The following is a 115,343-nucleotide window of genomic DNA, read 5'->3' on the forward strand; positions in this document are numbered from 1 at the left end:
CTAAAGGGTTTCCCAACACTCTGAAAAGAACTCTTACAATTGTAAGAGTTCTTTTTTTCATCATACCAATTTCCCATCTCTCAGCGTCAATATACGATCACATACATCAAGCATTCTTTCATCATGTGTAATCATAATTGCTGCTTTTTGGCTCTCTTTCACTTCACGTTTCATCATTTCAACAACTTCACGTGCGCGTTTTGAGTCTAAGCTTGCCGTTGGCTCATCCGCTAATATTAAATCCGGATTGTTCATGAACGCACGAGCGATTGCTACCCTTTGTTTTTCCCCACCAGATAGTTGATTTGGATAATGATTTTTTCTTTCTCCTAATCCAAATGCCGCTAATAAATGATCTGCACGCTTTTCGGATTCTTGTTTACTTTCCTTTTTTAGCTTTGCAATATAAAGCAATTGTTCTTTCACATTTAAATATGGAACAAGGTTTGCAAACTGGAAGATGAAACCGATTTTTTTCAAACGAATGTCTGTCATTTCCTTTTCCGATAACTGTGTAATATTTTGCTCACGAATGTAAATATCTCCTTTTGACGGTGATAATAAAGCACCCGCGATTGATAATAATGTACTTTTCCCTGATCCAGAAGGACCAACGATTCCGATAAATTCTCCAGCTTTCACATCAAGCGACATCGGATGAAGGGCTGTTACTTCCGTATTTCCTTCTCCGTACACTTTACTTACTTTGTCTAATTTTAATAATGAAGTCATTACATCCCGCCTCCAATTGCTTCTAATGCATCAACTTTTAATACTTGGTATAACGAAATAAGTGTTCCTAAAATACTAATTACGATAAAGATTGCTGCGTATTGTGCAATCATCGGTGTTGTTAATAAGAACGGCATACCCGCTGGTAAAATTTGTTCTAACCCTTGTACAAGAACGATACTAATTACCATCGCAACGACTGATAAGAATAACGCCTGTACGACTAAGCTATTTGCTAAATACGAGTTCTTCGTACCAATTGCTTTTAATACACCTAGTTGCTGTGTTTTTTGCAGTGTAATGACGTAGAAGAATACACCAATTAGTAATGCAGCGATTACAAGTAAGAACGCAATAATCATCGTTAACGTTCCTTGCTCTTCTTTAAATCCTGGAATACTTTGCAGTACTTCTTTTTTATCGATAACGTGAGCATTTTTAATTTCTTTATCTGTGTTAAGTGCGATTGCACTATAATCTTTTTGGTTTGGTTGTGAAATAGCGCCCCATACGTCTTCATTTACATAAACGACTGGTGTATGGCTAAACATTTGATCTTTCGTAAATCCGACGATTTTAAATTCTTTCTTTGAAACAGGATCGATAATTGTATCCCCAATATCGATTCCTTTTTCTTTAATTGATTCATCAGCAACCATCTCGTTGTTTGCTGTACCTAATTTCTCACCTTTTACAATGTTCGGTTCTAAAAATGAATCGCGTTCACTTGAGAAAATAGCGATATCAACCTTTTTCGAACTATCTTTCTTTTCATACGTTGAAACTTTCACCCGAAATGGAACTGCCTCTTTCTCGCCCACTTGATTTACTACGTTATCTACATCGTCTTTCTTAATTTGTGAACGAAGTAATTTATTTTCCGCATCATCTGCTAAAACGAACTTATTTGCCTCCATATTTTGAATCGATGAAGCATTATCATATGATAATCCATTTGCTAATCCCGAAATGACAAGAACTAAAAATGATAGTAACACCATAATCAGTCCGATTAATCCGTATCTTAATTTTGATTGTTTCAATTCACGCAGAGCTAAAAACATTTCGCTCGCTCCTTCCTCTTTCTTTCTATGCACTAATCATAAAAAAGAATTATGAACGGAATATGAACAGAAGATTACAGAGAGTAAGATTTAATTTTCAGAAAGTATTGAAAATATTTGAAATCCTTGATACAATTCAGTCAAATAATATTGACCGAGTAATTTAATTCAAGGAGTTGATCATGTTGAAGCCCGTATTAACACTAACTACTTATAGCCAACTAAAAGCATTAAGCGATCCACTACGTGCCGAAATGATGATACGTCTATGCGAACGTCCTTATACTGGACAATTACTATCTGAGAAATTCGGCATTTCAAGGGCGAAAATTCATTATCATTTAAAAGAATTAGAAAAGAATGGTCTTATAGAGATCGTTTATACAGAAGAAAAGAATGGGATTATTCAAAAGTTTTATCAATCTGTCGCTAAAGGCTTCACCCCTGCCGCAGATCTATTACCTCATTTAGAAATATTAAGCGAATCAGGTCGTCAAATCTTTTTACAAATGATAGAAAGAACGAAAAGCCAAATTCTCGCTGCACCAGAAGAAGCTTTTACATTACGAAATGCAAGTGAAGATCCAGCTAAGTGGAATTACGTTTCATCCTGCTGGGAATTTGATGCTACGCCAGAACAATTTCAAGTGTGGGTGAAAAAGTTTTATGAATTAATGGCTGAATTAAACGAAATCACAAAAGGTGCAGATAAAGATCCGAATAGTAAGCCTTATTATATTTCTACTACTGCACTTCAAATCGCTGAGAGAACAATGCAGCAATTTATTAAAAAAGAAGAAAAATCGTAATACGATTTTTTTTACATAAACGGTCAAATTTATTTTACCGAATAAATTTATTATAAAGGAGTAGATAAAGTGGACATATTAAAAAACCGGAATTTCCTCTTATTATTTTTAGGAAGAATTTTTACAAACATAGGAGATAGCCTGTATTATGTAGCAGCGATGTGGCTCGTATACAAATTAAGTGGTAATCCTTTTTATTCTGGATTGGCTGGTTCCCTAACGTTATTACCTTCTGCATTACAATTTCTTACTGGTCCATTCGTTGATAGATGGTCAATAAAAAACACCCTCGTCATCACACAAGTTTTGCAATGCATTCTTATTTTAATCATTCCTATTACACACTACTTCGACCTATTAACAGTCCAACTACTACTCATCATCATGCCCATCGTAGCCTTTATCGAACAATTCGCCTATCCCGCACAATCAAAAGCTTTACCACTTCTACTGCATAAAACACAATTATTAAAAGGAAATTCACTTTTCTCATTTGCATACCAAGGCATTGATTTAATTTGCACGACTCTTTCCGGAATATTAGTAGCACTATTTGGCGCAATTACTTTATATGTGATCGACTCTATTACATTTGCGATTACTGCCCTTTTGTTCGTTTCATTGAAAATGCCAAAACAAACCGAAGCAAACACAGTACTTTCAACCAAGCAATATTTCACTGATTTAAAAGAAGGGTTTTCAATCGTCTTTCGTTCCTTAATGGGCGTCTTCTTAATCGGTTCCGTTGTCGCTAATTTTTCAATCGGTATGACGATGGCCATACTCCCTTCTTTCGCTGATTCTTTAGGTGGTGTGAGATTATATGGGTTCTTTTTAGCCGCTATATCAGCCGGTTGTTTAATTGGAGCACTATTCAGTTCATGGGTTGGTAAACATAATGTTGGCCGTGTCCCCATTATTAGCTTCGCAACTGGCGCTTTCTTTTGGTTTCTCTCTACGATTGTACCATTTCAATGGTTATCCATTTTTTTATTTGGCTTAGCTTGGATACCAATTGGTGCGACCAACATATTATTTGCGACTATTGGTCAAATTGTAATTCCAAACCAATATCTTGGGCGTATCAATTCAGTCACACGAAGCATGGGCACAATTGCTATGCCGCTTGGCTCTTTAATTGGCGGATACACTGCGAATGTATATAGTAGCCAACTCATTTTCGCGCTTGCTAGTATTGGGATTTTATTCATTTCCCTCGTATGGCTGCTTCATCCAAAATTACGGGCTTTGCCGAAAGCTGATGAAATTACAGCGGATACTTTTGAGCTTCGGTTTAAAGAAGAGTCCGGGAAAGGTGCGGCTTTATAACAGAACAAACATAACCCCGTTCTAAATTGGGGACGGGGTTAAAAATATAATTATTTCATTTTGGATGTAAAATACTTCACTAAAAATATAACAATAAAATCGTTTGAATATCTAAAATTTATTCAACAATAGTACCAACTAAAACGCTCCGTTAACGCTTTGATGGCCATGCCCCCTGCATTTTCCTTAATTGAATAATTTGGCCTGTATGATAAGCATCATGAAGCATAATGTCCAGTAATTTACCTTCAAGTGAATTTTGCTCAAGTTCTCTTTCAGAAATTGCACTTAATATCTGTCTTAAATTACGCTGAGCATTTTCAGAGCGTTCAACGACTTCCTTCCATTCCGTATCATCATTAGATTGCTTAGTAAGATAAAAGGTGTCATTACCATCAAGATTATGTGTCCATTCACGTCCTTCCAAGTTTGCAGCAAGTCTTTCTTTGTAATAAGTGAGATGATTAACGTTCTCCCAAATGGTATTCGTTGTCTCTCCAGCTGGTTTCCACATAGCCTGTTCAGCTGTAAGTCCTTCTATAGCATGTTTAAACGGTGCATACCAACTCTCTTTATCGAATGTTGAATCTAGTACGTTTAATAACAAGTCAATTCGTTTCAAAGTAATTTCCTCCCTACACAGTTCAAGTTTTAATACACTCCCTCTAACTCTGTAGAGATTCTACATTTTTAAATAAACTTCCTCCTAATCCCACTCCATAAACTCATCCGATTATGCAATTAAAATGACTCATATTTTTTCATTTTACACGTATACTAGCGACAAAAAAAGAAGAGGCTGTTCCCAAACAGCCTCTTCTATCTATTTAGGAAGCTCCACCCGAACAGTCGTCCCTTCCCCTTTCGTGCTATATACCGAAACGGTCCCTTTATGCAGTTCAACAATCTTCTGCACGATTGATAATCCTAAACCGCTACCTTCTACGTTTCTTGCCCTTGCTGTATCTACTTTGTAAAAACGGTCAAAAATACGATCCATTTCTTCTTTTTTCATACCGATTCCGTTGTCTGATATAGAAATTATAACGCTAGACTCTAACTCTTCCACGAAAAACTCAATCGTTCCACCATCGTTTGAAAACTTAATGCTATTCGTAAAGATATTACTCCATACTTGATGAAGTAAGTTTTCATCACCTTTTATAGTGATATCTGGCACATCAAATTCAACAGCGATATCTTTTTCACGCCATTTCCATTCGAGCATAAAAATAACGTCTTTAATTTGCTTCTGCAAATTGAATTCTTTTATTTGTAGAACTTTCTCTTCTTTATCTAGTGATGCAAGCGTGAGTAACTGTTTACATAAACTAGACATTCGCTTACTTTCACCCTCAATAATTTGTAAGTAATGGTTTCTTTCTTCCACGCTCATCTTTTCTGTTTGCAACGTCTTCGAAAAACCTTGTATAGAAGAAAGCGGCGACTGAAATTCATGTGAAACGTTCGAAACGAATTCTTGTCTCATTTCATCTAGTTCTTTAATACTTTTCGTCATCTTTTGGAAGCTCGTAGATAACGTTCCTATTTCATCTTTTCGTTTTACGTCTAATTCAATTTTATATTCCCCACTCGCAATTTTTTGCGTAGCCTTCGTAAATTTACGGATTGGGCGAACGATATAACCTGCTGCAATCGCTATAAAAATAATACTTAATAGTACGATAAACCCAAGTAATACCGCTAAGAAAATTCGCATTTCGCCAAATTGGTTCTGAATGTCAGGACGAATAAATAAAGCGTACTGTTTATCACCGTGTTGCACTGGTACACCGACGCTATTAATTAATTCATTATCGAAAAACCCTGTAATAAAGAGACGAGTTGGATAGGTGGAAACACCATTAAACGTTTCTCCTTGCAATACTTTATGAACAGTAGCATCGCTAATAGACGTCTTACGAAACGCATTGCCAATACGCTTTCCATTCTTTTGATCATCGACAATATAAATTTCATACCCTAACTTTGCGATAGAATGTAAGTACGTCTCTTGATTTTCTTCACTTTGCTTTTCATATAACGATTTAACTTCTTCAGCATACTTTAAAATCTTTTCACTATTATACGGTTTTAGCTTCACTTGATAATATACGTTCGTCAATAAAAAGCCGATAATACTACTAAGAAGCATAATACCGACTGTCATAAAAACAAATCTAGAATATAGTGATTTCATTTTATTTCAACTCCAACTTGTACCCGAGTCCGCGCACTGTCGTAATTTGAAAATCATCCGTTCGTTTTGAGAAACGATCTCTCAGCCGCTTCACATGAACGTCAACCGTTCGTTCATCTCCTTCAAAATCCATTCCCCATACTAATTCAATTAGCTCTTCTCTTGAAAATGTTCTTCCAGGATAACTAGCAAGTTGTGATAATAACTCAAATTCTTTTAATGGAAGCAAAATCGTCTGCCCGTTACACTTCACTTCAACACCTTTACGATCAATTGTCGTTCCGTGGAGTGTAATAATGTCAGCACTCAGCATTTGATAACGACGCAATAAAGCTTTCATACGGAAAATGACTTCAGCTGGTTCAAATGGTTTTACGATATAATCATCCGTACCAGAAATAAACCCTTTTTCTTTATCGACTAACTGATCCTTTGCAGTTAATAAAATAACAGGAATATCATGATATTTCCGGATTTCTTCACATAACGTATAACCATCAACGAACGGCATCATAATGTCTACTATCGCAAGATGAATATTTTCGTTCTCTAATACGTCTTGCGCTACCTTTCCATCTTCCGCTTCAAAAACTTTAAACCCCTCTTTTTGTAAATGGTAATGCAACAATTCTCTAATATGCTTATCATCATCAGCTAATAAAATATGTATCATCTTCATTAAACCCTCTCTTGTTCATCCTTCTACATCCTTACATTAAGAAACAATTGGATTTTTTGCAAGAAAAAGAAAAAGAATCTATTTTGAAAAAAGATTATTCAAAATAGATTCTTACGTTTTAGTATTAAGATTATTTTAATGAAAAGTAATTTCTATGCTTTAGAAATATCAACGAATCCTTCTCCAAATACGTCACGAACATCGTGTATAGCGATGAACGCAGCCGGATCTGTAGTTTGAACAATCCGTTTTAGCTTCACTACTTCTTGCTTATTAATAACAACATAAAGAATTTCCTTCGGAGTTTTCGTGTAATAGCCATGACCTGAGTACACAGTAACCCCTCTGCCCATTAAGGTAGTTACCTTCCCGGCAATTTCATTCGGATTATCAGAAATAATCGTAATGGCTTTCTTCGGATTTAAACCTTCAATTACAAACTCCATCACTTTCGTTGCTACATATAGCATAATAATTGTTATCATCAGTTTTTCTGCACCAATAATGAAATAAGATGAAAACGCAACGATTAAATCGAAGAACAGTAGACCGTAGCTAATGCTCCATCCTAAATATTTATGTGTCATCCTTGCTAAGATGGTTGTACCTGCAGTTGTTCCGCCAACGCGAATAATAAGACCAATCCCGCACCCGATAAATATTCCTCCGAAAATGGCATTTACGAGCATTTCATCCGAAGTAATCGTCCAGCCTTCTGTCAAATGAAGAAATAGCGAGTTCGTAACTACAGCGATAATCGTATAAATTGTTGTAATCTTATTTAAAAACTTATAACCGGCTATTAACAAAATCGCATTTAAAATTAAGTTAACTAAGCCCGGTGACCATTCAAATAAATAGTACGTAATAATCGTGATGCCTGTTACTCCGCCCTCACCAAATTCGTTCGGGATAACAAACAAATTGACACCTAACGCAAAAAGAAATGCACCGATAATAATAAAAATAATGTCTGTCGTTCTTTTTTTCATACAGTACCTCACTTCTTATGTAAATATTTATTCTGTCATAAACTCTCACCATTATATCGTGGAATATTCAAATCGAACAGTGGTTTATTTTTATTTTAATATAGGGTAATAAATCAACTTCATCCTACATCCACAAGTAATTAAAAAAGTAAAACAACTGTATTTATTATGTACTACAAATAAAGTTTTGATTTCACATGCAGTTCATCCTAAAAAATGAATATAAACACTCTCACTCGCACAAACTTCGAATGCAAAGCAAATAAGCGAAGCTATAAAATAGACTTCGCATCAAGCGTGTGATCATAGAAATTTATATGAGATTTTATATTCATACGTTCCAGAAATAAATTCACTTATCTTTCTCCATATATTCTTTAATCTTTCGTTCTTCCCACTCTTTCCCGAATATCCCAACTGGAAAAGTTGTCAAACCGTGTATAACGATACCAATTCCCCAGCCTGCAAGTGGATATAAAAACCATAATTTACTTGAATCAGAACTTATATTTATAATAAAAAGCATTAAGTTCACTAGTATATAAACCGTTAAATGAATGTAAAAAGCTTTTAAATTCTCCACCCTTTTTTTAGCTCGTAAATAAACATCATCTTGCTCCACCCTTGAACACCTCTTTCAATATTGTATTTTTTCACCTTCGCTCCAATGTTAACATCATATTCTTATTGGAAATCCGTTATTCTCAAAAAAACACAAAACAAAAAGTACCCATCAAATTGTTATACACATAATAATTTGATGGGTACTGCATGATACATTTAGTTTTTACATGTATTGTTTGGAGAAAAATGCAAATAACGACTTATACTCACCTTATTAAGACCAAATCCAAACATCATCATTATTTTCAACGTTGCTCTTTACCTCATGAACTTTTTCAATGTTATCCGTTGTGTTCCAGTTAATAGAACTTCCACCCCAGCCCACGTACTTCATATCAATTTTTACTTTCTCGCCCGTATTAAATACTTGTCCCTTTGTTAAGAAAACATCAATAATAACTTTCTTACCATTTAGCGATGGATACTCAACTACGACATATTTAGTAGCACCGTCTCCTTCATCTTCCATCGTTCCTACTTTTGATACTTTCCCAATCACATAATCAGGCGAACCATCTTCTTTCATGTGCATACCTAACTTGTTTGTTGTATTTTCAACTGCAGTTGCAACCATATATTCTGTAAAATTACGCATCATAGATCCAGTAGCTTTTACTTCATCTCCTACTTTCACGTTTGAAAGTGAATCAATATACACACTAACAGGTTCCTCATATTGCTTAGATTTTACAACAATCACACCGTTATCTACTTCTACTACTCGTCCTTCTAACGTTGAGAAATTCGATTCAATTGAAGCTGCACTCGCTTTTGTTAGTTCTAATCCTGGTACATTCGTTCCTGATAATGCTGCGATCCCTAAAGCACCTGCTAAAATTATTTTTTTCATACCCATATGTAACATCTCCATTCATGATGATTTTATTTTTTTGATTGGTATCGACCAACCTGTAATCATTATAGTTACAGGTTGTGAAAATAACAACCGTTTTCCTCATGCAATGATGCATACTGTGATTTTTAAATATACAACAATGAGACTAGATTCTCGAGTTACAGCAGGTGAAATTGTTGATGATGAAGAAACTAATGTCATGCATCATATTTTTCAGCGCTACGGTTTGTATAATCGTAGTTCATTACATTATGTAGGGGCGGAATTCATATGTTAATAAAACCAAAGAGATTACAGCCAGGAGATATCGTAGCAACAGTAAGTGCTTCATGGGGAGGAGCGGGTGATTCTAAGCTAAGATGGCGTTATGAGCAAGGAGTAAAGAGATTAGAAGACGTATTTGGGCTTACAGTTATCCCAATGCCAAATAGTTTAAAAGGTAGCGAATACCTTTATAACAATCCAGGAGCTCGTGCGGAAGATTTAATGACAGCATTTAAAGATACGCGTGTTAAAGCAATTATTACGAATATTGGTGGTGAAGATAGTATCCGTTTACTACCTTATATTGATTTTAATGTGATACGTGAAAATCCGAAAATTTTTATGGGGTACTCTGACGATACCGTTTCACACTTATTTTGTCATAAAGCAGGAATTTCCTCTTTTTACGGTCCAGCAATCTTAAGCGATTTTGCTGAAAATATAGAGATGGATTCATATACGATTGAAACAGTGAATCGAACTCTCTTTTCAAATGAGATTATTGGTGAAATTCAACCAGCTAACGAATGGACGAGTGAGCGTTTAGAATGGATAGAAATAAATAAAGATACAAGACGTACGATGCAGCAAAACAACGGATATGAGGTCCTTCAAGGATCTAGGACTGTACAAGGGCGTTTAATTGGTGGTTGTATTGAAGTATTGGAATTCGTAAAAGGAACGGAACTTTGGCCTGAGAAAAAGCATTGGGAGAATAGTATTCTATTCTTTGAAACATCTGAAGAGCATCCAGAACCAAATTATATAAAGTATTGGTTACGAAATTATGCAGCGCAAGGTATTCTTCAAAAAGCAAAAGGAATCATTTTTGGTAAACCGAAAGATGAACAATACTATGAAGAATATAAACAGGAAATATTGCAGGTTATGAAAGAACATAACTTAGAAGATTTGCCGATTCTTTATAATTTAAGTTTTGGCCATACTGAACCGAAGTTTATTTTACCTTACGGCGCGCTGGCGGAAATTAATTGTGAAAATGGGTCTTTCTCTATTTTAGAGAGTGGCGTGGAATAAAGGAAAACTTTAAATAAGTATCTAATTGGAGGGAAATTACGTGTATGGAAGTAACATTTACAGTAAGTAAGTGGGATGAAAAACCAATCGATGATAATAAAAAAGATTTCCCTATTAATATTGCTCATGTCGAATATGATATTGATGGGGAATTAAAAGGAAAGGCTTTTGTTGAATACTTATTATATTATTTAGACTCAAATATAAATGATGGTCACTTAGCTACTGCTAAAATTTCTGGATTTTTACACTTTGAAGGGATTTATAAGGGGCAACAAGGGACATTTACAGCTATAGAGCAAGGAATATTTGATAAAGGAAATTTAGATTCCCCAGGAACAATTATTAAAGCTACCGGTAACTTAGAAAACCTGAGAGGATCCTATAATTATCAGTTTACAGGTCAAACTAGTAAACTAATTTTAGAGTTTGAATTTCAGCAAAATACCTTATAATTTAGTGGAAAGGACATTTCTTGTAATACTAGGAATGTCCTTTTTGTTGACGAGTTTATTCAAGTTAAAAATGAACAGAGTATATTATCAGTATTCAGCAATGCATAAAATTTTCTTCATGGGGGAATTAAAAATCTACGCCCTAGAGACATCATGCCCCCACCTATTCATTTCTTTTCTTACTAATTAAAGAATAATCCCCGAAAAACTCCCCTTCATAACTTCCTTTTCAAGTTGATTCCTACATATAAACGTCGCAATAATTTTTGTACGATTTTTTTCATCAGGCTCAAATTGTTCAATAGTTACGTCACAACGAATCGTATCCCCACTAAAAACAGGACGTAAAAATTCAAAATCCATTTTGCGAGCTAGTACGTTATAATCACCGCCAATTTTTGTAGGCAATGTTGATGTTAACAGCCCTTGTACAACAAATCTTCCCTGCTCATCTGGTGTAACATGATGAACACCTTCATCTTTCGATACTTCTGTAAATAACGCAACATCCTCTTTCGTAAAAGTTCGTTCAAAGGTGATTTTTTCGCCTACTTGCAATTTCATTAATACCCCTCCTCGAAAACACTTTTAAAATAAGAAAAACCGAAACTAAAAATCATTTCGGTTTTTCTAACTAAAGAAGTCTATTTATTTTAAAGAATGAACAAACAACCCGCTGCGAAGTTTCGGTTCAAACCACGTTGATTTCGGCGGCATGACTTCTCCGGCATCTGCAATTGCTAATAAATCTTCCATAGATGTCGGATATAATGAGAATGCTGCTTTATATACACCGCTGTTCACAAGGCGTTCTAGCTCTTCTAGCCCCCGAATTCCACCAACAAAATCAATGCGTGAATCAGAACGCGGATCATGTATTTCAAGTACTTGGCTTAATAAATGATCTTGCAGGATAGATACATCTAAACCTCTAACAAGATCATTCGCATCAAATGTTTCCTCTTTCACAGTAAGCTTATACCACTTCTCATTTACATACATACCAAATGATTTGGGCTCATTTGGTTTATACGGAGAAACAATTGCTCCTTCTACATAAAAGTACTGCGTAATTTGATTTAAAAACTGTTCCTCTGATAAGCCATTTAAATCTTTCACAACGCGGTTATAGTCCCAAATTGATAATTCATCATAAGGGAATAGAACCGATAAGAAGAAATTAAATTCCTCTTCTCCTGTGTAATTTGGATATTGTTCTCTTCGCATAAGCCCTACTTTTGCAGCTGATGCAGAGCGGTGATGCCCATCCGCAATATAAAGATTAGGAATATCTTCAAATGCGTTTACTAAAGTCGCAATTACTTCTTCATCTGCAACCTTCCACGCAACATGCTTAACACCATCTTCTGCTGTAAATGTATAAATTGGCGCATGCTCTTCTTTCCAGCTTCTAATCAAATGCTTTACTTCTTCTTTTGTACGGTACGTTAAAAAGATAGGACCTGTATTTGCGTCACACACATCTACGTGGCGAATACGATCTAATTCTTTTTCATGACGTGTTCTTTCATGTTTTTTAATTGTATCATCTTCGTATTCATCAATAGATGTACAAACGACAAGGCCTGACTGCGTTCTTCCTTGCATTGTCAGTTCATAAATATATAGCGCTGGCTCTTCATCTTGTATGAACACTTCTTCTCGTACAAATTGCTTTAAATTGTCGCCCGCTTTTTCATACACGCGATCATCATACGGTGACAGTTCAGGATCTAAATCAATTTCTGCTTTATCAACATGCAAGAAAGAATATGGATTCCCTTTTACAACTTCCCTTGCCTCTTCACTATTTAATACGTCATACGGTAAAGCTGCAACTTGTGCTGCTTTTTCCTCTACTGGACGAATGGCCCGAAACGGTCGTATTTTTGCCACATTCCTCTCTCCTTTACACAATCATTCGAACGGCTACAACACCTGTAATTTTGCTTATATTTTCTACAATATTCTCTTTTATTATATCATCAATTCCGTTATCGATATCAATCATTGTGTATGCCCAAGAATGTTTACTACGATTAATCATATCAGCAATATTTATATGATGTTCTGCTAAACATCCTGTAATTTGTCCTACCATGTTTGGAACGTTTTGATGCATAATTGTAATACGTTTCTTTCCGATATATGGAAGCTCGACGTTTGGATAGTTTACTGAATTACGAATATTTCCTGTCTCCAAATATTCACGTAATTGACGTGCTGCCATTACTGCACAATTTTCTTCCGATTCAGACGTAGATGCACCAAGGTGAGGCGTCGCTGTTACATTTTTCATCTTTATTACATTTTCATTTGGGAAATCCGTTACGTAATGTGTAATAATATCTTCTTCTAATGCTTTTTGAAGAACCTTTTCATCTACAAGTTCTCCTCTAGAGAAATTAAATAGACGCATCCCTCTTTTCATCTTCTCTACAGCGTGTTCCCCAATAATCCCCTTCGTTTGATTCGTAAGAGGAATATGCAGTGTAATATAATCACACGTTGCAAAAATTTCATCAAGGCTAAACGCTCTTTGCACATGTGTAGAAAGACGCCAAGCTGTTTCAACTGAAATATAAGGATCATATCCGATAACATCCATCCCTAACGCTAACGCATCGTTCGCAACTAAAGCACCGATTGCGCCAAGTCCGATAACACCTAGACGTTTCCCTGCAATTTCTGATCCAACAAATTGTTTTTTTCCTGATTCAACAAGCTGTGGTACTTCTTCACCTTCTAAGTTTTTCGTCCAACTTACACCATTAATAATGTTACGTGAAGACATAATAAGACTGGCAATAATGAGTTCCTTTACGGCGTTTGCATTTGCCCCCGGCGTGTTAAATACTACAATTCCTTTTTCTGTACATCGCTCGACAGGAATATTATTTACACCAGCGCCAGCTCTTGCAATCGCCTTTAAGTCTTTTGAAAACTCTTCTTGATGTAAAGAGTAGCTACGAAGCAAAATCCCATCTGGGTGATTGAGTTTATCCCCTACTTCATAACGTTCTTCAGTAAAAACTTGTAAACCTTTTTCTGCAATTTGATTTAACGTTTGAACACGAAACATATCCCCATCTCCCTATCTATTCTCAAGCTCAAATTCCTTCATATAATCTACTAATTGTTTTACACCGTGTGCTGGCATCGCATTGTAAATACTTGCACGCATACCGCCGACTGAGCGATGTCCTTTTAGCGTAACGAAACCGCGTTCCTTCGCCTTTTGTAAAAACTCATTGTTAAGTTCTTCTGACGGTGTTGTAAATGGAATGTTCATAAGTGATCGATACGCAGGGTCAACTGGTGAAGTAAACAATTTAGATTCATCTAAAAAATGATAAAGAAGTGAAGATTTCATTTTATTTTGTTCTTCAATCGCAGATACTCCGCCTTGCTCTTTCAACCACTCTAGTACAAGTTTTGTTACGTAAATACTAAAGGATGGCGGTGTATTATATAAGGAGTTATTTTTACTGTAAGTTTCATAATTTAACATTGTCGGACAAGAGCGATCTGCTCCCCCAATTAAATCTCTTTTTATAATAGCAATCGTTAAGCCCGCAGGTCCTAAATTCTTTTGCGCCCCCGCATATATAAGACCAAACTTCGAAACATCATATCTCTCTGATAAAATATTTGAGGACATATCCGCAACGAGCGGCACTCTTTCTACATGTGGAATTTCCACATATTTTGTCCCTTCAATTGTATTATTCGTTGTAATATGTACATAATCTAGTTTTTCATCACTTAATAAACCGTCCAGTTTAGGAATCGTAGTAAACTTCTCTTTTTCAGAAGAAGCAATCACTTGTACTTCCCCAACTTTTTCGGCTTCTTGCAGTGCCTTTTTAGACCATGAGCCAGTTAGTACGTACCCAGCTTTTTTATACGTATTCATTAAGTTCAGTGGTATCATAGAGAATTGTAATGACGCACCGCCTTGTAAAAATAAAACTTCATACTCATCAGGGATGCTCATTAATTCACGAAGTAAGTTACTTGCTTCCTCTATAATACTTTGAAAATAAGAAGATCGATGACTCATTTCCATAATAGACATGCCTGTCCCGTTATAATTTAATAGCTCCTTTTGCACTTTCTCTAAAACTGGCAAAGGGAGTATTGATGGTCCTGCTGAAAAATTATAGACTCTCTCCATCACCCTCATAACCTCCCTATTTCTCATTCGATTATTTTTTAAACTTTCTGAATTATAACCTAAAATATAATATACGGTCAATTTGTTTTCTATTATTACGGCGCAAGACGCGATGGAATCGCTTGCAAGTGCAGACTTTTTATATACACATAAAAAAGTGTTAAGTACATAATCGTACTTAACACTCTAATAATAAAATAATAATAGCTAGTCGTTCGTAAAGAACCGATCAAAGATTTGATAAATAGCAGAAAGACCAAAGAGCCAATAAATAGTGTCCACAAGCGCCGGCATAGAACCAAACCATTTCTCAACTACATTGTAATCTAACGCTACAAATAACCAATTCAAACCGCCAAGAATCACCAAAATTACTGTAAGGTAAGACAAAAATTTCATTATGATTGCCCCCTAGGTGATAAGATGGTGAAAGGCCTTTCACTAGAAATATATGTAGTAAACTTTAAAACTTACCTATTTTATAAAATTTATTTTCGGTACCACCCGTTAATAACTGCCTCTGCTTCTTTACTATGTATTTGATACGCATGTGTACTATCATTAGAGCCAATAAACCAAATTGAAAAACCTTTAAAATATGGTTTCGGTTCTAATACATCGCGGTAAGCACGCCATCCATTTAATTGTACATCTTTCGAAAACACATTTGAAACATCTGGATTCCATGGATTTTGTAATCCAAGTTCACATGCTGGAACGTTAAATCCACCGAAGTATACTGGCTTTCCTGTTGCATTATGTAATTGTTCCAATTGCTGAACAACATTTTGCCCACGATTATATACTGTTGTCGCAAACAAACTTTGCTTCACTTCTTCATATGTTGGATTTCTTTTTCCTGAAACTTCAAACCAACTGTCTACGCTAACAATATCCACCTTTTTTAAATACGGGCGATTGATTTTTTCTTTAAACTTAGCTTCATAAGAAGAGTCCCAGCTCGCTGTTAACCACCAGTTCATTTGATACAAAACATTTCCTTTATACTGCTTACGAACAAAATCAATTGTATCGCTCCAGTATCCTTCTGCATACTCCATATTCACGAAATTAGAAGCAATCTTTAGTCCATACACATCGTATTTACTTGTAATGGAATTAAAAATATCTTGCAGAATAACCGTCTTCCAATTCCAGAAGAAATCATTAATGTTACTTGGGTTCCATTCTGTCTCTCCAACATTCCCCTGCTGAATATACGGGAACGGTTCCACTATAACTTGAATATTACGCTTTAATAATTCTTGAATTAAAATAATAGCTTGTTGCTTTTGCGCTTGATTAATTACCATGTTAGTAGAAGTCACATTCGGGATATCCACTTGAATCGGTACATTTACTGTATTTAAATTTAAGCGCTCCACATCCGCTAATACTTTCGCTACATTTCCAACTTCCCATACTGTTACGTTTCCTGATTTGATTTTTCCAGATTGAACGGTATTTACATCTGCCTGTACATTTCCTTGAAAACAAAAAGAAAACAACATAATAAACACTCCTAAAAAACTTATTAAACTCTTATTTTTCTTCACAACTTTCCCCCTATAATTTTTGGCTTTCTTGATTATTTTATACAACGTTTCATATATATTCCACAAAAAATCCAATAAATTTTTATTGATAAAAATGCTATTCATCCTTTATTCACATCTTACTCATACTAAACTCCTAAAAATAGTAAGATAAATAAAAAAGGAACGGATTTCCGCTCCTTTTTTATCTTTTTACGATTATCAATCCATTTCCCTTTTAGGCTCTACCAACATGATGTGGGATTCCTTTTCAGTGAAAGGTTTATGCTCAACGCCTCTCGGGACAATAAACATCTCGCCCTTAGAAATTTTCACCTGTCCATCACGGAAATCGATGAACATCTCCCCTTCAAGCACAATAAATAGCTTATCCGTATTAGGATGCTCATGCCATATAAAATCTCCATTAGCTTTAAAAAGCTGAATTTGATCGTCATTCATTTCACCAATCACTTGTGGATACCAATAATCGTTAATTTTAGATAACTCGTCATTTAGTTTAATAGGTTGGTAATGGATAATAATCCCTCCTCACTTTCAAATTCCACTATATTACAGTAATATAAGTAAAAAAGTCGTTATTACGCTTAAAAAGAAAATGCTCCGGCCAGAACTTTTCATTCAGATAGTACAAAGGAGTGATTTCAATGAAAGTACTTTCAATCCAATGTTTCCTTTAACTCTCCATAAGTATAGAACAGTGATTTTCAAATAAGAATGGACCCCTGTTGACATTAGTATGGATTATTGATGAACTTCTCGCGATATTTAGTAGGCGAAATGCCAACTCGCTTCTTGAAAACTCTACTAAAATAAAAAGGGTCTGCGATTCCAACAGCCTGCGCAATTTGTTGTACAGGCACATCACTTGTACATAACATTTTTTGAGCCATCTTTATACGATAGTTCAATAAATATTCTGCTGCCCCCATACCTGCATGCTTTCTAAACACGTAAGAAAGACGATTTCGATTAACATTATTTTGTTCTGTAAGTGTATGAATTGTAATATCTTTATAATAGTATTTACGAACGTAACTAGATATTCGTTCGAATAAAGTATGCGACTCATAATTGCTTTCTCTATTGAAAACACTTAATAAAGCTTCATTCAACGCTTCGCGAAACAGCATTTCGGTCTGAAACATCGAAATGCCTCCACGCTGATTATATACATCCCAAAGACGCATAAGTAATTCGACAAGACGAGGAGATTGTCCTGTTAATAATTCAAAATGCTGATGAGTAAAGCCAGAGTCTTCTCGTTCTGAATTGCTTATCCGATATAAAACAAGAATATATTCCCAGTTTATTTCACCAAGCATTTTATGGGCTAATGTCATTTTTGCACCCCCATGTATAACTTTTCCTGGGGAAAGGATATACGGCGTACCATTAAATTGAAATTGCGTCTTCCCTGTAAGTGGAAATACAAATCCTGGGAAAGAATCTGTAGACTCAGCACAAGGCACACCTGGATTTTTAGCATAACGATATACTCCTTCTACTCGGAAAGGATTATTGGCAAGATACTCTGCTAACTCATTCACGTCCAACTTCACAATGCACGCCTCATTTCAATAATAGTTTTCTTGTAATTCGCGAGATTAATTGGTGTACATTCTGGGTAACGCTAAACTAAAAATAGTACATACGGCTTAACAAGATCTGGTTATTAACCTATAAATATATTGTTTTTCATTTATTGACAAAAGTATCCTCCCTATATTATTGATAATGATTTTCATTGTAGTTTGATAAAAAAACATTTGTCAAGTTGGATGGCGTAGAAAAATGACGAAACAAGGGGTACAGAGGGACCGTTCTGTTGCAAATAATACCTGGTCTTTGTTAACTAATTCCCCTAAAACTGGAATAATCATGTTAATAGTTGTAATGGCTTTATTTGTTACAGCACTTGCAGCATGTGGAAATAATCGTAATCCTGAAGAAGTTGCTACAGCGTATTTCGAAGATGGAAACAGCCTACTATCAAATTAAATGATAGTAGGCTGGCTGTTAAAATTATTTAAGAACTGGGTTATGTTCTAAATGATAAGCTTTCATTATCAAAAAGATTATTACTAGTCCCTCCACAAACAAAAACACCCTATCACTTCGGTTCTAAATTTAGCACCTTCCCCTCTATCCCCTCCGTATTCAATGTAGTCGTATGATACGTTCCACTTACCCAATCATCTATTTGATCATGATACCAATCGCTTCTAAAATGTCCCGACTGTCCTGGTCCTACGATATGATAACCGTTTGACATATCTTTTGTATCAATAACGAATCGCCAAGAAGCTCCGTGATTTACAATACCGTTCTCGCCGTAACTTGCTGCTTGGACGGTAACTTGACTTCCGCCAATTGGAACTGGTTTCTCACGATTAAAAGCTAGTAATGCTAACATACTCGATGATTTCGAAATTGGATGTGTAAAAGCGAGTTGATGATAATCGCCCCACTTCCAGCCCCCAACATCGGGTCCATATTCCTTCTGCAATTTCTTCATTACATTCTCGTACGATGTATGCACAACTTTTGTGAAACCTCCGTACTTAGAAAACCATGCACTATTTTCTCCTGCTACTTGTTTCCGGATTAATTCATCCACAACTTGTGACTTCCCTTCAAATAACTCCATTACATCTTTCGGTATTTCTTTTGAAAATAACGTATTCGAAATCTCTTTCATTAATAAATGGAATATTAATGGTGCCGCTTCATCTTTACTATCGTAAAAATTCCACTTTGTTAATTGGTTTACACCTTCTTTCTCTACCTCATTTAAAGATGCTTTATTTAACTCTTTTAAAAATATAGGAGTAAACTCTTTCCCGTATAAATTCTTTTGATCCATCTGTAACTCTTCTAAATCTTTTACCGTATACTTTTCCTTCTCTTGCAAAAATTCTTGAATACGCATTTGCCTATATGGCTGTGCCCACGTATTGCTAATATGATACGGATAATCATCATCAACAATTTTATTATTCGCAGTTGAAATAAACCCTTCTTTCGGATTTATAACTTTCGGCAGCTGATCAAATGGAATATATCCTTCCCATTCATATTCATCTGTCCATCCTGGAACAGGCAAGCTACCATCACCTTTTTTACGCACTGGTATATTTCCATTCGCTTTATAAGCAATCGTGCCATCGTTTGATGCAAACACAAAGTTTTGCGTTGGTGTATGGAAATCTTGAAGAGCGGTTTCAAACTCATTCCAGTCTTTTGCCTTATTCATATTTAATACAGCTTTTAACTCGGCTGACGGTTCTAAAGCAGTCCACTTTAAAGAGAATACGGTTTTCGTTTTCTCCTTCCCCTTATCCGCAAACTCTGAAATTACTGGCCCATGCCTCGTAATCGTAACGTTATAAGGAATTGTCTTCCCGCCTTTTACTTTAATCGATTCATCAACTACCGTAGCTTTCTCCCATTTATCGTTATACAGAAATTCATTTTCATTATTAGGATTTCTCTTCTCAATATATAAATCTTGCACATCAGGCCCCGTATTCGTAACGCCCCACGCTATTTTGTCATTGTGGCCTAATATAACACCTGGTACTCCAGCGAAAATAACGCCACTCACATTTAAATCTTTCATTTCAAGTCTCGTTTGATACCATATAGAAGGTGTCGCAAGGGATAAATGAGGGTCATCTGCTAAAATCGGCTTACCTGACGCACTCTTCTCACCGCTCACAACCCAGTTATTACTACCGTTAAACTCCGGGGGAATTATCGTTTTTGAAAAACTTTGTGCTACGTCCACATTTGTAGTTTTTAGTTCAGCTAGCAATCTAGGTGCATCTTTCGGATATGTAGGAAATAGCTCATTTGCTTGCTCTTTCGGAAGGTTTTTCAGCGCCCAATATCGAAACGCCTGTCCATGCCAATGTCCTCCTAAGTCAAACGCCATATACTTTCCAATTGTTAAAGAATCCACGATTGACCATTCAGAAGGCTCATAACCTAATATAGTAAACTCAACCGGCAATTTCTTTTCCACTTTTGCCTCACGTATAAAAGCGTTCACCCCATCAGCAAATGACTGCAGGGCATATTTTGCTTCTCCATCATATTGACTAACTGAAGCTTCTGCCGCTCGCCGTAAACCGAGTGTTCGAAACAATTTATCTCGGTCAACAGCTGCTTCCCCAACAACTTCACTTAACATACCAGAAGCTTGTCTTCTACTTAAATCCATTTGAAACAACCGATCTTGCGCTTGTACATATCCTTGTGAAAAATATAAATCATGTGCATTTTCCGATTTAATATGCGGGACACCTTTACTATCCCGCTTCACCGTAACAGCGTGTTGTAAATCCTCTAGCTTTATCGTTCCATCTATCTTTGGCATAGATTTCAGCGTATATATATTCAAAAAAATCGCAGCGGAAATAACTAACAAGAGAACGATACTACTAGCCCAAATAAAAATTCTTCTTCCCCTTTTTCGTTTCTTCTTTATAACGACTTCCATATAACCACCCCTTTCTCACACTATTCGCTTCTTTTTGAGAAAGAACCTTTTAAAAACATTGAAAAACCCCCTTCATTTCCCTACCAATGAAGGGGGTCTTTCTTATCGTTTGCTACGCCAACTTTCATTATGCCCAAGATTTGCACCTGTCGCTAGTTGCACATCATATAACATTTCACTAAAGAAGCGTTTATCTACTTCTTTTGGTACAATGCGTCTTTCATCATCAATTTCATCGTATTCATATGAACCATGATTCACTGTACCTGCTTTATAAAATTGAATGTCAAATACACATACATCTTCTTCATCTTCATAACCAATCGGCGCTCCGCTAAATGAAAGCTCTGCCCCTAATCCAGTACGAGTATCTTCTTTATAAAACGTATAATACACACCGCCATCTTGAACAGATCCACGGATCCATCCAAGCTTCGTCATCTTACCGAATAACGAACGACCATTTACTAAAATACCACCAAATCTCTCAATAGCACTCTCATCATTCTCTTCTACTACAAACACTGGACGCTCAATTTGTAGGAACGGCTGAACAATTCCCGCACTTTCTAATTGCTCTTTCCATAATTCCTTCTCCGCCCCAGACAATTCTAACGGATGAACGAAACCAATAACAGTGCCAAATGAAAGTTCATAACTCTTCCCGTCAATTGTACATAACACGCCACCTTCTGCATAACGGAATGCGTTCAGCAACTTCCCTTCCTTATACTCACCCCAAATGAGTGAAATAGAAAATTGCTTCATAATTGGATTATCCATAAATACAGACTTCCATGCATTATGTGACCAATAACGCTTTAACGAAAGTGCCGCTTCCAATCGTTGTTTTTGCATTGAAAGAGTAGTTCGGAGTTCCTTCTTTAAAGAGGCTAATTCTTTTTTAGCCTCTTCAGCCTTTTCTACATCATCTTTTGCATTCGGCTTTGGAAGTGACTTCATACGTTTTCCTTCCTCTGTCTCTAATTCAATTTTTGACTCTGTAGTTAAAATGGCAGTAAAACTTCGATTCCCGAAATCAATTATCTTTTCACCATGTATAGTAAAGCCAAGGTCCGGCACCAATTGATCTTCCAGCTCTTCCTCTGTTATACCACGTGTTTTCGCAGCAAGACTTAGCGCTTCTTTTGCTGCATTACGTACTTGCTTATGTTTATATTTAAATGCTATTGCATGAATAGACATAAGTGCAAGCTTAGATGAAGACAAACCTAAAGCACGAACGGCATCCGCTGCTATCTTTCCTCTCATTTGAAGCACCCATTCATCAATTTGCTTTATAAGTATGTCGACCATTTTGTCGTCACTATACATTCCGTATAACGAAAGAATTCCACGCTTCTTCACATCTGCGTCTTGAGAAATCCATATTTGATATATCGTTTGCACATATTCTTTTAAGTCCTCTTCATTTAAAGCTCTACCAATTACTTCTGCCGTTTCTTTCTTCTCAATAACAGCATCTGAGATATACTGTTGTAAATAGGCTAACGGAATTGCAGCATCAGCAATTTCATTAGAGTCACGTAAACGGATTTGTGGCTCATCCCCAATCAATTGCAGAAGTGAATTTCTTGTTTGTTCCGTTAAAATACGTGCACATAGTTCTTCGATCTTTTCTTCCTCCGTTTGAAATAAAAACGAGAATTTTCCTGCGAAAGATTCATTTTTACTTTCTTGCAAAGCTTCCTGTACAAGTTTCGTATATTTTTCAAGCTTATACTCTATTAGTATTTTCATCACATTTTCACGAACAATCTTCTTTTTATTATGAAGTTCAACTGCTACATCTGCTGCAGCTTCTACATCTTTTGAAAGCAGTTTAACTACAGACTCACGCATTTTTTTAGATGAATCCCCTAAGCTTTTAATTAAAATCGGACGCATTTTAACCATGTTATCCTTTGCTAACTCTTCTAAAATATATGCTTTTGCCATAGCAGAATACTCATCAAACCGTTCAATTATATATGCTTGTTCTTTTACAATTACACAAACAAGCGCTTCCTTCGCCTTATTTCTCTCTTCACTGTAGCATGCAGCTTCTTCAACTGCATAAGCGATAAGTTTTTCCTTACTTAACCCATACGAAAGCAGATCTTCTAATACTTGTTTCGGCTCTACTCCTCTGACAGAACATTCGTAAAGAAGTTCGTATAAATTAACACTATCATCATCTCCAAACTGTAGTGTAAGTACAGCTTCCCTTTTCGCTACATCATCTATATCCCAAAGAAGCGCAACCTCTAACACCGGCATACCCCAATACATACTTCTATATTTCGGATTTTTAAGTATTTGCTTTATATCCTCAAGTGACAACTTCCCTAGTAAATAATCACAATATGTATCCCGCAATGTAGACAATTTAATTTGCAAAGCAGCAACAAAAAATTCTTCTCGCATTTTCCCTCTATTTAGCTCATATCCTTTTTCGGCTAGCGTTCGTGCGATGATGAGATAATTCATTTTACTTACATATTGCAAAGTTTGTTGAACAAATTCAGGATTTCCCTCCAACATAAAGCATAGCAATTCATATTCATACGTCTTACAAAAATCCTCACTATTCAAATCATGTTGCCTTAGACGATGCGCAAAAAATCTTTCCTTAGAAATCCAAAACTGTGTACAAAAACTTTGAATTTCTTCATATGTTTCTCTATTTACACTACCAGTTTTTTTGTAGTTTTGAGACTGACCAAGAGTGTGACACATATAACGTGTTGCATAGTTTATAAAACCCCAAACATTTTTCTTCGCCAATATCTCAATATATCGCCTCGCAACATTCGAATGTTTATGAACACAAAATAATAGCCGCCAAATATGTTCCGGTAAATTCCCACCTATAAATACTTCACTATCATCTTCACCTTTTAAATACCGTTTAACTGCTTCAACCTTTTCCTTTTCCCCTAGCAGTTTCAATATAAATTCTGTATGTTCTTCTAACCTCTTATTCAATAAAGAACTATATGTACGAAACTTTTCATACTCTACATCAAACATTACGAGAAGTAATGTTAATTGCTGTTTAGTTGGTAAAGTATGTAATTGTTCCTCTATATAGTTCGGTTTCTCTTTTGTTAACTCTCTAAGAAAAACATCTGCTTCATTGACGTAACTTGAAATACTAGATAAATACCTACATGCAATTGCTACAAGTTTGTCCAAAGGTAGTGCACTTTTTTCTAAATAAACCTTCATTTTAGAAAAACTGACATGCGCAAAACGGACTACAAGAACATTTAATAATTGCTCCTCGAGTATATGATAAAATAACCGAAAGAAACCCGGATCTTGTTTATGTACTTTCCTAAAATCGTTTATAAATCGCTCCGCAAAATCGCTTCTTTTTTGATCACGAATCGTCGTTAGTTCAATATCTTTTAAAATCTCTTCTTCTTTTGTCTGTATATATCGTAGTGATAATTGTTCCTGTTCTTCTGTCATATTAATATATTGAAACAACTCAGATATACTAGTAGTCAAACTTTGTACCCCCCGCATCTTTTTATCTATTATAAAAATACCCTTATTTAATGGTAGTATAGCATAAAACCCACAAAAACGAACGTACATTCTACATTAAATTAATATAAATTAAAATACACTACTCAACATACATTTCCTTCTCTCTAAACTTCCCATTACACACTTCTCCCCACTAAAATCCTTTAACTTTTTGCTACACCAATTCCTCAAAATCCCCTTCACATAAGCTAACGTTTTCTTATTATTTTCAAACGCAATTTTAAGTGCCTCTAACACTTTCTCTCCAGAAAATTTTTGTATCCAATTCTTCAATTCTTTCACAATATATGGGGATAAACTACTAATATTTTGTTCATAAAACTTATAAACTTCACTATTTGGAACGTCCTCTTCTATACTTTCTACCTCTTCCGCTTCTTCTTTCTCTTCAATAACTACTTGTGAACTACTATTATCCTCTTCTTTTGGCATACCAAAATGCTGCAATAATAATGGAATCGTGTATTCTTCTTCAAGGCATTTACGTAAAAACATATGTATGAACTCATTACTTTTTACAGTCTTTAACTCACGTAATACGCACTTTTCTACATTCGTATTTGAAATAGGGTTATAGTGTAACCAGTTTATTATGAATACCTCTTTCGTTTCCGTCTCATATAAAATCTTTCCATACTCAACAAACCTGTTTAGCAACTTCTCAACAGTCTCCATACTATAACCTGTTTCAAGCTCTGCCACACGCTTCGGTAATATGTAAATACCACATTGCTTCGTTTTCGTACCAGTTAACAAATATATGTAAAAATAACGCTCCTCTGGCGTTAAATCTAATATGAATTCATCTTGCCAAAAGTTCACCTGCACATTACGGTATACCGCCATATGTTTCCCTCCACTCTTTGCTAGTAAATAGGAAGATTTTAATCCTTCATTATAAAAATAGGAATGCTGGAATGGTTTTGGCATTCGAATTACAATTTTTTTTACTACTACAACGCCGGTTTCATTTTTTCGTGCTTGTTTTGTTCTTGTAGTTGTTTTTGTTTTTGTTTTTTCTTAGTGATTTATTACTTGGTAGGGGCTTATGAGGGGCTTGGAAGGGCATTCTACATTACAATCTATGAAATACAATTTGTTCTTCCTACTAAATAGGAGCTATTCCAAATTATTATTTTGGATAGCTCCTTTCAAATTCTTCTTATTTTTTACTTCTACCAATGTCAGCTTCTACATACAATTTATTCTGCTATTTGCAGGCAGTAAAACTCTCATTTCAAAATTCGGTGAATAAACTGCTCGATTGCAACGCGAGTGGCCCCACTGATTCAAGTTTTATTTTATTTTTGCATTGAATCTAACATCTTCACAATAAAGGCAGCTGCCTGACCACGAGTTGCTGTACCTCGGGGATCAAACTCATTATTTCCAACACCATTAACTACCTTTAAGCTGTATAATCGTTGAACCGATTCTTTGTATGTTATTAAATGCTTATCTGTAAATGGTAATGCTACTAACTCACCTGTAATTCCTTTGTATCGTAATGCTTTGTCAATCATAATAGATACTTCTTCACGAGTAATTGGTGAGTTAGGATCAAAAATCCCTTCACCACGACCATTAATAATTCCTGCACTTGCACAACGTTTAATACCGTCATGAAGTGATGGGTGTGCCTCATTAATATCTACAAATGACTTATTTCCCTCTGGTAGTTTAAGAGCATTCGAGATTAATTTCGCAAACTCCGCTCTCGTTACATTTCGATATGGCGCAAATACACCATTGCCTTCGCCTTGCATAATACCTAGACTGTTTAATTTACGAATATGCCCTTCAAACCAGCCACCTGTAATATCATCTTTTGGTTTTTGTACTTCTTCCTTAGGCTTTTGTACTTCTTCCTTTGGTACATTGTAGTTAATTTTAATCCAACTTGGGTCATAGAAAATCCATTCTCCATTACCTACTTTATACCAACCATTTTTAACCGCTAATACTTTGTAACGATCTCCGTTTGAAGCTTTACGTACAACACGATGTTCAATACCCGCATCACTACGCACATTGATGCCGCTACCATTTACCACTAGTTCCATGCTAGGTTCAGCTGGATTATTTTCATTTGGATCAAATGATTCATTTTTATCTTGTAAAGGCGTATCAATCTGCGCATTTATATTTGCATACCATTGAATTCCTTGTACGAAACCAGCCCAATTACCACGTGAAATTAAAATATCAGGACATTTTTTCCCGCTCCATTGTTGATGCTTGTAAATATGATCTGCACCAATTCCTTCTTTGTTCATTAAATAACCTGCAAGTCGTTTTGCATTTTCTAACGCTTTATTGTAATCACCGTCTTGGTTAACCGCGATCTCAATACCGATAGACTCCCTGTTTCCAGATCCATCTCCATCTCCTGCATGCCAACCATTTTCGTTTGTTGGTAAGTGTTGATAAATTTGTTTATCGTCTACAGTAAAATGCCATGAAGCTGTTCGGAAAGTGCCTTCCGTTGCTTGCTTATATAAATATTTCGCATGATTTTCAGCATTAGCACCAGCGGCCGTATTTGCCGTCTCATGGATTGTAATGTAACGTGCTTTCATCGGATTTGCAGGACGAATATCAGAGTTTCCTGCTGGAACAATCCACTCTACAAATGGAACTCCTGCAAGTGTTCCATATTTCTTCGTACTCGGTGCACTATATTGAATACCTCTTGGCTTTGCAACAGGTTTCATTTGACGATCAGATCCATCATTTCGACCATCTACAGATTCAAATGCCTTTTCAATATTTGAAATAGCTTCCTTTTCTGCTACTTGCCCCTTCTTTGCATCTTTCATTTTGTTTAATTCTTCTGTTTCATCATGTTTATGCTTATATTCTTCTAAAAGCATTTTTTCATTTTCAGATACTTCTGCTTCGTTAACTTGTACATGATTAGGAACTTCCAACTTGAAATTAGAATAATTTAATCCGCTCGTTCCATGTTCTCCTTGGGCAATATTTAGTTGATCAGTTTGAGATTTGTTTATCTCTTCTGCTGATGCTGATAAAGGTACACTCCCTAAAATCACTAGGCTTGTTGATAGTGCGATTACTTGTTGTTTGATTATCTTATTCATTATTATAAATAGATATACACACATTCCCGCCGTGTATATATCTCAACCTCCCTTTGTTGTCACATTAATTTTAAAAATATGAATCTACTATGTACTTTTATATATTTTCTTTTTATTTATATATTTAAATTTCATTATTTTATGTCCATTAAGAAAATATTTATATGTCATCCCTACAGATGAATTTCATCTAACATACTTTTTATAAAATTCATCAACAAACATTATTTTACAACTAATTACAAATACCGTCAAAATAATCAATTTAAACTTAGACAAATAACTGGCATACAATTTCATAATAAGAGATCCTATACTATCGACATACATCTATTCCAAATTCCCTTTAACGTTTTCAACAAGCTCATTTATCGTATTCCGATCAAACTTATCACTAATTTCATATGACTCACGATCTCCTACGAATTGCACGCCCACGATATCATTGCGATCCTTACCGTATTGCACTTCAATAATAGATCCACGCTCTATTTGTTTCCAAATGAGACCTGCTTTATCTTTATTATCTAAAATAATGCAGTCTTCAATATTTTCGTCAATTCCAATTAACTTATTATCATCCATATATCCAATCTCGTATTGTTGCCGTTCTTTCGCTTTGCCACTTACTAATATACCTTTGCTACCATATGAATAATCCATATAGTCCTTTTTCTCCGTTTGTACCGCTTTCGGCTTTTGTGCTTCAGTTTTTTCAGCAGCCCCACAACCTGTAATAAGACTGATTGGCATAACCACTATTAATACTAATCTAGTAAATTTCTTTATCATTTGTAACCAACCTCATATATTTAATGCAAAACTCCATTTATTACTTCATTAAAGAATAACATGATACTAAGTAAACAGAACGAAAGATAACATATTATTTACATACTCGCACTTTAATGAAGGACCAGGTCATTTAAACCTAGTCCTCTATAACTTTAACTTTGCTTCACATACTTAATTGTATGAAATGACGTCTCATTAAATAAACGCAAGTTTTCCCCATCATAATCTTGAACTTTATATGCTATTTTCTTTTTTTGAATTGTATCTTCTACACCGTCTACTAAACGTTTATTGAGATGTAAATAGATTGTAAAAGCTTCCTTATCATATTCCCAAGTTCCTTCAATATAATTCTTTTTATTTGGATACTCACCTTTACCATACGTTTCAAATGTCTTATCACCTTTTAAAATGAGTGACATATTGAAACCGTCTGTTCCTTGGAATCCCCAATTACCGATTAATTCCGTACCATCTTTCACATTCTTCATAACGTTATCTGTATTAATTCCAGCTTTCTTATCTAACTCTTTCAAATCTTTCATAGATACTGTACCGTCACCGATTTTAATATTCCCTTCAAGATCTTTGAATGCCTTAAGCCAGTAAATATCTCCTTCTTTCACTAACTTTTCAGATTTCTCTATTAACTCTTTATCAGTCTTATCACCTTTTTCTCTTTTTTCTTTTCTGGTGAAGACTTCATTTATTAAAGAAAAAGACTCTCTAAAATAACTAATTGCTTTTTCAAAATCTTTTTGTTGGTTTACATACTCTGTCGGGGGATCTATCGACTCAAATTTATCTAACACTTTATTTAATTCTTTCACACTATCTACTATATCTGATTTCTTTTTCTTACCGTCAAAAACCTCTCTTGTAATATTGTTATGCTCCGCAAACAACTTATCAAACTCTACCCCTAATTTATACACTTTATTAGGATAGTCTTCCTTTGAAACTTTTTCTTTCTTACTATTAGACTTCGATTCTTTTACTGTAGACTCTTCCGTTTTCTCCTGTTTAGAAGTGTTCGTTTTCTCAGAAACTCCACACCCAAATAACAACATGACCGGAACTGCTACCCCTAGTAGTTTCTTTGCATTCATGACTGATTTCTCCTTCTACTTGAATAGATTACTCTTACTATACCCATCCTCTTTTTTTATCTTGTAATTAAAGTTACAACTGCAATAACTCCTAAAATTGGTCCCCAATATTCCATTTTTATAAAAAATAGCGAGTGTTTTTTGTTAAACATAACTTTTTCACCAGTTTCGGCATCTATATAAACTTTCCCATTTGGCTTATTAATATATCTCCCTAAATACCAAGACATAACCCCTGATATAATAAACATTACCGCCATTGGCCAACTATGATCTTGAAAATATGTAGCGTCCCCCGTTATAGATCCAAAGATAGCCTTACCCAAAAGAGTATTAATAATTACAATAATTGCGACTAAAAAACCCCAACCAGACCAAATAATCATTTATTTCTCCTCCTAAAGCATACAACTTTGTGCTTTATGTTAATTTGAACTGCAAACGAAAATGTTTAAAAAACCGAATATTCAGACGTTAATAATTACATTTAGCTTACATTCGATTCTAACTTTAATGTTCTAAACGCAAATGAACCAGATATAATTTGTAAAATTGTCGGAATAAGTAAAAAGAATAATGACATAAATAACATAACTATAGGAATCACAATCATACAAACTCCATAAACTTTATTATTAACCTTGTTTACTAAACACGATAAAATGAACAACCCTATTTGAACCGTTAAAATAATAGAGTAATAAGCTAAAAGTTCGTAATCAACACCTTCCATAATATTAAACGCTACAACTATTAATATTATAGAAATAATAATTCCCAAAATGCCACCAATTAAACCTAATACGAATTCAGGCGTTCTTTTCAATTCAATCCCCCTTTTATGAACCACTAACTGCTTGTATATTTTTCCCATTCACCATCATACCAAATATTCATTGAAAAAAATATACAAATGCATTTTTATTCTACTGTACTTTGCTTCTAACTATAGATAACTTGTAGCAGTCAAAAAATCAAAAGCTTCAAAATTACTAACCGAATTGTCATACTGAAAATTATAAATTAATATGATAGAATTGTAGGATTTCTTTAATTTAACTTCTTCCTTAATTCGAGAAAGTATTTTATCATCATATGAACATCCCGTTAATAACATAGAAATGTCATCACTTGCTTCTTCTAACACTTCCTTTTCAATAAAATCCTCATCTACATCAATCATATCTATATTAAAATCAACAAAAAAACTCGCTGGTATAGCGTCTCCTTCTTCATCATACGTAACATCTATATATGTATCCAACTGATCTTGCGTTTTCATATTACCTAACCATATTGAAACTATTCCATGTACTTCCATTGTAGTTCTCCTTTATTTTTTCTCTTGCAGAACCAATTCTATAAATTACCGACTACTTTAAAACTCATAATTTTTATAAATAACAGTTCTTCTTTCCATTTAGTTAAATGGGGTTATTCGGAAATTCATTATTATACTTATTAATTAGCGCTTTATCATTTTCATTAATTGGTACTTCACCTAAGTATTTATGTTTCCAAATAATCATTTGATCACTAAAACTATATTCTGTTTCGAGCCAATTGGTATAATCGAAATGCATGTTAAATTCCCCACTATGTTCCAGAGACATTGTAAAAGAGTACCAAAGCTCTTGCTGATTATCTTTAAAAACATCTCTTAATTCCTTACTCAATTTATATAAAGAATCTTCTTTCCTTTCAAACTCCTCTTCATTAACTTCGTATTTAAAAGGAATTTCTACACTATACTTATAATTTTGTTTATTTCTGAAGTTGTTATAAAAAAAGTAAGTTCCCCCTCCAGCTTCTGATATTTGTGCATAAAAATAAAATTTCTCCCATTCTTCTGGAATCATGGCATGAACCATTTCCGCTATCTCTCTATATAATCGATTCAATTTTATTTCCAATTGAATACCCCCTATTTGATTTTCATCATTCACTTTTTCTATATTATACCACCCTTTTAATTAGCTCTTTATTTCATCTAAAATTCAAACCAAGTCTCGATACTTTTAGAAAGTAGACATACCTCTTGAATACAATTAGTATTAACATATGAAATACGAAAGGCTTAAAAAGGCTTTCACATGAAGAAAGGAAGTTGCACAACTATGGATTTTAAAACAGTTATGCAAGAACTTGAGGCTCTAGGTAAGGAACGAACGAAAAAAATATACATATCTAACGGTGCGCATGAGCCAGTATTCGGAGTAGCTACAGGTGCTATGAAACCAATCGCTAAAAAAATAAAATTAAATCAAGAGTTAGCTGAAGAGCTTTATGACACAGGTAACTACGATGCTATGTACTTTGCAGGCATTATTGCCGATCCAAAAGCTATGAGTGAGTCTGATTTTGATCGCTGGATAGACGGGGCATATTTTTATATGCTATCTGATTATGTAGTGGCAGTAACTTTATCGGAGTCAAATATCGCACAAGATGTTGCTGATACATGGATTGCAAGTGGGGACGAGCTTAAAATGTCTGCCGGCTGGAGTTGCTACTGTTGGCTATTAGGAAATCGCAAAGACAATGAATTTTCCGAAAGTAAAATTTCCAATATGCTTGAAATGGTGAAAGATACAATTCATCATTCTCCAGAACGAACAAAATCCGCTATGAATAATTTCCTAAACACAGTAGCAATCTCATATGTACCACTACATGAAAAAGCAGTCGAGATTGCAAAAGAAGTTGGTATAGTTGAAGTCAAACGGGAGAATAAAAAAAGCAGTTTGTTAAATGCTTCTGAAAGTATTCAGAAAGAACTTGATAGAGGAAGACTTGGTTTCAAGCGTAAGTATGTAAGATGTTAAAAGTATGAAGGTGTCAATCTAGGAGAGATTGACACCTTTTTAGTGGACATTACTAGACTAACGGAGCTGCAAGTTAAAGGGAACCAATCATTCATCTCCCACTATACATCTCAAACTTCTTCTTTCAATTTATATACCCTATCTCTTTTCTCATCATCTTTGATAAAAATAAGTTTTCCTTCTGTAACAAAACCTTCTAATAGTAAACATACTTGTCCATATGCTTTAGGCTTATTCGTAGTGAATCTTTCATCGGGTATTTTACCAGATCGTATTAATTGTTCACATAGCTCAAGCGCACTTATTTCTTCAGAATCAATTAATTCTAAAATATCTTTTTGTAATGGTGATAAAGGGGCTGGTACCTTACATACCTCAGCTACCTCCACCTTTTCTTTTTCTTCTTCAAATAAATCTTCAAATGAAATTTGATTCATTACATCTTTTCCTTTCTAACAATTGATTTATATAACATGAATTGAATTCTATAGGTACAAGAACTTTAAATATTAGCTATTGTTATGTATTGCTTACCTCATTACATGAATTTCAAACTCATGTACATCATTTCATATAGTATATTTTGATTATACCAAATATACGTTCTGTCTTCTATTGTAGAATTTTTATAACAGAAATGAAAGTAATAGTGAACATTTTTCTTCTCTTTAGTTGTATAGAAAACTATGTAAAAAGTTTACATAATAAAATTATAGTGACCTGTTAAATTTCTACGCTAATACGCAAAAAAACACTCGTTGCCTTTAATCGACAATCGAGTGCTTTAAGTTCATCTATTTTTAAGTAGCATAAATTTATAAATTTTGTAGTAACAGTATGACACCATTTATATGTCGTGACAACGACTATGTTAACACTTACGAGTTTGTATGAGTTCGTTAGTTTAATATACATTCCATGTGTTTATATTCGTGAACCAGTAAAATGTCATCTCGCCTAAGCTCGTACTTTGTTTTCTATTCTATATCATTGCACATAACACTCTATGATGGTACAACCATCATGGAGTATCTATTTTCAAACACCCTATTATTTTTTCTATCCACTTCACATAAACTTTATTTTTCATTCATCATTATATTTTTTAATCGTGTAATTTACTTAAAAAATCAATAAATGTATCTGCAATGTAAAATACATTTTCTCTTGCAAGTTCTTCTACTTGTGCTTCTGTTAAACCTTCTTGACGCATTAACATTTCTTTTTCGCCAGCATTCTCATGTTCCCAAAATACCACAACAGGGTTATTTTTGTCATTTTTATAGTCAAAACATATTAAATTTCCTGCTGGGTCAAAAGCAAAAGGAACTAACTCTTTAGGTATAGTAGGGACATAAGTACGATATACTTTAACAATATATTCGCTACTATCCGTATCATAAGAGAGCAATGTCCCAAACACTCTTGTTACTCCATCCACCTCAAACTTATATGGTAATACCGCTGAACCATTATTAGTAGTAGCACACTCTACATAATCACTTGGAAATATAAAATCCATCTGCTTACCCACTTCATATATATATTCTGCTGAAACCGGCTCATCTGGTACTGGCCATGTTAAATCTTTTCTCATCTAATTCCGCCTCCCCATAATTTATTACCACCTAAATGATTTACACTGTGCTTTGCCGAAACAACTAATTGCATTTTTCCAGGCACCTGATGATGATGCCATGTTAAATCTACAATTCGTGGCAATTCCAACTCTATCATCTTTAATTGCTTAGGTGTAAAAATATCTCTCGGTATCTCTCCTTTGTTTATGGCTGCCTTCAATTGCCTTGTACACTCTTCAAATTGTGCATCATCCTTAGCTATAAATAAACTTTCATCTAACTTATGAGTAAACTTAACATCATCACCTTTAAAAATCGGAAAACCTAAAACATCGTAATCTATACCTTTCATATGTGTGCCACCTGCTAGCCCTTTATTAATTATATTATGTTTTGATGAAGCGTTTAAATGAGCATCAACATACCCTACTACCGCTTTAAATTCCTCAACACTATCATAGCCAAACTCTTTAATAGTAGTATCATCTACTTTTGTTAAAAAGTCTTCAACACTATCATAACCTTTAGGCACAATTGACCTATTAACCAAATTCCCGTCTATATCGTAGTCGTTTTTAATTACTTCGTCAATTTCTGATCTATGAACAGTGTTACCCGTACCCTTACTAGCAAGAGAAGCCTCTACACCCTTAATCTTATCATCTATAATCTTATTACTTTCTGTATGATGCTTATTCACCCAGCTTTGGAAATCTGTACCACCTTGTTTAGATAATAGTAAGCCATTTCCTTCAACTTCAAAACTTGCCGATTTGGCTGTCCTATCATCTATGCTTTTGGCTATTTTTTCGCCAAGTTGATACATCTTTTCATTTCCGGATTTCTCCATTTTAAGGCTTGCTAGTTTCAAACGGTCAAGCATAATAGCTTTATTATCACGCAATGATTGTACCACATTTTTACCCAAATTTGGATTAAAACCAGGCATTCCTTCTTTGAATTTTAATAATTTGGCTAAATCAGCTAATTCACTCGTGCCTTTGAATGCTTTTACTCCTTTTCCTACCGCTCCCACAACTGGGATTGCATCTAATCCACCAAAAATGATGTTTCCTACCCGCTCTTCTTGGCTCAATTTCCGGTGTGTTCCCCAGTCTTCTCCGTCGATACCGCTTTTTATTTGTACACCTCCGTATACTACTGCGGCAGCGGCCCCGAGTGGTGGACAAAGGATTGTTGTGATGATGATTCCTACGCCTATTCCTATGTCTCGCACCATTTCTAGTTTTTTCTGTTCATCTTCTATCGATTTGTATTCAAATCCTCGTGTGGATGGGACTACTTTCTTGTATTCTTCATAATTTAATTTTGCATCTGGATTTTGCTTTTTTAGTTCTTTGTATTCCCCTCTCAGTACGTTATCAAATGCAGGTGAATCTCTAAAAATATCTTCTACTGTTATTTTATCTTTCTTCTTCTGTATTGTTTGTGGTACACTTCCGTAGCCTGCATGCGCACCTGGTAATACTGTCGTTGTTGTAGAGCCAATTCGGTTATTTGTTTCAAAACTGAGAATAGATGTATCTCTCATTTTTTGAGCAAATTTATCCATTTCTACTAAAAAAGGTTTATCTATATGTTCAGAGACTAATTGCCCTGCTTCTCCGCAATATTTTTGTAATGTCGTATAACTATCAAGTAATTCCCCGATTTTTTGCGATTGATCTTTAGGATTAAAATGGATACTACCATCCGAGTCTAAATCTCGTATTCTTCCATCAATTCTTTTTAATGATTCATTTGCTTCCCGTAATTTCATGAGTGCATCTTTTGTAATTCGATTCATACCATCCCCCATGTTTTGCCATGGTTCAGGTCTATATTTCACATCCATCTCGTTTTCATCCCCCCAGCCGTATGGTGATTTCTACAACTTACTTAATATCTCACGTAATTGTTCGTCCTTTTCAAGCATTTCTACACATACATTTCCTACAACTGTCGCTGACCTAGAATAGTGTTCAGCCAATTCTAGTGTTTTGTGTAATATATCAGGATATTTTTCAATTACTCTCATCGCTTCACCTTTTTGATAAAAATCACAGCTTAATAAACTCTCAATATTCGTTCCAATGACGTCTACATGGATTTTATATATATTTTCTAACTTCATTACTATATCAAGTAGTTCTTGAAAATTAACTAATACTTCTTCTCCACCACCAGAACCACTATCTCCCATTGATACTTGCATTATTAAATACCTCCTAACGAGAATTGTCTCGGGTCAATTAACTTTTTATATGGCATTTTTAACACGTCATACAATTTCTTATTAACCGCATAGAGGCTCACCCAGTCATATCGATTACGATCTACATCTATTTGAACGAAATCTTCTCCTTCAGTGAAATATAAGAAACATTCCCATTTTCCTCCTCTATTACTTCGAGGCCTCGTATACGTTTCTATCGCTATAACGTCTTTATTTGATAAATCTTTTTCCTCAAATGTTTGTTGTTGTTCTTCTGTCATTCTCTTTGAGAAAAATGTATCTTCTATTTCCCTCGGTTCTCTCAATAAGAAGGGTATGCGTGTTAATAATGAAAAATATACGTCCGGTTTTGGTATGTAGTCGATCTCATATTTTTTATTTGGTTCTATTTCTGTTAATACAGCCACTCGATCTTTATCCTCTTTTAAAAAGCCAATTAATACATTATTCATTCTCGTGTATTCATGACAATTTTCATATTCCTTTAATAGTTCAATTATTTGAAAAGCTGCAGGGGTAATTCTATTTTCACTTGTAAGTAGGCCTTTTTCTTTTAAACTCGTAGTTGCTTTCGTGACACATTCTGCATCAAGCAAAATAATTGCGTCACGGTTTGGCAATCCAAATATGTCGGTAACCCCAGCTGCACCTGCGAGAACATATAATTCAGCAGGTGCAAAACTCATTTCTTTCCCCATTCTTTTATCCCTCGTTTCTCCATCACAGTTATTTTATCGCTCTTACTTCCGATTTATCTCCGTACGTTTGAATGCTTTTATCTAACTCTTTCAAAGCTTTCGTATGTCCTTCAAATGCCTCTACCATTTCTGAATTATATTGAATGATCAAATCAAGATAACTTAAAAATGCATCTCTCGTTTTTCCATTCCATTTCGCACCTGTGACATATGCTTTTAAGTCTTTCGCTTGGTTTAAAGAATCCTTCATACCATTTTCAATGTTTTGTGCGTAAGAAATGGCACTTGCAGTGTTACTTCCTATAATTTCAACCTCTTTACCACTCATGTTGGTTCCCTCCATTCTTTGTATGCTTAATGGATAAAGTTTTCAAATTCCTTTTTCTTTTCTTCAAAAGCCTTGGTCGCTGCAGCGTATGCTGACGCTTTCTCCGATTCTGCTTTCGCTTTATATTCCAAATACTTTGCATAAGCTGTACTTTTTGCAGATCCAATATCGCTTAATGCACTTTTAAAATAGGATAATACTGTATTTAAGTCTTCATCCTTTTCATGACGTTTTTGTTCAAATTCAACTGCCGGAATTTTATTAGCTTCTAAGCCATTACTTTTACTCTCATACTCTCTCTTCGCTGATTCAGCCTCTTGAATGAATTGCTTTAACTCTCTTTCTTTATCTTTTAAATAATCATGTAAATCATCATACCGATCTCGTTTCCTCGCGCTTTCTGTAAAACCCGACGCATTTAAAAAAGCATTGTACAATTCATCTAACATCTTTCTCCCCCTTTAGCACAATAACTATGTAGTTAAATTCGTATATTTAAACATGAATATTCATTACATTAAGAATTAACAAATAATTATTTTTACATATCGCTATTTTATCAAAGGGATTTTAACATTTCCATATTTTATGAATGGCTTTCGCATTTTTCTTCAATAAAGTGAAACTTTAATCAATATGACTATGTATTATTACCTTTTATCCAATTCATTCATATTAAATCCTTGCTTGAGAGTAAGACCAGTTCTTTCTTATTTCATCAACAACTATTTCTGGATAATCCCAATGAAGCGTACGAGTAGGCTCCCTGATTCGTTATACTATTCCTTAGGCTGTTTTATTTCTATATTCATTCCAATATTTTGGCTCAGTCGCTCTTAAAAGAACAATAGAAAAAGGATCTGATATGAATATCAGATCCTTAACTTTAATTTCTTAATACATACATCTTTTTACACGATAACTGGTTCATACGTGCTCAAATTATCATACTCAGTTTTTACAATACTAGGCGGAAGGTTAACACATCCTCAGATTCACCTTTTCTTGTAGCAGTGCCTAATGTTTAATAAAATTAAAGCATATTTTTACTTACCAGACTTAATTTTTTCGTTATATTCTTCTAAAGTTAACCCTTTTTCTTTTAGATAAACAGCAACTTCTTTTCCTACATAACGATAGTGCCATGGCTCATACTTAATGCCAGTAATATTCTCTTTATCTTTCGGATAGCGGAGAGTAAATCCATACTCTGCAGCATTCTTATCTAACCATTTGAATGCATCGGTAGTTTCAAATTTTGCATTTAAATCTTCTACAGTATTCTGCCATTCAACTGAAATAATGTCTAACGCTAATCCAGTATGATGTTCACTTGCACCAGGATACTGAAGATATTCCAATGCCTTAGCACTAGCCTCTTTATCTGACAAACCTTGAGATTTATAGCTTTTAACTGAAGCATCATAATAGGTTTGTTGTAATTTTATAGCTCGATAACCTGATCTTAAATAAAGATTGATTCCCTCTTTTTTTGCAGCTGCTACCATATCCTGATAGGAAGTTGCAATTCTACTATCTATTTTCATATTCGGCTTAGCATTTTGGGTAATACTTGTTAATTCAATTCCTAGTTCCTTTGATAACATATGCTCTCTATTTACAAGAATAATTCTCCAATCATTAGGATCAGAGATAGGTAAAACATCTTTTTTATTCGCATGTATCTCTTTTTTATTTTTATCGTTATTATTAGTAGTTTCCTGAGATGTTTGCTTTCCACTACAAGCAGCAAGACTCCATCCCATTGCCAATACCAATGCTAAAATTATAAATTTTTTAATTGTATCTCATTCCCTTTTTGTTTATTAGTCTTTATACCAATTTCCCAACACGTCTCTAGGAATCTCCTTGAAATCCTTCAAAGAAACGGGGCCGACAAATTTTTTAATTCCATGTTTTTTAGAATCTTCATCCGAATAATCTTTTAAAAATTGAATTTTAAATTGTTTCTTACCATCAGCGTAGTCGGTTACTGTCGGTACGATTGCCGCTTGTCGTATACCAAAAGTTTTATCTTCATACTTAACAAATTGTACATAAGATAATCCTCCAACCAATGTTTCTAATTTTTCTTGCGCAGAAATAAGATTTCCAAGAGAATAATAGATTAGCGTTTCATGTCCATCTTTATTTTTTTTCCACTCAATTGGTTGAATTACATGTGGGTGATTTCCAATTACTACATCTACACCTAAATCTGTTAAATATTGAGCAACTTCTTTTTGTTGCTTTGAAGGTGTAGATGTATATTCTACTCCCCAATGCACCATAACAATCACCATATCAGAGCTACTCTTTGCCTTTTCCACATCATTTTGTATCGCTTTTTTATCAATTAAATTTAAAGCCCAAGACTTATCAGCCGGAATTTTAATTCCATTCGTACCATATGTATAATTTAGTAACGCAAAGCGAATACCATTTTTTGTAATCGTTTTTATTTCATTACGCTCGTTTTGACTCTCATTCATGCCTACTGGGATAACATCCGGATATTTCTTCCAGTATTCTCTTGTATTCGCAACACCTTTAATACCCATATCCATAGCATGATTTGTCGCTTGCGTCACTATATTGAATCCAGTGTCCACTAAAGATTGTCCTACTTCTTCAGGTGTATTGAAAGTCGGATATCCCTGTACTTTTAGATTATTTCCTGCAATTGGAGTCTCCTGGTTCACGATAGCAAGATCACTTGATTTAACAGCTTTTTTGATATTTTCATAAATATAGTTATAATCATATGAACCGTCTTTTTGTTTGCCATCTTTAATTACTGCATCATGATATAAATTATCACCCGTTGCTATTAAATTCACAACCGATTTTACTTTTTTATCTTCCGTAAAATTAGTAGACTGTTGGATAGGACTCTTCTCTACCCAATTTGGTGCTTTTAATGATGTATCTATATTAGATTCAGCCGGTGGTAATGAAGCTTTAGATGTCTTAACATCTGTATTACCACAAGCAGTTAAAAGCACTAAAAAAATAAGACATAATAAAAAAAACTTTTTACTTCTCTGTAAAGTATCTAACATGTGATCCTCTTTTCTGTTTTATTACTTATAACCAGTTCTAACAAATCATTCTTTAAAACAACGTATTTTGGTTTTACCCTTAATTATGGAAGGACACTCTGTTACATTTACTTCGGAATATACAGATAATCATTTTCCATTCTCTAGCAATCTATCAATTCCATCAGAATTGATAGATTGCTAGAAAAATATGATCCATCAGGATGTCGACTAGTTTCATATACCTGTTCCAATTGCAGTAACTCGTTTAATCTAAACAAGATAGAAGAATAGTTCATATAGCCTCTTCTCTTGCTTTACGTTTGTAGTGGCTCCAAAAAGAGGGGATCGTTGCTGTACCCCCTTTAAATATTATGGAATCTTTGTAACTAACTTCTTTACGTTAAGCGACAAACATTATACCGATAACAATAAGTAAGACCCAAGAACTTATTTTACCAATATACGAAAAAAGTAGCAATCTTTTGACCCATATAAAGAAGCCAATTAGGAGAAATGAAAGGGAGATTCATTTTAATTAATTCCTTCCTTCATTGATTAATAAAAAAACAAGCCACCCAGCTATTGGATGGCTCTATACGATAAAGAGAATTTGTTATTGGATTACTTCAATTTCCCTTCAAAAACAATCTTCCTACCGCACGGCTCAACTACTGTTTTACCGTCTTTCTTTACTTCATGAAAGATCGGCTCTTCCATACGACGAGACGGAGCGTAGCCTTCTTGTTCCATACGTGCTAAGCAGTCTGTAATTGTTTCATTTTCAAGTACTTCAAATTTCTTTTTATTAGGTTGTTTTGTCATGCCCTAACCTGCTTTCTATTTTTCTTGATGCGAATTGATTCTTCATGTAGACCATATATAACATTGCTAGAATTCCCATTATAATCATAACCGCAATAAAAAAGCTTGTATACTGTATTTTTTCTATAAATACGCCGCCTAATACAGGCCCCATAATACTTCCTAAACTAAAAGCGATTCCGGATAATATATTACCTGCCGGTAGTAAGTGTCTCGGTAATAAATCAGTCATAAATCCAAGCCCTAAAGAGAAACACGATCCAATAACCATACCCGCTAAAAGCATGCAGGCAAAGACGATCCAGTAATATTGATCAAATACGGCAGCAAGTAGAAAAATGCCCGTACTTATGCTAAACGTCCACGTTAATATACGATCCCTTCCGTATTTATCACTCAATATACCGAGCGGAATTTGTGTAATAATACCCCCAACTGCAAATGCTGGTAATAAGAAGGATACATCTGAAACAGACCACCCTTTACGAAGCGCGTATACTGGTAAGTTACTATTTAACATCGCCTCAAGTACGCCATATGCAAGTGGTCCTAGTAACGCAATCCATCCTAATCCAACAACTTGTCTATAACGAGAAAATGATGATTCACTCTTCACTTCACTTTCATCTTGCGCTGGGAATGCATTTTTTGTTGGAAGTAGTAAAAGCCAACCTATTAAACAAAGTATAGTAGATATAATAAATGGTGTTGCAAGACCGTACTGCACAGTGCTTGCTAAATACGGACCAACAGCAAAACCAATTCCGAAGAATACACCGTATATCGATACTTGTCTCCCTATTTTACTTGGGTCTGATGTTGTCGTGATCCACGTTTGCGTTCCGACATGCAGCATATGATCTCCGACTCCAACTAGAAATCTAAGGATAAACCATACCCAAAACGAAAATGTTTGTGTAAAAAAGAATAATGAAATAATAACGAGAAACCCACCTATAACGATAATTGGCTTCATTCCAAACCTTTGCATCGGTTTTTCAAGAAACGGCGAAATAACTAATATCCCAATGTATAATGCCGTTGCATGAATACCGTTAATACTTGAACTAACCCCTTCTTGTTCAAAAATCATTGCAATGGCAGGTAAGAGCATTCCTTGTGATAAACCAGAAATTGCTACAATCCCAACCATAATCCAAAATGTAAAACGCATTGACATCCTTTGTCCCTCTCCTTCTCACGCTTCCACTTTTCATTATAAACTGTTTCTTCAAATGCGTGTACGAATATTCGCAATAAAAAAGAAGCTAAAAGAATGAACCTTTTAGCTTCCTATCCTTCCCAAACTTGTGCTTTCACATTGTTATGAAAGTGCTTGAAATATGGATTTTCATAAAATGATGGTCCATATAAGTAATGTTGCATGTGAGCTGCTAGTGGCTGCTGCATTTGCAAAGGAACTACAGCTGGTAAAACTTGCATATACATCGGGTCTATCATTATTTTTTTGTATATTTGATGATCATATGGCGAATAAGCGATTAAGGATGGTTTATGCATTGATAATCTCCCCTTTTACATACAAATGTTATAGTATATGCAACACTTTTCATTTTGGGGATTCTTTCTATTCTAACCAATCTTCTACATGTTTTATAAATACATCTAAACAATCAATAAACGGTGAGTGTCCGCAATCTTCTAATACCTTCAACTCTGCATTTGGCAAATGTTTCGCTAATTCCTCACCGACTACTTGCGGTACGACATAATCCCTATCACCTTGTATGACGAGTGTCGGCGCCTTAATACGATGAATTTGCTTACTTCCCTCTACAACCCCATTATGTTCATCCGAAATATTAAATGTGATGAGCGCATAATTCACATCTACGAAATTACGCTGCGTTAACATATCATCCAAATACTTTTCATAACGGTCCGGTTCAGGTTGATTATGTGTATATATTAATAGATTCCATACTGTACGGTAATATAGTTTGTTCATATTTTTTATCGCGTCTAATACTGGAGCGATTTGTACTGGATCTTGCGCAATTTCTTCTTTCGTCTTTACTAAACTTGATACGATTGGCTGCCCATTCGTATCTTTTTTAAAGATTGGGTATCCTTTCATTCCTACTGATTCTACTAAAATTAACTTTTCTACAAAAGTTGGGTGATTCGCTGTAAATTGCATCGCAACACCACCGCCCATTGACCAGCCCATTAATGAGAATTTCTCTAGCTTTAACTCGTCGATAAATAATTTTACATCTTCTGCAAAGTCTTGTAATGAATCTATCGACTGATTATATGTTGATTGTCCAAATCCTCTTAAATCAAGAGCGTAAATATGGTATTGATTTTGCAACTTTTCAATGACTAAATCCCAGTGTTGTGACGATGTCATGTTCCCGTGAATGAGTACAAGAATATCTGTATTTCGCCTTCCAACTTCCTGATATGCAATCGTTTCTCCGTTCGATAGTGAAACAAACTCCATTGTTGCAGGCTTAATCATCACAAGTTCCCCCATTCTATTTAATAGAAAGAAAATTCTTTACTTAATTAAAGAATAGCACGTAGAATATACGTTCGCAACATAAAACCTATAAGAATTTTTTACATAAATCAACATGTCTATTACTAGACAATTATTATAAAAAAGTATATAGTTAGCTAGGTAACTAATTTGAAAGGATCAAAATACATGGACGAAAAACAACATTTTTTTCATATCGTCAGCCAGACTTCTCGAAAGTTTACGAAGAAATTTAATGAGCGTGTATCTCCAACTGGGTTATTTAGTGCGCAGTGGGCTGTTATTTTCCGCATTAATCAAACTGGTTCTTGTACCCAAACAGAATTATGCCAATATTTAAATGTTGAATCACCAACGATGACTCGTACGTTAACACGTATGGAAACGATGGGATGGATTATTCGTACAGAAGGTAAAGATCGCCGCGAGAAGCTCATTTCTTTATCCGAAACAGCGATAAAGATGGTTCCAGTATGGCAAGAAGAAGTTGATACTTTCGAAGAAAAAACGCTAGAAGGTATTAACGAAGATGATTTACATCAAGCATTTCAAGTGTTACAACAAATTATTAAAAATTTAGATTAAATTGGAGGGATGACGATGCAAAGTGAGAAACTTTGGACGAAGGATTTCCTCGGAACTTGTTTTAGTAGTCTATTTCTCTTCTTAACATTTTACATGCTTATGACTACTCTGCCTGTCTATGTAATAGACGGCCTAAAAGGAAAACCTGAGGAAATTGGTTTAGTTGCAACTGTGTTTCTTATTTCTTCTGTTTTATGTAGACCATTCACAGGAAAATGGCTCGATGATTTAGGAAGAAAGAAAATATTATTTATTTCACTTTCATTATTTTTAGCCGCTACTGTTATGTATTTCGGTGCGCAAAGTTTATTTTTATTACTTGCCCTTCGCTTCTTACACGGTATTGGGTTCGGGATGGCAACGACAGCTACTGGTACGATTGTAACTGATGTTGCGCCAGCTCATAGACGAGGCGAAGCACTTGCATATTTCGGCGTATTTATGAGTCTGCCGATGGTAATTGGTCCTTTTTTAGGTTTAACAATTATTTCTCATTTTTCGTTCACTGTGTTATTTATCGTTTGTTCCGTATTTTCATTACTTGCATTTTTATTAGGACTACTTGTAAATATTCCGCATGAAGCACCTGTGAGCAAACAAAAACGCGAAAAAATGAAATGGAAAGACTTAATTGAACCATCTTCTATTCCGATTGCACTTACAGGATTTGTTTTAGCCTTTTCTTATAGTGGTATTTTATCCTTCATTCCTATTTATGCGAAAGAAATCGGTTTAAGTGAAATTGCAAGTTATTTCTTCATTGTATATGCACTTGTCGTTGTAATTTCTCGTCCATTTACAGGAAAGATTTTTGATCGCTTCGGTGAAAATGTACTTGTTTACCCTGCTATCATTATTTTCACAATCGGAATGTTCATATTAAGCCAAGCACAAACGTCATTTTGGTTCCTTGGCGCAGGTATGCTAATCGGTTTAGGTTACGGAACATTAATTCCGAGTTTCCAAACGATTGCGATTTCTGCAGCTCCAAACCATAGACGTGGTTCTGCGACAGCTACGTATTTCTCATTCTTTGATAGTGGTATTGGCTTCGGTTCTTTCATTCTAGGTATTGTCGCAGCGAAATCCAGTTATCATAATATGTATTTTATCGCAGCTATTATCGTTGCTTTCACTTTACTTTTATATTACGGATTACACGGACGAAAACAAAAATTCAAGAAACAATCTACAGACGGAAAAATTTCTGCTTAACGTTAATAAGGAAAGTAAACTTCCCTGTTTACTTTCCTTATTTTGTATTTCTTTCAATAGAAGCGTATACTTATAATAGAAATAAAAAGGAGGGACCTATATGAAACTAAAAAAATCTCCCCTACTCTTACTCATACTAACATCCATATTTGTAATTACAGGGCTTGGGTTTACTTACTTCAAACAAAATAAAACGACCCCATCAAAACATAATGTGACGAAAGAAAACTGGTTAGATGACCCTTACTTACGCTGGTCGTACACACATATGAAAGAATTCACTTTAGTTAATAACGTAAAAAACAATCCTGATCAAATTGCTCACTTCCCTTCCGCACTACAAAACTTAGACGATTTTGCTGTGGAGCGTAGATTCGGAAATACAACTCCTCTAAAAAAAATTTTAGACGATAACAAAACGGATGCTTTTGTCGTTATACATAATGAACAACTTGTTTATGAACGATATTTCAATAAATATAACGAGAGTGAACCTCATGGTATGGCGTCATTAGCAAAGGTCTTTACCGGGGCAATTATACAATCTCTCGCTGAAGAAAAACGTATTGACTTAGAAAAAACAGCTGACACATATATAAAAGAATTAAAAAATACACCGTTCGGTAATGCCACACTTCAGCAATTATTGGACATGCAAGTTTCTGCACAGTACCCTACTCACGGATATGAACATCCAGCATTAGAAAATCAAGATGCACAACTATATTTAGCGAGCAATATTTTACCTCGAGGTAAAAACTACGACGGTCCGATGAAAATTTACGATATGTTACAAGAAGCAGAAGAAACTGCACCGCCTGGTTCCGATTTTTCTTACGATAACGGATCAGCGGAAACACTCGCTTGGGTTATTCGAACTATCACTGGTAAATCATTAGCTGAAAATGTTAGCGAACGAATTTGGTCTCCAATTGGTATGGAAGAAAACGCGTATTACGTTACAGATGAAACGAAAATAGAACAAGCAAGCGCTGGCTTAAATGCAACTGCTAGAGATATGGCGAGATTCGGGCAATTACTATTAAACAACGGGGAATATAACGGAAAACAAATTCTCCCTTCTTCTATTACTGAAGATATAAAAAATGTCCAAGAAGGTGAACTTGCAATTGGCCCTGGAGCTTCCATTTCTTATCATAATCAATGGTGGATTCCGCACAATGAACAAGGTGCTTTTGAAGTGTTAGGTAGTTACGGACAAACACTTTACATCGATCCAAAAGCAAATATGGTAATTGTCCACTTCTCTTCTAACGCTACGCCAAGTAATGAAATACATTCAGTTTACTCAAATATGTATATTGATATTGCACATCATTTAGAAAAGCTTCCACAGTAGTGGAAGCTTTTTCTTGTTGGGATATTTCATTTATACTCCTACATATTAGAAGATACTGAAAGAATAACTGCTTAAAACACGCCTATCAAAATTTCTATAAGCAGTTTACATGTTTAATTAAGTGTTTAACTAATACATCCACATCTTTTGGAGAATGCGTTAAAACACTTCCCTTACAAATATTGTCTGTTCATATTCGTCGAAAATTTCTTCTATTGATGAAAATAAAGTTTCTTCCGGGATGATGAACTTTACTTTTTGACCATTTTGTAATATAAATGAAATTTTCCCATTATCATTAAAACCTGTATGAAACGTTCCTCGTTTATTTAATAGTACCTCTTCAATTGTATTTGTTTTAATGGAAAAGTTATTCTTTAATTGCAAAAGTTCATGTACATCTCCAGTATGTATTTTTGTATCTATTTCAGTTTCTAAGTTTAATTGTTTTTTCTCGATTTTTTTGAACCAAAACAAAAATAGTAACTCAGAAATACCAGGTAACTGTTTTTTATAAGCATGTCGACTATGAAACTGTCCGCCAATCTTTATAAAATATATACAGTCACCTGTAATAAAAACTTTATAATACATATCTGCCGTAAACATTTTAGGCTTTAAAAGATAAAAACTTTTAATCATAACCCCCCCTAAATATTAAATTTATTTGTATAAACATTTTAACTAGATTTGTGCTTAAACATATTTCTCATGTAATACAACACTATTGTATTGAGTATCCTCTCCCTTTGCAACAGTTGTTTTGAAACCAGCTAGTAACCTTTCTCTATACTCTCCCAATAAGTGCTAGCCACATTTACAACCGTTTTTCTTCTAGTATATTAAAAGCAGTATCTGATACGAGGCTCTATATCAATCTATCAATAAATTACCACCCTATAAATATCTGAATTTTCTTTACATTAAAGGTTATCTCTCAAATAACCTCGAATAATTGTAATACATATACATAAGGAGGTTGATCTATTTTGTTTCGTTCTTTTACAAATGGTTGCGTCGCCTTAGTGCAACGCTTCTTGCCAGAACCGTTTATTTTATCATGTTTATTAACTGTTTTCGTTATCTTCTTCGGTATGTTTGCGACTCATCAAACACCTGTAGAAATGATCAATCACTGGGGTAATGGAATTTGGGGGCTTCTCGCCTTTTCTATGCAAATGGCACTTGTACTCGTGACTGGATCTGCTTTAGCAAATGCTCCTCTTATTAAAAAAGGATTAACGAAAGCTGCCAGACTACCAAAAACGACTGGACAAGGCATTATTGCCATTTCCATTGTAAGTTTACTTGGTGCATACATAAACTGGGGCTTTGGAATTGTTGTATCTGTTTTATACGCAAAAGAAGTGGCAAGACAATTAGAAGGATTAGATTATAGACTAGCAATCGCCTCTTCTTATTCTGGATTTCTCATTTGGCATGCGGGGCTTTCTGCTTCTATTCCTCTGACATTAGCAACAGGCGGGGAAACGTTAATTAAAACGACAGCTGGCAGTATTAAAGAAGCGATTCCAATCTCAGAAACGCTATTCTCACCATACGCTCTCGTTCCAGTTATTATTTTTCTCGTTACGATGCCTCTCATTAATAAAGCGATGCATCCAGATGAAAAACATACGATAACTGTAGATCCTAGCGTGTTCCATGAAGAAGCTGCTGCTCAAGAAGTAGAAAAAAATACATTCGCTGAAAAAATGGAAAATAGCATCATTATTACACTTTGCGTTGGATTGTTAGGTCTCATTTATATTTTCAATTACTTTTATACGAAAGGATTTAATCTTACTCTCGATATCGTAATTTTTATGTTATTAATTGCTGGACTTATTTTCCACCGCACTCCGATTCAGTATATTCGCGCTTTTTCAGACTCTACGAAAAGTGCTTCTGGCATTTTACTTCAATTTCCGTTTTACGCAGGAATTATGGGGATGATGATTGGAGCAAATAGTGAAGGACTTTCACTTGGAGGAGCTATTTCTAATTTCTTTATTAGCATTTCAAATGAAACGACTTTTCCTCTCTTTACATTTTTAAGTGCTGGCATCATTAATATCTTTGTTCCATCAGGAGGCGGTCAATGGGCCGTGCAAGCACCCATTATGATTCCAGCTGGCGCTGAACTTGGTGTACCTGCTGCAAAAACAGCAATGGCAATTGCATGGGGCGATGCTTGGACGAATTTAATTCAACCTTTCTGGGCATTACCAGCATTAGCGATAGCTGGTTTAGGTGCTCGTGACATTATGGGATTTTGCGTTGTTAACTTACTATATGCAGGTTTCATCATTAGTCTATGCTTCTTAGTTATTTAAACGAAAAGCTAGTTTTATACTAGCTTTTTTACATAATAAATCATTTATTTCCCATGCAATTTATAACTGTATCCCACTCTATGTCCTTAAGATGTAATGACTCAAATGCAAAAAAATCTTCGCAAATTTTTCCAATCAGGTGTGGATGTTCCCTCAAAAAATTCCACTGTAATACTTTAGGAAGAAAATGCATTTCATATTCTTTACTTCCCCGTACTACCTCATCAACTTCTCTTTCACAAATTCCCCTTATTAAATAATCATTTCTTAACTCTATTTGAATTTGTTGAAATGTATCGCTGCATTTTTTCAATTGAAGTAAACACGTAATATACTTCCGAAAAAGTTCGTTATCATACTGACAACAGTTTATAATACGATCGACTTCATTCATAATGTACGAGCCTTTTCTTCTATTTGTAATAACCATTTTTCGCGCTTTGATACTTTACTCGTTTTCACAGATTGAAAAACTGACCGTTTTATATCACGAATGCCACAAAAACGTAAAACACCTCTCTTCATCATAATCCAATCTGCTGATCGATATAACAATGCGACGTACCATAGAGGCGAGTCTAACGTATTAATAACCCAAGCTTTCTTACCTTTCAATAACCCTTTCGGAAGAGCACCTTCATATTTATAAGCAAATCCAGCTACGAAAATACGGTCAATAAAACCTTTTAAAATAGCTGGCATCCCCCACCACCATATCGGATATATAAAGAGAAGTGTATCTGCTTCTTCCACTAATTTTCTATACCGCGCTGTCTCTTCTTCATTTACTAAATCACGTCTTTTCTTCTCTTCATTGAATACAAGTACCGGATCAAATTGTTCCTTGTATAAATCAAGCAACGTAACCGAATGATTTGTTTCCTGTAGCCCTTTTTGCACATGCTCTAAAATTGCCCTGTTAAAACTTGAAGGATTAGGATGAGCGTATATAATCAGTACGTTCACTACAAAACAACTCCCTCTATCTTTAAAGTTACCCCTTCTTTAATAACTTCTCTACAATTTGTACGTTTTTCGAACTTTGCAACAGTCGATTTAATACAGTAAGTAACTCTTCTTTTTCTAAATCTTTTAGTTTCTCTTTAACTGCACTCTCACCAGCACCTTGAATATCATAAACAACTGCCGCCATATGTTTACAATAATTTTCATACGGACATTCGCAACTACTTTTTGAAAAATCTTCGAGATCGATAACTACTTCATAATTCCCTGCATTTCCAGTAACGAATGCAAACACTTTGTTATCTTGTATTTCAACATCTTCTATATGTCCATCTTCATAATATTCATATCCCTTATCTACAACGTACTTTGGGATCCATTTCGTTATATCTTTTAATAAGTAAGCGTACATAATTGTACCCCTTCCTTTAATTCCCTTTTGACTTCCAAAACCCTGCATGTTATTCTAAGAACTGTTAAATAGCAAGTCTATTTTACAAAACGACTGACACCTATTCGGCGAAGGTGTCTCTTTTCATTTGCAGCCGATACGAATTGCCTCTTTCAGGCACATTCAATTTTTGACACTACACACTCAACACCATTCCCTGTATCAGGCTGCTTTAGCAGTCTTTTACTCTACATACTCCGTTATTTTTAAAAAAAGAGAGCTTAGCTCCCTTTTCTCGCCTTATAAAATACCCCTTTTTCAGTATAGAGATATTCATCAGCTAATGTAATTTTCCCATCCAGTTTCAGTTCGTCTAATAGCCTTGATAAATAAAATTGATGTAACATTTTTTTCGTGAATTTTCCTTCATGATGCGAAACGATATGTTCTTGAATATCTAACAATGATATCGGCTTATCTTGCTCTATCATATATTCATAAACTGTACTACGCAGTTTTACGTATTTTTCGAGTGTCACAGTAATTCGCAACCCCTTTCTTCTTAATATAAATTTTCGTAATCGGTTTTTTTACAACAAAAAAACCTCTCCGATAAGAAGAAGTTACGTATATATCTTCGTCTTATCTCCCAGAACAAATATGTTCTGCTGGAATTAGCACCTGCATCGCGGTTGCTGGGTTTCATCGGGCCAGTCCCTCCACCTCTCTGGATAAGAAAATATTCACTTAAATCTTACTATACGTAATTTCACTTTAATTGTCAAACAAATATAATAAATATAACAAATTATATTTTCTTTCTTACTGTTCATACTACTCGTATATGAACAGCCAAGGAGGATTATAAAATGCATCAAAATGCTCGCGGATATGTACAAGATTCTTTTCAATCATTACAAGAAGCAAAACACTGTTTAGAAGAAGCACTTGAAACAGTTGAAAAAGATTTTAATCGTGCTCGTATTGAACAATCACTTTATGCTGTTGAACAAGCTATTCAACGTTGCGAGTACACCGTTCACATTTTAGAAAAAGATTAAAAACTTCCCATCTATCGATGGGAAGTTTTTTCAAATGGCATACTTCATAATTATTGCCGTTATGATTAAAAAATATACAGAATTAGCAATTTCTAAAATCCCTACTTTTATAATAGAGATTTTTTTGCCATACAACACAATTGCTCGAATGACACTTGGTATAAAAATAAGAGAACACCACGGATTAATCATAAATACAATTATAGTTAATACGATATGATATCCCCAAGATATAAGACGATACTTCGGATTATTTTTTTCACGAATCATCGTTTTCACATAAAACGTACTACCTAAAAAGTATAAGAATGAAATAAGCGCAATGAATAATGCTATATGATCGATTTGCTTCATTGAAAAATAATAACTAATTAACCCACCGATACAAAATACAATAATTGCACAAATATCATTTAATAGTGCTCTTTCATTTTTTTGACGAGCATAATACATATTTACTATAAATAATGGAATCATTACTATTACGAATAAAAGAATTCGCCACTCATATAATAAAGAAATCATCCCAAATAGGAACGCAATACTAAAATAAACAATTGCGGCGTGTAAAAGCTCTTTTTTTCGTCTTTGCTTTATGTACGTAAGAAATGGATATGTAGCTAAATAGATAAAAAACCATGCTATAAACAATGGAATATGATAAATAGTAGGTTTCCCAAGTATGACACTTAATAGAAAAGGTATAACAAGCATGGCCCATGCACCATGTTGCTTCGGAATAACTAACTTCATTAACTATACACCTCCCTCTTGAAAAGAGTTCTCACGTACTATTATACAAATAATTTTATATAATAGCGGGTGCATATTGAATCTATTTTTTGACAAAAAAATGCTCCTTACAATATGTAAGAAGCATGAAAGAGGCAAACGAATATGTAAGTCGCGACCCTACCTTATATGAGTATGCTTTTCTATGTCACGTTATGCTCATCTAATATACCGTATTTCTTTTTAAATCTTGTAAGAATCGTAATCCAAGACGTACTAAATAGTAGTAAGAAAATAACATTCGAAATCGCATGACTCAAATCAAAATAAAAACTTGCGATATAATACGAAATGACAGTCTCCCACGTTGCTTCTCGTATAAAACCGAGAAGACCCCAGAAATTCATAATCCAGCCAAATAAAAATCCAACGATTACTCCGTAAAGAAGTCTCCCCCATAGTTTTTTCATTAAAAATGTATTACGAAGTAAACCTGCTATAAAACCAATCATGCCCCACGAAAACATTTGCCACGGTGTCCACGGACCTTGTCCTAAAAAAATATTAGATACGATCGCTGCTGTGGCACCAATCATAAAACCAGTTTCACTTCCAAATACAATTGCAGAAACAATAATGACAAAAGAAGTTGGTTGTACACTTGGTAAAATAGAAAATGGCACTCTGCTTACTGCTGCAATTGCCGCTAATACAGCAACGAGAACAATTTCACGTGAAACAAACGCCTTCCTTTCAAAACGGATATAGAAAGGTAACATAATAACCGCTAATATAAACAAACTACTTAACATGTAATAACCGTCCATGACAAGTGTCGTAAGAAGTAATGTGCCTATTATTACTGCAAAAATACATATTATGAATGCAACATATCGTTTGGACACGCTTCGTACACATCCTCCCACGTTAATGCATATGGCAATTCTTTTCGAATGAATCGATTAATAGATGTTGTATAAAAGAAATTGCCGCTAAAAAATTCTTTCGGTGCATCATTCATAATGACTGTTCCGTCAAATAACATCATACATTGATCAACGTATTTCGCTGCAAATTCAATGTCATGCGTTGCCATTATAATTGTTGTTCCTTCTTTTTGTAGCTTCCTAAATAGTTCTCCTACTCTTTCTTTCTTCCACGGATCTAGCCCCTTTGTCGGTTCATCAAGTAATAATAAAGTTGGCTTTGATAATAACGTTGTACATAACGCAAGTAGTTGTTGCTCTCCCCCGCTACAATCATGCGGATGGCGTTCTTTAAGCGAGTACAACCAAAACTTCTTCAACATATCTTCTGCTATTTCTTTTCCTTGTTCTCCGTATAATTCACGTGCACGTTCATACACTTCATCCCACACTGTATCAAATGTAAAATGATAATACGGATGTTGCGATACATACCCGATCCTTTTAAATCGTTCTTTCGAATCAATTTTATGTATCACTTTCCCGTTCCACTTTACTTTCCCTCTTCTCGCTTTTTGTAATCCTGCTAAAATCGTTAACAGTGTAGACTTACCTGTACCGTTCTTCCCAACGAGCGCTACCCATTTTCCTTTTTCAATCGAAACTGATAAATCACGTAAAATAAGCGGACTACTTTTTTCGTACTGGAACGAAATATGCTCTGCGCTTAAAATTACCTCTTGCTTTTCACTTTGTGCTATTGGCTCATTTACATATGATATCGCTGAAAAATCATTCATTTTCATTTGTGCCTCTCGCACCGTAAACGGAATATCTCTCACATTCCACTCTAAAAACAGCCTTGGAATTTGCGGAATAAATGGACGGAATGTTTCTACTCCCCACATATTCGTAATAACAGTTTTAGGACTACCATCATACATAATACGGCCATTATCCATACAAACAACGCGTGTTGCAAGCGGTATAACTTCATCTAAACGATGTTCACTTAAAATAATCGTAATTCCAAGTTCTTCATTAATACGTTTTAATAATCCTAAAAACTCTTTCGCAGCAATTGGATCTAACTGGGCTGTCGGTTCATCTAATAATAGTAACTTCGGCTGCATAACTAATACCGCAGCTAAATTGACAAGTTGCTTTTGCCCGCCAGATAACGTGTGAACAGATTGATGCAATAAATCTTGAAATCCTAAAAAACTAATAAGCTCCGCTATTCTTTTTTGAATAATATGTGATGGTAATCCGATATTTTCTAAAGAAAATGCTAATTCTTGAATCACTGTATCCATTACGAGTTGATTTTCTGGATTTTGAAATACCATACCAATTTCTTGAGCAGATAACAAATCAGGTACATTTTCTAATAAAGTACCATCATAATATGTATCCCCAGTACGCTTACCAATTGGAAGTAATTCTTTTTTAAAATGTTTTAATAAAGTCGTCTTCCCGGATCCTGATCCGCCGGCAAGTGCAATAAACTCTCCTTTTTGAATAGAAAGAGAAATATGCTGTAACGCTTTTTCGTTTTCATCAGCATATACAAATGATAAATTGTTTATTTCTGCATGCGCCACCATAACCATTCCCTTCCTTCCATTATAATTGGTAAACTAATAAACATCGTAAATACGATAAACATCATCCCATCGTATTGCTGAAATAAAATAGATTCGACTTTCGGATAAATGATTAACTTTCCTCCGCCATACGTACTACATATGATAGCAATTATAAATAGAATACTTAAATAACTGAGCGTATACCAATCTCGTTTTTCCATTCTATAGCGAATATATGTCGTACGTTTCGTTACACCAAATCCACGAGCTTGCATAGAATCTGCCGTTTGCAGTGCATCTTCTAATGAACAAATTAATAATACTTGCAGCAATTGCATACCATTTTTCACGCGTTCCATCATTGAACCTGAATCTACCTGCACACCTTTCGTTTTTTGGACGAGTGTGATTTTCTTTAATCGCCTTATAAACAAAGGAACAAATCTCACTGTAATCATCGTTAACAATGCAACTTTCGGTGAAATTCTTGAAAACAGATATAAAAATTTATGACTGGAAATAATATCATTGTATGACGCAAACGTAAACATAACTGCAACTAGTAATAACCCCATTACTATTCCAAACATAATCGCCTCAAGCTTAATACGGCTATCACCTAACCAAAATAACGTAGTTCGACCTCTATGCGTTAATAACGAATTAAATAAAATTACCATAAAAAAGAAAACAATTGTGCTCGGTAGCATCTTTCTTATCTTTTCGCTATTTCCTTGCATCACATTTAACATAATAATTAATACTATTGCTCCAATTAAAAAAAGAGGATGAAGACACATCATACATAGTATCATCACCCCGATATAATAGAAAAAATTCACAAAAGGATGTAAAGAAGAAAAACTTATTTTCATAGCCCTTTACCGAATGCCTTTCTTATTGTAATACGTATACCCACTCAATTGTATCTCCTGGTTTTACCGTAGCTACACCAGCACTATGGTTTGGAAAAGCACCGTTCACACGATATTTCCATCCACTAGTATCCGCAATATCTTTTTCATATAAATCATTAATACCTTTTACATAAATACTATCTCTAGATCCGCTTGCATCAACATCTAATCCTGTACGTTGTAATACTTTATACACAGTATCGCCATCTTGTACATCCATCTTTTTCGCACCCATTATATATCCGTTATTTCCTTTTACCGAGATTGTTACTTGTTTTGCTTGTGGTTTCGGTACTGGTACTGGATCTGGTTTTGGTGGTTCAGGTTTTGGTACTGCCGGAGTCGGTATCGTTTTCTCCGCTTTATTCGGATCAACTTTTTGCTCCTGCTTCGGTATTTCTTTCGGCTGATTCACAACCTTTGCTTCTTCTTTTACTTCTGGTGCTTTCGGTTGTTGTTTCTCTTCTTGTGCTTGTTGCTGTTCTGGTTGCTTATTTACAGCCGGCTGTTCTTTCGGTTGTTCCTGTTGTTTCTCTTCTTTCTTTACCTCTGGTTGTGCCTGCGGCTTTTCCTCTTTCGGCTTCTCTTCTACTTTTTGTTCTTGTTTCTCTTTCTGTTCTTCTTGCTGCTTTTGCTCTGATTCAGCTTGCTTTTCTTCTTTTTTTTCTTCCGGCTTCGCTTCATCTTTTTGTTCTTCTTGTTTCGCTACCTCTTCTTGCTTCGGTTCTACCTTCTTCTCAGGCTTTACAGCTGCCTCTTCACATCCGGCAAGTAGCCCGAGCGAAAGCAGTAAAGAAATGAACCATTTCACCTTACTCATCCTATCTCTCACCTTTCATACGAAAATTAGGAGCAAATAATTGCTCCTAATTTTTTGTTAAGCTGCTTTACGTCTCCATAATACATATGCAGAAGCAATACATAATACACCCATACCTACTTCTGTTGCTGCACTATGAGAAGATGCTCCTGTTTTTGGTAGACTGTTACCGTTTCCGATTTTTTTATTCTTAACCGGTTCGTTATCTACAACTACTTTTAGATTTTCATCTTTTGTTTCTTGTTGTACTTGGTTTTGTTCTTTCGGTTCTTCAGTAACTTCTTTTTCTACTACATTATTTTCTGGTTCAACGACCTTTTCTGGCTCTTCAATCGGTTTTGGCTTAATTACATCACCAGCGTCTACATTAGACCAATCATAAATAGATTTTCCCATTTCCTTAAATTGAAGTAATGCTAAAAGAGCCTGTTCTGTAGCCATTCCGTTACCATTTTGATCACTTGGTAACCATTTAAATTCACCATTTGAAAGTTGATATGATAATAGGTTTTGCATTGCCTTATGAAGACGATTTTGATCTACATCTTTAACAAGAGATAATCCAATAATTGCTTGCGCAGTACTATTTGAATTTTCTTGTCCATCAGCTGAAAAACCGCCATTTTGCAGCTGTTCGTTATATAAATACGCAACAGCTTTTTGTATAGCTGGTTTCACATCTGATCGCTCTTGATAAGGAGCTAATGCTGATAAAACCATACCTGTTACATCAACGCTACTAGCACTATCTTTACTACCTGAACTATTATAAGTCCATCCACCGTCTGTATGCTGATTATTTAACAGTGCTTCCACTAGAGCAACTCTGTTCCATTTTGATTCAACTGGAATCTCATACTTCTTCGTATCAAATGCAAGTAAAGCAAATGCATAACCTGTAACAGAATTCACTTTATCTGACTCATACAATTTTTGAACTAAATTATGTCCACCTACATTTTTAGGGTCTGCACTCATTGCATTCATCATAATAATTGTTCTAGCTAAATCTGTCGCTGAAAAACGATTAATGCGCTTTTCTACTTTTTCAGTTACTGACTTAACATAATTTAATTTTGCCTCAATTGGCACATTCTTTCCAGAACGAGAAAGCGCTACAGCTACCCAATCACTTTCAATTCCATCTTGTAACATCTTGTCTGATGTTTTAGAAATGGCTTCATTTAATTGTGCACTTGGAACTTGAATGTTCTCTTGCTGTGGTTGTTCTGGTTTTTTCCCATCTGGCGTTTTACCGTCTTGATCACCTTGGTTTTTCCCATCTGGTTTTTCACCGTCTTGATCACCTTGGTTTTTCCCATCTGGTTTTTCACCGTCTTGATCACCTTGATTTTTCCCATCTGGTGTTTTACCGTCTTGGTCACCTTGATTTTTCCCATCTGGTGTTTTACCGTCTTGACCTTCTGGTTTTGGTTCTTCTGTTTTGCCACCGTTAGGTTCTTCTGTTTTACACGTTCCGAACTTATCTAACGTTTCTTTCAATGTTTCCTGGCTCATATTGCTCCAGTCTGAAACAAAGCGAAAGACAACAACATCTCCAGACTCTAATTTATAACTATCTGCCCCAACTTGTGCAGATGTATCATTTACATCGTATGTCCAACCACTTGTAGCTCCGGCCATTAAACCATCGATGCCTTTTACATATGTTCCAAACGACATCGTTTCAGATTCTACTTTGTCCCCCATGACCTTTTGCAGCAAACTTAAAGCTGTTTCCCCATCTTTAATTTGCTCTTCTTTCGGACATAACATAATGCCTTTTTGTGATTCCCCAATAATTGCAAGTTTTGCTGTATTTTCTTCAGCAAACGTAATATGTACTGTATTCGCAAAAGAAACAAATACAAGTGTCACTGCCATTAACGACGTAAGCAGCCATTTTTTCAACATTGCCATCCCAAAATTTCCTCCCTTACTACCATTTACACAAAAAAAGGCCCTTCAAGGGCGTGCGATTGACACTCTCTTTTTGTAAGTGTCGAACAAAAATGTACAACACCTCCTACCCGCATTATTCGCGGCTATATTTGTATAGGAAAAATAATTTTGTTTATGAACGTATCATTGTGATAACATTCACTTTTCTTGGCACAACTTACTTCCATTTAAGTTATCGTAAAACGATAAACCTATACATTCTGTAAATTTTAAATTTCTGTATTATTTTACTATTGACAAAGAATTTTGTCCATGCTTTATCGGATTTATTTTCTAAGAATAATAACTTATTAACTCTTAACTATGTAAACTCTTTTCACTAATAATGACGCCATCTTCATCCGCATAGACATATTCATTTGGATTCCATTCCACTTGTCCAAAGTGCAGTGAAATATTTCGTTCTCCCTTTCCTTCTTTCACACTTCTATTTGGCATCGTCCCTAACGCTAAAATACCAATATTAATATTCTTTAGTTCACTAGAATCACGAACATATCCATTCACAATAATTCCTGCTAGCTTTCTTTCTTCCGCAATAGCTGCCAAATTATCACCAAGTAACGCACAATTCGTAGACGCTCCGCCATCAACAACTAATACTGTTCCTTCTGGGAGTGTTTGCAATCCTTCCTTCACTAGTACATTATCATCTTTCACTTTTACAGTTGCAATTTTCCCGTGGAATTGTTCTTTCTTCCCAAAAGACCGAAAAGACTGGCGACATATTTGTAATTCCTTTTCAAATTCATCACATAGATCCGTAGTTTTCCACATTTTGTTCCCTCTTTTCCTTTTTCTTTCTATTTAACATATTCTTGGCTTATTTTCGTTTCCCTGTCTAATATTGCAATAATTTGTATGTACGGGAAAGGATACAAAAACTATTGCCTTAAGAAGCCACCTTTATTATAATCTATTTCACAGATTAAATTCAGAATATTAAAAATTAACCAAGTGAAGAAGGAGGAATTTTATGCAAATACAAACTGAGGCAAAAAAACAACCTAGTAAATCAAAGTTTAAAATGCCTGATGCGTACGTACTACTATTTTTTATTGCCTTACTTTGCGCCATCGCTACTTATTTCGTTCCTGCCGGAGAATTTAAAAGGGTTACAAACGGGACCGTTACAACAACAATACCAGGTAGCTATCATTCTGTTCCGCAATCACCCGTAGGCTTTGTTTCTTTTTTTACCGCTATTGAAAAAGGAATGACACTTGCTGCTCCTATTATCTTTCTAATTTTATTTACAGGTGGAGCTATTGCAATTCTTGAAAAAACAGGTGCTCTTGACGGTTTAATCTATCATGTTATTAACAAATTTCGGAATCAGCAATTACTTTTCATTTGTATAGTTGCTGCGCTCTTTTCTATTCTTGGAACGACTGGTATTATCGTTAACTCAGTTATCGGTTTTATCCCCATCGGTATCATCGTTGCACGCACGTTAAAATGGGACGCTATCGTCGGTGTAGCAATTATTTATTTAGGTACTTATGCTGGTTTTAATGCTACTATTTTATCTCCCTCACCTTTAGGCATTTCACAAAAGATCGCAGAACTTCCGATGTTTTCCGGGATTGGTTTACGCACCGCAATCTATATATCTTTTTTACTTGCCACTATCCTTTATATAAATTGGTATGTAAAACGCTTGAAAAAATCAAATAAAGGAAGCATTCTTGGCGACAACTGGTTTCCAAGTAACGCTCTTTCAAGCGAAAAAGAAACAGAGAAAAAAGAAGTTCCTTGGACGATACGTCATAAATTAATTTTACTCGTTTCAGCTTTATCATTAATTGCATTTTTAATAGGCGCTTTTCGTCTACATTGGACGGACGCAGAAATGACTGCTACTTTTATTTTCATAGCAATTACAGCGGGAATAATAGGTGGTATGAAAGCAAACGATATCGCTTCTACTTTTCTAGCAGGTTGCCAAAATCTCATATACGGTGCTTTAATCGTCGGAATGGCTCGTTGTATTTCAGTCATTTTAGAACAAGGAAAATTGCTTGATACGATTGTTAACCAACTCGCACAAGCTCTCGAAGGACAAAGCCCTGTATTTGGTGTTATCGGCATGTATGTGAGTAGTGCCGCATTACATTTCCTCATTTCATCCGGGACAGGAGAATCGGTTATTTTCATTCCGATATTAGCTCCATTAGCTGATTTCATGCACATTACACGCCAAGTTACAGTACAAGCTGTTATGCTTGGAGAAGGTGTAGTAAACTGCTTAAATCCAACTTCCGGTGTTTTAATGGGCGTTCTCGCAGCAAGCGGTATTTCTTACGGAAAATGGATTCGTTTCATGGCTCCACTTGCATTCATTTGGTTTATCATTGGACTTGTTTTTCTTATTGTTGGGGTGAATATTGAGTGGGGACCGTACTAAAAGACTCATAATATACTTAACTTGATAAATAAGTACTATCGTTTCATAAAAATATCTATTCTATTTTCCTCTCCAATCCTATAAAAATCATTTATTCTAGTATAGATATAAGAAGGGATTGATCATAATAATCAATCCCTTCTTATCAAAATATAATACCTTTAAAAATCTTAGTTCCAAATTTCATTTACCCATTCAGGATGATCAATAAAAGGATTGCGGTTATGTTGATATTTTGTAAAAATCACTTCATTACGCTTTCGCTCTAAATCATCCACCGGGTCTTGTTCATTCCATTTTAATAAAACAGATAGTTTCCCCATGTATGGATCTTTATTGTTATTCACTTTTTCATTTAGTTCTAAATCTATTTCGCCGTTGTCTCCCTCGTAACGAACAGCCATATAAAACAGCATTCTAGCAATATCTCCTTTTACACTATCACGAGGTTCCCAAGAATCACTATCATATTTACATTCTGTCGCTTCAGAATGATTTACACCACCATTATCAAAATCTAGATTTCCACGTGAACTATTTACAGATACATCCGTCGCTCTTAAATGATGTAGATCTGTTCCAGGTCCTGCAGTCGTTCCAAAGTCACCGTGAGATTTTGCCCAAACATGCTCACGGTTCCAGTTATTTACTCCTGATCCATTCGTAAGCTTCCCTTGCGAACGACCAGTATATAAGAGTATCACATTATTTTTATTATTTGGATCTTCATCAGTATCTCTTAGTGCTTCCCAAACCGCACTGTATGATAACTTTGTATGATTATCAATAATATTATGCAGTTCCTTCTTTAATTCTAAGCCCGTTTTTCCTATTGCGTTATTATAATATGTATCGTCATAACTTTTTACAATAATCTCTTGTGCTGATGCAGGAGCTACTTCACCGTGTATAGTATCTGTGAATGATAGAGATGCAGAACCTAAAATAAAAAATGAAGATAGTGTAATCATAGCAATCTTTGTCTTTCGAAACTTCATATACCCATTCCCCTTTAAAATATAATTTGAAGCTACTAACTAAAAAATGCTTTCTCCCCCCAAAACTTTTAGAAACCCATACCCACCCTTTTCTTTTTATTTAATACAAAACTCTATTGAGTTTATATCATTTCCAAACTTTTTGTTTATCTACTTTCCAAACAATTTTACTTTTCACAAGAAATATCCTTCTCCCGTAAAGATTATTAAAATATTCTTTACAATTAAAAAGTAGTTTAATATTAACTTATAAATTTAAATTTATTTATGCAATAATGCATATTTGATAAATACTAAAAAAACAGTTTGAATAAAAAGCATTCAAAGAAAACCATGCAACAAAAAAGGTAGAGTTTAGGACAGAAATAATAAAAATCAAGATGATAGCTCGACTTTTCCTTTTTCCATAACTGTCTTTATTTTTGTGTAAAACCTTTCTTTCTCTGAATAATACGTACAAAAATAGATTGGATACCATATAGGCACCAATCTATTTTAATTAAAGAAACTGTGTCAATTCTGAGTTCACAACACGTTGTGCAGTAATGATAACACTGTCAGCTGTTAGTCCATAAACACTATATAGTCCACCAGGTTGATTAGGAACAATTTGAACTTCATATTCAAATGCTTGTCCAAAAGCAGGATGAACTAAACTTAGAGTTTCAAAAGTTGAAGCATTAGAATTCACATTGAAGTTTACCTGTTCAATTAATACTAATGAACCGTCAAGTCTAAAAACTCTAGCTACTCCAGTAAGCGGGCCCGCAGTACGGTTAAGGATCTTCACCCTAACTCTATTTGCATTAGCAGGTTGATTTCCTACGTTTTCAATTGGTCCTGTAGTAAGAGCCATATAACATCACCTCCATTATATTATTATGATATTCAATGATGCACATTGATGTTATAGTTTAATTATCCAATTTATTTTAAATAAAAAAGCTTGTTTCTTATATTTTTTATAAGAAACAAGCTTTTCTTTTTCAACTACCATTCCTAAGACAAGTTTATCCGTCTCGAAAACATTTACAGTTACTTGACGTTTATGCCGGGACAGAACTACTACTATTTACTTTGCATTGAATCTATATATTTTTTAACTACTTCATATACATATTCTTGATTTGCCGCTGCTGTATTTGGGTTATATTTCCCGCCGTTTGTTTTATTATTAGATAATACTCGAATTCCTAAAAATGGGACATCATAAGCTTTCGCGATTTGAGCTGCTGCAGCTCCTTCCATTTCTTCTACAGATGTACCGTATTTTGTATGGAACCACTTAATTCTATCAACTTCATTATTCCAAACGTCTGCTGAACCAATCGTACCTTCAACTACTTTACCTTTTGTATACTTATCTTTCACTGCATGAGCCGCTGCAAGTAATTCCTTATCTCCTTCGTAGTATCGGATTTTCTCAGCATTTGGATCTTCTCCTGCACTTCCTTCAGAAGCCATTAAGTCCATAGATATCCATTTTGTCGGCTCAATTCCTTGGTTCTCATCCTTATTGGTTGTTTTTAATGAACCTATATTTGCAACTTGTTTTCCTAACACAATATCAAATACATTTAAATTTGGATCATGTCCACCTGATGTTCCTTGGTTAATAATTGCTGTAGGTTTATATTTTTCAATAGCCACCGCTGTAGCAGCTGCTGTATTCTCCATTCCTTTACCTGTTTTTGCAACGATTACAGGATAATTGTCGACAGTTCCTTTATAAAATACAAAAGTTCCAGACTTTTCTTCTTTCACATTTTTTAGCCTTTTCGCAAACTTTTCTGCTTCTATCGGCATTGGCCCTTGAATTAAGATTGGTTTTTGATTGCTTTTTGCCTCAACTTGTTTCGGACTCGCATCACATCCCGCAAGTATCGAGAATGACAATGCAATAGTAGTTACTAGGGCAGCACATTTTTTCAACGTATTCTTCTTCATAAATAATCTGCTCTTTCTCTTGTTGTTTTCTATACTCGATGCTTTTGGTCCAAACAAAAAAAGTTCTAGAAATTGTAGAAGATTCTCTACTTTCTAGAACTACGGTAGTCAAAGTTAATGAAGCAAAAGATGAGACCAATGCTACATTATAGAACGGTAGCGCACATTACACAGGGCGACCGAATACTTTAACCCGTAGTCCAGTTCTTTCATTGGGAACTAGGTAGAAACGCTCGGACCATATTACCGAGTATATACGAGTGATGTTGTTCAAAATTATTATATGGATAATATAACAAACTACTAGTATATTCGCAAGAAAAAAGTGAACATTTCCTATACAATAACTTAAAATGTTCGTTTTTAAATGAAAATTAGATAAAAAAACTATTTCTTAACAGATTTTTTCATTAAAAATTTTTATATACTAAACTAGATTCCCACTCAACAGCCAATCTTTTACAAGCAGTTTCTTTCTTTCCCAACTTCCTCACCTAATTTTGATGTAAAAGCCTTACTGCCCGGGATAAAATGTGCTTCCATCCAATTCACAATTATTTCTTCCAACTTTGAATGAAGTGGCTTTCCTGGCGATTGCTAGTACTGGACATGTTACTTGTTGTAAATCTTTATAAATATCATGATGAAAAATTAACATATGAGACTAGTAACAAGACACCTATGGGCATTTACAGAAAAGTTGTCGCATATACACTCGTCTTTGTAATGCTTTTCAAAAAAAACGTGGTTGCCACATAAAAAAATGTAGCAACCACACTATATGTAATTCCATCTCATTCAAGGGATGATGAACAGCAATTCTTTGTGGTTCCATATCTCGTTCTTAAAATCCCCTTTTATAAGCCAAACCGTAAACAAAAATATAGCAGCACATACTAAACGAACAAAAACGAGTTCAATTGAGAAAAGTCCTGTGAGACGAGAAAAGAAGCCAACAGAACCAAATATGGACATAGCTAGAGCTAGTTGTGTTAATGCTTTTTTGTTCATGATGAATCTCCTTATATCTGCACATATTTGTAAGATATGATTATCGTTTTTCTGGCATACCATCTCGAGTGATTATGTTAGCCCACATTTGATTAGGGATTTCTAATTTACTTCTGCTATCTCGAGGCAGGATGTTCACAATATTCTCTTCTCTGCCTTCCTCTACTTTTTTCACCCAATCTGGTTCCATTAATATCTCTCTACCTAATGCAAAAAGAGGTACATCTTTCTCCAATACATCTAGCGCTTCATCAGGTGTATGAATGGATCCTAGTGAAATAAAACTAGTTCTGCCAGCAATGACATCTCGAAAGATTTCTGTCCGTGTTAATGTTCGATTTGAACCGCTCCGCGGAAGAGACCACACATTCTTTACAGAAAGATGTAGATAGGAAAGCTCTTGGTCAGCCAACCTATTTACAAATGCTACTGTATCATCCATCTTTATACCCGATTCCTCCTGCTCTTCAGGTGAAAATCGATAGCCTATAATAAATTGCTTGCTAGCATAGTGATCACGTACACGTTTTACTTCTTCTATAACAGCAAGTGGGAAATTCATTCTTTTCTCTAATGAACCTCCCCAATGGTCGCTACGGTGATTAGAATAAGCAGAGAAAAATTGTTGAATTAAATATCCATTCGCACCATGAATTTCTACACCATCAAATCCCGCTTTGATAGCTAAATAGGTTGCTCTTCCAAAGTCTTGAATCGTAGATACAATTTCATCTTCACTTAACTCACGGGGGGTATATTCTTCTCCAGCTTCTTTATAAATGCTTGCTACAATACCGCTTGGACTAACCATTTGTTCTCCGCCTGTATACCCTGGAAGAGATTCACTACCGCCATGATGAAGCTGTAAAATCGCTCTTGCCCCTTTTTCTTTAATTGAAGTTGCTAGATTTGTAAGACCACTGATACTCTTCTCTTCATACACTTTCATTTGTCTAGGAAAGCTTGTAGCTACAGGTGAAATCGTAGCTGCAGCTGTAATAAACATCCCTGGACCTTCTGCTCTTCTTCTATAGTAGGCAAGCTCTTCGTCGGAAACACGCCCGTCTTCTTGACCGGAGTAAGTTGTCATAGGTGCAACTACAACTCTGTTTTTAAGAGTAGTTCCATTGGCAAGATTATATGGCGATAGTATCTTGTTATATTTTTGTTTCATCATTGTATCGATTCCCCCATCATTTTATTTTTCTGAAGCTGAATTCATTGTATTCTTGATTATCACATAAGTAAAATGAATGTTTTTCATTTATTGCATTCGACTTTCTCATGTATAATAAAAAGAAGAAGGAGATGAAAAATATTGAATTTTTTTCAGTTAGAAGTCTTTTTAAAAGTTGTAGAGAATGGAAGTTTTACAAGAGCAGGAGACCAAATAGGACTTACTCAATCAGGAGTCAGTCATAATATAACAGCGCTAGAGACAGAACTTGGTGTGAACTTATTAAAACGTGGACGAAATGGAGTATCTTTAACCACTGCAGGTGAGTATATTATCCCCCATATACGTGCAATTGTTGAAAATATGGCACATATTGAGCAAAAGGTTGCAGCTGTGAATGGGATGGAAATGGGAAAACTTTCAATTGGGAGTTTTCCCAGCTTTACTGCTAAATTTATACCATCTTTATTTTCTATCTATAAAGAAAAATTCCCTAACATAGAGATAAGGCTTTATGAAGGAGGTTACGATGAAATCATAAAATGGGTAGAAGAAGGAACCGTAGATTTTGGTTTTGCAGCATTACCAGTCAAAAGTGTTAAATTTATTCCTCTGTTAAATGATCCCTTATCCGCTGTGATATATGAAGGTCATCATTTCGAAAATAATTCTATTATCAATTTAGAAGACTTTATTGGAGAAAACTTTATTATGTTGCGATCCGGCTGTGAAACACTGATAGAAGAAAAATTTCGTGAAGCAAAGATAAAACCAAACATTTCATACGATATTAAAGATAACCAAACAGTGCTTTCAATGGTTGCTGGAAAGCTAGGAATTACAATTATGCCTGACCTAGCCTTATCCAAAGAACTAAAAGATATACGTAGTCTACCGCTGAATCCCAAAATCTTCAGAGAGATTGGATTGGTTAAGAAATCAGCAAAAGAACTAACTCCAGCCGCAACAGAATTTTCCAAGATTGTTCAAGACTATTTTATAAACCGCTAATGCAAATCCGATCTTATATAAAACAATAATTCAATTAAAAGCTCATTTTGATCAATTTTTTCAAGAATAAAAGGGCTTATTTTATTACATAATCAAAGTTTTAAACTAACATTTGTTATGTTGAATTAAAATTATGATGGATAAAAAATCTAACTTGCAGAATATTTCTTTATCCCGCTATTTAAGCGGTAGTCAAACTCCCACAAATAGCGGGATAAATCATTATCTAAATTAGAACTTCTTTTCCCTATGTATATTTACTTCGTTACCTCTCCAAACTGCGCTCTCGTCACTTTCGCCAAGTCATCTACTTTAAGCTCAATTTGTATACCAATTTTCCCGCCACTTACTATCATCGTTTCAAGTGATTGGGCACTTTCATCAATACATGTAGAAAATAACTTCTTCATTCCGACTGGTGAACAACCACCACGAATATATCCTGACACTTTCGTAATATCTTTCACAGCAATCATTTCAATCTTCTTTTCACTTACTGCTTTTGCGGCAGCTTTTAAATTTAGTTCCTCATCTACCGGAATAATAAACACATGATAATTTTTACTATTCCCTTGAGCGATTAACGTTTTATATACTTCTCTCACTTCTCGTCCAATTTTCTCGGCTACTGATACGCCATCAATTTTCCCATCGTCTGGATCATATGACATCATCGAATATTCAATTTTTTCTTTATCTAATATTCGCATCGCATTTGTTTTATCTTTTTTCATAACGTTCTCCTTAAAAGGTTATTTCATATTATTAAGTTTTATTATACACCCTTTTCCATTTCTCCTACATAACTTCACGTATATTTCAAAACTAAAAATATTGATAATTCAAAAATCATCTGATATAATTTGGAAAAACTTATGTTAAGGAGAGATTTGTAATGCGAAATTTTAATACTTCTTTCCAACTTCATCATCATACGTAACGCCGTGTATCCGAAGAAAAATTTTTCTTCGTGGGTACAGGGCTTTTCCTGTTGACCCACGAAGCGTTCATAAAGCTATGTGGGTATTTTTATACCCGCATAGCTTTTTTTAATTTTAAAATAGGAGTGATTACAATGGAAATGAAAAATGTAAAAGGCACAAAAGACTATTTACCAGAGGAGCAAGTGCTGCGAAATAAAATTAAAAGGGCTTGTGAAGATACGTTTGAACGATACGGATGCAAACCGTTAGAGACACCGACGTTAAATATGTATGAGCTTATGTCTTACAAGTACGGCGGTGGCGATGAAATTTTAAAAGAAATATATACACTTGAGGATCAGGGAAAACGTGAGCTTGCCTTACGATACGATTTAACTATTCCATTCGCAAAAGTTGTGGCAATGAATCCGAATATTCGCCTCCCTTTTAAACGTTATGAAATTGGGAAAGTATTTCGAGATGGGCCAATTAAACAAGGAAGATTTCGTGAATTTATACAATGCGACGTTGATATAGTCGGTGTAGAATCAGTCATGGCAGAAGCGGAACTCATGAGCATGGCGTTTGAGCTCTTTCGAACGTTAAACTTAGAAGTAACGATCCAATACAATAACCGAAAATTGTTAAATGGTATTCTTCAGGCCATTAACATCCCTACTGAATTAACAAGTGACGTCATTTTATCATTAGACAAAATCGAAAAGATTGGGATTGATGGTGTACGAAAAGATGTATTAGAGCGCGGCATTTCTGAAGAAATGGCTGATACAATATGTAATACTGTATTATCTTGTCTAAAGCTTACAATTGTTGACTTTAAAGAAGCTTTCAATAACCAACTCGTTGCCGATGGCGTAAACGAATTACAACAATTACAGCAATATTTAATCGCTCTCGGAATAAATGAAAATACGATATTCAATCCGTTTTTAGCAAGAGGACTCACAATGTATACAGGTACTGTATATGAAATCTTTCTAAAAGATGGATCAATTACATCTAGCATCGGTAGCGGCGGCCGTTACGATAACATTATCGGAGCATTCCGTGGTGATAATATGAACTATCCAACAGTCGGTATCTCATTCGGTTTAGACGTTATTTATACAGCACTATCGCAGAAAGAAACAATATCCTCTACAGCGGATCTATTTATCATCCCACTCGGGACAGAATTACAATGCTTACAAATTGCCCAGCAATTACGTTCTACCACTTCCTTAAAAGTTGAACTTGAGCTAGCAGGACGCAAATTAAAACGTGCCCTTAATTATGCCAATAAAGAGAATATCCCTTATGTGCTTATCATTGGTGAAGACGAACTTAGTACAGAAACCGTTATGCTGCGAAATATGAAGGAAGGTAGTGAGGTGAAGGTCTCCCTTTCTTCTTTAAGTAGTTATTTATAATACGAACCACCCTCGTTTGGGTGGTTTTTCTATTTTATAGATCAAGAAACAATTAGTTAACATAAAAAGATTATATCCAACTAAAAACCACAAGTATTTAATATCCAATCACCTATTATTTTTGGTAATATATAGCTATGAATGATTTTAGGAGAATTAACTTTGAAAACCTACATACAAGCACTAAAGTGGATCACAGGAATCTATCATCTTTTATTAATTCCTTGTTATTATGTATTTCCAAGTCTTGTTAACCTATATGGGATACCTTTACTACTATTGATTGTTTTACATATCACTACTATTTTATTAGCTAAAAAATCAGGCATGAATACGTACGCTCATTATATAGGTATTATCGTTACTCTAGTTGCCTTCTTTCCTTATATAGTAATCGTTCTACATATTATAGCAGCGGTTTTCCTTTTATTAGATGCTGCCTCTACTACTAAAAGGGAAGTTTTTGATTCATAGCAAAATCAATAGCACATCCTAAGAATAGATTTACATGCATTTTAATGACAACCAAAATTTTAGAAAGTAAAAAATAAAAGGTGTCTTCACATATGGAAAACACCTTTTATTTCTACAACTCTTAACTATTGTTTTTCGTATTCCTACTCTCCAAAACCTTCTCCATATTATGAGTTGCCCATTCCATCATTAATAGAATCACTGGACGAAGTGATTCACCAAGCTCAGTTAACGAATATTCTACTTTTGGCGGCACTTCACGGTATACTTCACGATGTATGATGCCATCTGCTTCAAGTTCTCTAAGCTGAAGTGTTAACATTCTTTGTGTGATATTAGGTTTTAATCTTTTTAATTCATTAAACCGCTTTGTACCATCTAATAAATGATACAAAATTACCCCTTTCCATTTCCCTCCAATCACCTCAACCATAGCTTCAACTGGACAAGAATATTTATTTAAAAATGGGTAATTTATATTATTTTCATTCGAACAATCCATAATAAATCCCTTCCCTTAACATTAGTATCTTTTTTGATACTATACCACATAAATGTGCGTACTTGTATCTACGTTACTTTAAAAATATAATTTACTTACAAAAATAAATCCATGAAAAGAGGAACTTTTATGACAAATACAAACCAAATTACAAAAGAAAAAATTATGGAGGCTTTTCATTTCAGACATGCATGTAAAGAGTTCGATCCTATGCACAAAATTTCAGAAGAGGACTTCAAATTCATTTTAGAAACAGGAAGACTATCCCCTTCTTCTTTTGGATATGAGCCTTGGAAATTTATTGTCGTACAAAATAAAGAATTAAGAGAAAAACTACAACCGTATTCATGGGGCGCTGGTGGGCAACTTGCAACAGCAAGCCACTTCGTCATTGTTCTTTCAAGAAACATTAAAGATATGCACTATGATGCAGAGTATATTAAATATATGATGAACGATATTATTGGATTGCCTGAAGACACTCAAAAAATTAGATATGAATTCTTCAAAAAGTTCCAGGAATCAGATTTTAACTTATTACAATCCGATCGTGCTGTATTTGATTGGGCATCTAAACAAACTTATATTGCTTTAGGTAATATGATGACGAGCGCAGCTCAAATCGGTATTGATTCTTGTCCAATAGAAGGGTTTGATAAAGAGGAAGTAGATTCTTTACTTCGTCAAGAAGGCATTATACAAGGTGATAATCTTGAAGTATCAGTTATGGTTGCCTTTGGTTACCGTAAAGAAGAGCCAAAGCGTGATAAAACAAGACAGACTATGGATACAATTGTTGAATGGATTAAGTAATATAGCACAGACAAATAATGCTCCTAATAGCTGTATACTCATACTAAAGAAGAATCAGTTGTTTTCTTACGTATGAATTTGGTTTTTCATGGAAAGATATGTTAGTATGTATACAGTTTGAGTGCTCTATTTTTAGAGTCGAACAGGAGGAGAATGAATATGTCTGATATTGAAGTTGGCGAAGTGTTTACTCTTAGTGATGAGAATAACGAAGAGCAAGAAGTAGAAGTACTTGGAGCGATGGATGTCGAAGGCGCAGAGTATATTGCAGTTGCCTTTGTTGAAGATATCCAAACAGAAACTGAGGAAGACATTGATATTTTCTTTTTAAAAGTAGAAGAAGATAATGAGTTTTCATACATTGAAAATGATGAAGAGTTTGATAAAGTATCTGCTGCTTTTGATAAGATTTTAGATGAACAAGAACAAGAGTAAACACGAGGGGGATGCATATCCACCCTCTTTTTTTATTCATCACTCATTCAGTGATTTATGCAGTAACTCCAGTACATCTTTCATCGCAAAAGGTCCATCTTTTTTAACATGCTCCGCAAATTCTGAAACGAGACGTAATGTTCTCACACTTTCGATTGGATGTTCTCCTGATGCACTTTCAGCTGAAAGCATAACTGCATTCGTCCCGTCCAGTACAGCTTGAAACACATCAGTCACCTCTGCTCTTGTTGGAATAGAATGATCTACCATAGATTGAAGCATTTGTGTTGCTGTAATGACATATGTATTTGTTCGATTACATTCCTGAATCATCATTTTCTGTAAAAGCGGAATGCATTGATATGGTAACTCTACTCCTAAATCGCCCCTTGCAATCATAATTCCATCTGCTGCTTTACATATATCTTGAAAATTCTCGATTGCTTCCATCGTTTCTATTTTTGCAATTAAATTAGGTGACGTTTCTTTATACTGTTGTATAAAATCTCGTATTTCTTTTATATGACTAGGTTTTCTTACGAAAGAACATGCGATAAAATCAACATTCTCTTCTAAAAGAAACTGAATATCTTTTTATCTTTCTCTGTAATAGCTGGTAAACGAACAACCGCACCTGGTAAATTAACTCCTTTATGAGATGAGATATTGCCACCTGTTTTAACCTTTGTTTCTATTTTGTCCGTACTTATCTTTTCAACAATTAATTCAACTTCTCCATCATTAATCAAAATTCTACTGTCTACTTTCACATCATTCGCAATTCCTTCATAATCAACACTTGCTTCTGTATTACTCCCTGTAACTGGTTTTGTATGTAAAATAAAAGAATCTCCTGCCTGAAGTGTAATTTGCTCTCCCTTCACTTCACCCAATCTTATTTTAGGACCTTGTACATCACCCAAAAATTTAATAGAGTCATCTAATGATTTCACTAAACGAATGATGTCTTTATGACTTTCATGCGTGCCATGCGATAAATTCAGTCGAACAATTTTCATACCATTCTTTATTAACTGTGCTAACGTTTCTTTATTATTACTTGCGGGTCCAATTGTACAAATTCGATCGATTGTCATTTTTGTCACCATCCTTTTTTTAATAAGTTTCCCATATGAACTTAAAAATAACAGAGATAATGACATGAATAGATTTAAATTTACACGAATTTCATAAAGTTAAACCTGTATCCCTTGCTGGCTAAGCATTAGAAGATATATTCGCTTTTTTGCAAATGAAGACATGTTGAATCGAAAGTAAAAGAAAAGTTAAGTATGGGATAAACCATTGAGAGTTTCGAAATTTTCATATATTGTATGAATTGAGTTCGAACTCAAAAATTTAAAAAGGTGGGAAAATTAGTGAATATGAAAAAATCTTTATCGGTGACAACTTTAGGGTTAGCGGTTTTAGGTTTTGGTTTTACTAATAACGCAAGTGCTTCAGAGGTCGATACTGTAGACAAGCAGCCCGTTTTAGTTGACTTTGATACAATTCAATCAACAAAAACATCTAGTGTTCCTAGTTTGACTGTTGCAGCTGCACCTAAGAATGACTCTAACATTAGCGTATATACTCCCTTTTTTGGTAACCCATATGCAGTTGCGAAATCGAAATCAACTACGACCGAAGACTATGTTTATGCAAAAGCAAGAACTTTCAATGGCGATGGCTCATTAGTAAATACGAAAAGTAATAGTGCAAAAAAATCATCCTTTGTCAGTGCTACAGCGACCAACACAAGCGTTTATTATGGAGATGATTACGCTATCGGTAATCACACCTATAAATTAAGTGGTTATAATGATGTGAATCACGAAACAAAAGCCTTCTGGTAAGAAAGAGAAAAAAGATATGCATCTTGCATATCTTTTTTCTCTAATACTTTACATATATTGAGGTGCTATTTATGAAACAAATATATATTATTATCGGTGTTTTACTTATTTCATTACTTACAATTTATATTTTGTTCAATACTTCAATCATACAACCTCATACACCTTCTAAAGAAAATAAGAGAGAGCAACAAACCAATACTATTTCTTACGGATTGAAGGATAATCAAGGCCAACATATTAACAACGGTAGTACAATTACTAGTGAGGATAATAAAATTAATGTATCATTATCATTCGTACATACTATTAACGAAAACCGAAAATATGGATTAATTGTTCTAGAAAATTACGAACAAAAACCTTTTAAAATAGAAGATACTACTAATGAAATATCACACTATTTTTTTGATATGAAACCAAACAGTTCAATTACTACGAAAATCTCTTTACACATTTCTCCTAATGCAAGTGAATTAACCTTTTTAATAATTAAAAAACCTGAATACAAATTAAAAGATAATAACTTAAATAAAGCAGCCATTTTAGAAGATATTCTAAGTATGCGATACTCAATGCATCCTCCTCAGAAAGAAAGCGAAAAAATAAAACTCTCCCTTATAGATCCAGATGCTATTTTAAAAGATGGTCTTTACGAACCATTATTTGTTACGAACCGTGAAGAGAACTTACAAACTGTCTTCTTTGAAAAGGAAGGCAAGCAATTAACCCTATCAAACGGTAATGAAACAAAAGATGAAATGACTTACGCAATCGTGGCTTTTAAAGATTGGAAACAAGTTGAAATATTTAACAATAGAAAAGTCGTTTATACTAAGGTTGCACCTGAAACGAGACAAATCTTTAATTTCACATTGCCTTCAGTGAATCAGGAAAGTAATTTTCAACTCGTCGCTTTTCCATTTCCTTTTAAAGTTAGCGAAGAAGATTATGTCAGTCAACAAGTATTCAGTTCCTTTCGCATCGTAATTGAAAATGAAAATAAATAAGTTATACTGTGCACATTACAACAACCAAAAAAGGCCTACTCACACGAGTAGGCTTTTGAAACTACGAAAGTTTCGTCAATAACTGATTTAAATCTTTTTTCGTTTTCGTCGTTAAAGATTTCATTTTATTAATATCGATTTTTTCTTTCTCCGCTCCTACAATTAACGGATACATACTTTGACCGATTGTTTTAGAATCCGTCGGATGTGATGCCTCTAGCTCTTTTTCAATCACATCCCACTTTTCATTAATTTGTTTGCCAAGCTTATTCACTGTTTCCAATTTCGGATTAGCAGCTAACTGCTTGTCCAAACTATCAATTAATGCTACAACTTCTTTAACATTCGTTTTCACAGCAACACTTTTCTTCGGATCTTTCGTTGTCTTTCCGTTATTGTTTGTGCTTGTACTTGTGCTTTGATCTGTTGTTTTCCCGCTAGTCGTTTGATCATTCGTTTTTCCTGTCGTCTCTTTTTCTTTTGTTTTTACATTTTCGTTTTGAGTTGACGTTTTGCCGTTACTTTCTGTCCCTGATGATTCTTTCGTATTTTTTGCATCCTTATCTGTTTTTTCATTTGAAGAAGTATTTGTTTCTTTTTCAGTATCTTTCGTTGTTTTTGACGCTTCATCTGCACTTGTCGTTTTTGCTTCTCCATCATTTTGCGCAGTTACTTGCTCTTTCTTTTCCGTTTCTTTATCTGCTGAAGGACTACAAGCTGCCATAGTAAGCATTGTACCAATTGTTATCGATGCGATAGCGACCTTTTTTAATTTCATATAAATCCCCCTATGTTTTACATAATTTATCCTCCCCTTTACGATTCGATTTCCCCTTAAAAAATCCCTTTTCACACGAATTATCATCTTTCCGACAGTAATCTTCATAATAATACGGACAAAAACCGATAAGCTCATTTTAATATTCGAGTTTCTTCTACTTCATTTTTCTGCTCGCCAGTAAAAGAAAAAGAGTATATTGTCACATTAAGAATTACTATCTTCATATGACGATATACTCTTCTATCAAATTTTTATCTTTCTTGACATTTTATTTATAAAAAAAAATGAAATTTTCTTTCGTTTTTTGTTTCTCAATATTTGTTAACATAATATTTTTATGAATAACCACCATTCGAGTGAATGACTTGCCCAGTAACCCATTTCGCTTCTTCACTTACTAAAAAAGAAATTAAGCGCGCAGCATCCATTGTTTCTCCAACTCTACCTTGCGGGAATTTCCACACTAAATAATGTTTTAATTCTTCTGTAATCCACCCTGTATTTGTTGGTCCTGGATCAACGGCATTAACAGTAATCCCCTTCTCCATCGCTACTGGTGCTACTGACTTTGTAAATGCTTCAATTGCTCCCTTCGTTGCTGCATATGCTAGTTCATCTGGCATTGGACCTACTGACTGCCCTGAAGTAAGATTAATAATACTCCCGCTCGTTTTAAGTGAATAATGTTTTATAAACAATGAACTTAATAACATAGTAGCCCGAACATTAACTGTATAATGTTTATCCAACTGCTCTACATCTAATTCCTCAATTCTCGTATGAGTAGAATACACTGCATTATTAATTAGAATAGATGGATCACCTAACCGTTCTGATACCATATAAAACAAACGATTTGGCGAATAAGACTGCGATAAATTGATTTCTGCCATTTCACATCGCACATCGTAACTTTCAATTTCCTTTTTCAGCAAAAAGGGTTCTTGATCACTCATTCCCCATGGCATCGCTTTATCATACTTTGGCCAGTACGTGAAAAAAATGTCTATCCCCTTTTGAGCAAGCACCTTGCATACAGCTGCACCAATTCCATTCAGACGAGTTGCCCCTGTTACAATTGCTATTTTCTTCACCTTTTTCTCCTCCATCTATACACAGATCCTCTGCATGAATACAGAGGATCTATCTTCTTATTGAATATTTGACAGTATACGTTCAGCACCTAATTTTAATATTTTAATAAAGATATAATTTACAATCGTAAACATTACAAATAAAACGATAAACATAACCCACAGTCCGACATGAAGGAAGAAGTATAATACACTTACTCCCGCTACAATAATTAAAGCTATTAAAATATTAGCTAAAAAATTCCACAATGTTGTATATCGGCTTTTAAATAATTTCTGTTCTGTATCCCAATGTATATCTGCAGTTTGTGCATCCCAGCGTGTACCGATTAAATTAATTAACAATAACCCGTTCGCACTTAGTAAAAACCACAGTAACATGAAAACAGGAGAAATCCTAGCTACAACTGCCATCGTAATACCGAATACTGCTAAAATGATTACATTAATTAACCAAGCAGTGATTGCTTTCGCAAAAAAGATATCCGAAGCCTTTACTGGTAAGTAACGATTCACAAACCAAGAGCTTCCATCTCGCGAAAATGACGTTGTTGCAATGACGTTACTACCCATTAAAAATAACGATGCACAAAGACCAACACCAATTGCGAATCCTGTTGTCTCTGGATTGTTAATATACTCTGTAATAAACTTTAAATTTCCATCTTGCACAAATAAAATAAAGAACAACATAATTGGCATAACGAAAGTTTGTACAATACAATTTAAGAAAAATTGTGGTGTACGGAATAACGTTTTAAATTCTTTTTTCACATACGCTTTTAAATGCGAACTTTGTACTGTTGATTTCTGTAAACCTTCCGCCGAAATAACTTGTTTCTTTGCTGTACTCGTTGAAAGTCCAATAACCCCTTTTAAATATGTACGCTCTGCAACGTAATAAAACAACACAAAGAAGACAAATGAAATAACTGCAAAGATTATTACATATAAAGGTCCCTTCCAATTTGCATTTTCTACTAATGCCACTGCTCCAAAATATGTAGTTGGAAAATAATTTGTCATTTGTACTAAAAGAGAAGATTGATTATTTACAAGGTATTCCGCAGCCCCATCACCAGAAAACGCACTTTTATTTCTCCACTGCATAAATACGTTAATTCCTACAATAAATAATATACTTACGATTCCAATAAATATATTTCCTCGATCTTTATTTTTCGCTATATTTGTATACCTCATAATAATTGTCATCAGTAACGAAGCTAATACTAACGGCACGATTGGGAAGAGTAAGTAAATAAAAATCATATATATGTAATATGTAATAAATGCGCCACTTTTTAAACCGTACGTAATGAAGATTGGTAATAAAATAAATGAACTCATTACGTATTGTGTAATTAATACCGTTAAAAATTTTGCCGAAATAATTTGCGCTGGTTTTAATGGTAACGGCAGTAACATTTCAATATCATTGCTGTAGTAAAATACAGTTAAAATGTTCGTTATACTCATTAAAAATACCCATATACTCGCAATCGCAAGTCCCATTGCAATAATCATTCCCGGCCCTTGCCCTAATTGTTTCAGACCTTCATACATTCCGTGCGTCATCGAACCAAATATTAAAAATCCAACAAATAAAATAGCTGCAAATGAAAATAAATACGCCCATCGCTTCTTCTTATCTGCTATAAAATCTGCGTAATTTAACTTTAATAGTACCTTCGTTAACGTCCAAATTTTACTCATTGCCCGTCATCTCCAAGAACATTTTTTCAAGTGATTCATTGGATTTAAAATGATCTCTCATTTCATCTAAATTTCCTTTAAACTGCAAATTCCCCTTATTAATAATAGCAACCCGGTCACATATTTTTTCCGCTACTTCTAATACGTGTGTAGAGAAAAATACAATCTTTCCTTTATCCGCATGTTCTCTCATCATTTCTTTTAAAATATATGCAGATTTCGGATCAAGCCCTGTTAACGGTTCATCTAAAATCCATACATCTGGCTCATGCACGAGCACACCAATAATAACGATTTTTTGTCTCATACCGTGCGAATAACTTTGAATTTGATCAGATAATGCATTATAAAGATCAAACTTCTTCGCTAAAGACTCTATTCGTTCTTGTCTTACTTCTTTCGGCACTTCATACATATCAGCCATAAAGTTTAAATATTCAATTCCTTTTAAACGTAAAAACATATCTGGACTATCCGGCACATAACCAAACGTCTTCTTCGCTTCCATCGGCTCTTCCATAATATTTTTTCCGTTAATCGTAATAGTCCCTTTGTCCACTCCGTGAATACCAGTAATCATCTTAATTGTCGTTGATTTACCCGCACCATTCGGTCCTAAAAATCCAAAGATTTCGCCGCTAGGTACAGATAAACTTAAATCTTTTACTGCATAGGTAGACCCATTATAACTTTTTGACACATTCGTAATTTCAATCATTCCATCCAATCCTTTCCTTAATTACCAAATAACTATATTGATATTATAGCATACTTCTATTTTAAGATTTTTACATTTTTCAGTTTATTTAACCTTTAAAATAAATATACACCCCTAATCCAACAACTAAAACGACAGCTAGTATAATATAAATCATTGTTAATCGTTTAATATTCCCCTTTGTCGCTTTGCTATAATTTGCATCACCATTCCGCCCAATTAACACCGTCGCAATGACAGTAATCACTACAAGTAATACAACGATCATGATCCAAGTTAGCATTTCTTCCTCCCCCTCCTTACAACCATTTTACAATATTATCCTCTTTATTTCGCAGCATATTTCCTCTTTTTACTATTATTATGAAGCAAACTGGAAAACTATTATTACCATTCCTATCCAATTGTGATATATTTGTAACATAACGTGACTTATTTCTAACAACGTAAGGAGGACCTATCATGAAAACAACTTGGATAAAATATTTAGGATTTCTCGGTTTCTTCGGTTTCCTCGGATTTTTTTATGAAAAAGGATTGTTTACTATGTTCTGTTTCTTCTCCTTTTTCACATCGTATAGAACAGTTCAACACGATGAACTGTTTGAACAAATTGTCAATAAATCGTGCCGCAATGCATTTATCGTTACGTTACTAACTACCGCAATCATTATGTTTATTGAAATGTTATTTCCAAACCCGGCGCTACAAGAAATTGATATCGCTCTTATTTTCGGTACACTCATTCTTACGTTCGGTTTTTCTATGTTCTTTTATGATAAACCTGTTGATGAAATGGAAGATGCACCATGGCGTTCGTAACGAGGATAAAAGAATACCGCGCCAAATTGAACATGACACAAGAAGATTTAGCAAAGAGCATTGGTGTACGCCGTGAAACAATTAGCCACCTTGAAAAAGGTAAGTATAATCCTTCATTGCAACTCGCTCACGATATAGCGAAGGCACTTCATAGTACGATTGATGAGATTTTTATTTTTGAGGATTAATTAAGGGTACAAAATCACCAGAACCACGTAAAAATACCGGCATCCTTCCTATGAAGAATACCGGTATTTCTCATTTATCATCCATACAAAACCGCATGAAATACGCCTAACAGTAAATATTGATCGTCTATATAATCCTCATCATATAGATTCATCTCAATGTAATACATATCTTCCTCAAGACGAATATTCCAATCTGCAGTTACATAGCCGTTTCGTAATAACTTTCCAAGCCCAATTGTAGTTTTGTGAACAACAAATTCTTCTCTCTTATATGTAAAGGTAAATAAGAAATTTGCATCCAATAACTTTCCGTCACATACAAGTATTTCATGCTCTGCATCATTATTATCGATGTACGTTACTAAAATCTTTCTTTGGCGCTGCCTACTTACATCCTTTGCAATGACGCGAATATTTTTCTTAATATCCTTTATTTCATAAATGATATTACTACCAATTTTCGGAATAAAATCCAGCACTCTCATCAGCGTATTTTTATAATAGCCCCTTACTACGCCTACTTGCTCGCTTCCATTATAAACCTCTATCGGCGTCGTATCTGCTTTGCTATCACACGGTCGTTTGTAAGAAATCTGCATCATTCGCTCTCCTCTTAAGTACTGATCAAACGTCACAGGATATTCTATCGCACGCAGTTCCTTATTTAGCTCATATAAATAGCATTGAACGCTCTCTACTAATGTTTCAGTAGAGATACGCTCTTGAAGTTCAAATTCTTGCCAGCTGGAAGAAACATTCCATTGGTTATGATCCTCTTCATAGAAGAAGCCAAGAATGACCTCTTCACGGTCAGCCGTTTCATATTTCATAGGCACGTTTTGCCCGTGTTGAACTTGTTCCATCCACTGACCTAAATAAATGCCCAGCTCCGCAACCTTCATACATGACTTCTGAAAAAGTACGCTGTCACTCGCGAGAATCGTTAATTCCCCTTCAATAAAGCCCTTTGTATAAGCATCATACTTTGGCTCATCCTTCTGCGGAATAGCCTTGTCTAACTCAAATAAAAACTTTAACATTCTTTATTCACCTCTAGTTGTTACACAGTTCATACCTAACATTGCAGCACTCTGAGAAACTATGTATATATACACATTTAATTTATGTATTATAACACGTAAATGACCTTAGTATAGAAACACTATTTTCGCTTTACGAACTCCCTCATAATAGAATAACTATCCTTTTATTATTTTTTCTTGACTTAGAGTTCACTCTAACCATTATAATCAACTCATAGTTCATTCACAATAAAATCAATTGGACAAAATTCAGTAGGGATTGGAATAGCTAAAATCAAAAGTGGCTGACATTATCGCAGACCTGGATATTGTTATTCGAACCTTTGATTTATCTGTTACTACAATTGTATATTAAGGTACTATTCAAATAAAAAACAACAATTTCCTGTGCGTTAAGAAGTAAGTGATTCTTGTTATTTTTTCCTTATTTTACTTTCTCTTAATAGTCGTAAATCTTCTATAATTTATTTAGTACATATAAAAGAGACGGAACCTTAAAATCAGCAAATTAGAAAATAAAACAGGATGGGAGTCAATTATTATGGATCAATCAAATAAGGCATTTAGCCTAGCATTAGTAAAATCGTTAAGAGGAGAACGAGGACATCTTCCCATCAAAAATGCTTTGTCGGATATAGACATGGTGCTTGCGGGAAAACGCAGAGAGGAACTACCTTATTCTATTTATCAATTAGTAAAACACATGACCTACTGGCAAGATTTTCTCTTATTATCCGCCCAGGGGAAGAAGCCTGCATTGCCCGCCCATGTAAAAGAGAGCTGGCCTGAAGAAGAATGTCCTGCCAGTGAAGAAGAGTGGCAACAGATTATTCAGTATTTTCTTCAAGGGATTGAACAGGCATGCACGATTGCCCAAACTGTTCAATTGGACAAAATATTGGAGGAATGGCCTGGTGAAACCACTGGCGGTGTTCTACGAAATATTGCATCTCACAACTCCTACCATTTAGGAGAAATTGTGCTGATCCGCAGATTATTTAGTGCTTGGCCACCACCAACAGGCGGATATCCAGTCTAAACAAGGAAATGGTTCCAACCTATGCCCATTAACTTAAAATTTCGAATTACTTCCAAAACGAAATTTTTACCACTTTACAGTTATTTATGAAAATTAAATTCATTTTTTTCATTATTAGGGAACAAACATTTTTTACTTGATGGAGATAGGGTACAAAAATATACATTTCATCTCCTAACAAAATAAAAAAGATTGCTCATATCCTAAGAGGCAATCTTTTTTTATTTTTAAGCAGTTTGTAATTTGTCATTACAAACTGCTTAAAATATTATTTCGTGTTATTTCTGTTTTCCAAAACCTTCTCCACATTAACCTTCAATTTTAATTCCAGCTTGTTTAAATGGTTCTGATTTTATTTCTGTTTTCTTCAGTAAAATTGTTTTGACTTGGTGCCATCTTTTTTGTTCCATATCTTAGTATATGAAATTATATCGACGATTCATCAAATTTCAACACAATTAAAATGAGGCTGCCTTTTCTTGAACCACTCCCACAATTTCTAAAATTTGCAGAAGACTCTCCACTTCATAAGTCGGCTTAACTTCTGCCCTATTTTCTTTCAAACTCGGATTATACCAACATGTATCAATGCCGTAGTCTTCTCCGCCTTTCATATCAGAAGTTAACGAATCTCCAACCATAAGTACACTTGATTTATCCGTAATTCCAAATTTCTCAAATGCATAATCAAAAATCTCACGTGCTGGCTTTTGATGACCAACTTCTTCAGAAATAATAATATGATCAAAGAAATTACATAAAGGCGAATTTCCGATTCTTGATTGTTGCACCTTCGTATATCCATTCGTAATAATACCTAGCTTGCAATCTTGTAGATTTTCACATAATTGCACAGCACCTTCTATAAGATGTACTTCTTTCCCTAAGTTTTCAAGATATACATCGCTAAATTGCTGCGCATCTACGTCTATATTATGAAGTGCAAATAATTGTCTAAATCGATCTACTGCTAATTCACTTAGCGTAATCATTTTATTTTCTAAATCTCTCCATAATCCATTACTAATCTCTTTATAACTTGCAAGATAATCATTATACCCTGTAGGCATGCCGAACTGTACAAACGCATTGTGTAATGCATTCCTTTCCGTTTCAGGGAAATCTAATAATGTATCGTCTACGTCGAATAGTATTACTTTGTATTTCATGATGTTTTCCTCAACTCCTATATTCTCATAGCTTAATTATAACAACAATAGTAAAAGGAGGCTAATCCAAATCAGCCTCCTTCTCATTATTAATCTTCCAGCAATAACACTTTCATTTCTTCTAACGAATCTTTCGTAAAGCCAAGAGCTTTTTCGGCGTATGCTTCAACTGATCCGTATTGCTTTTGGATTCCATCAATCGCAGCTTGTAAATATTCGGCGCGCGCTTCAAACATTGCACCTAATATTGCTCTGCTCTCATCATTTTGTAATTTCGCACCTAAAAAAGCCATCATTTTTTCATTTAGCTTTTCACGGAATCCGTTACTTAATAAGTAATCTTCCATTACTGTTTTTTCCGGTACACCTAGTAAAAGTAATAAAAGCGCTGAACCAAATCCAGTACGATCTTTTCCAGCTGTGCAGTGGTTTACTAACGGTAAGTTTTCCGGGTTTTGCGCTAAGTTTAAGAAGCTCACGAATGCCTCGTTGCCACTTACGAAATCTTGATTCATTTTCACAAGATACTCACCTGGTTTTCCTAACATAGAAAGGTCACCAACTTGGAAAAACTCATTTATATTTAAGTCTTTCGCTAAGTCTTGCATAACTGGTAAGCACACTTGACGAGCACCCGTAATTTCTGGATTCGGCTTATGCTTCACTTCAAAGTCTGTACGGTAATCACAAATTAACTTTAAACCAGACTTTTGTAAATACGCAATATCCCATTCTGTTAGTCCTGCTAATTCTTCAGAACGGTATAATTTGCCCCATTTCACTTTACGGCCTTCTGTCGTTTCATATCCTCCCATATCACGGAAGTTAAACGCGCCTTGTAATGGCAGTCTACGCTCAGCTACTGTTACTGCTTGTCCATTACTTCCTACTAATCTAAAATATGGACGTTCATTTTCACTCGGGTTTTCAATTGTATATGATAATTCTCCATTTACCGTTGCAAGTAATTCTCCAGTTTCTTCAATATGTTCTGGTGAAGTACTCCAATAAATACGAACTTCTTCTATATTATTTTCCCATTTTATTTGTAACGTATTATCTTCAATTCTTTCTACAGTTGCTTGTAACCAATTTCTTTGCTGCTCCATTCTTTCACCAACGCTTTCTCTTATAGTCAAATCTTACTCTATTTTATTATAGGAATATCTACTTTGTCGTTCTCATTTTTCTTTTTATCTTACAAACAGGCAAAAAGTTCTTTTACTTGTTCAAAATTTGTACATGGATTCCCTCGAAATACGTATGCGATTTGTTCTTTTCCGTTAAGTATTCAAGGAAAGATCGCCAGTTCTCTTGATATTGCTGTATGGTACGGGGCCCGCGTCCTTCCGCATATTTGATATGAATAAACATATTAAAATACTCTTGTAGAGTAGGGCGAGTGTGTTCGGTAATTTCATTTGAAATATCTTTGATTCCTTCGTGTTTCTCCATACCCTTTCACACCTTTACATATTTTATATCTAATTATATAAGGGGAACTGTAGAATTCTCCACGGTACTTATTGGCGGAAAAAATAACAGGGAAAGATCTGTAAGGTAAAAGGTGGTAACATTAAAAAATAAGATATCCAATAAAGTTGAGATATAATATATTATTCGTAATGAAAATATTATATAGTAAAATTAAAAAAGGGGTGAAACATCATTCGAGATTATTTTATACTAGATATTTTTTTGTGTTCTGCACTACTGATTGCATTCATTGTGGGATTGGTTGTTTTTTATAAAAAGAATAGAAAGCGAAAGAAGAGGGGATTCTGGCAAGGGATAGTAGTTCTGTCTATTTTCGTTATCTCTTCAGTTTATTTGTTAGCTTCTACTCTTCTGGAATTAAATTATTATCTAAAAGGAAATGTTAGTAAGGTAGAAGGTGAATGCTATATCACTGTAAATGAAAACCACTATAAATCTTCAAGAGTAGACATTGAAATTGATGATTTGTTCTTAGTAGCAGATCAATTAGAACTCCCAGACATAGAAGAGGATTATTACATGTGTAAAATAGAATATTTACCATTTTCAAAGGAAGTTACCCGTCTGGAGTATGAATGATGTTTAGAAATACATAGGATGATAACGTTAGCCGCTACGTTTCTTTTTACGAAGTGTACACTCTTCTATCATGGTCAGCACTAGATATTGCAAAGCAACATGGATACTAATCAGAATCAAATGATACGAATAGTGATGAACAAATGAAAGGTAAGCGGCACTTATCGGGATTCCAAGAAAGAGAGAACCCCACTTGTTTTTTGTGAAAAAGTAAAGGGATGTAGCAACTAAAACACCGATAAGGATCGCTTCCCAGTAAACATACCAACTTACGTCACGAACAAATATGTCTAAAAAGTAATACATGGATACTCACTCCTTTCAAAAAACTTTCGATAGTTTTTTTCGAATCCTGCCAATTGGATAGATAAGCGTATTGTGTTGGAGGTATTTAGGTTATCTGAAAGAAAACTTATGTCAGTGGATTCACATAATGAATGCATGACTTCTAATTTTCCCCTACAAATACTTCGTATTATGTACCTTTCTCCATGGTTCAATATCTAAACTATGTTCTTCATTACGTTATCAGTCATAGTAATGACTGATAACGTAATTTTACTCATAAAAATGCCTATTAAAAACTTTAAGTAAATTTCATACATATAATTAGATATACACTATTTTTGAGCCCTAACCTCCCGCTAAATGAGTTCGAGAGAGTACATTATTCATCCTTTAAAACTCCCTCACATACCGCTCAGTACAACTCAGCAACTGACATCCGTTCTTTTCAAAAACATCCTTCATCCACTCATTTTGTATATTTGTCTCACCAATATAATAAGATGCACCTATTTCCTTTAAGACAAACATCGCACCTGCAAATAGTGCAGCTTCATATCCCTTGTTACGCATATTTGGAGTAGCTGCGAAGTGCATAAGTTTCCCTTCTTCTAACGTACCTCTTTCAATATGTGGGATTACAACTCCTATCGGCTCTTCACCTACACTCGCTGTTAAACAATGTTCTTTCCAGTGCTCACCAATTTCTTGTAGCATCATGTGTACAAATTGATCATGAGCGACTGGTTCTCCCGTCGCTTCATTCCACAGTGTGTAAAAAGCCTCTTCCCCTACTTCTTCAATTAACTTAAAATCAACTTCACTTTCTACATCTTCTACTTCGTATATATCTTTAAACACAATCATGTTTTCCGTAACATATTCAAATGAATACGTTTCAAAACATTTTTTATACACATCATAATTTGGACTTTTTGAAGAGATTTCAAAATGTAGTTTTTCTAATCCATCTTTTTCAGCTTCAGCAACGCAATATTGCATCATCTCTTCTAATTGCTCTTCTGTAAAAATTTCTGCATTATTTTCTTTTATCATGACAGAAGAAGCACTTCTTCTTATTTTAAAATGTTTTTCTAACTGTTCTATCGTCGTCATATTCTTCCCTCATCTATATCATACTCGAATTTGTAATCGTTCTCCTTGCATGAGCAGGATTGTCCTTGAATATATAGAATACTAGAAAAGATCGCATCTTTAAAGTGCGGAGGAGGTTCTCCATTGGATATTACAGCGCTGCAACAACAGTTAGAGCTTATACAACAAAATGACTATACGCAACTACAACATATAGATGTAAATGAGTTAACTTTGAACATGCTTCAGTATATCGGAACGACTGATAGTTACGTTCGTTACCAACTTATATATAAATGTTTTGCACATTTTATTCATCATGAATTCCTTATGGACGATCAACTGAAATTACTGTTGCAAACTTGTTTAAGTGATGAGTATTTACATTGTGACATTTACTCCCCACATACAGATGGGGTTTTCACACGTTCTTACACTGTTTCGTTAATCGCATTAATACTCCAATTCGCTAACTCACACTACTTTTTTACAGAGGAAGATATCGAGGAAATAAAAAACAAACTTATTACATATACAAACTTAGAAACGGATTTTCGTAGCTATATCGAAAATAAAGGATGGGCTCATTGTCTTGCCCACGTATCTGATGCCTTTACTGAAATTGTTCATAATTCTTATACGACCTTTGAATGGTATGAAGAATTAATTCATTGCTTATTAAATAAAATCTTTATTCCATCTGACCTTTTTCATAATAACGAAGATGAACGCATTGTTACTCCATTATTAGCAATGCTGTATCATGATTTTCCTCAAAACGAGTTAATTTCTATTATTCATAAAAAAATAAAAAGGCTTCCTCAAATTAGAAAACGCCTTTCGCTTAATGAGTATTGTATTTTATGTGCCAACATTAAAACCTTTTTACGCACATTATTTTTCAGAACGAAAGATGACCATAACTTAGCCTTTACAGCACGTAAAACAGAAAGAATGTTAAAGGAACTTCCAAATTATTATTAGCTATAAGGAGACAACTATGGGTTATATTGAAGATATGAGAAATCTAGTAGGAAATCACCCACTGATTTTAATAGGATCACACGCCATTATATTAAATGAAAAAGATGAAGTATTGCTGCAGCTTCGTACAGATTTTAACCGCTGGGGCATTATTGGCGGTGCCTTAGAATATAACGAAACGTTAGAAGATGCTTTAAAACGAGAAGTGTTTGAAGAAACTGGACTTATTATTAAAAATCCAGAACTAATCCGTACATACTCAGGGCCAGATTTCTTTCAAATCTATCCAAATGGCGATCAAGTACACGGTGTACTCGTTGTTTATATTTGCCGAGAATTTCATGGGGAGCTTGTATGTGATAAAACTGAGTCAAAAGAATTACGTTTCTTTCCGCTTGATGAGTTACCTAGTACTCTTCATCCAGTCATTGAGAAGATTCTTCGCGATTTTCATCACTCCAATAAAAAATAGAAATCAAACAACCTCATTTCCCGTCATTACAACGTGAAATGAGGTTGTTGTCATTCACCGTAAATCCCTATTTCCCCAAAATGATATTAACGCTCTCTTTTTACAACTTTATATCCCTTTATAAAAAGGATAGTTATATAAGAAACAATAAATGAAAGAATAGTATACATGCCCACCCAAAAGAAAAATGCTGGATCGTGCACTGTAACATTTAACATAAGAAAAATAAGAAATGTTACTATTGGCATCACATAAAATGTACCTACTTTATATGCTCCAGCTATTGAAACAATACAAACAAGCAATGGATATATACAGAAAATAAAAATGATTTCACTCAACGTTATGTCCCCCTTTCTGCAGAAATAATAGGTTTCTCGTACACATTTGGGGGAACAACAAAATTTTATTTTTTATCAATTATTAGTAAATATAATGTTAGATTGTTATCTCAATCTGATTTCCTTCAGGATCACTTACTACACTTTCATAATAACCATCCCCTGTAGTACGCGGCCCGTTTAGCACTGGGTATCCTGCTTCTCTTAATGTATTAGTTAATTCGTTCACTTTTTCTTTGCTATCTACTGAAAAAGCAATATGCGCATATCCTATTGTTTGTGTTTGTACTTTCTCGTCTATCCCTACCTGCTTCATAAGTTCTAGACGCGCACCGCCTTCAAAAGTTATGAAATAAGATTCAAACTGCTTTTTCGGATTGTGATATAAGCTATTTTCTTCACCACCGAAGTACTGTTTATAAAAATCACGCATTCTTTCTAAATCATTCACCCAAATTGCTACATGTTCAATTTTCATAATCGACACCTTTTCTTTTATGTTATTCAACTGGCAATTGGATGCTTCATTGCCAGTACATTTAATTTTCTTTATTTGTTCTCATAATCATAAGATCAAGTCCAAGGCTTTTTAACCCATATAAATAATCTTCTTTCCAGTTGCTCACTGTTATTTTCGGAATATGTTCTGCCGGAATGTACTGCGGACAACTTTTTACAATCTGATCTATTACAATTTGGTTCACTTCATCATCACAGAAGATGAATCCATGAGGGTTAATAATAGCTATACATGTAGCTATTAAACGAGTAATAGCATCTATATTATATTCCTCTGGATTATTCGAATCTTCACTTCTCAAAGCTTGCAAGAAATTTTTATTATCGTACTGCGGGACGAAAGATATCTCTCCTGAGAAAAATGTGCTTCCGCGTACGACATCTCCATTTACCATAATCCCCGCACCTGGGCCATTTTGACCTGAATACAAATATACAAGAGAGGAATTTTCATTGTTTCCAGTATTTTTATGATAGCCGAGCACTGCAGCATTCATATCGTTTTCTATTACTACTGGTATAGAAAACAGTTCCTCCAAGTGACTTTTCAAATTAAAATTTTGGAACTTTTCATATCCAGGAATATAGAAAATACGCCCATTATCGACAGCACCAGGAACACCAATTGAGATTGAACTTATCTTTGGAAACGTAGCTATAAGACTTTCTATATGTTCTGTTAATACACTTAGACCCGTATCAATTAATGCACTTGAAGTACTGCCTTGTTCTTTTACTTCCCCTAAACAGTTAAAAATTGTATAGTTCGTCTCATTTTTTTCTAAAAATATCGCTAAACCTAACATATATTCTGGATTATATTCATATCGTTTTGCTCTTCTTCCACCACTTGAATCATCTAAACCGGCTAAAGTGACTTCACCGTCTTGTTTCATTTTTTCTATAAATTTACTTATCGTTGGAAAACTGATTTCTAATGTATTACTAAGTTCAACTTTCGTTGCACTACCTCGCTCTAGAAGAGCTGTACGAATGCCGCGAAGGATCGTCTCTTTAATCGATTTTTGAGTAACAAATTGTTCACTCAAATCGCTCACCACCTTAATCAACATACTTATTAAACGCTTTTAATAAGTTGCGTTGACAATATATCATACATCATTTTCTAAAGCAATAGAGATGATATATTTCTACTAGCGGCACTCCGTATTTAAATCGATGCATTCTCTCTCGTAACAGACGATACAATTCCAGACAAGATAACAAATAATAAAACAGCTAGCAAAGCATTACGTATTCCGAATGCTTCTCCAAGTATTCCTAAAAATGGTGGTCCGACTAAAAACGCTGTAAAACCGATGATAGAAACTGCAGCAACATTAGAAGTCGCATTTTCACTGTCATCTCCAGCAGCAGAAAGCCCAATCGGGAAACCTAACGCGGCACCAATCCCCCACAGTACTACACCAAGTGCTAGAAAATATGAGTTACTCCCAAATATGACGATTGTCATTCCTATAATCGCCATCATAATAGTAGCACGCATAACCGCGACACGACCGAATCGATCAAGAAAATAACTACTGCACATTCGAGCTAATGTCATTGCCAATACAAAAATAGTGTACATAATAGAACCTGTTACTACACTTTGCTCATGTCCATCTACCATCACAATAGGTAACCAATCATTTGCACTTCCTTCTGCAAATGCCATTCCAAGCACAAAAAGACCAAGTAAAAGCACCTTTTTTTCCATCCGTAAAGAAGTATGCTTCGCTCGCTTTTTGTTTCGCGATTTCTCCTTCTTTCCTGTCCCATGCGGAAGAAAACGATACAACATACATACAAGTAATACAAACATGACCGAAATCGCAAGAAATTGATACAGAATTGGGATGTGAAGCGAGATGGCGGCAGAACCACTGAGCGCGCCTACTAAAGTTCCTATACTAAAAAAGCCATGGAATTTCGGAAGAAGAGTTGTTCCTAATTTCTGCTCAATGGCAGAACCTTCTACATTCAATGCGACTTCTGCTAATCCATATCCTACTCCAAATACTAGTAAGCTACCAAAAGCCCCCATACTAGAAACAAAATAAATAGTAATACCTAAACAAAGCAATCCAACAATCATAAAAAACATACTGCCTATAATAACGTCTCTAGCTCCCTTACCGTCAATAAAATGACTTGCACTTAGTAAACCAATTATTGAACCGACAGATAATCCGAACAAAATCCAGCCCATTTCTGCATTTGACACTGCTAAAATATCTCGAGTAGCTGCTGTTCTAGAAATCCATGTAGCAAATGCCACACCTGGCAAAGCAAATAAGAGGAATAGAGCATTTCGAGAGGCAAGTAGCGTCTTTGTATCATTTTCCGCAAAATCTTTCTTCATATGAAACACCTTTCAAATTCTCTATACGATAATTTATACTCTAATGAAAACACCTTTTACTCTTCTATCTTTTTAATAACTTTAGCTGGGTTACCACCAACAACTACATTATTAGGTACATCTTTTGTCACAACTGCCCCTGAAGCAATTACAACATTATCTCCAATTGAAATACCAGGGTTAATAATAGCGCCTCCGCCAACCCAAACATTGTTACCTATCTTTACCGGTTTTCCATATTCTTTGCCAGAGTTTCGTTCCACCGGATGTAATGGATGAGTAGCAGTATAAATGTGAACACCAGGTGCAAACATACAATTATCACCGATTCGAACTTCACAAACGTCCAAAATCACACAATTGAAATTTGCGAAAAAGCTCTTTCCAACATGAATATTGTAGCCGTAATCACAACGAAAATCAGGATTAATTTGTGCTTTCCCATCAGCTGAAGAACCTAAAAGCTGATTTAATAATGTAAAACGCCTCTCATCTCCTGTCTCCATCGCCTCGTTATAAAGGCGTGTTAAACGTTTTGCCTCCACCCTATCAGCCACCAATTCTTCGTCATCCGCAATATACATTTCTCCTGCCACCATCTTTTCTTTCTCCGTTTTCATACAATCCTCTCCTTTTTTATTATATGGGAGGCACTTATTAAACATCTTTAATAAGTACCTTTAATTAAACTTATTAAACAAGTTTAATAAGTAACCCTATATTAGCATACTTTTTAATATATGCAACTAATAAGTTCGGAAAAGAAGTGCGAACTTATTGCTCTATGTATCGATATGAAGAATAATTGATATCGAAAAACGAGGGAACGCTCAGCGCCCCCTCTCAAATCCAATCCGTTTTTTAATTTCCGCTAAATTTACCCTCGCGATTTTTCTTGCTCGCTCAGCACCTTTTTCTAACGCTTCATATAATAAATTTGGTTCATTCATATACATAGTGTATTTCTCACGCGGTCCAGCTAACTCACGATCTACAACGCGAAATAACTCTTTTTTCACATCGCCCCATCCGATTCCAGTCTCATACTTTTCACGCATCGACTGTATTTCATCTTCCCTCGCAAACTCTTTATATATCATAAATAATGTTTCTACTTCTTTCGGTTCATTCGGAAGTGAAGAATCTGTTTTGATTTTAAATATTAACTTTCGTAGTTTTTCTTTCTCTGCAAATAACGGGATTACATTCCCATAACTTTTACTCATCTTTCTTCCATCAAGTCCTGGTAATATTGCTCCTTCTTCTTGCACTACATACTCCGGAAGTGTAAATGTCGTGCCGAATGTATGATTAAAATACGTCGCAATATCACGTGCAATTTCAATATGCTGAATTTGATCTTTCCCAACTGGTACATGAGTAGCTTGAAATAGTAATATGTCAGCCGCCATTAAAATCGGATACGTATATAATCCCATATTCACTCCTGCATCTACCTCTAAACCCGCTTCTTTATTTTGCTCCACCTTCGCTTTATACGCATGAGCACGGTTCATAAGACCTTTCGGAGTTAGGCAAGCTAAAATCCAAGCTAATTCTAGAATCTCCGATACTTCTGTTTGTCGATAAAAAATAACATCTTCCCCAAGTCCAAGCGATAACCAAGTAGCTGCTACCTCTTTCGTATAACTGCTGAACTTTTCTGAATCATGCACAGCATTTAACGCATGATAATCCGCTATAAAATACAATGCTTTTCCTTCATTATTCTTTGACATTTGTAATGCAGGTTTAATCGCACCAATATAATTTCCTAAATGCGGATAACCTGTCGGCTTAATTCCTGTTAACATTATTTTTTCACTCACACTAACTCCTCCTTTCTCAAAATAAAAAGAGCCTCTCATCCTTAAAAAGGACGAGAAACTCCCGCGGTACCACCTTAATTAGCTATCATTATAGCTCACTTCAACTTCTTAACGTGAAGTAACCGTCTTTACCTACTCATTTCAGTTAGAAGCTCCAGAGCCCATTCCATATTCATCCCTTACTGATTCCCACCACATATCAGCTCTCTGAAAAGTTTCGAATATGTACTCTTCTCTTTCATTGCTTTTTCGTTATTTTTTACAGTTTATCACATTTCACTTCCAAACAAACCCTAGTTTTCTATTTTATATAGCAGGAATTTCCACTTCAATTGTCTAATGTTATATAGGTTTGCAGAAATATTCGAAACAACTTTGGAGGTTTTTTCATGGTAAAATATATATCAATTTTAGGTTCAACAGGATCCATCGGCACATCTGCATTAGATGTCGTTTCAGCTCATCCTGAACATTTTAAAATCGTCGGTTTAACCGCAAATTATAATATCGATCTTCTTGAGCAACAAATCAAAACGTTTCAACCTCGTATTGTAAGCGTTGCGACAAAAGACTTAGCAGACAAGCTTCGTACGCGTATTTCAGCAAATACAAAAATCACACACGGGACTGATGGCTTAATCGCAGTAGCTACTCACCCTGATTCAAATCTTGTATTAAGTTCTGTTGTCGGTGTTTCAGGATTACTCCCAACAATTGAAGCATTAAAAGCGAAGAAAGATATCGCTATTGCTAATAAAGAAACTTTGGTTGCAGCTGGACATATCGTAACTGAACTAGCGCAACAAAACGGATGTCGCTTAATTCCAGTAGATAGTGAGCATTCAGCTATTTTCCAATGTTTAAACGGCGAAAATAATAAAGAGATTGAGAAGTTAATTGTAACAGCTTCCGGTGGTGCTTTTCGTGATAAAACACGTGAAGAAATGCAAACATTACAAGCTAAGGACGCTTTAAAACATCCAAACTGGTTAATGGGTGCAAAACTAACGATTGATTCTGCCACATTAATGAATAAAGGCTTTGAAGTAATGGAAGCGAGATGGCTATTTGATATTCCGTATGAAAAAATTGATGTAATGATTCATAAAGAAAGTATCATTCATTCTTTAGTAGAATTTATTGATGGATCAGTTATGGCACAGCTCGGTGCTCCTGATATGAGAATGCCGATTCAATATGCGTTTCACTATCCTACTCGGCTACCTTCTTCCTATGAAAAATTAAATTTATTAGAAATCGGTAGTTTACATTTTGAAAAACCAGATTTAGAGAAGTTCCCTTGTCTACAATACGCATATGAATGTGGCAAAATCGGTGGTACTACTCCAGCTGTATTAAATGCAGCAAATGAAATTGCGAATGCACTATACTTAAAAAATGAAATTTCCTTTTTCGATATTGAAAAAACAATTTACAAAACAGTTGAAGCTCATCATAACGTAAAAGATCCTTCACTAGATGCTATATTGGAAGCGGATCAATGGGCGCGCCAATATGCAAATGAATTGTTAATAAAAAAGAGCTAAAACAGTTCCCACTGTTTTAGCTCTTTTTTTCACGTATTCAACTTAACAAATCTATAACCGTGCGTAACTAACACTTTTAATATCGCATATCCTGGAATGGCTAAAATAATGCCCATAATCCCGAATAAGTTTCCGGCAGTTAAAATGATAAATATGATTGTAATCGGATGAATATCTAGCTTTTTCCCCATTACTTGCGGAGAAATAAACTTACCTTCTGCTAATTGTACAACCATCATAACGATGATTACTTTTAACACCATTGCTGGCGAGTCGATAAATGCGATAATTAACGCTGGTGTAATAGCGATAATTGGCCCTACGTACGGAACGATATTTACAATCATCGCTAAAATAGCAAGTAATACAGCATATTTAATACCGATAATAAGGTAACCAATTAATAACATAATACCGATAAACAAGCTCACGATAATCTGCCCTCTAATATACGAGCTAATCGCATAGTGCATATCATCTAGTATTCTCATTGCTGCTGGTTGTCTTTGTTCTGAAATGAACTTTAAGAAGTGCTTCGGCAATTGTTCGCCATCTTTTAAAAGATAGAACAATATAAATGGAACCATTACAAATGTTAAAACAACCTCTGTAACAGTACTCAAAAATCCAGTTACATTCCCAGTTACTGATGATAATGACTTTGTAAAATCAACTGTATATTCTTTTACCATATTCGCAACATTAATATTTAAATTCTCCTGAATTTTACCGAGTAAATTACTTTCCCCAAATCTACGTGCTGCTCGTTCAATCTCATGGCCGAAATACGGTAAGTTATCAATTAATGCATCAATTTGATCTTTAATAATAGGGATAACCGTTACAACTAAAAATACAAATAACCCTAGTACGATTAAATATATGGAAGCTATCGATACAATTCTTGAAACACCCTTCTTTTCTAAAAGCGAAACGAATGGATGCAAAATATAAAATAGTACGCCCGCTAATAGTACTGGGAAGAAAATTGTTTTTAAAAATACGATAAACGGTGTAAAAACAAATGATATTTTTGTTAGCAATAAAATATTAATGAACAATAACGCAAATCCAAGTAATACCGCCAAATAATTTTGTTCTCTAAAAAACTTTCTTAACTTATCTCTTTTTCTTATATTTATTTTCTCCAATGAAACCACCTCTTCGAATGATGAAAAGCCCTTATTCAGGGCTCTTCATCATAATCTATATCTCTATTTCCTTGCAGCTTTCACTACAAATGATACAATAAGAATTAACACGATTGCACCTAATAATGCTGGCACGACATGAATCCCACCAAATGATGGCCCAAAGGATCCAAATAATCTACCACCTAACGAAGCACCTAATAAACCTGCGATAATATTTCCGAACATACCACCTGGGAAATTTTTACCCGTTATAGAACTAGCAATTGCACCTATAATAGCACCAACTATTAATGTAATAATCCATCCCATTTTTAGTCCTCCATTTCTATTATAGTTTGTATGATTCAATACAAACATATGTATTTATCATTGCTAATCATATTTCACTATAGAAATATACTTACTACTATTTTACATATGGAGATACATATATTATATGCAAAAAAGAAAAATATTGTCAAACTCACCCATAAATAAAATATATTAATATACCATATTTAAAGGAGGCTTCATTTTCTATGATTCTTAAGTTAAACTCCTGTTCTTTTGAAGTAGCAACATCCATTTTACAAGTTCAAATTCCAGCTTATAAAGTTGAAGCGGACTACTTAAATAGTACTGCCATACCTCGTTTATATGATACTGTAAACGATATTCAAAGTTGCGCTGAAACATTCTATGGATATTTTTCTGAAAATAAACTTGTCGGTTTTATTTCTTTTGTACAAGAAGAAAAACTAATCGATATCCACAGGTTAGTTGTATCGCCCGATTCTTTTCAAAAAGGAATCGCAACGAAACTCCTAATTTATATATTTAACATGTTCCCTTCTTCAATGACATACATTGTACAAACGGGTAAAGCGAATACCCCTGCTATTAATTTATATAAAAAACACGGATTCATTACAGTATCAGATACAATACTTCCTGACGGTATGATTCTTACGCAACTCAAAAAGACAGAAAAAACAAAATAATTTGACTTGTTCACTCCTTTATGTTATTTTTTACTTTATAAAACCTTTTGCTGAGTCCAAATTTTGGAGCGGGGGAACCAATTTTGTAGCTATGCTACTTGGGGCGAATCTTTTTTAAGTAGGGAAACTCTCACTTCCCGAGTCCGACAGCTAACCTCGTAAGCGTAATGGGAGAGGAAGGTGCTTTTTGCCTATGTTACACATTTTGCCTCCTTAATTATAAATATGGGATCGATATCAAATAGTCACCTATATTTATAGAAAAGGAGAATGTATTATGTTACGTTTATCTGATCATGCAATAAAAATGATGGAGCAAAGACTTCGATTAGAACAACATCGCACATATCAAGCAAATAAAGTTGTAGATAACTTACATCACAAATACTTCTTTCAACATATTTTTCAGCCGAAAAGATAAAGAAAATGTTTATTTAATATTAAAAAACACAAGGTGTGTCTTACAAAGACATTTCTTGTGTTTTTTATATTCTTTATAAAATTCTCACTACATTTAAACTTGCCGTAATTGCACCTGCTATAGTGGTCACATGCCCTACACCTAACGGGCCATTTTGTAATATTAATGTTGAATTAGCACTCGTTACATTCACAAGAAGTGTATTTGAAATGGCTGGTTCGATTACTACAGTTGATGTCGTTACGTTTTGTATAAAACTCCCTGTTAGTTGCGTTCCATTTAATAGCAATCTAACAGATACTGTCTCATTCCCCCCATTTGCATCCCCTTGAAAATAGTAGCTTACTAAATATATTCCTGGCGTCGCTACTGTGACTGTCGTAGCACTAGTTAAAGATACACCAGTGCCATATACAGTGGACCCTGAATTAATTGGAATGTTGGCATTTGCAGCAATTGTACTTGTTGATGTAGAAAAGAAATATCCGCCACCTGTCGATATAGCAGATGATCCGGTTGCTCCTGTCAAGCCAGTTGGACCCGTGGCACCTGTTGGACCCGTTTCCCCCGTTCCCCCTGTTGCTCCAGTGATTCCTTGTATGCCTTGTATTCCGGTCGGTCCAGTTGCACCAGTCGCTCCCGTCTGGCCGGTTGCTCCCGCCTGCCCTGTTATCCCTTGTGGACCTTGGATTCCTTGTGGGCCTTGGGGACCCGTTTCTCCCGTCTGGCCGGTTGCTCCCGTTGGACCGGTTATCCCTTGTGGACCTTGGATCCCTTGGATTCCTTGGGGACCCGTTTCTCCCGCCTCGCCGGTTGCCCCCATTGGTCCCTGCACTCCTTGCAAACCTGTTAAACCGGTTGCTCCGGTTGGTCCCTGTACTCCTTGCACTCCTTGGATTCCAGTTGCTCCTGTTGCTCCGGTCGCCCCTGTTGCCCCTGTTGCTCCAGTCGGACCGGTTGGACCCCCTGGTGATCCTGCTGGACCGGTTGGACCGGTTGGGCCTCCCGGTGGACCCGTTGGACCTGTTGCTCCTGTGGGGCCTGTTGCAGAACCTGTCGGACCAGTTATCCCAGTTGCTCCTGTCAGGCCGGTTGGACCGATTTCACCTTGCACTCCTTGGATTCCTTGAGAACCTGTTGGACCTACCTGCCCCATTTCTCCCTGGGGACCTTGTAAACCTTGAACACCAGTTTCTCCTTGTGGCCCTATTAGACCCTGTTCCCCTTGAATCCCTTGAGAACCCGTTGGGCCGGTTGGACCAATCGGACCCTGTATTCCTTGTATTCCTGTTACACCTTGTAAACCACTACTTCCTAAATTACCTTGCACACCTTGTATACCAGTATTTCCAGTTGGACCGGTTGGACCATTTTCTCCTTGCACTCCTTGTATACCTTGTATTCCTGTTGGACCTGTTAAACCGATTTCACCTTGTATTCCTTGTATGCCTTGTATTCCTGTTGAACCAGTTGGACCAATTGGACCAGGAATTCCTTGTATCCCTTGAATACCAGTTGGACCAGTCGGACCTCTTTCACCTTGAATTCCTTGAACACCTTGTATTCCCTGTGGCCCTCGTTCTCCCATAGGTCCTTGATTACCTTGAGAACCTTGTGGTCCAGTTAAACCCGTTGGGCCTGTTGGACCATTTTCTCCCTGCACCCCTTGCACTCCTTGTATTCCTTGAGGACCAGTTGGACCGATTGGACCTTGTACGCCTTGTATTCCTTGTGGTCCAGTCGGTCCACCTAAAGAACCGGTTGGACCGGTTGGTCCAGTGGGCCCCGTAATACCTGGCGGTGGAAAAGGAATAGGTGCTTGAAACTTACTACACTTATCTTGATTCTTCACAAGCATCTCCTCCCGTTTGTAACGCATCAAACTATTTGTAATATGTTTAAGCTAGCTGTTATTACTCCCGCTAATGTCGTTACATGCCCAATAGCTAATGGACCATTTTGTAATGACAAGGTGGAATTTGAAGAAGTAACTTGAATTATCATCATATTAGAAATCGCTGGTTCCAATACAAAACCTGCTGTAACATAAAAAATAAAACTCCCTGCGACTTGTGTTCCGTTTAACGTCAGCCTTACTGAAATCGTTTCATTCCCACTAGTTGGATCACCTTGAAAATAATAACTTACTAAATATATTCCCGGCGTACTCAACGTTACAGTTGTTGCACTTGTTAAACTAATTCCTGATCCAAAAATTGTAGAACCAGAATTGATTGGTATTAGCGCATTCGCTGCAATTGCACTCGTTGCAGTGGAAAAGAAATAACCGCCCCCACTAGGTAAACCAGTCGCTCCAGTCGCTCCTACTATTCCCGAGAAGCCTATTGATCCTACACTACCAGTTGCGCCTGTAGGTCCAACCGCTCCATTTTGTCCCTGACTACCTTGCGCTCCAACTGGCCCTGTACTACCACTAATCCCTGTTGTTCCTATTAATCCAGTTGGGCCCTGCACTCCTTGGACGCCTTGTATTCCTTGTATTCCAATTACTCCCGTTGCACCTGTATTGCCTGTCGTTCCCGTTATTCCTTGTATTCCCGTAATCCCTTGCACTCCTTGCACACCTTGTGGTCCAGTTGCCCCGGTTGCTCCAGTAGCTCCAGTTTCACCCGTTGCACCAGTAATTCCAACATTCCCTTGTGGGCCCTGGGGGCCTTGACTACCTTGTGCCCCTTGGACCCCTTGAGGGCCAGTTATACCGACTTCCCCTGTATTTCCTTGAGGACCTCTAATTCCTTGTGCACCAGTTGGACCTATTACACCTTGAATACCTTGAATACCTTTAGGACCTTCTGCACCTGTTGGACCTATTACTCCCAGCAGACCTTGTATTCCTTGAGAACCTTCTGCACCTATTGGACCAGTTATACCTGGGTTACCTTGAGGACCTTGTGCCCCTTGTACTCCAACTGCTCCAACTACACCTTGGGAACCTTGTGCTCCCCTTACACCTTGAGGACCTGTTGGACCTGTTATACCTCGCACTCCTTGCGCTCCAATTGAACCTATCCCTCCGCTTACACCTATTGAACCAGTCGCTCCCGTTGGACCCGTTGGACCTCCTGGTGGACCGGGTGGACCTGATGGACCAGTCACTCCACTAGATGGACCAATTGGACCGGTTGTTCCCGTCGGACCGCCCGGTGGTCCTTCTAAGCCTTGAATACCGATACTACCCGTCGCTCCCGTTATACCTCTTATTCCCTTTATCCCTTGAAAGCCTGTTGCTCCCGTTATACCTTGTATTCCTTGCGCACCTTGTGGACCTTGTAAACCTATTGCACCTGTTATCCCCTTTATTCCACTTATACCTTGGGCACCTTGTATTCCAGTAGAACCAGTTGGACCCACTTCACCTTGTATTCCTTGAGCTCCTTGTGGGCCTTCCTCTCCAGTAATTCCTTGTATCCCTTGGAGGCCGTCTTCTCCTTGTATACCAGTAGCCCCTTGCTCCCCTTGTATTCCTTGAACACCTTGAGGACCTTGGGGGCCAGTTACACCTGAGACTCCAGTTATGCCTCTCTCTCCCTGCATTCCTTGTGCTCCCGTTTGTCCCCGCTCACCTATTTCCCCTTGTATTCCTTGTGTGCCTTGTATACCTTGACTACCAGCAGGGCCCGTAGCGCCTTGGATTCCTTCTAATCCTTGTACTCCAATATCACCAATTGGACCTTGGTTTCCGATTAATCCTTGAGCACCTTGAAGACCAGTTGGGCCAGTTATACCTTGCTCTCCTGTATCACCAATAGCTCCTTGTATTCCTTGTGCTCCTGTTGTCCCTCGGGGACCTTGTATCCCCCTGATACCTTGAGGACCTTGGGGCCCAGTTGCTCCCGTCGGTCCAGTCACCCCTGTAGGACCAACAGGACCTTCATGCCCTCCAGTTGGACCGATTGGACCACTATTACCTGTCGGACCAGTTGCTCCTATAAGCGGAAGAGGCAGTGCCACTCCGAATTTTTTGCAATTTCTATGATGACGCACAACAATCCCCCTCCCCAAAAATAATTACACTTTTTATATGAAATGCATTTTTATAACAAAAGTACACATTTAACCTCAATTTTATTAAAATAAAGAAGCCTATCATTTTTTTGAAATGATAGGCTTCTTTTATAAAAACAGTTTACTTTCTAGCTTTCATAATAAAAGTAGTCGGCACCATTCTAGCTTTATATAAAGAATAATATTTCGTAGACGGCTCAGCTAGTTCTTCATTAAACAAGCTCGATGGTTCAGGCTCTTCTATTCTCTCAATTTTAAATCCTGCTCTATTTAACTCATTTATGTATGTACTTATTTTTCTCTTATATAATGTCGCTTGTACATTTTCTCCTTTAAATGTTTCAAACGTAATAGGAGTTTCTTCGTGATAAGAAGAATGTAAAACAATCTTCTCTGTTCCGTACAGCAAGTTTGAATATATTGGATGCTCCCAGCTAAAAATAAAGCTTCCTCCTGGTTTTAAATATGAATAAATAAGTTCTAATGTTTTTTCTAAATTTGAAGTCCAACCTAATGCATAGATGGAATAGACAATATCAAAATACTCTTTTGGAATTTTTGTCTCTTCTTCCATTGCCCCACAGACTAACTTTGGATTCCAATCCTTTAACGTTTTATTCGCTATTTCAATTTGTGCACTCGAAAGATCAAGCCCCCATAATTCCTCTGCCCCTTGTTCCGCTATATATTGCAACGAATGTCCACTTCCACACCCAATATCAAGAACTTTTTTATTTCTAATTGAATCGAACAAATGAATTTCATCTTCAGACGCTGTATATGGGCCATATTTCGGTAAACAATCCATTTGAAAGAAATAAGGTGCAACTGTATCCCAACACTTTTTATTTAATGCTAACATTTGCGTACCTTTCATATTCTACATTCCCCCATCCAATTTTCTTTCCCTAATATAAATTAGACATTATAACCCGATCTCCCTTTTCTCTTTGCTCGGTAGTTTTTCACTTTTGCAATCGTACCGCACGCTCTTCCTCCTTCTTCTCCAGCGTACATACCGCACCATCTTTTACTTCCATTTCGTGAATTGTCATAAAATACCCAGCGGCAATCTGGACATGCTTTTAACCTCCCCCATAAATTTTCTTGAACTGCTATTAAAACAATGCTTAATACTTTTGTATATACAGTTTCTTCGTGTATTGGTTCATACGTAATACCTTTCATATCTTCCATTACATGTACATGAAATGGATATTTCTCTAACCACTTTTGCAATGATCCTTCACCTTGAATTGCCGCCCGAATATCTTCTCGAAAACTTTTTAATTCTTCTATCGTATGAAATGGAAACTCTTCATGAAAATATTCTTTCATAAAAAGCTTTATATCCTCTTCTGTTTGTAGCAAGTCAATTGGCTCTCTCGTATCGTTTGGTATTTTCCATGTATTTAAAAATTCCCGAATATATTCTAGTTCATTTGGTGCATTTTGATTCAATTCCATCCACCTTCTTCTTAAAATTTACTTTTTTCTGACTTTATGTATAATTATAATATAAAATAGTTAACCGTTAAATCATTTTACTGGTTACAATATTAGGAGGAGTTCTATGAAAAGTTTCCCAATACCGATACGTTTCATGCTTATTTCTTCATTTTTTATGTCTTTTGGGTATTTTGCGGTATACGCATTTTTAGCTATTTACCTATTAACCTTTCTTCATTTTTCAACTTTGCAAGTAGGGACAGTGTTAACGGTTATGATAATTACATCACGCGTTATCCCTTTATTCTCAGGATTAATCGCTGACAAAATAGGATATATCATTATGATGATAGCTGGATTATTTTTAAGAGGAATTGGATTTATCGCTTTAGGAATATGCTCTGATTTCTATACCATTTCTATTTCTTCTGCACTTATCGGCTTTGGAACTGCATTTTATGAGCCTGCTGCGCGCGCCATATTCGGCTCACAACCAGCTCATACAAGAAAAAAATTATTTATATATTTAAATCTTAGTTTTAATTGCGGTGCAATAATTGGACCAATTGCCGGAGGGTTCTTACTCTTACTCGATCCAATCTACGCTTTTTCTCTAACAGGATCTCTTATGCTGTTATTCGCTTTTATCTTTTACTTACTTAAAAATCACTTCCAAGTCACTACTGAAAACACGTCTATTACATTAGGAATACAGGCCATCTTACAAAACAAGTCTTTCCTTCTGTTTTCCTTTATCATGATTTTCTTCTACATTATGTTTACTCAGCTTACTGTCGCACTTCCACTTCATATGAAAAACATTAGTAATAGCAATCAACTTGCTACACTCGTTATTACGATAAATGCGATAACAGGCGTCATATTTATGGTATTATTCCGAAAATTATTCCACAAATACAACACACTTTCGATTATTAAATACGGTGTTTTATTAATGAGTATTTCCTTTTTACTCATTCCTTTATTTCAACACCCATATTGGCTCTTTATTTGTGTAATTTTATTTACAATCGGTGAAACACTCGTATTACCTAACGCTGATATCGCTATTGCAAATTACAGTAATGAATCATATACAGCCACTTTCTTCGGATTTTATCAACTATCACTCGCATTTGGCTTTATCATCGGTAATTATACCGGTACATCTTTTACAGCCAACTTAAGCGGAATGTATACACCATGGCTTATTTTCGGTGGAATAGGACTTATTGGTTTTATTTCATTACATATTTTAAATATGAAAAAGGATTTCCTAAAGAAGATATATGCCTACTGTAAAAATACTAATTTACGGCAATAAGTAAACTTTCATTCTCCCTTAAATTGGATATACATCCTGTTTCATTTTACATATTATGGTACAATCAAGAGGGTACTAACTAAACATTTACGCTCCACACTAGTAATCTAGCAATACCAAAATCAAAAATCACATGGAATTGAGGGATGTTATGAAACAGAAATTAGCTGTTCTTCTATTCACTGGAATCATATTATCAGGATGTTCAACTATAGCAGAGAATTCTTTAGAAAGCGGGAAAGGCAGTATGAAATTATTAACACCAACGATTACAGCAAAAGACAATGAATTAGAAATTAAAACTAAAGGCATTGATGAAAATAAAGTAACTTTTATTTATGTTGCTAATAAAAAAGTGTTGGAACAAAAACTAAAAAATGGTGAATCCTACAAACTTAACATTAAAGATATCGAACACGCTCATAGGACGGACTACAAACCAAAAGTTCAACTTTTACAAACGAAAGACGATGATGATGATGGAGAAATAGTAACCTTCAAACAAGTTAGATATACAGTTAAAAACTGATTTTAAAGTTGTTTCATTATAAATGTAACAAACGAAAATATACTTTTAACAGTAGATAAATGTAGGGGGTGCTAACATGAAAAAACGATGGATTTCTTGGTGGATTGGTAACATATTTTGGATTATCATTTTTGGAATATGGGCAGCTATTATTTGGCTACGAGATGTTGATGGTGCTGGTGTTACTCAAACACCCGAAATTAAATCAATATCACTTATCGTTTTATTAATCGCGTTTATTATACCGGTATTTATTCAAGTTGTATGGCTAATCATTAATTTGAGAATGAGTAAAAAAAAATAATTATACGATTTAGTTTTTTTAATTAATAGATGAATATTTCCCATAAAAAAAGAGAGGAATCCACATCAAAATAGATTCCTCTCTTTTACAATTGGACTTATACTGCGCTTTTAATACAGCACTACTCCTCTTTTTTACGATGCATGTTCATCTTTCTTCTTCATTAACGCTCTCTTCTTCATCGCCTTCGTTAAATATCCACCTTTAAACGAGCGAATTTCATACGAAGACATAAACGCTTTCGGTGCAATTTCATTAATGATTTCTAAAAGCTCTTTCTCTCTAGAACGCTTTGCGACGATATCTAAGCGATAACGTACAGAATTAATTCCTTCACCTTCAAATACTGTAACACCAAATCCAGAATGGCGTAATTCATCTACTAATTCATTACAACGGTCTAGCAAACTAACTTGATACGTAATATAACCAATTGCTAATTTATTCTCTATATAACCGCCTAATAACAGTCCCGTACTAAAGCCAATGACATAGGCAACGATGTTCATCCAATTTGATAAATCTTGAAACACAATACCTAAACTGACAATGTAAATAGCTCCTTCTAACAATCCAACACCAGCAGCGGATCTTGTTTGATTCTTTACAAGCAAAATCGTACGGATTGTTAAAATTGGAACGTAAATAATTTGAAGCACAAAAATAAGTAGCGCTTGTAACATTGGTATCCACCTCTTTCAAAAAGTCTTTTGTCATAATAACATACATAACCTTTAGAAATCGATGGGTTTTTTAAAATTTTTTTATTATTTTTCATACTATTGAAAAACGCAAAAAAGAAGCGTATTATATTTGTCGTTAATTTGATTACTGGTATAATATCGCTAAACTAAAAAAGGAACCCGATTAGGTCCCTTTCATCATAGCTCTATGTTTTTCGAAGCATGTTCCCTTTGTTTCTCTTCTTCTTTCACTAATTGCATATTTGCATAAGCTAAATTTGCAATCATTAAAAAGTGACCACCTAAAATCCCTGTACCGAATGCCCACATTTCCATTTCATGCTCAATTTCATACATGATGATAGCTCCTAAAATAGCAGCTGCAAATCGGTTTAAAACTCCTAATCCAGGAGCCTTTTCCTTCATTACAATACTTTTTCCAAGCTTCTCCACTCTGCGAGCTAATAACCAAAGACAATAGGCACTTACTGCTAATCCAATACCAAACCCTGTCACTTGTTTTCCAAACGGAGTAATCGTCCACATAAGTAGTAAACCACTAAAGATCACATACAATTGTAATCGATATACACGTAAGGCTTCTTGAATCAAAATATCCGCTCCTAAGTTCTCATTTTTTGTACTTTAGAAGAAAAGCAGCAACTTACACAGTTGCTGCTTTCTCTTCTTCTTGTTCTTGTTCCATCTTACGAATTTCAACACGTTTAATTTGGTAAGCGTCTTTTTCTAAAACTTTAAATTCATAACCTTCTGCCTCAACGTGTTGTCCTTCTTCGATTTCATGATTTTGCATCATAATCCATCCACCGATTGTATCTACATCATCTTCTTCGATGTGTAATCCAAATAAATCTTTCACTTCTGAGATAAGCACTTTTCCATCAACAATGATATGTTGCTCGTTCACATGTTGAATTGGTGGTGCTTCATCTTCATCATATTCGTCACGAATTTCGCCGACGATTTCCTCCAAGATATCTTCAAGCGTTACAATTCCGGCTGTTCCTCCGTACTCATCATATAAAACAGCCATCGGAATTCGCTTCTTCTGCATTTGAAGTAATAAATCGTGAATTGGAGTCGTTTCCATCACTTCAATAATCGGACGCATATACGAGCGAATAGATGATAAATCTTTTTGATCCTCGGTCATATATCGAATAAAGAAATCTTTTACGTTGACCATACCGATAATATCATCTTTATCTTCTCCAAAAATCGGATAACGTGTGTATCGCTCATTTTGGATTACTTTCATGTGTTCTTCTACTGAATCTTCCAGGTAGAAACCAATGATTTCTGTTCGCGGTACCATAATCTCTTTTGCAATACGATTATCAAATTCAAAAATGTTATTTACATACTTGTATTCAGCTTGATTAATTTCGCCACTTTCATAGCTATCTGAAAGGATAAGACGTAATTCTTCTTCTGTATGAGCTACTTCATGTTCTGAAGCTGGCTTTAAACCAAATAAACCAGTTATCACACGAGCTGAACCGTTCAATACCCAAATAAATGGATACATTACTTTATAGAACATCATTAATGGACCTGCCAATAATAACGTTACCCTTTCAGCCTTTTGAATTGCCATCGTTTTTGGAGCTAATTCTCCTACTACAACGTGTAAATACGTCATAATCATAAAAGCAAGACCAAATGTTAATACTGATGAAATAGAAGGATTTAAGTTCCATTTCTCAAATAACGGGTGTAATAACTTTTCAATTGTCGGTTCACCTAACCAACCTAATCCCATAGCTGTAACTGTAATACCTAATTGACAAGCAGATAAATATTCATCTAAATTTGTTGTTACCTTTTTCGCTGCTAAAGCACCGCGTTTTCCTTCCGCAACAAGCTGATCGATACGGCTTGAACGTATCTTTACAATCGCAAACTCTGCTGCTACGAAAAATCCAGTAAATGCGATTAAAATCGCAACCATGACTAAATTAAATATTTCCAATGAATCCCCTTAGTTAAAAAACTAAGGTGTCCACCTCCTGTATACTATAATGTTTTCTTATTTGTTTGTTAGAAAACATAGCCCGATACAAAAATTAAAGAGGTCGGATTTCACCTATTCTATAATAATAGAGCAAGTGTCTGTATTAAAGCTGTCGTTTGACCAGATAAAGATTTCGATATTTTTTCACGTTGTGAATCAGTCAATTCATCTAAAAGCGGCTTTAACTCTGTAAGCTCCACTTCTAATCGATGAATATGGTCTGTCACTTCATTCACTTGTTTCGAAACGTGTTCATTGATACCGAGCAGCTTCTTCTTCTCCTCGATTTTCTCTTTAATCTCACAAAGCGGCATATGCATTTCTTTGCACTTCTCAATAAATTGTAATGTCTCAAATGCTGTTTCGTCGTAATAGCGATAATTAGATTGAGATCGCTCCGCTTTTAAGATACCTAGATTCGTATAATAATCAATCGTTCGTTTCGACACGTGAGCCATGAGAGCCAACTGTCCGATTCGATACACCTTCCCAACGATCTTCCCCCCTTGTTTATATTACTTACATCATACAACACATAAACTGTACAGTCAAACGTGACGGTTTATTATTCACAATTTATACATAATTCCAATCTCCAGCTATTATTATTCAATACGAGTAATCTACACTCATACAATAAAATTACTAAACTATTACCTAATCACTACATTGTCTGCACCTTTTAACCTTTCTTATTTAAAAGCATATCCTACTAATAATGATTGCTTGTATAGGAGGAAATTAATATGAAAAAGACAATCATTTCTCATTTTTATAATGAAGAATACCTACTTCCATGGTGGCTTATGCATCACACGAAAATATTCGATCACGGCATTTTAATTAATAGAGGGTCTACAGATCGTTCCGTAGAGATTTGTAAACTATTAGCACCCCACTGGGAAATACGAAATTCCAGATTTCTTGAGTTTGATCCAACTAATACTGATATTGAAGTGATGGAAATTGAAAGAGAAGTTTCAGGTTGGAAAATCGTTTTAAATACTACTGAATTCTTTTGTTGTAATAGTACTGAAGAATTTTTTTCATCTCTCCATACACTAGGCCAAAACATGTATGCGATTAGAATGATTTTAATGATAGATAATCATAATTATAATTATTCAAAGCCTAGATATTCTATCCCCTTAGTAGAACAGCGATACCACGGTGTCTTCCCTTATAACCCAAATCTCGGATGTGCTTGGAGATTTATTCACAATCATCTAGACGGTGCATATTTACCTGGTAGACACCATTCGCGGCATGGATATATAATTTATGACTATCCTTCATTTATTTTAAAATTTTATTTTAGCCCTTGGAATGAACAATCAAAGGCAAGAAAATTACAAATTACACCTACCCTTTCAAAAAGGGGTGTTCAAATGGGGCTTCAAACACATTACGGTCAATCTCCTGAAGTACTGGACATACGTTTTTTAGAGCTTAGTAACCTAACACAAGACCTCCGTCATAACCCTGAATATCAAGAATTATTCCCAAAATTCAAACTGTAATATTTTCTGCATCGTCATCACCTCAAACATTTTCATTCGCTTAATCAAAAACAATCTCATTTGCATAAAACATGAATACTGTATAAATAATAAATTTTTATTTTAGGAGGAAAAAATGAAAGCTGTTATTCTTGCTGGTGGGTACGGTACAAGAATTGGGGAAGAAACACATTTAAAACCGAAACCTATGATTGAAATTGGAACAAAACCCATTCTATGGCACATTATGAGTTTGTATAGTCATTACGGGATTACTGAGTTTATTATTTGCTTAGGCTATAAAGGATATGCAATTAAAGAGTTCTTTCTAAATTACAACTTACACATGTCTGATTTCACAATACAGTTAAACGATAATACAATTACTAGCCATTCTCATTGTGTAGAACCATGGAAAGTTACACTAATCGATACTGGTGTAAATACCGAAACGGGTGGCCGAGTGAAAAAGATTCAAAATTATGTCGGAGACGAACCTTTCTGCCTCACTTATGGTGATGGATTAAGTAATGTAAATATAAAAGAACTTATTACATTTCATAAACAACATGGGAAAATGGCTACTGTTACTGCCGTACAACCTCCTGGTAGATTTGGTTCTCTCATATTAGATAAACAGTCTGTAACATCTTTTCAAGAAAAACCATTAGGTGATGGCGGATGGGTTAACGGTGGATTTTTCGTTTTAAATCCTGAAGTTTTCAATTACATTAGTGGAGATAAGTCTGTTTTTGAAACAGACACTTTAGTTCAGTTAGTAAACAAAAATGAATTGGCCGCATATCAACATTCTGGTTTTTGGCATCCGATGGATACATTGCGCGATAAAAATAAATTAGTCGAGCTATGGGAAAGTAATAACGCTCCGTGGAAGGTTTGGTAATATGGCTTCATCATCTTTTTGGAATAAGAAAAAAGTATTTATTACGGGACATACTGGATTTAAAGGCTCTTGGCTCACCCTTTTCTTAAGTTCTTTAGGCGCAGAGGTAATTGGATACTCTTCTCACCCTCCATCAATCCCTAATCTTTTTGAACAATGTAACGTAGCAAAAGAGTGCACGACAATGAAAGGCGATATTACAGATTATGATTCTTTATTCCATGCCATAAATCAGCATAAACCCGACATAGTATTTCATTTAGCAGCTCAGCCAATCGTAACCACTTCATACAAAAATCCCATTAATACATTTAAAACGAATGTTTTAGGAACTGTTCACGTACTAGAAGCGGCAAAATACAGCGAAAGCGTACGTATCATTATTAATGTGACAAGTGATAAATGTTATGAAAATGACGGGAGTGGCGACCGAGCATTTGTGGAAAAAGACCGACTAGGAGGCTTTGATCCTTATAGTGCTAGTAAAGCTTGTGCTGAACTAGTTGCAACGTCATATCAAAAATCATTCTTCCACACTAACACTCTTAAACTTGCCTCAGTCAGAGCAGGTAACGTCATCGGCGGTGGTGATTGGGCAGAAGATCGATTATTCCCAGATATCATTCGTGCATATTTACAAGATGATACATTAAATATTAGAAACAAAAACGCTATTCGCCCGTGGCAACACGTATTAGACCCTTTACACGGCTATATTCTTTTAGCTGAAAATCTTTGGCAAGACGCCGAATATGCAACAGCGTGGAATTTCGGCCCGTTGAACGAACCTAACAGAACAGTTTATGATGTCATTCAATCTGTAATAAAATTATGGAATAAACAACTAACAATCCTTTTCCCCTCTACAAATACTCCTTATGAATCACCTATCTTAACACTGGACAGTACAAAAGCAGTAAACAAACTCGGCTGGACTCCTAAGTTATCAACAGATCATTCTATCGCTTGGACTGTTGATTGGTACAAAAAATATGCATCTGGTGAAAATATAGAATCTTTCACACGACAACAAATCGATGCATTCAAAAATTTATAAGGGGGCTATAAAATGGAACAGAAAAAATGCCGTTTTTGCCACTCATTACTAACCAACACTTTTTTAGATTTGGGCGTTTCCCCTCTCGCTAATTCATTTGTAGCTCCTGAAACTTCATATAAAATGGAACCTTTTTATCCGCTGCACACATTTGTTTGTCACTCTTGTTTACTCGTACAGCTAGATGAATTTGAATCCCCGCAAAATATTTTCCATAACTATTTATACTTCAGCTCTTACTCCTCAAGTTGGCTACTACACGCTAAACAATACGTAGAAATGGCGATTAAGCGTTTCAACTTAACGAAACATTCAAAAGTAATTGAAATTGCAAGTAACGATGGGTACTTATTACAATACTTTCAAAAAGAAAATATCGAGACGCTGGGAATTGAACCAGCAAAAAACGTAGCAGACATCGCTATCCAAAAAGGAATTCCTACTCATGTGAATTTTTTCAGTAATGACTTAGCAACAAAATTGCCACAAGCTGATTTAATCGTCGCAAATAACGTATTAGCGCACGTTCCAAACTTGCATGATTTTGTCGCTGGTTTAAAAACACTATTAAAACGTGATGGTACGATAACAATTGAATTCCCGCACTTATTGAATCTTATATCTTTTAAGCAGTTCGATACTATCTATCATGAACACTTCTCATACTTCTCACTCATAAGCCTTCAAAAAATTTTAGCTCATCATCATTTACAGATTGTTGATGTAGAAGAGCTTTCAACACACGGTGGTTCATTGCGTATTTTTATAAACCATCTAAGTGCCCGATCCACTATCCATTCCAATGTTACAAAATTAATTCAAAAAGAAGTCGACCACGGATTAGATATTTTAGATTGCTATCTACTTTTTTCTAAACGAGTGGAACAATTGAAAATAAATATTTTAAAGTTTTTTATTGAAGCGAAAGCTTTAAACAAACAAATTATCGGTTACGGTGCTCCAGCTAAAGGGAACACCCTTTTAAATTATTGCGGGATAGGTAAAGAATTTCTAGCTTATACAGTAGATAAAAATCCTCACAAACAAAATCTTCTTTTACCAGGAACTCGTATTCCAATAAAATCTCCAGAAGAAATTAAACGTACAAAACCTGATTACATTCTCATACTTCCTTGGAATTTGAAAGACGAAATTATGAAAGAATGCTCTTTCATTCGTCAATGGGGCGGTAAATTTTTAGTGGCGGTTCCAGAAATTGAGGTGATCGAGCCATGAAAAAAGTTGTTGTAACAGGTGGTAGTGGCTGGATAGGTAAATATGTCGTACATTCACTTATACAAAAGGGATATGAAGTACACGCCACGTACAATAAAAATAAACCCTCTCACCTCCCTTGCCATTGGTATAAAGTAAACTTGCTTCGCGATGACGAAGTAAAACAATTCATTTACGACGTTCAGCCTAGCCATCTCATTCTCCTTGCTTGGGAAGCAGTACCACCAGCATGCTATGTTTCAATTAATAATTACTATTGGCTAAAGTCTAGTATTTCATTGATTCAACACTTCACAACATGCGGCGGAAAGCGCGTCGTCGTTGCAGGTACTGGCGCAGAATATGAATGGTTTAACGGCGTATTATTTGAAGACTCACCGCTTCTTTCCTATAAAACCCCGTATTCATTATGTAAAAATGCACTGCACTCCTGGTTAGAAACGTATGCACAACAAACAGGCCTCAGCATGTGTTGGGGCCGCATTTTTCATATGTATGGCCCTCACGAACAAGGTAATCGGCTCTTTTCGAACATTATCACTTCCTTATTAAAAAACGAGGAAGCACTATGTACACATGGAAAACAATCGAGAGATTTCCTCCATGTGAGTGACGTCGCTGACGCTCTCGTAACAGTATTAGAACATGGCGTTACAGGCACCATCAATATCGCTTCAGGTCAATCTGTACAAATTAAAGAACTAGCTTCTATCATCTCTAAAAAAATAGGGAAAGAACATTTAATTAAACTAGGCGCAATTCCCTTCTCTAAGGATGAACCTTTATTCGTCGGCGTTAGTGTAGAACGTTTAAAGACTGAAGTAAACTGGAAACCACAATACGATTTAAATACTGGCATTGAAGAAACAATTTTATGGTGGAAATCATTTATACAAAAACATAACGATACGCAGCATTAAACCGTAAATCCTTCGTTCCTCTCGCTAATTCCTTATACCATTCTTCTAATCTTTCCGGCGTAACAATATGATGCGTACCCATTCCTCCATGCTTACTAGCTTCAGAAAGAGTCGGACCAATTTGTAACTTTCTCTTTCTCATCGCATCGTTCCACGGACTAAATCCAAACCATAATATACAAGCAAGAGGTGGATAGCTCATAGATTCATGCGCGGATAAATGTCTTCCAACCGTATAACTTCCGTGTTCATGGTTATGAATAAATCTACCTCTTCTCCATAACGCCCAATCTTCTGGTAAATAACCGTGAAATCGTTGTTTCATTAAAGGGATTCCAAAGTTAAGGTCCGGATAATTATAGTTAAGATTATCGACCATAATAAGCCCTTCTAGCCAATACATCCTCCCTCCCAATTCATTTAGTGATTTCCAAAACTGATTTTTATCTTGCACACAAAGAAACTCAGTCGTATTTAAAATCATTTTCCATCCTTTTACTTCTTGTTCTACCATCATTACTTCATGATCTGTCGCAAATGCATCAAACTCTGGATTCACAGAATCTCGCACTTCCCAATGCGGTGCGAATTTTTTACAAATTTCGACTGAACGATCTGTAGAACCTTTATTAATTAAAATGCCATGATCAAACAGTTTCGTATGATGCTTAAGCCACCATGGTAATAAATACTCTTCATTGTAAAAATGAGAAATAACGGTTGTAGTTATAATATTCTCCTCCTCTTTCTCTATTAATCTACTTTTTCATCCTACTCTTAATATACTTCTCAGTTATGTAATTGGTTTCTTTTATTTTTAAAATATGTTTTTCTACCATATACTATGCTTTCTTAGACAATTTCCATTTTCTAAAGAACCAACTCCGTACAATAAACACCCCCAATAAACTGAAAATTAAGTTATAATATCATTATAAAATACGAAGGGGGAATGCACGCATGTACTACAACACTTCATTCGAAAATGATCAACCTGTAGGCCGTCTATAAACTAAGACGGGCATTCATTTAGCACATACACTATGCCTCGTCTTAGGGAACTCATATTACCCTAAAAATAGACGGAGGTACTTTACATGAAACAAACAATTTTAGGAGCTATATGCTTATCACTAGCAGCAAGTATATGGGGCGGTATGTATGTTGTTAGCAAATACGTACTCGATTTTATCCCACCACTAACACTCGTTTGGCTACGCTTTATTATCGCTTTTGTTGTTTTGTATTTCATTTTGAAAATAGCTGAGAAAAAGCAAAAGAAAAAAGTAGTCATTCGCAAAAAAGATTGGCTCCTATTCGCTTGGATTGGATTTATCGGCTATTTCATTTCGATCACATGCCAATTTATCGGAACAAAATTATCCGACGCTCATACAGGCTCGTTAGTTACATCAGCTACACCTGCATTTATGGTTATATTTGCAGCGCTCATTTTGAAAGAAAAACTAACTGCTCGTAGACTTTTATCTACTATAATAGCGACAATCGGTGTCATTATCGTAATCGGGTGGGATATCGAAATTGGCTCCTATTTTATTGGGACAATCATTTTAGTTGGAGCCGCTATTACATGGGCTTTACTATCTATTTATGTAAAAATCGCTTCAATCCAATTTTCATCCTTAGTTATTACAACGTACGCAATTTTCTTTTCACTCTTTTTTATTACACCTTTTATGATATGGGAGCTACAAACGGCCTCTATCGGAACAGTAAATACGTACGTAATATTAGGCGTATTATACTTAGGAATCGTCTCAACAGCAGGTGCCTTTTTCCTTTGGAATAAAGGATTAGAATTACTGGATGCGAGCATCGGTTCCTTATTTTTCTTCTTCCAACCTATCGTTGGATCGTTACTTGGTTGGTTGCTCTTAAATGAAACATTAAATAGTAACTTTTTTATTGGTGGTATTCTTATTATATGTAGTGTTTTAATTACTACTTTTGAAAAGAAATAACAAAACAGGCAGAGATTCT

The 115,343-nt window shown here is 35.2% G+C and carries 124 protein-coding genes, 2 pseudogenes, 3 riboswitches and 1 other annotated feature (1 of these 130 running past the window's edge); of the genes and pseudogenes, 38 read left to right on the forward strand and 88 right to left on the reverse strand.

Annotation, left to right across the window (positions count from 1 at the left end):
• Positions 1 to 60: 60 nt before the first annotated feature.
• Entirely contained in the window at positions 61 to 732 is a 672-nt protein-coding gene (locus tag RT27_RS16000; RefSeq protein WP_029442791.1) for an ABC transporter ATP-binding protein, read from the reverse strand.
• Complete coding sequence (locus RT27_RS16005; protein WP_043936638.1) at positions 732 to 1,796, reverse strand: ABC transporter permease; 1,065 nt, start codon at positions 1,794 to 1,796, stop codon at positions 732 to 734. Before RT27_RS16005 ends, RT27_RS16000 begins: the two co-directional genes overlap by 1 nt.
• A 185-nt stretch (positions 1,797 to 1,981) precedes the next feature.
• Between RT27_RS16005 and RT27_RS16010 the strand changes: the two genes are divergently transcribed.
• Positions 1,982 to 2,605: a helix-turn-helix domain-containing protein gene (locus RT27_RS16010; RefSeq protein WP_024927960.1), complete on the forward strand. Its 624-nt coding sequence runs from the start codon at positions 1,982 to 1,984 to the stop codon at positions 2,603 to 2,605.
• A gap of 69 nt (positions 2,606 to 2,674) precedes the next feature.
• Complete coding sequence (locus tag RT27_RS16015) at positions 2,675 to 3,934, forward strand: MFS transporter (protein WP_043936639.1); 1,260 nt, start codon at positions 2,675 to 2,677, stop codon at positions 3,932 to 3,934.
• Between the two features lie 151 nt (positions 3,935 to 4,085).
• Here RT27_RS16015 and RT27_RS16020 read toward each other — a convergent pair whose 3' ends face one another.
• The 6 genes from RT27_RS16020 to RT27_RS16045 form a co-directional block, all read right to left on the reverse strand.
• Positions 4,086 to 4,556, reverse strand: coding sequence for a DinB family protein (locus RT27_RS16020; protein ID WP_016080978.1), 471 nt, complete (start codon positions 4,554 to 4,556; stop codon positions 4,086 to 4,088).
• A 201-nt stretch (positions 4,557 to 4,757) separates the two neighbouring features.
• Positions 4,758 to 6,134, reverse strand: a complete 1,377-nt coding sequence (locus RT27_RS16025) for a HAMP domain-containing sensor histidine kinase (RefSeq protein ID WP_043936640.1) — start codon at positions 6,132 to 6,134, stop codon at positions 4,758 to 4,760.
• A 1-nt stretch (position 6,135) separates the two neighbouring features.
• Entirely contained in the window at positions 6,136 to 6,813 is a 678-nt protein-coding gene (locus RT27_RS16030) for a response regulator transcription factor (RefSeq protein WP_016080976.1), read from the reverse strand.
• Between the two features lie 152 nt (positions 6,814 to 6,965).
• Positions 6,966 to 7,805 carry a YitT family protein gene (locus tag RT27_RS16035; RefSeq protein WP_000747489.1) on the reverse strand — a complete coding sequence of 280 codons (840 nt, stop codon included), beginning with the start codon at positions 7,803 to 7,805 and terminating at the stop codon, positions 6,966 to 6,968.
• Between the two features lie 352 nt (positions 7,806 to 8,157).
• Positions 8,158 to 8,427 carry a 2TM domain-containing protein gene (locus RT27_RS16040; protein ID WP_016080975.1) on the reverse strand — a complete coding sequence of 90 codons (270 nt, stop codon included), beginning with the start codon at positions 8,425 to 8,427 and terminating at the stop codon, positions 8,158 to 8,160.
• 216 nt (positions 8,428 to 8,643) lie between these two features.
• Positions 8,644 to 9,285, reverse strand: coding sequence for an ATP F0F1 synthase subunit alpha (locus RT27_RS16045; RefSeq protein WP_043936641.1), 642 nt, complete (start codon positions 9,283 to 9,285; stop codon positions 8,644 to 8,646).
• A gap of 34 nt (positions 9,286 to 9,319) precedes the next feature.
• Between RT27_RS16045 and RT27_RS16050 the strand changes: the two genes are divergently transcribed.
• The 3 genes from RT27_RS16050 to RT27_RS16060 are packed head-to-tail and all read left to right on the forward strand — an operon-like array spanning position 9,320 to position 11,042.
• Entirely contained in the window at positions 9,320 to 9,562 is a 243-nt protein-coding gene (locus RT27_RS16050) for a hypothetical protein (protein WP_043936642.1), read from the forward strand.
• Positions 9,556 to 10,587 carry a S66 peptidase family protein gene (locus tag RT27_RS16055; protein ID WP_043936643.1) on the forward strand — a complete coding sequence of 344 codons (1,032 nt, stop codon included), beginning with the start codon at positions 9,556 to 9,558 and terminating at the stop codon, positions 10,585 to 10,587. Before RT27_RS16050 ends, RT27_RS16055 begins: the two co-directional genes overlap by 7 nt.
• Before the next feature lie 44 nt (positions 10,588 to 10,631).
• The gene (locus RT27_RS16060; protein ID WP_029442801.1) at positions 10,632 to 11,042 is read left to right on the forward strand and encodes a DUF3224 domain-containing protein; all 411 of its coding nucleotides are present in this window, start codon (positions 10,632 to 10,634) and stop codon (positions 11,040 to 11,042) included.
• Between the two features lie 186 nt (positions 11,043 to 11,228).
• On the opposite strand, the gene RT27_RS16065 is transcribed toward RT27_RS16060, so the two are convergent.
• The 8 genes from RT27_RS16065 to RT27_RS16100 all read right to left on the reverse strand — a co-directional run bounded on the left by RT27_RS16065 (position 11,229) and on the right by RT27_RS16100 (position 18,337).
• Complete coding sequence (locus RT27_RS16065; RefSeq protein WP_000776360.1) at positions 11,229 to 11,606, reverse strand: MaoC family dehydratase; 378 nt, start codon at positions 11,604 to 11,606, stop codon at positions 11,229 to 11,231.
• Between the two features lie 84 nt (positions 11,607 to 11,690).
• Positions 11,691 to 12,938, reverse strand: a complete 1,248-nt coding sequence (locus RT27_RS16070; protein ID WP_043936644.1) for a DUF1015 family protein — start codon at positions 12,936 to 12,938, stop codon at positions 11,691 to 11,693.
• Positions 12,939 to 12,951: 13 nt separating this feature from the next.
• Complete coding sequence (locus tag RT27_RS16075; protein WP_029442803.1) at positions 12,952 to 14,124, reverse strand: 3-phosphoglycerate dehydrogenase family protein; 1,173 nt, start codon at positions 14,122 to 14,124, stop codon at positions 12,952 to 12,954.
• Between the two features lie 12 nt (positions 14,125 to 14,136).
• Positions 14,137 to 15,219, reverse strand: a complete 1,083-nt coding sequence (gene serC, locus RT27_RS16080; RefSeq protein WP_016080970.1) for a 3-phosphoserine/phosphohydroxythreonine transaminase — start codon at positions 15,217 to 15,219, stop codon at positions 14,137 to 14,139.
• Positions 15,220 to 15,426: 207 nt separating this feature from the next.
• On the reverse strand, positions 15,427 to 15,618 hold the full coding sequence (locus RT27_RS16085; protein ID WP_000670801.1) for a DUF378 domain-containing protein: 192 nt from the start codon (positions 15,616 to 15,618) through the stop codon (positions 15,427 to 15,429).
• 89 nt (positions 15,619 to 15,707) lie between these two features.
• The gene (locus RT27_RS16090) at positions 15,708 to 16,775 is read right to left on the reverse strand and encodes a hypothetical protein (RefSeq protein WP_043936645.1); all 1,068 of its coding nucleotides are present in this window, start codon (positions 16,773 to 16,775) and stop codon (positions 15,708 to 15,710) included.
• 201 nt (positions 16,776 to 16,976) lie between these two features.
• Positions 16,977 to 17,216 carry a cupin domain-containing protein gene (locus RT27_RS16095; protein WP_000997182.1) on the reverse strand — a complete coding sequence of 80 codons (240 nt, stop codon included), beginning with the start codon at positions 17,214 to 17,216 and terminating at the stop codon, positions 16,977 to 16,979.
• A 293-nt stretch (positions 17,217 to 17,509) separates the two neighbouring features.
• The gene (locus tag RT27_RS16100) at positions 17,510 to 18,337 is read right to left on the reverse strand and encodes an AraC family transcriptional regulator (RefSeq protein ID WP_043936646.1); all 828 of its coding nucleotides are present in this window, start codon (positions 18,335 to 18,337) and stop codon (positions 17,510 to 17,512) included.
• Positions 18,338 to 18,569: 232 nt separating this feature from the next.
• Here RT27_RS16100 and RT27_RS16105 point away from each other — a divergent pair, with 232 nt between their 5' ends.
• Entirely contained in the window at positions 18,570 to 18,776 is a 207-nt protein-coding gene (locus tag RT27_RS16105; protein WP_043936647.1) for a hypothetical protein, read from the forward strand.
• 112 nt (positions 18,777 to 18,888) lie between these two features.
• Here the strand turns inward: RT27_RS16105 and RT27_RS16110 are convergent, their stop codons facing one another.
• The 10 genes from RT27_RS16110 to RT27_RS16155 all read right to left on the reverse strand — a co-directional run bounded on the left by RT27_RS16110 (position 18,889) and on the right by RT27_RS16155 (position 31,755).
• Positions 18,889 to 21,279, reverse strand: a complete 2,391-nt coding sequence (locus tag RT27_RS16110; RefSeq protein ID WP_043936648.1) for a penicillin acylase family protein — start codon at positions 21,277 to 21,279, stop codon at positions 18,889 to 18,891.
• Between the two features lie 102 nt (positions 21,280 to 21,381).
• Positions 21,382 to 24,795, reverse strand: coding sequence for a DUF4132 domain-containing protein (locus RT27_RS16115; RefSeq protein WP_029442806.1), 3,414 nt, complete (start codon positions 24,793 to 24,795; stop codon positions 21,382 to 21,384).
• A gap of 111 nt (positions 24,796 to 24,906) precedes the next feature.
• Positions 24,907 to 25,683 (reverse strand): DnaD domain protein, encoded by a 777-nt coding sequence (locus RT27_RS16120; RefSeq protein ID WP_029442807.1) that lies wholly within the window; start codon positions 25,681 to 25,683, stop codon positions 24,907 to 24,909.
• A 455-nt stretch (positions 25,684 to 26,138) separates the two neighbouring features.
• Complete coding sequence (locus RT27_RS16125; RefSeq protein ID WP_043936694.1) at positions 26,139 to 27,938, reverse strand: S-layer homology domain-containing protein; 1,800 nt, start codon at positions 27,936 to 27,938, stop codon at positions 26,139 to 26,141.
• 330 nt (positions 27,939 to 28,268) lie between these two features.
• Positions 28,269 to 28,730: a hypothetical protein gene (locus tag RT27_RS16130; RefSeq protein ID WP_029442809.1), complete on the reverse strand. Its 462-nt coding sequence runs from the start codon at positions 28,728 to 28,730 to the stop codon at positions 28,269 to 28,271.
• 155 nt (positions 28,731 to 28,885) lie between these two features.
• Complete coding sequence (locus tag RT27_RS16135) at positions 28,886 to 29,842, reverse strand: DUF3994 domain-containing protein (protein WP_043936649.1); 957 nt, start codon at positions 29,840 to 29,842, stop codon at positions 28,886 to 28,888.
• Between the two features lie 56 nt (positions 29,843 to 29,898).
• Positions 29,899 to 30,228: a hypothetical protein gene (locus RT27_RS16140; protein ID WP_043936650.1), complete on the reverse strand. Its 330-nt coding sequence runs from the start codon at positions 30,226 to 30,228 to the stop codon at positions 29,899 to 29,901.
• Between the two features lie 101 nt (positions 30,229 to 30,329).
• Positions 30,330 to 30,668 (reverse strand): DUF4064 domain-containing protein, encoded by a 339-nt coding sequence (locus tag RT27_RS16145; protein ID WP_000831724.1) that lies wholly within the window; start codon positions 30,666 to 30,668, stop codon positions 30,330 to 30,332.
• Between the two features lie 120 nt (positions 30,669 to 30,788).
• Positions 30,789 to 31,163 (reverse strand): immunity 22 family protein, encoded by a 375-nt coding sequence (locus tag RT27_RS16150; RefSeq protein ID WP_043936651.1) that lies wholly within the window; start codon positions 31,161 to 31,163, stop codon positions 30,789 to 30,791.
• A gap of 103 nt (positions 31,164 to 31,266) precedes the next feature.
• Positions 31,267 to 31,755 (reverse strand): antitoxin YezG family protein, encoded by a 489-nt coding sequence (locus tag RT27_RS16155; RefSeq protein WP_043936652.1) that lies wholly within the window; start codon positions 31,753 to 31,755, stop codon positions 31,267 to 31,269.
• A 204-nt stretch (positions 31,756 to 31,959) separates the two neighbouring features.
• Between RT27_RS16155 and RT27_RS16160 the strand changes: the two genes are divergently transcribed.
• On the forward strand, positions 31,960 to 32,667 hold the full coding sequence (locus tag RT27_RS16160) for a DNA alkylation repair protein (protein ID WP_043936653.1): 708 nt from the start codon (positions 31,960 to 31,962) through the stop codon (positions 32,665 to 32,667).
• Positions 32,668 to 32,777: 110 nt separating this feature from the next.
• Here RT27_RS16160 and RT27_RS16165 read toward each other — a convergent pair whose 3' ends face one another.
• The 13 genes from RT27_RS16165 to RT27_RS16225 form a co-directional block, all read right to left on the reverse strand.
• On the reverse strand, positions 32,778 to 33,104 hold the full coding sequence (locus RT27_RS16165; protein WP_043936654.1) for a DUF3895 domain-containing protein: 327 nt from the start codon (positions 33,102 to 33,104) through the stop codon (positions 32,778 to 32,780).
• A gap of 668 nt (positions 33,105 to 33,772) precedes the next feature.
• Positions 33,773 to 34,264, reverse strand: coding sequence for an SMI1/KNR4 family protein (locus RT27_RS16170; protein ID WP_043936655.1), 492 nt, complete (start codon positions 34,262 to 34,264; stop codon positions 33,773 to 33,775).
• Positions 34,261 to 36,102: an HNH endonuclease gene (locus RT27_RS16175; RefSeq protein ID WP_043936656.1), complete on the reverse strand. Its 1,842-nt coding sequence runs from the start codon at positions 36,100 to 36,102 to the stop codon at positions 34,261 to 34,263. Before RT27_RS16175 ends, RT27_RS16170 begins: the two co-directional genes overlap by 4 nt.
• 33 nt (positions 36,103 to 36,135) lie before the next feature.
• Positions 36,136 to 36,462 carry a hypothetical protein gene (locus RT27_RS16180; protein WP_001198201.1) on the reverse strand — a complete coding sequence of 109 codons (327 nt, stop codon included), beginning with the start codon at positions 36,460 to 36,462 and terminating at the stop codon, positions 36,136 to 36,138.
• Positions 36,463 to 36,464: 2 nt separating this feature from the next.
• Entirely contained in the window at positions 36,465 to 37,181 is a 717-nt protein-coding gene (locus tag RT27_RS16185) for a DUF5081 family protein (protein ID WP_016080944.1), read from the reverse strand.
• A gap of 28 nt (positions 37,182 to 37,209) precedes the next feature.
• Positions 37,210 to 37,509: a WXG100 family type VII secretion target gene (locus RT27_RS16190; protein ID WP_043936657.1), complete on the reverse strand. Its 300-nt coding sequence runs from the start codon at positions 37,507 to 37,509 to the stop codon at positions 37,210 to 37,212.
• Between the two features lie 26 nt (positions 37,510 to 37,535).
• On the reverse strand, positions 37,536 to 37,958 hold the full coding sequence (locus RT27_RS16195; RefSeq protein WP_000883462.1) for a hypothetical protein: 423 nt from the start codon (positions 37,956 to 37,958) through the stop codon (positions 37,536 to 37,538).
• A gap of 597 nt (positions 37,959 to 38,555) precedes the next feature.
• Entirely contained in the window at positions 38,556 to 39,287 is a 732-nt protein-coding gene (locus RT27_RS16200) for a M15 family metallopeptidase (protein ID WP_000241993.1), read from the reverse strand.
• Between the two features lie 48 nt (positions 39,288 to 39,335).
• A complete protein-coding gene (locus RT27_RS16205; RefSeq protein ID WP_043936658.1) occupies positions 39,336 to 40,571 on the reverse strand; it encodes a CapA family protein in 1,236 nt (411 codons plus the stop codon).
• A 603-nt stretch (positions 40,572 to 41,174) separates the two neighbouring features.
• A complete protein-coding gene (locus tag RT27_RS16210; RefSeq protein ID WP_000166303.1) occupies positions 41,175 to 41,375 on the reverse strand; it encodes an NETI motif-containing protein in 201 nt (66 codons plus the stop codon).
• Positions 41,359 to 42,555, reverse strand: a complete 1,197-nt coding sequence (locus RT27_RS16215) for an MFS transporter (RefSeq protein ID WP_043936659.1) — start codon at positions 42,553 to 42,555, stop codon at positions 41,359 to 41,361. Before RT27_RS16215 ends, RT27_RS16210 begins: the two co-directional genes overlap by 17 nt.
• Before the next feature lie 113 nt (positions 42,556 to 42,668).
• Positions 42,669 to 42,896, reverse strand: a complete 228-nt coding sequence (locus tag RT27_RS16220) for a hypothetical protein (RefSeq protein WP_016080942.1) — start codon at positions 42,894 to 42,896, stop codon at positions 42,669 to 42,671.
• 67 nt (positions 42,897 to 42,963) lie between these two features.
• Positions 42,964 to 43,860: an alpha/beta hydrolase gene (locus RT27_RS16225; protein ID WP_016080941.1), complete on the reverse strand. Its 897-nt coding sequence runs from the start codon at positions 43,858 to 43,860 to the stop codon at positions 42,964 to 42,966.
• Positions 43,861 to 44,049: 189 nt separating this feature from the next.
• On the opposite strand from RT27_RS16225, the gene RT27_RS16230 reads away from it, so the two are divergent.
• From RT27_RS16230 to RT27_RS16240, 3 genes are all read left to right on the forward strand, one after another.
• A complete protein-coding gene (locus RT27_RS16230; protein ID WP_016080940.1) occupies positions 44,050 to 44,466 on the forward strand; it encodes a MarR family transcriptional regulator in 417 nt (138 codons plus the stop codon).
• Between the two features lie 15 nt (positions 44,467 to 44,481).
• Positions 44,482 to 45,681: an MFS transporter gene (locus RT27_RS16235; RefSeq protein ID WP_016080939.1), complete on the forward strand. Its 1,200-nt coding sequence runs from the start codon at positions 44,482 to 44,484 to the stop codon at positions 45,679 to 45,681.
• 100 nt (positions 45,682 to 45,781) lie between these two features.
• Positions 45,782 to 47,041: a serine hydrolase domain-containing protein gene (locus tag RT27_RS16240; protein ID WP_043936660.1), complete on the forward strand. Its 1,260-nt coding sequence runs from the start codon at positions 45,782 to 45,784 to the stop codon at positions 47,039 to 47,041.
• A gap of 159 nt (positions 47,042 to 47,200) precedes the next feature.
• Here RT27_RS16240 and RT27_RS16245 read toward each other — a convergent pair whose 3' ends face one another.
• Positions 47,201 to 47,683 carry a hypothetical protein gene (locus tag RT27_RS16245; RefSeq protein ID WP_016080937.1) on the reverse strand — a complete coding sequence of 161 codons (483 nt, stop codon included), beginning with the start codon at positions 47,681 to 47,683 and terminating at the stop codon, positions 47,201 to 47,203.
• A 347-nt stretch (positions 47,684 to 48,030) separates the two neighbouring features.
• Between RT27_RS16245 and RT27_RS16250 the strand changes: the two genes are divergently transcribed.
• Positions 48,031 to 49,377, forward strand: a complete 1,347-nt coding sequence (locus tag RT27_RS16250) for a short-chain fatty acid transporter (RefSeq protein WP_043936661.1) — start codon at positions 48,031 to 48,033, stop codon at positions 49,375 to 49,377.
• A gap of 40 nt (positions 49,378 to 49,417) precedes the next feature.
• Here the strand turns inward: RT27_RS16250 and RT27_RS16255 are convergent, their stop codons facing one another.
• The 4 genes from RT27_RS16255 to RT27_RS16270 all read right to left on the reverse strand — a co-directional run bounded on the left by RT27_RS16255 (position 49,418) and on the right by RT27_RS16270 (position 51,303).
• Positions 49,418 to 49,771, reverse strand: coding sequence for a hypothetical protein (locus RT27_RS16255; protein ID WP_029442825.1), 354 nt, complete (start codon positions 49,769 to 49,771; stop codon positions 49,418 to 49,420).
• Positions 49,768 to 50,343 carry an NAD(P)H-dependent oxidoreductase gene (locus tag RT27_RS16260; protein ID WP_043936662.1) on the reverse strand — a complete coding sequence of 192 codons (576 nt, stop codon included), beginning with the start codon at positions 50,341 to 50,343 and terminating at the stop codon, positions 49,768 to 49,770. The genes RT27_RS16255 and RT27_RS16260 overlap by 4 nt, the downstream gene beginning before the upstream one ends.
• A 28-nt stretch (positions 50,344 to 50,371) precedes the next feature.
• Entirely contained in the window at positions 50,372 to 50,755 is a 384-nt protein-coding gene (locus RT27_RS16265) for an SWIM zinc finger family protein (protein WP_016080933.1), read from the reverse strand.
• A gap of 260 nt (positions 50,756 to 51,015) precedes the next feature.
• Positions 51,016 to 51,303 carry a hypothetical protein gene (locus tag RT27_RS16270; protein WP_033694638.1) on the reverse strand — a complete coding sequence of 96 codons (288 nt, stop codon included), beginning with the start codon at positions 51,301 to 51,303 and terminating at the stop codon, positions 51,016 to 51,018.
• Positions 51,304 to 51,373: 70 nt separating this feature from the next.
• Positions 51,374 to 51,472, reverse strand: a riboswitch (SAM riboswitch).
• A gap of 131 nt (positions 51,473 to 51,603) precedes the next feature.
• On the opposite strand from RT27_RS16270, the gene RT27_RS16275 reads away from it, so the two are divergent.
• A complete protein-coding gene (locus RT27_RS16275; RefSeq protein WP_016080931.1) occupies positions 51,604 to 51,795 on the forward strand; it encodes a hypothetical protein in 192 nt (63 codons plus the stop codon).
• 30 nt (positions 51,796 to 51,825) lie between these two features.
• Here the strand turns inward: RT27_RS16275 and RT27_RS16280 are convergent, their stop codons facing one another.
• The 7 genes from RT27_RS16280 to rraA all read right to left on the reverse strand — a co-directional run bounded on the left by RT27_RS16280 (position 51,826) and on the right by rraA (position 59,518).
• A complete protein-coding gene (locus tag RT27_RS16280) occupies positions 51,826 to 52,548 on the reverse strand; it encodes a YwiC-like family protein (protein WP_043936663.1) in 723 nt (240 codons plus the stop codon).
• A gap of 182 nt (positions 52,549 to 52,730) precedes the next feature.
• Positions 52,731 to 53,432, reverse strand: a complete 702-nt coding sequence (locus RT27_RS16285) for an ECF transporter S component (protein ID WP_016080929.1) — start codon at positions 53,430 to 53,432, stop codon at positions 52,731 to 52,733.
• Positions 53,405 to 55,066, reverse strand: a complete 1,662-nt coding sequence (locus RT27_RS16290; protein ID WP_043936664.1) for an energy-coupling factor ABC transporter ATP-binding protein — start codon at positions 55,064 to 55,066, stop codon at positions 53,405 to 53,407. The genes RT27_RS16285 and RT27_RS16290 overlap by 28 nt, the downstream gene beginning before the upstream one ends.
• Positions 55,039 to 55,917, reverse strand: a complete 879-nt coding sequence (locus RT27_RS16295; protein WP_043936665.1) for an energy-coupling factor transporter transmembrane component T — start codon at positions 55,915 to 55,917, stop codon at positions 55,039 to 55,041. Before RT27_RS16295 ends, RT27_RS16290 begins: the two co-directional genes overlap by 28 nt.
• A gap of 22 nt (positions 55,918 to 55,939) precedes the next feature.
• Complete coding sequence (locus tag RT27_RS16300) at positions 55,940 to 56,779, reverse strand: DUF4430 domain-containing protein (RefSeq protein ID WP_043936666.1); 840 nt, start codon at positions 56,777 to 56,779, stop codon at positions 55,940 to 55,942.
• A gap of 57 nt (positions 56,780 to 56,836) precedes the next feature.
• Positions 56,837 to 58,699 (reverse strand): DUF4430 domain-containing protein, encoded by a 1,863-nt coding sequence (locus tag RT27_RS16305; protein ID WP_043936667.1) that lies wholly within the window; start codon positions 58,697 to 58,699, stop codon positions 56,837 to 56,839.
• Between the two features lie 339 nt (positions 58,700 to 59,038).
• Positions 59,039 to 59,518, reverse strand: a complete 480-nt coding sequence (rraA, locus tag RT27_RS16310) for a ribonuclease E activity regulator RraA (protein ID WP_029442832.1) — start codon at positions 59,516 to 59,518, stop codon at positions 59,039 to 59,041.
• A gap of 199 nt (positions 59,519 to 59,717) precedes the next feature.
• On the opposite strand from rraA, the gene RT27_RS16315 reads away from it, so the two are divergent.
• Positions 59,718 to 61,148 (forward strand): SLC13 family permease, encoded by a 1,431-nt coding sequence (locus RT27_RS16315; protein WP_016080924.1) that lies wholly within the window; start codon positions 59,718 to 59,720, stop codon positions 61,146 to 61,148.
• Positions 61,149 to 61,318: 170 nt separating this feature from the next.
• Here RT27_RS16315 and RT27_RS16320 read toward each other — a convergent pair whose 3' ends face one another.
• The 6 genes and pseudogenes from RT27_RS16320 to RT27_RS33580 form a co-directional block, all read right to left on the reverse strand.
• On the reverse strand, positions 61,319 to 62,146 hold the full coding sequence (locus RT27_RS16320) for an endonuclease (RefSeq protein WP_043936668.1): 828 nt from the start codon (positions 62,144 to 62,146) through the stop codon (positions 61,319 to 61,321).
• A gap of 499 nt (positions 62,147 to 62,645) precedes the next feature.
• Entirely contained in the window at positions 62,646 to 63,002 is a 357-nt protein-coding gene (locus RT27_RS16325; RefSeq protein ID WP_016080922.1) for a hypothetical protein, read from the reverse strand.
• A 212-nt stretch (positions 63,003 to 63,214) separates the two neighbouring features.
• Entirely contained in the window at positions 63,215 to 64,093 is an 879-nt protein-coding gene (locus RT27_RS16330) for a 5'-methylthioadenosine/S-adenosylhomocysteine nucleosidase (protein WP_029442834.1), read from the reverse strand.
• Positions 64,094 to 64,269: 176 nt separating this feature from the next.
• Positions 64,270 to 64,373: riboswitch (purine riboswitch) on the reverse strand.
• Positions 64,374 to 64,552: 179 nt separating this feature from the next.
• Positions 64,553 to 64,742, reverse strand: a pseudogene (locus RT27_RS33575) (hypothetical protein); the annotation flags it as partial.
• Positions 64,743 to 64,891: 149 nt separating this feature from the next.
• The gene (locus RT27_RS16335; RefSeq protein WP_016080920.1) at positions 64,892 to 65,104 is read right to left on the reverse strand and encodes a hypothetical protein; all 213 of its coding nucleotides are present in this window, start codon (positions 65,102 to 65,104) and stop codon (positions 64,892 to 64,894) included.
• A gap of 40 nt (positions 65,105 to 65,144) precedes the next feature.
• On the reverse strand, positions 65,145 to 66,281 hold the full coding sequence (locus RT27_RS33580; RefSeq protein ID WP_082044881.1) for an NADH-dependent flavin oxidoreductase: 1,137 nt from the start codon (positions 66,279 to 66,281) through the stop codon (positions 65,145 to 65,147).
• A gap of 141 nt (positions 66,282 to 66,422) precedes the next feature.
• On the opposite strand from RT27_RS33580, the gene RT27_RS16345 reads away from it, so the two are divergent.
• Positions 66,423 to 67,292 carry a LysR family transcriptional regulator gene (locus RT27_RS16345; protein ID WP_043936669.1) on the forward strand — a complete coding sequence of 290 codons (870 nt, stop codon included), beginning with the start codon at positions 66,423 to 66,425 and terminating at the stop codon, positions 67,290 to 67,292.
• A 257-nt stretch (positions 67,293 to 67,549) separates the two neighbouring features.
• On the opposite strand, the gene ybaK is transcribed toward RT27_RS16345, so the two are convergent.
• Positions 67,550 to 68,026 (reverse strand): Cys-tRNA(Pro) deacylase, encoded by a 477-nt coding sequence (ybaK, locus tag RT27_RS16350; RefSeq protein ID WP_000710852.1) that lies wholly within the window; start codon positions 68,024 to 68,026, stop codon positions 67,550 to 67,552.
• Between the two features lie 341 nt (positions 68,027 to 68,367).
• Between ybaK and RT27_RS16355 the strand changes: the two genes are divergently transcribed.
• Both RT27_RS16355 and RT27_RS16360 read left to right on the forward strand, forming a co-directional pair.
• Positions 68,368 to 69,645, forward strand: coding sequence for a histidine--tRNA ligase (locus RT27_RS16355; protein WP_043936670.1), 1,278 nt, complete (start codon positions 68,368 to 68,370; stop codon positions 69,643 to 69,645).
• 162 nt (positions 69,646 to 69,807) lie between these two features.
• On the forward strand, positions 69,808 to 70,119 hold the full coding sequence (locus RT27_RS16360) for a hypothetical protein (RefSeq protein ID WP_016080915.1): 312 nt from the start codon (positions 69,808 to 69,810) through the stop codon (positions 70,117 to 70,119).
• A 121-nt stretch (positions 70,120 to 70,240) separates the two neighbouring features.
• On the opposite strand, the gene RT27_RS16365 is transcribed toward RT27_RS16360, so the two are convergent.
• A complete protein-coding gene (locus RT27_RS16365) occupies positions 70,241 to 70,621 on the reverse strand; it encodes a winged helix-turn-helix transcriptional regulator (protein ID WP_016080914.1) in 381 nt (126 codons plus the stop codon).
• 129 nt (positions 70,622 to 70,750) lie between these two features.
• Here RT27_RS16365 and RT27_RS16370 point away from each other — a divergent pair, with 129 nt between their 5' ends.
• Together RT27_RS16370 and RT27_RS16375 are read left to right on the forward strand one after the other, a co-directional pair.
• The gene (locus RT27_RS16370) at positions 70,751 to 71,434 is read left to right on the forward strand and encodes an NAD(P)H-dependent oxidoreductase (protein ID WP_029442840.1); all 684 of its coding nucleotides are present in this window, start codon (positions 70,751 to 70,753) and stop codon (positions 71,432 to 71,434) included.
• A 153-nt stretch (positions 71,435 to 71,587) separates the two neighbouring features.
• Entirely contained in the window at positions 71,588 to 71,869 is a 282-nt protein-coding gene (locus tag RT27_RS16375; protein ID WP_025118598.1) for a DUF1292 domain-containing protein, read from the forward strand.
• Positions 71,870 to 71,908: 39 nt separating this feature from the next.
• Here RT27_RS16375 and RT27_RS16380 read toward each other — a convergent pair.
• Positions 71,909 to 72,966 (reverse strand): annotated as a pseudogene (locus RT27_RS16380) (pyruvate kinase).
• 282 nt (positions 72,967 to 73,248) lie between these two features.
• Here RT27_RS16380 and RT27_RS16385 point away from each other — a divergent pair.
• Together RT27_RS16385 and RT27_RS16390 are read left to right on the forward strand one after the other, a co-directional pair.
• Positions 73,249 to 73,725: a hypothetical protein gene (locus RT27_RS16385; RefSeq protein WP_001056356.1), complete on the forward strand. Its 477-nt coding sequence runs from the start codon at positions 73,249 to 73,251 to the stop codon at positions 73,723 to 73,725.
• Between the two features lie 71 nt (positions 73,726 to 73,796).
• Positions 73,797 to 74,735, forward strand: coding sequence for a hypothetical protein (locus RT27_RS16390; protein WP_029442842.1), 939 nt, complete (start codon positions 73,797 to 73,799; stop codon positions 74,733 to 74,735).
• A 61-nt stretch (positions 74,736 to 74,796) separates the two neighbouring features.
• On the opposite strand, the gene RT27_RS16395 is transcribed toward RT27_RS16390, so the two are convergent.
• The 5 genes from RT27_RS16395 to RT27_RS16415 form a co-directional block, all read right to left on the reverse strand.
• Positions 74,797 to 75,513, reverse strand: a complete 717-nt coding sequence (locus RT27_RS16395) for a hypothetical protein (protein ID WP_029442843.1) — start codon at positions 75,511 to 75,513, stop codon at positions 74,797 to 74,799.
• A gap of 338 nt (positions 75,514 to 75,851) precedes the next feature.
• A complete protein-coding gene (locus RT27_RS16400) occupies positions 75,852 to 76,610 on the reverse strand; it encodes an SDR family oxidoreductase (protein WP_016080909.1) in 759 nt (252 codons plus the stop codon).
• Positions 76,611 to 76,667: 57 nt separating this feature from the next.
• Complete coding sequence (locus RT27_RS16405; RefSeq protein ID WP_043936671.1) at positions 76,668 to 78,326, reverse strand: ABC transporter permease; 1,659 nt, start codon at positions 78,324 to 78,326, stop codon at positions 76,668 to 76,670.
• Positions 78,319 to 79,044, reverse strand: a complete 726-nt coding sequence (locus tag RT27_RS16410) for an ABC transporter ATP-binding protein (RefSeq protein WP_000570204.1) — start codon at positions 79,042 to 79,044, stop codon at positions 78,319 to 78,321. Before RT27_RS16410 ends, RT27_RS16405 begins: the two co-directional genes overlap by 8 nt.
• Before the next feature lie 88 nt (positions 79,045 to 79,132).
• Entirely contained in the window at positions 79,133 to 79,327 is a 195-nt protein-coding gene (locus RT27_RS16415; RefSeq protein ID WP_000958863.1) for a hypothetical protein, read from the reverse strand.
• A 179-nt stretch (positions 79,328 to 79,506) separates the two neighbouring features.
• Here RT27_RS16415 and RT27_RS16420 point away from each other — a divergent pair, with 179 nt between their 5' ends.
• Positions 79,507 to 79,866, forward strand: a complete 360-nt coding sequence (locus RT27_RS16420; RefSeq protein ID WP_000859213.1) for a DUF3796 domain-containing protein — start codon at positions 79,507 to 79,509, stop codon at positions 79,864 to 79,866.
• Positions 79,854 to 80,054, forward strand: coding sequence for a helix-turn-helix transcriptional regulator (locus RT27_RS16425; RefSeq protein ID WP_029442846.1), 201 nt, complete (start codon positions 79,854 to 79,856; stop codon positions 80,052 to 80,054). Before RT27_RS16420 ends, RT27_RS16425 begins: the two co-directional genes overlap by 13 nt.
• A gap of 77 nt (positions 80,055 to 80,131) precedes the next feature.
• On the opposite strand, the gene RT27_RS16430 is transcribed toward RT27_RS16425, so the two are convergent.
• Complete coding sequence (locus RT27_RS16430; protein ID WP_043936672.1) at positions 80,132 to 81,097, reverse strand: hypothetical protein; 966 nt, start codon at positions 81,095 to 81,097, stop codon at positions 80,132 to 80,134.
• Positions 81,098 to 81,641: 544 nt separating this feature from the next.
• Between RT27_RS16430 and RT27_RS16435 the strand changes: the two genes are divergently transcribed.
• Positions 81,642 to 82,139, forward strand: coding sequence for a DinB family protein (locus tag RT27_RS16435; protein WP_016080905.1), 498 nt, complete (start codon positions 81,642 to 81,644; stop codon positions 82,137 to 82,139).
• A 458-nt stretch (positions 82,140 to 82,597) separates the two neighbouring features.
• On the opposite strand, the gene RT27_RS16440 is transcribed toward RT27_RS16435, so the two are convergent.
• From RT27_RS16440 to RT27_RS16450, 3 genes are all read right to left on the reverse strand, one after another.
• The gene (locus tag RT27_RS16440) at positions 82,598 to 83,308 is read right to left on the reverse strand and encodes a YjjG family noncanonical pyrimidine nucleotidase (RefSeq protein ID WP_043936673.1); all 711 of its coding nucleotides are present in this window, start codon (positions 83,306 to 83,308) and stop codon (positions 82,598 to 82,600) included.
• Positions 83,309 to 83,397: 89 nt separating this feature from the next.
• Entirely contained in the window at positions 83,398 to 84,417 is a 1,020-nt protein-coding gene (locus tag RT27_RS16445) for a tyrosine-protein phosphatase (RefSeq protein ID WP_043936674.1), read from the reverse strand.
• A 112-nt stretch (positions 84,418 to 84,529) separates the two neighbouring features.
• Entirely contained in the window at positions 84,530 to 84,763 is a 234-nt protein-coding gene (locus tag RT27_RS16450) for a hypothetical protein (RefSeq protein WP_043936675.1), read from the reverse strand.
• A gap of 273 nt (positions 84,764 to 85,036) precedes the next feature.
• Here RT27_RS16450 and RT27_RS16455 point away from each other — a divergent pair, with 273 nt between their 5' ends.
• Positions 85,037 to 85,384, forward strand: coding sequence for a hypothetical protein (locus RT27_RS16455; RefSeq protein ID WP_225321830.1), 348 nt, complete (start codon positions 85,037 to 85,039; stop codon positions 85,382 to 85,384).
• A 678-nt stretch (positions 85,385 to 86,062) separates the two neighbouring features.
• Here the strand turns inward: RT27_RS16455 and RT27_RS16465 are convergent.
• Positions 86,063 to 86,785 carry a GNAT family N-acetyltransferase gene (locus RT27_RS16465; RefSeq protein WP_016080901.1) on the reverse strand — a complete coding sequence of 241 codons (723 nt, stop codon included), beginning with the start codon at positions 86,783 to 86,785 and terminating at the stop codon, positions 86,063 to 86,065.
• 123 nt (positions 86,786 to 86,908) lie between these two features.
• Here RT27_RS16465 and RT27_RS16470 point away from each other — a divergent pair, with 123 nt between their 5' ends.
• Both RT27_RS16470 and RT27_RS16475 read left to right on the forward strand, forming a co-directional pair.
• Positions 86,909 to 87,748 carry a DUF2785 domain-containing protein gene (locus RT27_RS16470; protein WP_016080900.1) on the forward strand — a complete coding sequence of 280 codons (840 nt, stop codon included), beginning with the start codon at positions 86,909 to 86,911 and terminating at the stop codon, positions 87,746 to 87,748.
• Between the two features lie 16 nt (positions 87,749 to 87,764).
• On the forward strand, positions 87,765 to 88,220 hold the full coding sequence (locus RT27_RS16475; protein WP_016080899.1) for an NUDIX hydrolase: 456 nt from the start codon (positions 87,765 to 87,767) through the stop codon (positions 88,218 to 88,220).
• A gap of 86 nt (positions 88,221 to 88,306) precedes the next feature.
• On the opposite strand, the gene RT27_RS16480 is transcribed toward RT27_RS16475, so the two are convergent.
• The 6 genes from RT27_RS16480 to RT27_RS16505 all read right to left on the reverse strand — a co-directional run bounded on the left by RT27_RS16480 (position 88,307) and on the right by RT27_RS16505 (position 93,274).
• On the reverse strand, positions 88,307 to 88,561 hold the full coding sequence (locus tag RT27_RS16480) for a YbeF family protein (RefSeq protein WP_001289515.1): 255 nt from the start codon (positions 88,559 to 88,561) through the stop codon (positions 88,307 to 88,309).
• A gap of 97 nt (positions 88,562 to 88,658) precedes the next feature.
• Complete coding sequence (locus RT27_RS16485) at positions 88,659 to 89,039, reverse strand: VOC family protein (protein ID WP_016080898.1); 381 nt, start codon at positions 89,037 to 89,039, stop codon at positions 88,659 to 88,661.
• Between the two features lie 61 nt (positions 89,040 to 89,100).
• Complete coding sequence (locus RT27_RS16490) at positions 89,101 to 90,129, reverse strand: ROK family protein (protein ID WP_043936676.1); 1,029 nt, start codon at positions 90,127 to 90,129, stop codon at positions 89,101 to 89,103.
• 122 nt (positions 90,130 to 90,251) lie between these two features.
• Positions 90,252 to 91,445 (reverse strand): MFS transporter, encoded by a 1,194-nt coding sequence (locus RT27_RS16495; RefSeq protein ID WP_043936677.1) that lies wholly within the window; start codon positions 91,443 to 91,445, stop codon positions 90,252 to 90,254.
• Positions 91,446 to 91,501: 56 nt separating this feature from the next.
• Positions 91,502 to 92,065: a maltose O-acetyltransferase gene (locus RT27_RS16500; RefSeq protein ID WP_029442851.1), complete on the reverse strand. Its 564-nt coding sequence runs from the start codon at positions 92,063 to 92,065 to the stop codon at positions 91,502 to 91,504.
• Between the two features lie 210 nt (positions 92,066 to 92,275).
• Positions 92,276 to 93,274, reverse strand: coding sequence for a tryptophan--tRNA ligase (locus RT27_RS16505; protein ID WP_029442852.1), 999 nt, complete (start codon positions 93,272 to 93,274; stop codon positions 92,276 to 92,278).
• 43 nt (positions 93,275 to 93,317) lie between these two features.
• Positions 93,318 to 93,525, reverse strand: a binding site (T-box leader).
• Between the two features lie 138 nt (positions 93,526 to 93,663).
• On the opposite strand from RT27_RS16505, the gene RT27_RS16510 reads away from it, so the two are divergent.
• Entirely contained in the window at positions 93,664 to 94,821 is a 1,158-nt protein-coding gene (locus RT27_RS16510; RefSeq protein WP_043936678.1) for a 1-deoxy-D-xylulose-5-phosphate reductoisomerase, read from the forward strand.
• Between the two features lie 29 nt (positions 94,822 to 94,850).
• Here the strand turns inward: RT27_RS16510 and RT27_RS16515 are convergent, their stop codons facing one another.
• Both RT27_RS16515 and RT27_RS16520 read right to left on the reverse strand, forming a co-directional pair.
• A complete protein-coding gene (locus RT27_RS16515) occupies positions 94,851 to 95,972 on the reverse strand; it encodes an AI-2E family transporter (RefSeq protein ID WP_016080893.1) in 1,122 nt (373 codons plus the stop codon).
• A 63-nt stretch (positions 95,973 to 96,035) separates the two neighbouring features.
• Positions 96,036 to 96,284, reverse strand: coding sequence for a GlsB/YeaQ/YmgE family stress response membrane protein (locus RT27_RS16520; protein ID WP_000539733.1), 249 nt, complete (start codon positions 96,282 to 96,284; stop codon positions 96,036 to 96,038).
• A gap of 209 nt (positions 96,285 to 96,493) precedes the next feature.
• Here RT27_RS16520 and RT27_RS16525 point away from each other — a divergent pair, with 209 nt between their 5' ends.
• Positions 96,494 to 96,955, forward strand: coding sequence for a GNAT family N-acetyltransferase (locus tag RT27_RS16525; protein WP_043936679.1), 462 nt, complete (start codon positions 96,494 to 96,496; stop codon positions 96,953 to 96,955).
• Between the two features lie 38 nt (positions 96,956 to 96,993).
• Positions 96,994 to 97,136: riboswitch (cyclic di-AMP (ydaO/yuaA leader) on the forward strand.
• Positions 97,137 to 97,232: 96 nt separating this feature from the next.
• Entirely contained in the window at positions 97,233 to 97,376 is a 144-nt protein-coding gene (locus RT27_RS35265; RefSeq protein ID WP_000945246.1) for a hypothetical protein, read from the forward strand.
• A 73-nt stretch (positions 97,377 to 97,449) separates the two neighbouring features.
• On the opposite strand, the gene RT27_RS16530 is transcribed toward RT27_RS35265, so the two are convergent.
• The 4 genes from RT27_RS16530 to RT27_RS16545 form a co-directional block, all read right to left on the reverse strand.
• Positions 97,450 to 99,234 carry a collagen-like protein gene (locus RT27_RS16530; protein WP_043936680.1) on the reverse strand — a complete coding sequence of 595 codons (1,785 nt, stop codon included), beginning with the start codon at positions 99,232 to 99,234 and terminating at the stop codon, positions 97,450 to 97,452.
• A 20-nt stretch (positions 99,235 to 99,254) separates the two neighbouring features.
• Positions 99,255 to 101,381, reverse strand: coding sequence for a collagen-like protein (locus tag RT27_RS16535; protein ID WP_043936681.1), 2,127 nt, complete (start codon positions 101,379 to 101,381; stop codon positions 99,255 to 99,257).
• A 142-nt stretch (positions 101,382 to 101,523) separates the two neighbouring features.
• Entirely contained in the window at positions 101,524 to 102,279 is a 756-nt protein-coding gene (locus tag RT27_RS16540) for a class I SAM-dependent methyltransferase (RefSeq protein WP_043936682.1), read from the reverse strand.
• Between the two features lie 41 nt (positions 102,280 to 102,320).
• A complete protein-coding gene (locus RT27_RS16545) occupies positions 102,321 to 102,863 on the reverse strand; it encodes a CGNR zinc finger domain-containing protein (protein ID WP_043936683.1) in 543 nt (180 codons plus the stop codon).
• Positions 102,864 to 102,975: 112 nt separating this feature from the next.
• Between RT27_RS16545 and RT27_RS16550 the strand changes: the two genes are divergently transcribed.
• From RT27_RS16550 to RT27_RS16560, 3 genes are all read left to right on the forward strand, one after another.
• Entirely contained in the window at positions 102,976 to 104,175 is a 1,200-nt protein-coding gene (locus tag RT27_RS16550; RefSeq protein WP_043936684.1) for an MFS transporter, read from the forward strand.
• 133 nt (positions 104,176 to 104,308) lie between these two features.
• Complete coding sequence (locus RT27_RS16555) at positions 104,309 to 104,704, forward strand: hypothetical protein (protein WP_082044879.1); 396 nt, start codon at positions 104,309 to 104,311, stop codon at positions 104,702 to 104,704.
• A gap of 76 nt (positions 104,705 to 104,780) precedes the next feature.
• Positions 104,781 to 105,008 (forward strand): DUF3923 family protein, encoded by a 228-nt coding sequence (locus RT27_RS16560; protein WP_016080888.1) that lies wholly within the window; start codon positions 104,781 to 104,783, stop codon positions 105,006 to 105,008.
• 134 nt (positions 105,009 to 105,142) lie between these two features.
• On the opposite strand, the gene RT27_RS16565 is transcribed toward RT27_RS16560, so the two are convergent.
• The 4 genes from RT27_RS16565 to RT27_RS16580 form a co-directional block, all read right to left on the reverse strand.
• Positions 105,143 to 105,691 carry a DUF2179 domain-containing protein gene (locus RT27_RS16565; RefSeq protein ID WP_016080887.1) on the reverse strand — a complete coding sequence of 183 codons (549 nt, stop codon included), beginning with the start codon at positions 105,689 to 105,691 and terminating at the stop codon, positions 105,143 to 105,145.
• Between the two features lie 198 nt (positions 105,692 to 105,889).
• Positions 105,890 to 106,303, reverse strand: a complete 414-nt coding sequence (locus tag RT27_RS16570; protein WP_000613876.1) for an ATP synthase subunit I — start codon at positions 106,301 to 106,303, stop codon at positions 105,890 to 105,892.
• A gap of 52 nt (positions 106,304 to 106,355) precedes the next feature.
• Positions 106,356 to 107,684, reverse strand: a complete 1,329-nt coding sequence (locus RT27_RS16575) for a hemolysin family protein (protein WP_000402255.1) — start codon at positions 107,682 to 107,684, stop codon at positions 106,356 to 106,358.
• A gap of 119 nt (positions 107,685 to 107,803) precedes the next feature.
• Positions 107,804 to 108,211 carry a MerR family transcriptional regulator gene (locus RT27_RS16580; protein WP_000285639.1) on the reverse strand — a complete coding sequence of 136 codons (408 nt, stop codon included), beginning with the start codon at positions 108,209 to 108,211 and terminating at the stop codon, positions 107,804 to 107,806.
• Between the two features lie 261 nt (positions 108,212 to 108,472).
• On the opposite strand from RT27_RS16580, the gene RT27_RS16585 reads away from it, so the two are divergent.
• The 5 genes from RT27_RS16585 (at position 108,473) to RT27_RS16605 (ending at position 113,342) form a co-directional block, all read left to right on the forward strand.
• Positions 108,473 to 109,246 (forward strand): glycosyltransferase family 2 protein, encoded by a 774-nt coding sequence (locus RT27_RS16585; RefSeq protein ID WP_043936686.1) that lies wholly within the window; start codon positions 108,473 to 108,475, stop codon positions 109,244 to 109,246.
• 115 nt (positions 109,247 to 109,361) lie between these two features.
• The gene (gene rfbF / locus RT27_RS16590) at positions 109,362 to 110,129 is read left to right on the forward strand and encodes a glucose-1-phosphate cytidylyltransferase (protein WP_016080884.1); all 768 of its coding nucleotides are present in this window, start codon (positions 109,362 to 109,364) and stop codon (positions 110,127 to 110,129) included.
• A gap of 1 nt (position 110,130) precedes the next feature.
• Entirely contained in the window at positions 110,131 to 111,186 is a 1,056-nt protein-coding gene (gene rfbG / locus RT27_RS16595) for a CDP-glucose 4,6-dehydratase (RefSeq protein WP_016080883.1), read from the forward strand.
• A gap of 12 nt (positions 111,187 to 111,198) precedes the next feature.
• A complete protein-coding gene (locus RT27_RS16600; protein ID WP_016080882.1) occupies positions 111,199 to 112,422 on the forward strand; it encodes a class I SAM-dependent methyltransferase in 1,224 nt (407 codons plus the stop codon).
• Complete coding sequence (locus RT27_RS16605) at positions 112,419 to 113,342, forward strand: NAD-dependent epimerase/dehydratase (protein ID WP_043936687.1); 924 nt, start codon at positions 112,419 to 112,421, stop codon at positions 113,340 to 113,342. The genes RT27_RS16600 and RT27_RS16605 overlap by 4 nt, the downstream gene beginning before the upstream one ends.
• Here RT27_RS16605 and RT27_RS16610 read toward each other — a convergent pair.
• Entirely contained in the window at positions 113,311 to 114,096 is a 786-nt protein-coding gene (locus RT27_RS16610; protein ID WP_082044878.1) for a glycosyltransferase family 2 protein, read from the reverse strand. The genes RT27_RS16605 and RT27_RS16610 overlap by 32 nt on opposite strands.
• Before the next feature lie 343 nt (positions 114,097 to 114,439).
• Here RT27_RS16610 and RT27_RS16615 point away from each other — a divergent pair, with 343 nt between their 5' ends.
• Positions 114,440 to 115,324: a DMT family transporter gene (locus RT27_RS16615; RefSeq protein ID WP_016080879.1), complete on the forward strand. Its 885-nt coding sequence runs from the start codon at positions 114,440 to 114,442 to the stop codon at positions 115,322 to 115,324.
• An 18-nt stretch (positions 115,325 to 115,342) separates the two neighbouring features.
• Here the strand turns inward: RT27_RS16615 and RT27_RS16620 are convergent, their stop codons facing one another.
• A protein-coding gene (locus RT27_RS16620) for a hypothetical protein (RefSeq protein WP_043936689.1) crosses the window boundary here: on the reverse strand, position 115,343 shows a 1-nt sliver of it. It continues 536 nt past the right edge of the window; a 1-nt sliver of its 537-nt coding sequence is all that appears in the window; the start codon falls outside the window, past its right edge; its stop codon straddles the right edge of the window (only 1 of its three bases is visible, at position 115,343).

Source organism: Bacillus sp. L_1B0_5 (assembly GCF_000836715.1).
In the GTDB taxonomy this organism is placed as follows: domain Bacteria; phylum Bacillota; class Bacilli; order Bacillales; family Bacillaceae_G; genus Bacillus_A; species Bacillus_A thuringiensis_S.

Excerpts from the sequence above, each read along its gene's own strand:
- RT27_RS16120 (WP_029442807.1), bottom strand. The coding sequence starts at position 25,683 with ATGGCGGTATACCGTAATGTGCAGGTGAACTTTTGGCAAGATGAATTC.
- RT27_RS16485 (WP_016080898.1), bottom strand. The coding sequence starts at position 89,039 with ATGAAAATTGAACATGTAGCAATTTGGGTGAATGATTTAGAAAGAATG.
- RT27_RS16075 (WP_029442803.1), bottom strand. The coding sequence starts at position 14,124 with ATGTTTCGTGTTCAAACGTTAAATCAAATTGCAGAAAAAGGTTTACAA.
- RT27_RS16555 (WP_082044879.1), top strand. The coding sequence starts at position 104,309 with ATGGAATTGAGGGATGTTATGAAACAGAAATTAGCTGTTCTTCTATTC.
- rfbG (WP_016080883.1), top strand. The coding sequence starts at position 110,131 with ATGGCTTCATCATCTTTTTGGAATAAGAAAAAAGTATTTATTACGGGA.
- rfbF (WP_016080884.1), top strand. The coding sequence starts at position 109,362 with ATGAAAGCTGTTATTCTTGCTGGTGGGTACGGTACAAGAATTGGGGAA.
- RT27_RS16510 (WP_043936678.1), top strand. The coding sequence starts at position 93,664 with ATGGTAAAATATATATCAATTTTAGGTTCAACAGGATCCATCGGCACA.
- RT27_RS16585 (WP_043936686.1), top strand. The coding sequence starts at position 108,473 with ATGAAAAAGACAATCATTTCTCATTTTTATAATGAAGAATACCTACTT.
- RT27_RS16420 (WP_000859213.1), top strand. The coding sequence starts at position 79,507 with ATGAAAACAACTTGGATAAAATATTTAGGATTTCTCGGTTTCTTCGGT.
- RT27_RS35265 (WP_000945246.1), top strand. The coding sequence starts at position 97,233 with ATGTTACGTTTATCTGATCATGCAATAAAAATGATGGAGCAAAGACTT.
- RT27_RS16125 (WP_043936694.1), bottom strand. The coding sequence starts at position 27,938 with ATGAATAAGATAATCAAACAACAAGTAATCGCACTATCAACAAGCCTA.
- RT27_RS16395 (WP_029442843.1), bottom strand. The coding sequence starts at position 75,513 with ATGAAATTAAAAAAGGTCGCTATCGCATCGATAACAATTGGTACAATG.
- RT27_RS16430 (WP_043936672.1), bottom strand. The coding sequence starts at position 81,097 with ATGTTAAAGTTTTTATTTGAGTTAGACAAGGCTATTCCGCAGAAGGAT.
- RT27_RS16300 (WP_043936666.1), bottom strand. The coding sequence starts at position 56,779 with ATGAGTAAGGTGAAATGGTTCATTTCTTTACTGCTTTCGCTCGGGCTA.
- RT27_RS16325 (WP_016080922.1), bottom strand. The coding sequence starts at position 63,002 with ATGGCTCTTACTACAGGACCAATTGAAAACGTAGGAAATCAACCTGCT.
- RT27_RS16045 (WP_043936641.1), bottom strand. The coding sequence starts at position 9,285 with ATGGGTATGAAAAAAATAATTTTAGCAGGTGCTTTAGGGATCGCAGCA.
- RT27_RS16210 (WP_000166303.1), bottom strand. The coding sequence starts at position 41,375 with ATGACAAAACAACCTAATAAAAAGAAATTTGAAGTACTTGAAAATGAA.
- RT27_RS16530 (WP_043936680.1), bottom strand. The coding sequence starts at position 99,234 with ATGCTTGTGAAGAATCAAGATAAGTGTAGTAAGTTTCAAGCACCTATT.
- RT27_RS16525 (WP_043936679.1), top strand. The coding sequence starts at position 96,494 with ATGATTCTTAAGTTAAACTCCTGTTCTTTTGAAGTAGCAACATCCATT.
- RT27_RS16280 (WP_043936663.1), bottom strand. The coding sequence starts at position 52,548 with ATGAAGTTAGTTATTCCGAAGCAACATGGTGCATGGGCCATGCTTGTT.
- RT27_RS16245 (WP_016080937.1), bottom strand. The coding sequence starts at position 47,683 with ATGATTAAAAGTTTTTATCTTTTAAAGCCTAAAATGTTTACGGCAGAT.
- RT27_RS16565 (WP_016080887.1), bottom strand. The coding sequence starts at position 105,691 with ATGTTACAAGCGCTACTTATTTTTGTGCTTCAAATTATTTACGTTCCA.
- RT27_RS16600 (WP_016080882.1), top strand. The coding sequence starts at position 111,199 with ATGGAACAGAAAAAATGCCGTTTTTGCCACTCATTACTAACCAACACT.
- RT27_RS16390 (WP_029442842.1), top strand. The coding sequence starts at position 73,797 with ATGAAACAAATATATATTATTATCGGTGTTTTACTTATTTCATTACTT.
- RT27_RS16230 (WP_016080940.1), top strand. The coding sequence starts at position 44,050 with ATGGACGAAAAACAACATTTTTTTCATATCGTCAGCCAGACTTCTCGA.
- RT27_RS16330 (WP_029442834.1), bottom strand. The coding sequence starts at position 64,093 with ATGAAGAAGAATACGTTGAAAAAATGTGCTGCCCTAGTAACTACTATT.
- serC (WP_016080970.1), bottom strand. The coding sequence starts at position 15,219 with ATGGAGAGAGTCTATAATTTTTCAGCAGGACCATCAATACTCCCTTTG.
- RT27_RS16320 (WP_043936668.1), bottom strand. The coding sequence starts at position 62,146 with ATGAAGTTTCGAAAGACAAAGATTGCTATGATTACACTATCTTCATTT.
- RT27_RS16305 (WP_043936667.1), bottom strand. The coding sequence starts at position 58,699 with ATGGCAATGTTGAAAAAATGGCTGCTTACGTCGTTAATGGCAGTGACA.
- rraA (WP_029442832.1), bottom strand. The coding sequence starts at position 59,518 with ATGTGGAAAACTACGGATCTATGTGATGAATTTGAAAAGGAATTACAA.
- RT27_RS16540 (WP_043936682.1), bottom strand. The coding sequence starts at position 102,279 with ATGAAAGGTACGCAAATGTTAGCATTAAATAAAAAGTGTTGGGATACA.
- RT27_RS16370 (WP_029442840.1), top strand. The coding sequence starts at position 70,751 with ATGACAAATACAAACCAAATTACAAAAGAAAAAATTATGGAGGCTTTT.
- RT27_RS16085 (WP_000670801.1), bottom strand. The coding sequence starts at position 15,618 with ATGAAATTTTTGTCTTACCTTACAGTAATTTTGGTGATTCTTGGCGGT.
- RT27_RS16275 (WP_016080931.1), top strand. The coding sequence starts at position 51,604 with ATGCATCAAAATGCTCGCGGATATGTACAAGATTCTTTTCAATCATTA.
- RT27_RS16195 (WP_000883462.1), bottom strand. The coding sequence starts at position 37,958 with ATGTTAGATGAATTGTACAATGCTTTTTTAAATGCGTCGGGTTTTACA.
- RT27_RS16450 (WP_043936675.1), bottom strand. The coding sequence starts at position 84,763 with ATGGAGAAACACGAAGGAATCAAAGATATTTCAAATGAAATTACCGAA.
- RT27_RS16205 (WP_043936658.1), bottom strand. The coding sequence starts at position 40,571 with ATGTTAGATACTTTACAGAGAAGTAAAAAGTTTTTTTTATTATGTCTT.
- RT27_RS16410 (WP_000570204.1), bottom strand. The coding sequence starts at position 79,044 with ATGATTGAAATTACGAATGTGTCAAAAAGTTATAATGGGTCTACCTAT.
- RT27_RS16415 (WP_000958863.1), bottom strand. The coding sequence starts at position 79,327 with ATGCTAACTTGGATCATGATCGTTGTATTACTTGTAGTGATTACTGTC.
- RT27_RS16560 (WP_016080888.1), top strand. The coding sequence starts at position 104,781 with ATGAAAAAACGATGGATTTCTTGGTGGATTGGTAACATATTTTGGATT.
- RT27_RS16140 (WP_043936650.1), bottom strand. The coding sequence starts at position 30,228 with ATGATTATTTGGTCTGGTTGGGGTTTTTTAGTCGCAATTATTGTAATT.
- RT27_RS16335 (WP_016080920.1), bottom strand. The coding sequence starts at position 65,104 with ATGAACAAAAAAGCATTAACACAACTAGCTCTAGCTATGTCCATATTT.
- RT27_RS16215 (WP_043936659.1), bottom strand. The coding sequence starts at position 42,555 with ATGTCAATGCGTTTTACATTTTGGATTATGGTTGGGATTGTAGCAATT.
- RT27_RS16265 (WP_016080933.1), bottom strand. The coding sequence starts at position 50,755 with ATGTACGCTTACTTATTAAAAGATATAACGAAATGGATCCCAAAGTAC.
- RT27_RS16375 (WP_025118598.1), top strand. The coding sequence starts at position 71,588 with ATGAATATGTCTGATATTGAAGTTGGCGAAGTGTTTACTCTTAGTGAT.
- RT27_RS16495 (WP_043936677.1), bottom strand. The coding sequence starts at position 91,445 with ATGAAGAAAGATTTTGCGGAAAATGATACAAAGACGCTACTTGCCTCT.
- RT27_RS16095 (WP_000997182.1), bottom strand. The coding sequence starts at position 17,216 with ATGAATGACGATCAAATTCAGCTTTTTAAAGCTAATGGAGATTTTATA.
- RT27_RS16005 (WP_043936638.1), bottom strand. The coding sequence starts at position 1,796 with ATGTTTTTAGCTCTGCGTGAATTGAAACAATCAAAATTAAGATACGGA.
- RT27_RS16065 (WP_000776360.1), bottom strand. The coding sequence starts at position 11,606 with ATGAAATTGCAAGTAGGCGAAAAAATCACCTTTGAACGAACTTTTACG.
- RT27_RS16425 (WP_029442846.1), top strand. The coding sequence starts at position 79,854 with ATGGCGTTCGTAACGAGGATAAAAGAATACCGCGCCAAATTGAACATG.
- RT27_RS16105 (WP_043936647.1), top strand. The coding sequence starts at position 18,570 with ATGACGAAACAAGGGGTACAGAGGGACCGTTCTGTTGCAAATAATACC.
- RT27_RS16445 (WP_043936674.1), bottom strand. The coding sequence starts at position 84,417 with ATGGAGCAGCAAAGAAATTGGTTACAAGCAACTGTAGAAAGAATTGAA.
- RT27_RS16025 (WP_043936640.1), bottom strand. The coding sequence starts at position 6,134 with ATGAAATCACTATATTCTAGATTTGTTTTTATGACAGTCGGTATTATG.
- RT27_RS16500 (WP_029442851.1), bottom strand. The coding sequence starts at position 92,065 with ATGAAAACGGAGAAAGAAAAGATGGTGGCAGGAGAAATGTATATTGCG.
- RT27_RS16175 (WP_043936656.1), bottom strand. The coding sequence starts at position 36,102 with ATGGATGTGAAATATAGACCTGAACCATGGCAAAACATGGGGGATGGT.
- RT27_RS16160 (WP_043936653.1), top strand. The coding sequence starts at position 31,960 with ATGGATTTTAAAACAGTTATGCAAGAACTTGAGGCTCTAGGTAAGGAA.
- RT27_RS16255 (WP_029442825.1), bottom strand. The coding sequence starts at position 49,771 with ATGAATGAAGTCGATCGTATTATAAACTGTTGTCAGTATGATAACGAA.
- RT27_RS16365 (WP_016080914.1), bottom strand. The coding sequence starts at position 70,621 with ATGGATTGTTCGAATGAAAATAATATAAATTACCCATTTTTAAATAAA.
- RT27_RS16165 (WP_043936654.1), bottom strand. The coding sequence starts at position 33,104 with ATGAATCAAATTTCATTTGAAGATTTATTTGAAGAAGAAAAAGAAAAG.
- RT27_RS16060 (WP_029442801.1), top strand. The coding sequence starts at position 10,632 with ATGGAAGTAACATTTACAGTAAGTAAGTGGGATGAAAAACCAATCGAT.
- RT27_RS16225 (WP_016080941.1), bottom strand. The coding sequence starts at position 43,860 with ATGATTAAGCCTGCAACAATGGAGTTTGTTTCACTATCGAACGGAGAA.
- RT27_RS16235 (WP_016080939.1), top strand. The coding sequence starts at position 44,482 with ATGCAAAGTGAGAAACTTTGGACGAAGGATTTCCTCGGAACTTGTTTT.
- RT27_RS16035 (WP_000747489.1), bottom strand. The coding sequence starts at position 7,805 with ATGAAAAAAAGAACGACAGACATTATTTTTATTATTATCGGTGCATTT.
- RT27_RS16055 (WP_043936643.1), top strand. The coding sequence starts at position 9,556 with ATGTTAATAAAACCAAAGAGATTACAGCCAGGAGATATCGTAGCAACA.
- RT27_RS16615 (WP_016080879.1), top strand. The coding sequence starts at position 114,440 with ATGAAACAAACAATTTTAGGAGCTATATGCTTATCACTAGCAGCAAGT.
- RT27_RS16290 (WP_043936664.1), bottom strand. The coding sequence starts at position 55,066 with ATGGTTATGGTGGCGCATGCAGAAATAAACAATTTATCATTTGTATAT.
- RT27_RS16440 (WP_043936673.1), bottom strand. The coding sequence starts at position 83,308 with ATGAAATACAAAGTAATACTATTCGACGTAGACGATACATTATTAGAT.
- RT27_RS16240 (WP_043936660.1), top strand. The coding sequence starts at position 45,782 with ATGAAACTAAAAAAATCTCCCCTACTCTTACTCATACTAACATCCATA.
- RT27_RS16170 (WP_043936655.1), bottom strand. The coding sequence starts at position 34,264 with ATGAGAAAAGATTTAACATGGCCAGTACCAGATGAGCCGGTTTCAGCA.
- RT27_RS16435 (WP_016080905.1), top strand. The coding sequence starts at position 81,642 with ATGGATCAATCAAATAAGGCATTTAGCCTAGCATTAGTAAAATCGTTA.
- RT27_RS16220 (WP_016080942.1), bottom strand. The coding sequence starts at position 42,896 with ATGCATAAACCATCCTTAATCGCTTATTCGCCATATGATCATCAAATA.
- RT27_RS16475 (WP_016080899.1), top strand. The coding sequence starts at position 87,765 with ATGGGTTATATTGAAGATATGAGAAATCTAGTAGGAAATCACCCACTG.
- ybaK (WP_000710852.1), bottom strand. The coding sequence starts at position 68,026 with ATGAAAAAAGATAAAACAAATGCGATGCGAATATTAGATAAAGAAAAA.
- RT27_RS16520 (WP_000539733.1), bottom strand. The coding sequence starts at position 96,284 with ATGGGATGGATTATTACATTAATAGTTGGTGCTATTATAGGTGCAATT.
- RT27_RS16110 (WP_043936648.1), bottom strand. The coding sequence starts at position 21,279 with ATGGAAGTCGTTATAAAGAAGAAACGAAAAAGGGGAAGAAGAATTTTT.
- RT27_RS16315 (WP_016080924.1), top strand. The coding sequence starts at position 59,718 with ATGCAAATACAAACTGAGGCAAAAAAACAACCTAGTAAATCAAAGTTT.
- RT27_RS16405 (WP_043936671.1), bottom strand. The coding sequence starts at position 78,326 with ATGAGTAAAATTTGGACGTTAACGAAGGTACTATTAAAGTTAAATTAC.
- RT27_RS16150 (WP_043936651.1), bottom strand. The coding sequence starts at position 31,163 with ATGGAAGTACATGGAATAGTTTCAATATGGTTAGGTAATATGAAAACG.
- RT27_RS16030 (WP_016080976.1), bottom strand. The coding sequence starts at position 6,813 with ATGAAGATGATACATATTTTATTAGCTGATGATGATAAGCATATTAGA.
- RT27_RS16190 (WP_043936657.1), bottom strand. The coding sequence starts at position 37,509 with ATGAGTGGTAAAGAGGTTGAAATTATAGGAAGTAACACTGCAAGTGCC.
- RT27_RS16465 (WP_016080901.1), bottom strand. The coding sequence starts at position 86,785 with ATGACGACGATAGAACAGTTAGAAAAACATTTTAAAATAAGAAGAAGT.
- RT27_RS33580 (WP_082044881.1), bottom strand. The coding sequence starts at position 66,281 with ATGATGAAACAAAAATATAACAAGATACTATCGCCATATAATCTTGCC.
- RT27_RS16000 (WP_029442791.1), bottom strand. The coding sequence starts at position 732 with ATGACTTCATTATTAAAATTAGACAAAGTAAGTAAAGTGTACGGAGAA.
- RT27_RS16605 (WP_043936687.1), top strand. The coding sequence starts at position 112,419 with ATGAAAAAAGTTGTTGTAACAGGTGGTAGTGGCTGGATAGGTAAATAT.
- RT27_RS16185 (WP_016080944.1), bottom strand. The coding sequence starts at position 37,181 with ATGGGGAAAGAAATGAGTTTTGCACCTGCTGAATTATATGTTCTCGCA.
- RT27_RS16135 (WP_043936649.1), bottom strand. The coding sequence starts at position 29,842 with ATGAATGCAAAGAAACTACTAGGGGTAGCAGTTCCGGTCATGTTGTTA.
- RT27_RS16180 (WP_001198201.1), bottom strand. The coding sequence starts at position 36,462 with ATGCAAGTATCAATGGGAGATAGTGGTTCTGGTGGTGGAGAAGAAGTA.
- RT27_RS16550 (WP_043936684.1), top strand. The coding sequence starts at position 102,976 with ATGAAAAGTTTCCCAATACCGATACGTTTCATGCTTATTTCTTCATTT.
- RT27_RS16295 (WP_043936665.1), bottom strand. The coding sequence starts at position 55,917 with ATGAAAATAAGTTTTTCTTCTTTACATCCTTTTGTGAATTTTTTCTAT.
- RT27_RS16130 (WP_029442809.1), bottom strand. The coding sequence starts at position 28,730 with ATGATAAAGAAATTTACTAGATTAGTATTAATAGTGGTTATGCCAATC.
- RT27_RS16355 (WP_043936670.1), top strand. The coding sequence starts at position 68,368 with ATGGAAATGAAAAATGTAAAAGGCACAAAAGACTATTTACCAGAGGAG.